This window comes from Rhodococcus sp. PD04, assembly GCF_035918275.1.
In the GTDB taxonomy this organism is placed as follows: Bacteria; Actinomycetota; Actinomycetes; order Mycobacteriales; family Mycobacteriaceae; genus Rhodococcus; species Rhodococcus rhodochrous.
Window position 1 is genome coordinate 2,522,112 of sequence record NZ_CP142143.1, and the last position, 115,343, is coordinate 2,637,454.

Annotated in this window: 104 protein-coding genes (2 of these 104 cut by a window edge); 48 read left to right on the plus strand and 56 right to left on the minus strand. The window is 67.9% G+C overall.

The genetic code is table 11. The features are described from left to right. Positions 1-638: the 3' portion of a cysteine--1-D-myo-inosityl 2-amino-2-deoxy-alpha-D-glucopyranoside ligase gene (mshC, locus tag U9J23_RS11640; RefSeq protein ID WP_059383558.1), read on the plus strand. It extends 604 nt beyond the left edge of the window; 638 of the gene's 1,242 nt are visible here — the last part of the coding sequence; the start codon falls outside the window, past its left edge; it ends in the stop codon at positions 636-638. A gap of 52 nt (positions 639-690) precedes the next feature. Here mshC and U9J23_RS11645 read toward each other — a convergent pair whose 3' ends face one another. Next, positions 691-3,909 carry a DEAD/DEAH box helicase gene (locus U9J23_RS11645; protein ID WP_085468153.1) on the minus strand — a complete coding sequence of 1,073 codons (3,219 nt, stop codon included), beginning with the start codon at positions 3,907-3,909 and terminating at the stop codon, positions 691-693. 177 nt (positions 3,910-4,086) lie between these two features. Here U9J23_RS11645 and U9J23_RS11650 point away from each other — a divergent pair, with 177 nt between their 5' ends. The 4 genes from U9J23_RS11650 to U9J23_RS11665 all read left to right on the plus strand — a co-directional run bounded on the left by U9J23_RS11650 (position 4,087) and on the right by U9J23_RS11665 (position 8,539). Further along, positions 4,087-5,457 carry a hypothetical protein gene (locus tag U9J23_RS11650; protein ID WP_442802282.1) on the plus strand — a complete coding sequence of 457 codons (1,371 nt, stop codon included), beginning with the start codon at positions 4,087-4,089 and terminating at the stop codon, positions 5,455-5,457. Positions 5,458-5,538: 81 nt separating this feature from the next. Next, the gene (locus U9J23_RS11655) at positions 5,539-6,768 is read left to right on the plus strand and encodes an AAA family ATPase (protein WP_272267623.1); all 1,230 of its coding nucleotides are present in this window, start codon (positions 5,539-5,541) and stop codon (positions 6,766-6,768) included. Continuing rightward, positions 6,765-8,003, plus strand: coding sequence for a vWA domain-containing protein (locus tag U9J23_RS11660; RefSeq protein WP_272267314.1), 1,239 nt, complete (start codon positions 6,765-6,767; stop codon positions 8,001-8,003). The genes U9J23_RS11655 and U9J23_RS11660 overlap by 4 nt, the downstream gene beginning before the upstream one ends. Before the next feature lie 299 nt (positions 8,004-8,302). Further along, positions 8,303-8,539 carry a hypothetical protein gene (locus U9J23_RS11665; protein WP_145964793.1) on the plus strand — a complete coding sequence of 79 codons (237 nt, stop codon included), beginning with the start codon at positions 8,303-8,305 and terminating at the stop codon, positions 8,537-8,539. A gap of 234 nt (positions 8,540-8,773) precedes the next feature. On the opposite strand, the gene U9J23_RS11670 is transcribed toward U9J23_RS11665, so the two are convergent. Next, on the minus strand, positions 8,774-9,169 hold the full coding sequence (locus U9J23_RS11670; RefSeq protein ID WP_024100863.1) for a VOC family protein: 396 nt from the start codon (positions 9,167-9,169) through the stop codon (positions 8,774-8,776). 154 nt (positions 9,170-9,323) lie between these two features. Here U9J23_RS11670 and U9J23_RS11675 point away from each other — a divergent pair, with 154 nt between their 5' ends. Further along, positions 9,324-10,913, plus strand: a complete 1,590-nt coding sequence (locus tag U9J23_RS11675) for an alkaline phosphatase D family protein (RefSeq protein ID WP_272267315.1) — start codon at positions 9,324-9,326, stop codon at positions 10,911-10,913. A 67-nt stretch (positions 10,914-10,980) separates the two neighbouring features. Here the strand turns inward: U9J23_RS11675 and U9J23_RS11680 are convergent, their stop codons facing one another. Then, complete coding sequence (locus U9J23_RS11680) at positions 10,981-12,609, minus strand: Mur ligase family protein (protein ID WP_272267317.1); 1,629 nt, start codon at positions 12,607-12,609, stop codon at positions 10,981-10,983. A 17-nt stretch (positions 12,610-12,626) separates the two neighbouring features. Here U9J23_RS11680 and U9J23_RS11685 point away from each other — a divergent pair, with 17 nt between their 5' ends. Continuing rightward, the gene (locus U9J23_RS11685; protein WP_272267318.1) at positions 12,627-14,135 is read left to right on the plus strand and encodes a protein adenylyltransferase SelO; all 1,509 of its coding nucleotides are present in this window, start codon (positions 12,627-12,629) and stop codon (positions 14,133-14,135) included. 145 nt (positions 14,136-14,280) lie between these two features. Here the strand turns inward: U9J23_RS11685 and U9J23_RS11690 are convergent, their stop codons facing one another. From U9J23_RS11690 to U9J23_RS11700, 3 genes are all read right to left on the minus strand, one after another. Continuing rightward, entirely contained in the window at positions 14,281-14,577 is a 297-nt protein-coding gene (locus tag U9J23_RS11690) for a type II toxin-antitoxin system Phd/YefM family antitoxin (protein ID WP_272267320.1), read from the minus strand. Between the two features lie 139 nt (positions 14,578-14,716). Beyond that, positions 14,717-15,349: a pyridoxamine 5'-phosphate oxidase family protein gene (locus U9J23_RS11695; RefSeq protein WP_229581979.1), complete on the minus strand. Its 633-nt coding sequence runs from the start codon at positions 15,347-15,349 to the stop codon at positions 14,717-14,719. Next, complete coding sequence (locus U9J23_RS11700; RefSeq protein WP_272267323.1) at positions 15,321-16,331, minus strand: alcohol dehydrogenase catalytic domain-containing protein; 1,011 nt, start codon at positions 16,329-16,331, stop codon at positions 15,321-15,323. The genes U9J23_RS11695 and U9J23_RS11700 overlap by 29 nt, the downstream gene beginning before the upstream one ends. A gap of 116 nt (positions 16,332-16,447) precedes the next feature. Between U9J23_RS11700 and U9J23_RS11705 the strand changes: the two genes are divergently transcribed. Continuing rightward, positions 16,448-16,879, plus strand: coding sequence for a winged helix-turn-helix transcriptional regulator (locus U9J23_RS11705; protein ID WP_229581981.1), 432 nt, complete (start codon positions 16,448-16,450; stop codon positions 16,877-16,879). A gap of 45 nt (positions 16,880-16,924) precedes the next feature. Here the strand turns inward: U9J23_RS11705 and U9J23_RS11710 are convergent, their stop codons facing one another. The 4 genes from U9J23_RS11710 to U9J23_RS11725 form a co-directional block, all read right to left on the minus strand. Then, a complete protein-coding gene (locus U9J23_RS11710; RefSeq protein ID WP_272267324.1) occupies positions 16,925-18,073 on the minus strand; it encodes a beta-mannosidase in 1,149 nt (382 codons plus the stop codon). 76 nt (positions 18,074-18,149) lie between these two features. After that, positions 18,150-22,304 (minus strand): TIGR02680 family protein, encoded by a 4,155-nt coding sequence (locus tag U9J23_RS11715; protein ID WP_272267325.1) that lies wholly within the window; start codon positions 22,302-22,304, stop codon positions 18,150-18,152. Continuing rightward, positions 22,301-23,695 (minus strand): TIGR02678 family protein, encoded by a 1,395-nt coding sequence (locus tag U9J23_RS11720; RefSeq protein WP_272267326.1) that lies wholly within the window; start codon positions 23,693-23,695, stop codon positions 22,301-22,303. Before U9J23_RS11720 ends, U9J23_RS11715 begins: the two co-directional genes overlap by 4 nt. Next, positions 23,692-25,182 carry a TIGR02677 family protein gene (locus U9J23_RS11725; RefSeq protein ID WP_072740516.1) on the minus strand — a complete coding sequence of 497 codons (1,491 nt, stop codon included), beginning with the start codon at positions 25,180-25,182 and terminating at the stop codon, positions 23,692-23,694. Before U9J23_RS11725 ends, U9J23_RS11720 begins: the two co-directional genes overlap by 4 nt. Before the next feature lie 255 nt (positions 25,183-25,437). Between U9J23_RS11725 and U9J23_RS11730 the strand changes: the two genes are divergently transcribed. Then, entirely contained in the window at positions 25,438-26,730 is a 1,293-nt protein-coding gene (locus tag U9J23_RS11730; RefSeq protein ID WP_326602730.1) for a PucR family transcriptional regulator, read from the plus strand. A 7-nt stretch (positions 26,731-26,737) separates the two neighbouring features. On the opposite strand, the gene U9J23_RS11735 is transcribed toward U9J23_RS11730, so the two are convergent. Further along, entirely contained in the window at positions 26,738-27,760 is a 1,023-nt protein-coding gene (locus tag U9J23_RS11735; protein ID WP_326602732.1) for an alpha/beta hydrolase, read from the minus strand. A 656-nt stretch (positions 27,761-28,416) separates the two neighbouring features. On the opposite strand from U9J23_RS11735, the gene U9J23_RS11740 reads away from it, so the two are divergent. Beyond that, a complete protein-coding gene (locus U9J23_RS11740) occupies positions 28,417-28,626 on the plus strand; it encodes a hypothetical protein (RefSeq protein WP_228525574.1) in 210 nt (69 codons plus the stop codon). 10 nt (positions 28,627-28,636) lie between these two features. Here the strand turns inward: U9J23_RS11740 and U9J23_RS11745 are convergent, their stop codons facing one another. Next, the gene (locus U9J23_RS11745; RefSeq protein ID WP_064060960.1) at positions 28,637-29,047 is read right to left on the minus strand and encodes a RidA family protein; all 411 of its coding nucleotides are present in this window, start codon (positions 29,045-29,047) and stop codon (positions 28,637-28,639) included. Between the two features lie 80 nt (positions 29,048-29,127). Here U9J23_RS11745 and U9J23_RS11750 point away from each other — a divergent pair, with 80 nt between their 5' ends. Next, positions 29,128-29,499 (plus strand): winged helix-turn-helix transcriptional regulator, encoded by a 372-nt coding sequence (locus U9J23_RS11750; RefSeq protein WP_064060961.1) that lies wholly within the window; start codon positions 29,128-29,130, stop codon positions 29,497-29,499. A gap of 5 nt (positions 29,500-29,504) precedes the next feature. Here the strand turns inward: U9J23_RS11750 and U9J23_RS11755 are convergent, their stop codons facing one another. The 5 genes from U9J23_RS11755 to U9J23_RS11775 form a co-directional block, all read right to left on the minus strand. Beyond that, positions 29,505-30,017, minus strand: a complete 513-nt coding sequence (locus tag U9J23_RS11755; RefSeq protein ID WP_081263441.1) for a nucleotidyltransferase family protein — start codon at positions 30,015-30,017, stop codon at positions 29,505-29,507. Next, positions 29,977-30,240 carry a GlsB/YeaQ/YmgE family stress response membrane protein gene (locus tag U9J23_RS11760; RefSeq protein WP_272267330.1) on the minus strand — a complete coding sequence of 88 codons (264 nt, stop codon included), beginning with the start codon at positions 30,238-30,240 and terminating at the stop codon, positions 29,977-29,979. The genes U9J23_RS11755 and U9J23_RS11760 overlap by 41 nt, the downstream gene beginning before the upstream one ends. A 108-nt stretch (positions 30,241-30,348) precedes the next feature. Then, entirely contained in the window at positions 30,349-30,675 is a 327-nt protein-coding gene (locus tag U9J23_RS11765) for a WhiB family transcriptional regulator (protein WP_064060963.1), read from the minus strand. An 84-nt stretch (positions 30,676-30,759) separates the two neighbouring features. Continuing rightward, positions 30,760-31,533, minus strand: a complete 774-nt coding sequence (locus tag U9J23_RS11770; RefSeq protein ID WP_064060964.1) for an SDR family NAD(P)-dependent oxidoreductase — start codon at positions 31,531-31,533, stop codon at positions 30,760-30,762. A 23-nt stretch (positions 31,534-31,556) separates the two neighbouring features. After that, positions 31,557-32,381, minus strand: coding sequence for a sugar phosphate isomerase/epimerase family protein (locus U9J23_RS11775; RefSeq protein ID WP_064061036.1), 825 nt, complete (start codon positions 32,379-32,381; stop codon positions 31,557-31,559). 183 nt (positions 32,382-32,564) lie between these two features. Here U9J23_RS11775 and U9J23_RS11780 point away from each other — a divergent pair, with 183 nt between their 5' ends. The 6 genes from U9J23_RS11780 to U9J23_RS11805 all read left to right on the plus strand — a co-directional run bounded on the left by U9J23_RS11780 (position 32,565) and on the right by U9J23_RS11805 (position 38,711). Continuing rightward, positions 32,565-33,965 carry an MFS transporter gene (locus U9J23_RS11780; RefSeq protein ID WP_085468180.1) on the plus strand — a complete coding sequence of 467 codons (1,401 nt, stop codon included), beginning with the start codon at positions 32,565-32,567 and terminating at the stop codon, positions 33,963-33,965. Beyond that, positions 33,962-34,855 carry a transketolase gene (locus tag U9J23_RS11785; protein WP_120284264.1) on the plus strand — a complete coding sequence of 298 codons (894 nt, stop codon included), beginning with the start codon at positions 33,962-33,964 and terminating at the stop codon, positions 34,853-34,855. The genes U9J23_RS11780 and U9J23_RS11785 overlap by 4 nt, the downstream gene beginning before the upstream one ends. Next, a complete protein-coding gene (locus U9J23_RS11790; RefSeq protein ID WP_272267331.1) occupies positions 34,852-35,841 on the plus strand; it encodes a transketolase family protein in 990 nt (329 codons plus the stop codon). The genes U9J23_RS11785 and U9J23_RS11790 overlap by 4 nt, the downstream gene beginning before the upstream one ends. Before the next feature lie 101 nt (positions 35,842-35,942). Further along, the gene (locus U9J23_RS11795; RefSeq protein ID WP_064060968.1) at positions 35,943-36,599 is read left to right on the plus strand and encodes a GntR family transcriptional regulator; all 657 of its coding nucleotides are present in this window, start codon (positions 35,943-35,945) and stop codon (positions 36,597-36,599) included. A 51-nt stretch (positions 36,600-36,650) separates the two neighbouring features. Next, positions 36,651-37,127: an SRPBCC family protein gene (locus U9J23_RS11800; RefSeq protein WP_051033005.1), complete on the plus strand. Its 477-nt coding sequence runs from the start codon at positions 36,651-36,653 to the stop codon at positions 37,125-37,127. A 114-nt stretch (positions 37,128-37,241) separates the two neighbouring features. Beyond that, on the plus strand, positions 37,242-38,711 hold the full coding sequence (locus tag U9J23_RS11805) for an FAD-dependent monooxygenase (protein ID WP_272267332.1): 1,470 nt from the start codon (positions 37,242-37,244) through the stop codon (positions 38,709-38,711). A gap of 121 nt (positions 38,712-38,832) precedes the next feature. On the opposite strand, the gene U9J23_RS11810 is transcribed toward U9J23_RS11805, so the two are convergent. From U9J23_RS11810 to U9J23_RS11825, 4 genes are all read right to left on the minus strand, one after another. Then, entirely contained in the window at positions 38,833-40,320 is a 1,488-nt protein-coding gene (locus tag U9J23_RS11810; protein ID WP_272267333.1) for an NAD-dependent succinate-semialdehyde dehydrogenase, read from the minus strand. Next, positions 40,317-43,322, minus strand: a complete 3,006-nt coding sequence (locus U9J23_RS11815; RefSeq protein WP_442802283.1) for an FAD-binding and (Fe-S)-binding domain-containing protein — start codon at positions 43,320-43,322, stop codon at positions 40,317-40,319. Before U9J23_RS11815 ends, U9J23_RS11810 begins: the two co-directional genes overlap by 4 nt. A 387-nt stretch (positions 43,323-43,709) precedes the next feature. Further along, positions 43,710-45,188 (minus strand): aldehyde dehydrogenase family protein, encoded by a 1,479-nt coding sequence (locus U9J23_RS11820; protein WP_272267334.1) that lies wholly within the window; start codon positions 45,186-45,188, stop codon positions 43,710-43,712. 331 nt (positions 45,189-45,519) lie between these two features. Continuing rightward, entirely contained in the window at positions 45,520-46,425 is a 906-nt protein-coding gene (locus U9J23_RS11825; RefSeq protein WP_160875142.1) for a LysR substrate-binding domain-containing protein, read from the minus strand. A gap of 99 nt (positions 46,426-46,524) precedes the next feature. Here U9J23_RS11825 and mqo point away from each other — a divergent pair, with 99 nt between their 5' ends. Then, the gene (gene mqo, locus U9J23_RS11830) at positions 46,525-48,030 is read left to right on the plus strand and encodes a malate dehydrogenase (quinone) (protein ID WP_272267337.1); all 1,506 of its coding nucleotides are present in this window, start codon (positions 46,525-46,527) and stop codon (positions 48,028-48,030) included. A 9-nt stretch (positions 48,031-48,039) separates the two neighbouring features. Here mqo and U9J23_RS11835 read toward each other — a convergent pair whose 3' ends face one another. Next, entirely contained in the window at positions 48,040-49,116 is a 1,077-nt protein-coding gene (locus U9J23_RS11835; protein ID WP_088898616.1) for an alkene reductase, read from the minus strand. 81 nt (positions 49,117-49,197) lie between these two features. After that, complete coding sequence (locus tag U9J23_RS11840; protein WP_088898615.1) at positions 49,198-50,160, minus strand: helix-turn-helix transcriptional regulator; 963 nt, start codon at positions 50,158-50,160, stop codon at positions 49,198-49,200. Between the two features lie 100 nt (positions 50,161-50,260). On the opposite strand from U9J23_RS11840, the gene U9J23_RS11845 reads away from it, so the two are divergent. Then, positions 50,261-50,809 carry a DinB family protein gene (locus tag U9J23_RS11845; RefSeq protein WP_172414981.1) on the plus strand — a complete coding sequence of 183 codons (549 nt, stop codon included), beginning with the start codon at positions 50,261-50,263 and terminating at the stop codon, positions 50,807-50,809. A 13-nt stretch (positions 50,810-50,822) separates the two neighbouring features. Here U9J23_RS11845 and U9J23_RS11850 read toward each other — a convergent pair whose 3' ends face one another. Beyond that, a complete protein-coding gene (locus U9J23_RS11850) occupies positions 50,823-53,483 on the minus strand; it encodes a helix-turn-helix transcriptional regulator (protein WP_272267339.1) in 2,661 nt (886 codons plus the stop codon). Between the two features lie 166 nt (positions 53,484-53,649). On the opposite strand from U9J23_RS11850, the gene U9J23_RS11855 reads away from it, so the two are divergent. After that, positions 53,650-54,255 (plus strand): hypothetical protein, encoded by a 606-nt coding sequence (locus tag U9J23_RS11855; RefSeq protein WP_225623794.1) that lies wholly within the window; start codon positions 53,650-53,652, stop codon positions 54,253-54,255. 4 nt (positions 54,256-54,259) lie between these two features. Here the strand turns inward: U9J23_RS11855 and U9J23_RS11860 are convergent, their stop codons facing one another. Continuing rightward, a complete protein-coding gene (locus tag U9J23_RS11860; RefSeq protein WP_272267342.1) occupies positions 54,260-55,741 on the minus strand; it encodes an Hsp70 family protein in 1,482 nt (493 codons plus the stop codon). Positions 55,742-55,956: 215 nt separating this feature from the next. On the opposite strand from U9J23_RS11860, the gene U9J23_RS11865 reads away from it, so the two are divergent. Continuing rightward, positions 55,957-56,763, plus strand: coding sequence for a crotonase/enoyl-CoA hydratase family protein (locus U9J23_RS11865; protein ID WP_272267344.1), 807 nt, complete (start codon positions 55,957-55,959; stop codon positions 56,761-56,763). Positions 56,764-56,769: 6 nt separating this feature from the next. On the opposite strand, the gene U9J23_RS11870 is transcribed toward U9J23_RS11865, so the two are convergent. From U9J23_RS11870 to gvpJ, 3 genes are all read right to left on the minus strand, one after another. Continuing rightward, positions 56,770-56,973, minus strand: coding sequence for a zinc-ribbon domain-containing protein (locus U9J23_RS11870; protein WP_016694796.1), 204 nt, complete (start codon positions 56,971-56,973; stop codon positions 56,770-56,772). A 32-nt stretch (positions 56,974-57,005) separates the two neighbouring features. Further along, the gene (locus tag U9J23_RS11875; RefSeq protein ID WP_272267348.1) at positions 57,006-57,629 is read right to left on the minus strand and encodes a maleylpyruvate isomerase N-terminal domain-containing protein; all 624 of its coding nucleotides are present in this window, start codon (positions 57,627-57,629) and stop codon (positions 57,006-57,008) included. A 124-nt stretch (positions 57,630-57,753) separates the two neighbouring features. Beyond that, positions 57,754-58,128 carry a gas vesicle protein GvpJ gene (gene gvpJ / locus U9J23_RS11880; protein WP_085468312.1) on the minus strand — a complete coding sequence of 125 codons (375 nt, stop codon included), beginning with the start codon at positions 58,126-58,128 and terminating at the stop codon, positions 57,754-57,756. A 98-nt stretch (positions 58,129-58,226) separates the two neighbouring features. Between gvpJ and U9J23_RS11885 the strand changes: the two genes are divergently transcribed. Then, positions 58,227-58,454, plus strand: a complete 228-nt coding sequence (locus U9J23_RS11885) for a hypothetical protein (RefSeq protein ID WP_272267350.1) — start codon at positions 58,227-58,229, stop codon at positions 58,452-58,454. A gap of 20 nt (positions 58,455-58,474) precedes the next feature. Here U9J23_RS11885 and U9J23_RS11890 read toward each other — a convergent pair whose 3' ends face one another. Next, positions 58,475-59,245, minus strand: coding sequence for an 8-oxoguanine DNA glycosylase OGG fold protein (locus tag U9J23_RS11890; protein WP_272267352.1), 771 nt, complete (start codon positions 59,243-59,245; stop codon positions 58,475-58,477). A 152-nt stretch (positions 59,246-59,397) separates the two neighbouring features. Here U9J23_RS11890 and U9J23_RS11895 point away from each other — a divergent pair, with 152 nt between their 5' ends. After that, positions 59,398-60,318 (plus strand): macrolide 2'-phosphotransferase, encoded by a 921-nt coding sequence (locus U9J23_RS11895; RefSeq protein WP_106201520.1) that lies wholly within the window; start codon positions 59,398-59,400, stop codon positions 60,316-60,318. Here U9J23_RS11895 and U9J23_RS11900 read toward each other — a convergent pair. Then, on the minus strand, positions 60,310-61,110 hold the full coding sequence (locus U9J23_RS11900) for a HugZ family pyridoxamine 5'-phosphate oxidase (RefSeq protein ID WP_272267355.1): 801 nt from the start codon (positions 61,108-61,110) through the stop codon (positions 60,310-60,312). The two genes, U9J23_RS11895 and U9J23_RS11900, sit on opposite strands and share 9 nt — an antisense overlap. A 148-nt stretch (positions 61,111-61,258) precedes the next feature. On the opposite strand from U9J23_RS11900, the gene U9J23_RS11905 reads away from it, so the two are divergent. Both U9J23_RS11905 and U9J23_RS11910 read left to right on the plus strand, forming a co-directional pair. Further along, a complete protein-coding gene (locus tag U9J23_RS11905) occupies positions 61,259-61,708 on the plus strand; it encodes a cupin domain-containing protein (protein ID WP_085468199.1) in 450 nt (149 codons plus the stop codon). A gap of 548 nt (positions 61,709-62,256) precedes the next feature. Then, a complete protein-coding gene (locus tag U9J23_RS11910; RefSeq protein ID WP_272267356.1) occupies positions 62,257-64,515 on the plus strand; it encodes an NADP-dependent isocitrate dehydrogenase in 2,259 nt (752 codons plus the stop codon). Between the two features lie 171 nt (positions 64,516-64,686). Here U9J23_RS11910 and U9J23_RS11915 read toward each other — a convergent pair whose 3' ends face one another. From U9J23_RS11915 to U9J23_RS11925, 3 genes are all read right to left on the minus strand, one after another. Continuing rightward, positions 64,687-65,271: a PadR family transcriptional regulator gene (locus U9J23_RS11915; RefSeq protein ID WP_272267357.1), complete on the minus strand. Its 585-nt coding sequence runs from the start codon at positions 65,269-65,271 to the stop codon at positions 64,687-64,689. A gap of 19 nt (positions 65,272-65,290) precedes the next feature. After that, positions 65,291-66,280 (minus strand): NAD(P)H-dependent flavin oxidoreductase, encoded by a 990-nt coding sequence (locus U9J23_RS11920; protein ID WP_106199766.1) that lies wholly within the window; start codon positions 66,278-66,280, stop codon positions 65,291-65,293. 188 nt (positions 66,281-66,468) lie between these two features. Then, a complete protein-coding gene (locus U9J23_RS11925; protein ID WP_160875158.1) occupies positions 66,469-67,557 on the minus strand; it encodes a helix-turn-helix transcriptional regulator in 1,089 nt (362 codons plus the stop codon). Between the two features lie 88 nt (positions 67,558-67,645). On the opposite strand from U9J23_RS11925, the gene U9J23_RS11930 reads away from it, so the two are divergent. The 4 genes from U9J23_RS11930 to U9J23_RS11945 all read left to right on the plus strand — a co-directional run bounded on the left by U9J23_RS11930 (position 67,646) and on the right by U9J23_RS11945 (position 70,020). Then, positions 67,646-68,104 (plus strand): hypothetical protein, encoded by a 459-nt coding sequence (locus U9J23_RS11930; protein ID WP_060653395.1) that lies wholly within the window; start codon positions 67,646-67,648, stop codon positions 68,102-68,104. Then, the gene (locus U9J23_RS11935) at positions 68,101-68,505 is read left to right on the plus strand and encodes a DUF1304 domain-containing protein (RefSeq protein WP_060653394.1); all 405 of its coding nucleotides are present in this window, start codon (positions 68,101-68,103) and stop codon (positions 68,503-68,505) included. The genes U9J23_RS11930 and U9J23_RS11935 overlap by 4 nt, the downstream gene beginning before the upstream one ends. Positions 68,506-68,609: 104 nt before the next feature. Then, complete coding sequence (locus U9J23_RS11940) at positions 68,610-69,224, plus strand: maltokinase N-terminal cap-like domain-containing protein (RefSeq protein ID WP_230825591.1); 615 nt, start codon at positions 68,610-68,612, stop codon at positions 69,222-69,224. A 40-nt stretch (positions 69,225-69,264) separates the two neighbouring features. Beyond that, on the plus strand, positions 69,265-70,020 hold the full coding sequence (locus U9J23_RS11945) for a 2-phosphosulfolactate phosphatase (protein WP_160875162.1): 756 nt from the start codon (positions 69,265-69,267) through the stop codon (positions 70,018-70,020). 58 nt (positions 70,021-70,078) lie between these two features. On the opposite strand, the gene U9J23_RS11950 is transcribed toward U9J23_RS11945, so the two are convergent. After that, on the minus strand, positions 70,079-71,059 hold the full coding sequence (locus U9J23_RS11950) for a pirin family protein (RefSeq protein ID WP_326602761.1): 981 nt from the start codon (positions 71,057-71,059) through the stop codon (positions 70,079-70,081). Positions 71,060-71,199: 140 nt separating this feature from the next. Between U9J23_RS11950 and U9J23_RS11955 the strand changes: the two genes are divergently transcribed. From U9J23_RS11955 to U9J23_RS11985, 7 genes are all read left to right on the plus strand, one after another. Continuing rightward, complete coding sequence (locus U9J23_RS11955) at positions 71,200-72,039, plus strand: MerR family transcriptional regulator (protein WP_272267362.1); 840 nt, start codon at positions 71,200-71,202, stop codon at positions 72,037-72,039. After that, entirely contained in the window at positions 72,036-72,872 is an 837-nt protein-coding gene (locus U9J23_RS11960; RefSeq protein ID WP_230825588.1) for a hypothetical protein, read from the plus strand. Before U9J23_RS11955 ends, U9J23_RS11960 begins: the two co-directional genes overlap by 4 nt. A gap of 184 nt (positions 72,873-73,056) precedes the next feature. Further along, positions 73,057-74,370, plus strand: a complete 1,314-nt coding sequence (locus tag U9J23_RS11965; RefSeq protein WP_272267365.1) for a PucR family transcriptional regulator — start codon at positions 73,057-73,059, stop codon at positions 74,368-74,370. Between the two features lie 131 nt (positions 74,371-74,501). Next, positions 74,502-75,965 (plus strand): class I adenylate-forming enzyme family protein, encoded by a 1,464-nt coding sequence (locus U9J23_RS11970; protein WP_272267366.1) that lies wholly within the window; start codon positions 74,502-74,504, stop codon positions 75,963-75,965. Positions 75,966-76,037: 72 nt separating this feature from the next. Further along, complete coding sequence (locus U9J23_RS11975; protein ID WP_229580674.1) at positions 76,038-77,855, plus strand: DUF3556 domain-containing protein; 1,818 nt, start codon at positions 76,038-76,040, stop codon at positions 77,853-77,855. Then, positions 77,852-79,267, plus strand: a complete 1,416-nt coding sequence (locus U9J23_RS11980) for a phytoene desaturase family protein (protein ID WP_059383497.1) — start codon at positions 77,852-77,854, stop codon at positions 79,265-79,267. Before U9J23_RS11975 ends, U9J23_RS11980 begins: the two co-directional genes overlap by 4 nt. A 116-nt stretch (positions 79,268-79,383) precedes the next feature. Then, the gene (locus tag U9J23_RS11985) at positions 79,384-80,247 is read left to right on the plus strand and encodes an oxygenase MpaB family protein (RefSeq protein ID WP_059383496.1); all 864 of its coding nucleotides are present in this window, start codon (positions 79,384-79,386) and stop codon (positions 80,245-80,247) included. Positions 80,248-80,254: 7 nt separating this feature from the next. Here U9J23_RS11985 and U9J23_RS11990 read toward each other — a convergent pair whose 3' ends face one another. Then, positions 80,255-81,562, minus strand: a complete 1,308-nt coding sequence (locus tag U9J23_RS11990; protein ID WP_326602767.1) for an alpha-hydroxy-acid oxidizing protein — start codon at positions 81,560-81,562, stop codon at positions 80,255-80,257. Positions 81,563-81,691: 129 nt separating this feature from the next. Here U9J23_RS11990 and U9J23_RS11995 point away from each other — a divergent pair, with 129 nt between their 5' ends. The 4 genes from U9J23_RS11995 to U9J23_RS12010 all read left to right on the plus strand — a co-directional run bounded on the left by U9J23_RS11995 (position 81,692) and on the right by U9J23_RS12010 (position 85,651). Continuing rightward, positions 81,692-82,357 carry a class I SAM-dependent methyltransferase gene (locus U9J23_RS11995; protein WP_059383494.1) on the plus strand — a complete coding sequence of 222 codons (666 nt, stop codon included), beginning with the start codon at positions 81,692-81,694 and terminating at the stop codon, positions 82,355-82,357. A 100-nt stretch (positions 82,358-82,457) separates the two neighbouring features. Beyond that, a complete protein-coding gene (gene rsgA, locus U9J23_RS12000) occupies positions 82,458-83,507 on the plus strand; it encodes a ribosome small subunit-dependent GTPase A (protein WP_226949821.1) in 1,050 nt (349 codons plus the stop codon). Between the two features lie 727 nt (positions 83,508-84,234). Next, positions 84,235-85,041 carry a glycoside hydrolase family 19 protein gene (locus tag U9J23_RS12005; RefSeq protein ID WP_272267368.1) on the plus strand — a complete coding sequence of 269 codons (807 nt, stop codon included), beginning with the start codon at positions 84,235-84,237 and terminating at the stop codon, positions 85,039-85,041. A gap of 58 nt (positions 85,042-85,099) precedes the next feature. After that, on the plus strand, positions 85,100-85,651 hold the full coding sequence (locus tag U9J23_RS12010) for a dihydrofolate reductase family protein (protein WP_272267369.1): 552 nt from the start codon (positions 85,100-85,102) through the stop codon (positions 85,649-85,651). A gap of 15 nt (positions 85,652-85,666) precedes the next feature. On the opposite strand, the gene U9J23_RS12015 is transcribed toward U9J23_RS12010, so the two are convergent. Continuing rightward, positions 85,667-86,515 (minus strand): alpha/beta fold hydrolase, encoded by an 849-nt coding sequence (locus U9J23_RS12015; protein WP_272267371.1) that lies wholly within the window; start codon positions 86,513-86,515, stop codon positions 85,667-85,669. 12 nt (positions 86,516-86,527) lie between these two features. Next, complete coding sequence (locus tag U9J23_RS12020; protein WP_024100918.1) at positions 86,528-87,232, minus strand: DUF899 domain-containing protein; 705 nt, start codon at positions 87,230-87,232, stop codon at positions 86,528-86,530. Positions 87,233-87,369: 137 nt separating this feature from the next. On the opposite strand from U9J23_RS12020, the gene U9J23_RS12025 reads away from it, so the two are divergent. Both U9J23_RS12025 and U9J23_RS12030 read left to right on the plus strand, forming a co-directional pair. After that, positions 87,370-89,142: a dynamin family protein gene (locus tag U9J23_RS12025; RefSeq protein WP_232333348.1), complete on the plus strand. Its 1,773-nt coding sequence runs from the start codon at positions 87,370-87,372 to the stop codon at positions 89,140-89,142. Next, positions 89,139-90,581 carry a GTPase gene (locus U9J23_RS12030; protein ID WP_272267375.1) on the plus strand — a complete coding sequence of 481 codons (1,443 nt, stop codon included), beginning with the start codon at positions 89,139-89,141 and terminating at the stop codon, positions 90,579-90,581. The genes U9J23_RS12025 and U9J23_RS12030 overlap by 4 nt, the downstream gene beginning before the upstream one ends. A 13-nt stretch (positions 90,582-90,594) precedes the next feature. On the opposite strand, the gene U9J23_RS12035 is transcribed toward U9J23_RS12030, so the two are convergent. The 14 genes from U9J23_RS12035 to U9J23_RS12100 all read right to left on the minus strand — a co-directional run bounded on the left by U9J23_RS12035 (position 90,595) and on the right by U9J23_RS12100 (position 102,861). Then, positions 90,595-90,957, minus strand: coding sequence for a hypothetical protein (locus tag U9J23_RS12035; protein WP_084222385.1), 363 nt, complete (start codon positions 90,955-90,957; stop codon positions 90,595-90,597). Positions 90,958-91,046: 89 nt separating this feature from the next. Then, a complete protein-coding gene (locus U9J23_RS12040) occupies positions 91,047-91,592 on the minus strand; it encodes an RNA polymerase sigma factor (protein WP_016692266.1) in 546 nt (181 codons plus the stop codon). Positions 91,593-91,696: 104 nt separating this feature from the next. Next, positions 91,697-92,986: a DUF7373 family lipoprotein gene (locus U9J23_RS12045; RefSeq protein WP_272267376.1), complete on the minus strand. Its 1,290-nt coding sequence runs from the start codon at positions 92,984-92,986 to the stop codon at positions 91,697-91,699. A 44-nt stretch (positions 92,987-93,030) separates the two neighbouring features. Continuing rightward, positions 93,031-94,857, minus strand: a complete 1,827-nt coding sequence (locus U9J23_RS12050) for an Hsp70 family protein (RefSeq protein WP_272267378.1) — start codon at positions 94,855-94,857, stop codon at positions 93,031-93,033. A 103-nt stretch (positions 94,858-94,960) separates the two neighbouring features. Then, positions 94,961-95,278, minus strand: coding sequence for a nucleotide exchange factor GrpE (grpE, locus tag U9J23_RS12055; RefSeq protein WP_033098152.1), 318 nt, complete (start codon positions 95,276-95,278; stop codon positions 94,961-94,963). A gap of 40 nt (positions 95,279-95,318) precedes the next feature. Continuing rightward, on the minus strand, positions 95,319-96,074 hold the full coding sequence (locus U9J23_RS12060) for a hypothetical protein (RefSeq protein ID WP_272267382.1): 756 nt from the start codon (positions 96,072-96,074) through the stop codon (positions 95,319-95,321). A gap of 220 nt (positions 96,075-96,294) precedes the next feature. Then, complete coding sequence (locus U9J23_RS12065; RefSeq protein ID WP_033098153.1) at positions 96,295-97,230, minus strand: energy-coupling factor ABC transporter permease; 936 nt, start codon at positions 97,228-97,230, stop codon at positions 96,295-96,297. Continuing rightward, complete coding sequence (locus U9J23_RS12070) at positions 97,217-97,948, minus strand: urease accessory protein UreD (protein WP_272267384.1); 732 nt, start codon at positions 97,946-97,948, stop codon at positions 97,217-97,219. Before U9J23_RS12070 ends, U9J23_RS12065 begins: the two co-directional genes overlap by 14 nt. Positions 97,949-97,950: 2 nt before the next feature. Next, a complete protein-coding gene (gene ureG, locus U9J23_RS12075; protein WP_264722611.1) occupies positions 97,951-98,721 on the minus strand; it encodes an urease accessory protein UreG in 771 nt (256 codons plus the stop codon). After that, a complete protein-coding gene (locus U9J23_RS12080; protein ID WP_016692258.1) occupies positions 98,714-99,409 on the minus strand; it encodes an urease accessory protein UreF in 696 nt (231 codons plus the stop codon). The genes ureG and U9J23_RS12080 overlap by 8 nt, the downstream gene beginning before the upstream one ends. Continuing rightward, entirely contained in the window at positions 99,409-101,109 is a 1,701-nt protein-coding gene (locus tag U9J23_RS12085; RefSeq protein ID WP_326602783.1) for an urease subunit alpha, read from the minus strand. The genes U9J23_RS12080 and U9J23_RS12085 overlap by 1 nt, the downstream gene beginning before the upstream one ends. A gap of 4 nt (positions 101,110-101,113) precedes the next feature. Next, positions 101,114-101,443: an urease subunit beta gene (gene ureB, locus U9J23_RS12090; RefSeq protein WP_059383476.1), complete on the minus strand. Its 330-nt coding sequence runs from the start codon at positions 101,441-101,443 to the stop codon at positions 101,114-101,116. Between the two features lie 13 nt (positions 101,444-101,456). Next, positions 101,457-101,759, minus strand: a complete 303-nt coding sequence (locus U9J23_RS12095) for an urease subunit gamma (RefSeq protein WP_120282630.1) — start codon at positions 101,757-101,759, stop codon at positions 101,457-101,459. Between the two features lie 439 nt (positions 101,760-102,198). Beyond that, positions 102,199-102,861 carry a GAP family protein gene (locus U9J23_RS12100; protein WP_160875482.1) on the minus strand — a complete coding sequence of 221 codons (663 nt, stop codon included), beginning with the start codon at positions 102,859-102,861 and terminating at the stop codon, positions 102,199-102,201. A gap of 347 nt (positions 102,862-103,208) precedes the next feature. Between U9J23_RS12100 and U9J23_RS12105 the strand changes: the two genes are divergently transcribed. After that, positions 103,209-104,054: an alpha/beta fold hydrolase gene (locus U9J23_RS12105; protein ID WP_326602788.1), complete on the plus strand. Its 846-nt coding sequence runs from the start codon at positions 103,209-103,211 to the stop codon at positions 104,052-104,054. Between the two features lie 4 nt (positions 104,055-104,058). On the opposite strand, the gene U9J23_RS12110 is transcribed toward U9J23_RS12105, so the two are convergent. Continuing rightward, a complete protein-coding gene (locus tag U9J23_RS12110; RefSeq protein ID WP_059383461.1) occupies positions 104,059-104,460 on the minus strand; it encodes a TIGR03668 family PPOX class F420-dependent oxidoreductase in 402 nt (133 codons plus the stop codon). A 22-nt stretch (positions 104,461-104,482) separates the two neighbouring features. Continuing rightward, a complete protein-coding gene (gene ligD, locus U9J23_RS12115; protein WP_272267392.1) occupies positions 104,483-105,451 on the minus strand; it encodes a non-homologous end-joining DNA ligase in 969 nt (322 codons plus the stop codon). A gap of 104 nt (positions 105,452-105,555) precedes the next feature. Between ligD and U9J23_RS12120 the strand changes: the two genes are divergently transcribed. Both U9J23_RS12120 and U9J23_RS12125 read left to right on the plus strand, forming a co-directional pair. Next, a complete protein-coding gene (locus U9J23_RS12120; protein WP_326602792.1) occupies positions 105,556-106,491 on the plus strand; it encodes a formylglycine-generating enzyme family protein in 936 nt (311 codons plus the stop codon). 88 nt (positions 106,492-106,579) lie between these two features. Next, positions 106,580-108,907: an arylsulfatase gene (locus tag U9J23_RS12125; RefSeq protein ID WP_229581999.1), complete on the plus strand. Its 2,328-nt coding sequence runs from the start codon at positions 106,580-106,582 to the stop codon at positions 108,905-108,907. Between the two features lie 63 nt (positions 108,908-108,970). On the opposite strand, the gene U9J23_RS12130 is transcribed toward U9J23_RS12125, so the two are convergent. Continuing rightward, on the minus strand, positions 108,971-109,801 hold the full coding sequence (locus U9J23_RS12130) for an aldo/keto reductase (RefSeq protein ID WP_006552054.1): 831 nt from the start codon (positions 109,799-109,801) through the stop codon (positions 108,971-108,973). A 673-nt stretch (positions 109,802-110,474) separates the two neighbouring features. Between U9J23_RS12130 and U9J23_RS12135 the strand changes: the two genes are divergently transcribed. The 3 genes from U9J23_RS12135 (at position 110,475) to U9J23_RS12145 (ending at position 114,099) form a co-directional block, all read left to right on the plus strand. Then, entirely contained in the window at positions 110,475-111,179 is a 705-nt protein-coding gene (locus U9J23_RS12135) for a universal stress protein (RefSeq protein ID WP_059383455.1), read from the plus strand. A gap of 365 nt (positions 111,180-111,544) precedes the next feature. Beyond that, positions 111,545-112,834: a Na+/H+ antiporter NhaA gene (gene nhaA, locus U9J23_RS12140; protein ID WP_174479653.1), complete on the plus strand. Its 1,290-nt coding sequence runs from the start codon at positions 111,545-111,547 to the stop codon at positions 112,832-112,834. Continuing rightward, positions 112,831-114,099 carry a glycosyltransferase family 87 protein gene (locus U9J23_RS12145; RefSeq protein WP_272267396.1) on the plus strand — a complete coding sequence of 423 codons (1,269 nt, stop codon included), beginning with the start codon at positions 112,831-112,833 and terminating at the stop codon, positions 114,097-114,099. Before nhaA ends, U9J23_RS12145 begins: the two co-directional genes overlap by 4 nt. Here U9J23_RS12145 and U9J23_RS12150 read toward each other — a convergent pair. Continuing rightward, complete coding sequence (locus U9J23_RS12150) at positions 114,072-114,782, minus strand: FadR/GntR family transcriptional regulator (protein ID WP_085468243.1); 711 nt, start codon at positions 114,780-114,782, stop codon at positions 114,072-114,074. The two genes, U9J23_RS12145 and U9J23_RS12150, sit on opposite strands and share 28 nt — an antisense overlap. Before the next feature lie 26 nt (positions 114,783-114,808). Continuing rightward, positions 114,809-115,343, minus strand: partial view of an L-lactate permease gene (locus tag U9J23_RS12155; protein ID WP_372462923.1) — the final stretch only. Its footprint extends 1,184 nt past the window's final position; only the last 535 of its 1,719 coding nucleotides appear in the window; its start codon lies beyond the right edge, outside the window — the gene reads right to left on this strand; the stop codon is at positions 114,809-114,811.

Consider the following 115,343-nt stretch of genomic DNA (forward strand, 5'->3'; position numbering starts at 1 on the left):
ACGCCCTGCTGTGGCGCGCGGAGCGTCCCGGCGAACCGGCCTGGCCGTCGCCGTTCGGTGCCGGACGCCCCGGCTGGCACATCGAGTGCGCGGCCATCGCCCTCAACCGCATCGGCTCCGGCTTCGACGTGCAGGGCGGCGGCAGCGACCTGATCTTCCCGCACCACGAGTATTCCGCCGCGCACGCCGAAGCCGTCACCGGCGACCGGCGTTTCGCCCGGCACTACGTGCACACCGGCATGATCGGCCTCGACGGCGAGAAGATGTCGAAGTCGCGCGGCAACCTGGTGTTCGTCTCCAAGATGCGCGGTGAGGGCATCGACTCCGCTGCCATCCGTCTGGGTCTGCTGTCCGGTCACTACCGCGTCGACCGGCCGTGGACGAACGAGGTGCTCGAGGCTGCGCAGGCGCGACTCGCGCTGTGGCGTCAGGCGGCCGCGCTGCCGTCGGCAGCCTCCGCCGAGGACACGATCGCGCGCCTGCGCCAGCACCTCGCCGACGACCTCGACACCCCGAAGGCCCTCGACGCCCTCGACGGGTGGGCGACCTTCGCCGTCGAGCGTGGCGGCGACGACGCTGCCGCACCGGGCCTGTTCGCCGACGCCGTCGACGCGCTGCTCGGTGTGAACCTGCGCTGACGCGTCGGTGCGTGGTGTTGGTAGCAGGCATTACCAGGACCACGCACCGTAGCTACGCCAGCAGGGCGCGGATGTCGTCGGCGGTCAATGCCGACGAGAACATTTCTCCGTCGTCGACGACCGACGAGAACAGCTCCGCCTTGCGTAATTGCAGCGCCCGCACCTTCGCTTCGATGGTGTCGCGGGCGATCAGCCGGTACACCATGACGTTGCGGGTCTGCCCGATGCGGTGGGTACGGTCGACGGCCTGCGCCTCCGTCGCGGGATTCCACCATGGGTCGAGCAGGAAACAGTAGTCCGCTTCCACCAGATTCAGGCCGAATCCGCCGGCCTTGAGGCTGATGAGAAACACCGGTGCCGCTCCGGACTTGAATTCCTCGAGTACTTTTCCGCGTTTGCGGGTCTTGCCGTCCAGATACAGGTAGTCGATTCCGGCGGCGTCGAGCCGTGCCCGGACGCGGTCGAGGAACCCGGTGAACTGGCTGAACACCAATGCTCGGTGCCCGCCGACGATCACGTCGTCGAGCTGTTCGAGCAGCGCATCGATCTTTGCGGAGCCGACCTTGTTATGCGCGTCGTCGACGAGGGCCGGATCGAGGCTCATCTGCCGCAGCAGGGTCAGCGACCGCAGGATCGTGAAGCGGTTGTTGTCGAGGTCGTCGACGAGCCCGAGAATTTTCTGCCTCTCGCGCTGCAACTGCCGGTCGTAGACGGCACGGTGTTTCGGTGTGAGTTCCACCTCGAGTACCTGCTCCTGTTTCTCCGGCAGGTCGGTGGCGACCTGTTCCTTGGTGCGACGCAACATCAGCGGTTTGATGCGCTGCCGCAGCTGCACCAGCAGTTCGGGGTGGCTGCCGCTTTCGATGGGTTTGCGGTAGTAGTCCTGGAACTTCGTCGGATGGGGGAACAGGCCGGGTGCGGTGATCGATAGCAGCGACCACAACTCCATCAGGTTGTTTTCCATCGGAGTTCCGGTGATCGCGACCTTCAGCGGTGCCTCGATCTGCCGCACGCACTGATATGCCTTCGCCCGGTGGTTCTTGACGAACTGTGCCTCGTCGAGCAGCAGCATCGACCAAGCCCGTTCGAGATACTCGTCGATATCCAGGCGCAGCAGCGTGTACGACGTGACGACGACGTCGATCCCGTCGAGCAGATCACCCAGCGACACACCGCGTTTGGCGGATGTCTCGGTGATCGCCACGACGTTCAGGTCCGGTGCGAATCGCCGGGCTTCGGTGGCCCAGTTCGGAACCACCGATGTCGGCGCGACGATGAGTACCGGAGCATCCGCGGGTCGCTTCGCGCGAGCGTGGCAGATCAGTGCAAGCGACTGCAGGGTCTTGCCGAGGCCCATGTCGTCGGCGAGGATTCCGCCGAGTCCGTGCGTCCACAGGAACGTCAACCACCGGAATCCGTCGAGCTGGTACGGCCGCAGCGTCGCCTGTACCGCCTTCGGCACCCGGGTCTTCGCTGTCGCCTTCATGTCGAGAAGGCCTTGTACCTGTTTCTTCCAGGCTGCGGCCTGCTTGTCGACGACACCGAGCGCCGCCAGTTCCTCCCAGATCCCGGCTTGGAATCGGCTCAGCTGCAATCGATCCGGATCGTTGTTTTCGTGCAGTGCGCGGGCTTCGTCGACGAGTCGGCGCAGTTGTTGCAGTTCGGGTTTGTCCAGGGGCAGGTAGGCCCCGTCGGGCAGCATCAGAGTTGCCGCGCCCTCGCTGAGTGCGGTGAACACCTCCCGGAAAGGGAGGGTGGCCCCGTCGAGTTCGATGGTGATGTTCAGGTCGAACCAGTCGGAGTCGGCGGTGGCCTCGGTGGACAGTCCGATGCGCAGGCTGTCGCCGACGTCGCGGTAGTCGGCGGGGGTGCCGTCGACGCGCACCTGCACGTCGTCACGGCCGGTCAGCAGGGGCAGCAGTTCGGACACCAGTCGTGCGGTGTCGAGGTCGGTGATGGCGACGCGGGGGAACAGCCGCCGGTCGACGGAGTTGTCCAGGCCGAACGGGGCGACCACCGGCCGGATCTCGGTGAGCAGCGCGTCCTCGGCGTCGCGGTCGCGGACGGTGTCGCCGAGACGTTCGTACAACTCGACCGTGTACTCGCCGTCGCCGACGGTGTAGCCGAACTGCCAGTGCAGATCGGCGCGATGTTCGGGACGGAAGGCGACGTGTAGGAGCAGCGTCGGCCCGCTGACGGTCGGTGCTGTGAACGATCCGTCGGTGGAGGTGACGGTCGCTGCTCGGTGCAGGCGCGGGTAGTAGGTGGTCGCGAACCGCGGCACCTGATCTGCCGGCACGGTGAGCGCACCGCTGCTCTGCAGTAGTTGTTGCATGCCGGCGGCAACGGGGTTGCGGAGCTGCGCGAGACGGAACGGTAGATCTGCCGGCGCGCCGCCGTCGTGATCCCCTGAAGGGAGGTAGACGACGCCGTGGGCGGGGGTGCCGATGAACGCGACGGCGGTCCCGGTCGAATCGTCGCCGATGTGCAGGGCTGGGGTGACGGTCAGGCCGTCACCCGAATCGGCGACGTCGACATGCACATCTGCGGTGCCCGGCGGCGGCACCGCACCGTGCTTCTTCTTCGCGTAGCGCAGCTCGATCCCGAGACGGTGGGCATCGTCGAGCAGCGACCACAGTCGCGGCGACACTGCGGACAGGTCGACGGTGCTCGAGGCGGAACCGTAGTAACTGCGTGTCGATGCCTGTACCAGCGCTGCGAATTCGAGCAGCAACTGCTGATGCTGCTTGTTCACGTCGTAGGTGTAGGCCAGGTTCTGCCACGAGATGTTGCCGGACACCCATCCCGTGCGGCCGGGCCGCAGCACCCGCGCGGTGAGCATCGGCGCCGGAGCGTGCGTTCGCTGTGTCAACGCCAGTTGCAGGGCAAGGGGCACGCCGTTACCGGTCTCGTGGTCCTCGAACATCGCTTCGAACGGTGCCTCCCACGAGGGCGTCTTCGGGGTCGTATCCTCCTGCGGGGCGAGCAATGTGAGAAGAAGCGCCACGGTGTGCTTGCAGTCGTAGCCGACCGGGCACGAGCATTCGCCGTGCTCGTACTCGAGTCCCCGTGGCCCGGGGTGCAGTTGAACGACGGCCTGATACATCCGTGTGCCGGCGATTCTTCCGAAACCGACGAGATCGTCCTCGTCGAATCCGCAATCGACGACCGCGCCCCGCTCGGCGTAACGGCTGCCGCGGTCGAATGTGGGCCCGCCGACCGCGGCGATCAAGGACCGGATGAGGTGGTCGAAGGCGGGATTCCCGGACATGGGTGAGCAGTCTATGTCCAGCACCTCGTGCGCGAATGCGACCCCCAGCGCAACCGGAAGCACGCCCGAGGCGGCAACCGGCCGCGCGTACTGGCCGCACGTGCCACGACACGCTACGATTGCGCCGATGACAACTTTCTCTGATCAAAGATTGGGGGCCCAGTTCGCACACGGTGAGTGCTGATGCACCCTCCGACCGCGAACGGGACCGATCCCCGACTGTCCTTCTGGCTGCGCGTGCGCGAGTTCGCCGTGCCGCCGACCATGATCGAGGCCGCGACCGACCGACGTCGTGCCGGTGACTGGCGCGGTTCCTGTGCCGCAGCGGGTTTCGACGTCGACCTCGACCTACGCGTACTGCGCAACAGGCACGGCGTCGACGTTGCGTCGCAGGTCCTCGACAATCTACGTCACCTGGCTCCCGACCTGCTGCGCTGGCACCTACCGCGCGTAGCTCCCGACGGACTACTGCGTCCGGGGCTGACCATCTCGCTGGCCCGGTACGGGCCGCATGAGCACAGAAAACGCTGCGGTGCGAACAGTTCCATGCATCTGATCGTTCGGACCGCTCCGGCCTGGGCGGATGCGGGGCAGCGGATCGCGCTGACGTTGTGGGACGGCTCGGATTTGACGAACCATCCCCATCCACGCCCCAACAGACGGTTCCGCCTCGACCTCCACCGGCACCTGTGGGATGTCCGCAGGTCCGCTGAACTGCGATTACGCGGTGGCACAGGGCAGGTGCCGGCCACCACCGCGTTCGCCCCCAGTCTGGCCGCGATGATCCCGGAGAACTGCGCCGTCGACCGCTGGGCTGCAGAATCCGGCATCCTGCTCCGCACGGACGGGCACCGTGACGGTCCCGTGCGGGTGCGATGCGGGGGTCGACTCGACGTAGTGGTGGAACCGGTCGGCGGTACGGATCCCGTGGCATTGCGTGTTGTGGACGACTACCCGCGCGGCCGGCTCGCTGCGCTGCCGGTGCTGCCCGAGGCTGCGATCTGGGTGCCGCCCGACCTGACGTTGCTCCGGTCGGGAGCAATCACCGCCGACGGTCTGCACCCGCTGGTCGCGGCAGCGCTGGATCCGGGTCGGCCACCGCCGCAAGCACCCCGGATACCGAAGCGGGGGAATCGAACTCACCTGATCGATTGCCGTGGTGAACGGCACCGGCTCGGGCTGGTCGACGGCGTCCTGACCGCGCTCGACCATGATCCCGCCGAGATCCGGCGCGAAGAACTGCTCGCCCGACTGGGCGGCACTCCATTGCCGTGTCTTCACGCCATCGACCAGGCGCATCGCCGTCCCGACTGCCTGCCGGGCGTTCGTGAACGCCTGGATCACGGAGATGCCGCCGGGGCGCTGGCAATCGTCGAAGGGCTGCTCGGTCCCGACGCGATCCTCCGTGACGGACCTCTGCTGGACGAACTCCGGACCTCCGCGGACCGCCGCAACATCTACGACCGGTACGTCTCCGAGCCGGTGGAACCACCGCCCGCATCGCGACCCCGCAGACTCGGACGGTCGCGCCGCACCCGATCACACTGAATCTCCTTCCTTCTCGAAGCGCACTGTTCCGCAGGGCGTCCTACGGGTCGTGTCCTGCTGTCCCTTCCGACATCACAGGTGATGCACATGTCTTCCACACTCCTTCCTGCCCGGTCCCCGAACAACGAACTCGACAGTGCTGCAGCGTTGTCGGCGATGCTCGACGCGGTCACCACCGAGCCTCGCCCCAACGACCAACTCGAAGCCCTCGCCGTGGCGGTCGCCGCGGATCTACCGGTACTGCTGTGGGGTGAACCGGGAATCGGCAAGACCGCCGCCCTGACCCAGCTCGCCGAGACCGTCGACCTGCCGCTGACCACTGTCATCGCGAGTGTGCACGAGCCGTCGGACTTCTCGGGTCTGCCCGTTCTCGGCGACGATCCCGCAACTCACGGAGTCCCCATGGCACCCCCGGACTGGGCGGTCCGGCTCGTGCAGGCCGGGCGGGGACTGTTGTTCCTGGACGAATTGTCGACGGCACCACCCGCCGTGCAGGCGGCCCTGCTCCGCCTCGTCCTCGAAAGACGAATCGGGGCACTGCAACTCCCGCCCGGTATCCGCATCGTCGCCGCCGCCAACCCACCGTCCTCGGCAGCGGACGGCTGGGAGCTGAGTCCACCGTTGGCGAACCGATTCGTGCATCTGAGCTGGACCTACGACCACGACGTGGTCGTCCGAGGTCTCGGCGGAACCTGGCCACGCGCGACGCTGCCGCGCCTCGATCCGGAGAAGCTCTCCGACGCCGTGACGTTCGCCCGCCGCGCGGTCTGTGAACTCCTCGCCGCCCGGCCCGCCCTCGTACATCAACTCCCCAGCAGTCAGACCCGTCGTGGCAGTGCCTGGCCGTCGCCGCGGAGCTGGGACATGACCGTGCGGCTGATCGCGTTCGCCACCGCCACCTCGTCGTCGAAGGATGTGCTGTCCCTCCTGGTTCGGGGGAGTGTCGGTGACGGACCCGGTTTCGAGCTGCTGGCCGCCATCGAGCGTATGGACCTTCCGGATCCGGAGGCGCTGCTCGCCGATCCGGCGGCTGCCGATCTTCCCGAGCGCGGCGATCTGCGCCAGGCCGTGCTCGACGCGGTGGTTGCCGCGGTCCGCCGACGGCCGGACAAATCCCGCTGGGACGCGGCGTGGGCACTGCTGGCCACTGCGGTGGAATCCGGGCCGCCCGATCTCGTTGTTGTGCCGGCGACCACACTGGCCACGTTGCGCCGCGACGGCTGGGAGGTGCCGGCATCGATCGACGAGCTTGCCGGTGTCGTCTCGGTTGCGCGATCAGCGGACGACGCTGCCGCGCAGGTCGGCCGATGACGTCGTCACCGGCATTCGACGCGAACAGGATCTATGCCGCACGGTTGTATGCCGTGCGCGCCCGGCCGTATCTCGCGACCGCCTTGCACGCGCTGCACATCGTCGCATCGCCTCGCGTACCGACGATCGGTGTGGACCGGCACTGGCGCTGCTACATCTCACCCGTCTTCGTCGCTCAGCGGCCGGTCGAGGAACTGGCGTCGGTCCTTGTTCACCTGGTCTCGCACGTGCTGCGCGACCACCACGGCCGCAGCGACCGCTACGCCCGCGCGCACGACCTGGGTGGTCGCGCCGATCGACTACGCATGAACATCGCCGCCGACGCGGAGATCAACGACGATGCGTTCGGTGACGGATTGCCCCTACCCGACGACGCCGTTCTGCCGTCGACCCTGCAGTTGCCTGCCGGTCAGCTCATGGAGGACTATCTGCAGCAGTTCGGCCTCGGTCCGTGCACCGACAGGCTGGCCTGGCTCGACTGCGGCAGCGGTGCCGACGGCCTGAGCCGTGAGTGGGAGTGGGGCCCGGAGGGGGCGAACGCGCTCAGCGACGAGCAACGGGACGCTGTGCGCTTCCGGGTGGCGCACAGCATCATCGGGCAGCCGGGCAGTGCACCCCGCGGGTGGCAGCGGTGGGCGGAGGAGGCTCTGCACCCGCCGCAGCCGTGGCGAACTCTGTTGGGGGCGGCGATCCGCTCGGCCACCTCCGCGTCCGGCGCCGGTGACGACTACACCTACCGCCGGCCGGCGCGGCGCTCTGCTGCCGTGCCCGGAGCGGTGCTGCCGAGCCTGCGGCGAACCCCGCCGCGGGTCGGTGTCATCGTCGACACCTCCGGCTCGGTGAGCGACGCGGATCTGGGCAGTGCTCTGCTCGAGATCGCCGCTATCGCGCGGGCCGTGGGAGGGCGTCGTGACCTGGTCACGGTGCTGTCCTGTGACGCGGCCGCGCGGATCGTGCACCCGCTGTGTCAGGCCGAGGACATTCCGCTGGTCGGAGGCGGTGGCACGGATCTGCGCGCCGGATTCGCCCGGATGCTGCGTCTTCGGCTCCGGCCGGATGTAGTGGTGGTGCTCACCGACGGGGAAACCCCCTGGCCCAGCAGCCGTCCGGGGTGCCGGACGATCGTCGGCCTGTTCCCCCGCATTGCGACCCGCAGCGAATCGAACCCCGACTTCGTTCCGGACAGTCCGCCGGAATGGGCGCATGTGGTGGAGATCGGCACACCTGCGATCTGAAGGGCACCGGAACGAAGCCATGAGGAAGGAGACGTGGGGCGCTCGCCGGTGCTCTTGGGCGGGAAGGCCATCGAGGCCGCGTGGTTGTCGGATGGTTGGGCCGCGGAATTTACCCGGGCGCAGCGCGCTGCGTTGAAGCAGTGTCAGCGATCAGATCGATTCTACGAGCGGATTCAGCGGATCCTCCGGTACCGATGCGAGCTACTGCCCGGCCCAGGTCGCTCCCTTCGCGTGGGCCGGATCAGTCATTCCGACTACTTTGGTGTTGTCCTGCCGGTTCTGGAAGCAGAGGTGATCTGATGTCCAACTTCAGTGGTCGCCTGTGGGACGATAGAGGCTTTCATCCGCCTGAGACTCAGCGTCCGGAGCCGCAGGCAGTCGGCCGGTTGATCAACAACCTCGGTCTGAGTCGATCCTCGAAGTCGGATCAAGAGAAGGCGATCAAGCGCTGGCTCGCGTCGAATCGTCCGAGTCCACGCTTGAAGAAGTCGCTGGTCCGTGCCGGTTACGAGGCTTTGCTTGCCGAATCCGTCTGACTTCTCCAGCTTCGAATGCTTCTGGTGCTCGGGGCAGTCATCTCCACTTACGTCGGACCCGCCAACGGTTACTGCCCGTGCGAGCCAGTGGAGCCGGAGATCGACGAAGTGTTCGAGATGAGCGAGCGGCAACTGAAGGACGCCATTCGGTGGGCAACGTCGATCTACCGTCCGTGGAGATGATGTTGCACGGCACGCGCTCGCGCTGACTCGCCACCAGGCGTGCAGGGTGGATCAGCTCGGCGGCGCGAAGAATTCGAGCGCGATGTTGTCGGGATCGCGGAACGACAGCCCGGAACCGTACGAGGCGTTCTTGATGTCCCCGTGTCGGATACCCAGACTGTCGAGCCGGTCGCGCCACTTCCCGAGCTCGTCGGCGGTGCAACCGAACGCGATGTGGTCGAGCCCGGTGTTCCGTTCGTCGAAGGACGTCTGCGCCGGCGAACCGGGGTGGGTGTGCAGGCCGAACAGGGTGCCGCCGTCGAGTGCGAAGACCGCGTGGTGGAAGGTGCCGGATTCGTCGTCCTCGTCGAGGACGGGTGTGGCGTCGAAGAGGTTCGAGTACCAGGCGGTGCTCGCAGCCAGATCCGAGACGGTGACGGCGACATGGGTGAGTGCGGGAAAAACCATGACAGTCTCCTCCGTTCGAGGCCCCTCCTCATCGTAGACCTCGACGCGGTGCTGCCGACCCCTGTCGGCGTATCCCCAAATGTTTCCGAGTGTTCTCCCTGCGTTCGGTAACGCATTCCGTGCGAAGGGGATTCGGCCACTACCTTCCGTGACCATGCCTTTGTCACGCAGATCGTTCCTGTCGGCCGGACTCGGAATCAGCATCGTCACCGCAGCCACCTCCGTCGGTGTCACCGGATACGGGCGCGCCAGCGCACCGGGAGTGAAGGGCGACCCCTTCCTGCTGGGTGTCGCCTCGGGTGACCCGGCGCCCGATGGATTCGTGATCTGGACCCGCCTTGCCCTCGACCCGCTCGCCGAGGACGGACTCGGCGGCATGCCCAACCGGAATGTTCCGGTGCAATGGGAGGTCGCGGAGGACGAGAAGATGACCCGCGTCGTCGCACGCGGCACCGAACACGCCGTCCCCGACAGCGCCCACTCCGTGCACGTCGAACTGTTCGGGCTGCGTCCCGGTCGCGAGTACTTCTACCGGTTCCGTACCGGCGACCACATGAGTGCGGTGGGGCGGGCACTGACGACACCGTCGCCCACCGAGACCGCGGCGGCTCTCACGATGGCGTTCGCGAGCTGTGCGCAGTACGAACACGGCTGGTTCACCGCCTACCGGCACATGGCGGAGGACAACCCGGATCTCGTTCTGCACCTGGGGGATTGCCAATACGAGTACACCAGCGGCGGTTACACCAGCGACACCGGTCTCGTCCGCTCGCTCGACGGACCCGAGACGGTCACCCTGGCGAACTACCGGCAACGTCACGCCCAGTACAAAGCCGATACCGATCTGCAGGCCGCGCACGCGATCGCACCGTGGCTGGTGGTGTGGGACGACCACGAGGTCGACAACAACTGGGCCGGAACGATTCCGGAGAACACCGACGCCACTCAGGGCAACGACACCACCGAGAACTTCCTCGCCCGCCGCGCCGCCGCCTTCCAGGCCTACTACGAGAACATGCCGCTGCGACCCTCGTCGGCACCGGCGGGGCACGACATGAAGATCTTCCGGCGGATCCGGTGGGGGACTCTCGCGAACTTCCACATGCTCGACACCCGTCAGTACCGCGACGACCAGGCCGCCGGCGATGGGTGGAAGAAGAACGTCGCCGAACGTCACGACGAGGCACGAACACTCACCGGAACCGAACAGGAACAGTGGCTGCTCGACGGTTTCCGCACCTCCACCGCACAGTGGGACTTCCTCGGCCAGCAGGTGTTCTTCGCCGAACAGGACAAGGACCCGAGCCCCGACACCGATGAGGTGAGAATGGACGGCTGGGACGGGTACGCGGCCTCGCGGCGGCGGATCACACAGGGCTGGGTGGATTCGCCGGTACGCAACGCCGTCGTGCTCACCGGCGACGTGCACCGGCACTGGGCCAACGACATCAAGGTCGACTTCGCCGACCCCGACGCGCCGGTGGTGGGTTCGGAACTGGTGTGCACCTCGATCACGTCGAACGGCAACGGCACCGGCGCGACGCAGGTCGACCACATGCTGGCGAACCCGCACCTGAAGTTCCACAACGACCGGCGCGGCTACGTGCGTACCACGATCACCCCGGACGCCGTGCACGCCGACTTCCGGGTGCTCGACTCGGTCACCGAACCGGACGCGCCGGTGTCGACGGCGGCGTCGTTCGCCATCGTGTCCGGTCAGCCGGGCCTGCAGCCGCGTTCGTAACATCCTGGACGGTCGGGGCCGTGGTCCTTCACCATGTGATTGCAGCCGTAGCCACCGAGCGGATCACTCAGGGGCGAGGGACGCGCGAGACGGGCCTGCGCTGCGCGCGGTGCAATGCGCGTCGCAGCTCGTCCCGGTCGTCGAAGACCTGCACCGTGTCCCCGGAGACCAGGCGCGGCTCGCATCCGCGTCCGGCCACGACGACGACGTCTCCGGGACCGGTGTGGGCGACGGCGATGTCGAACGCGCGACGTCGGTCGGCCTCGACGACGACGCGGGCACTGCACGCCGCGAAGGCACCTTCGGCGACCGCATCCCGGAGCACACGCGGGTCTTCTGAGAGGGGACTGTCGTCGGTCACGACCACCACGTCGGCGTAGGTCGCGGCGGTGTGCCCGAGCGGAAATCGCTTGCCGGGGTCGCGTTCTCCGGTCGCGCTGATCACGAGGACCAGTCGCCGCTCGGGGGCGAGCGACCGGAGGAAGGGCAACAGTTCGCGTTGCCCGGACGTGTTGTGCATGTAGTCCACGAGCGCGAGAACGCCTTCGCCGGCGTCGACGCGTTCGAGCCGGCCGGGCACACCTGCGAGGGTCTCCAGACCTGCTGCGGCCTGCAGGACGTCGCCGTCGACGGCGGCCACCGAGGTGAGCGCCGTCAGCGCATTGGCCACCTGGTGGGGTCCGAGGAGCGACAGTCGCACCGGCGCACTCCCGGCCGGCGTGTGCACGGTGAAGGTGGTGCCGTGGAGATCGCACCGGATCGCGTCCGCGTACACGTCGGCGCGGGGATCGCGGGTCGAATGCGTCCACAGCGGCACGTCGACGGAGGCAGCCAGACGTCGACCGTACTCGTCGTCGATGTTCACCACTGCCGTCTGCGTGCGGTCGGCGGTGAACAGTGCCGCCTTGGCGGCGAAGTACTGCTCCATCGTGTGGTGGAAGTCGAGGTGGTCGGGCCCGAGATTGGTGAAGGCGACGGTACGGAACCGCACACCGTCGACGCGGCCCTGACTGATGCCGTGCGAGGACACCTCGAGCGTCACCGCCTGCACGCCCTGGTCACGGAACTCGGCAAGCGTGCGGTGCACGACCGAGGCCTCGGGAGTGGTGCGGGTCGCGGGTCGTGTGCCGGCCGGACCGCGCACGACGACCCCGCCGATCATGCCGGTCACCACACCGGTGGCCGCGAGTGCTGTGTCGAGGAGATAGGTCGCGCTCGTCTTGCCGTTGGTGCCGGTGATGCCGTGGACCTGCAGGTCGTGGGAGGGATGCCCGAGGATCCACGACGCCAACGGGCCGACCACGTCGCGCGGTCGATCGACCACGAAGGCGGGCAGCAGGCGCGACGGCCGGTCGCTGAGCACCGCGACCGCGCCATGGGTGGCGGCTTCGGCTTCGAAGTCCAGGCCGTGGGCGTGGTGTCCGGGTAGCGCTACGTACAGATCGCCGGGGCGCACCGTCCGGGAATCGTCGCTGATGCCGGTGATCACATGGTCATGCCGGTCCGCTGGTCCGGATCGCAGGACATCGCGGAGGTGCTCGGCGACGTCGCGGACCTGGATCCGCCGGATGGGACGGCGAGGATCGTCCGGGTCGGTGTGCACGGGGGCGGATACCCGGTCCGGGGCGGAATGATGCGCCGCCGGTGACCGGGCTCCACCGGCGTGCTCCTTGCCCGCGACATGCGTCGGTCTCACACGGTTACCCTCGAAGGATGACTGCGATTCCGGATTTCCCCGTCGGCACGAACACCACGATATCCGGTCTCGGCAGTTCCTTCGCCGACGAATTGAGCGGATTGTCGGTGCCGTGGCAGGGCGCCGAGGCCCCCGACCCGGAACTGCTCGCGCTCAACGAGGACCTCGCGGTGTCGCTGGGACTGGACGTGGCGGCGTTGCGCAGCGCCGACGGCGTCGCCGTCCTGGCCGGCGCGGAGGTGCCGGCGGGTGCCAAGCCGGTCGCGATGGCCTATGCCGGACATCAATTCGGCGGATACGCTCCGCTGCTTGGCGACGGTCGGGCGTTGTTGCTCGGTGAACTCGTCGACGCGGACGGTGGCCGCGTCGATCTGCATCTCAAGGGTTCGGGTCCCACTCCCTTCTCCCGGGGTGGGGACGGCTTCGCGGTCGTCGGGCCGATGCTGCGCGAGTATCTGGTGAGCGAGGCCATGCACGCGCTCGGCATTCCGACCACCCGTTCGTTGTCGGTGGTGGCGACCGGTCGGCCGGTCTACCGCGAGGGCGCCGAACCCGGCGCGGTGCTGGCGCGTGTCGCAGCCAGCCACCTGCGGGTAGGGACCTTCGAGTTCGCGGCGCGGCAGGGCGAGGTCGTGCGCGCGCTCGCCGACCACGCGATCGCCAGACACTATCCGGATCTGCTCGACCTGCCGGAGACCGGTGAGAACAACCGCTACCTCGGCCTGTTCGCCGCCGTGGTCGAGGCACAGGCGTCGCTGGTGGCGCAGTGGATGCTCGTCGGTTTCGTCCACGGGGTGATGAACACCGACAACACCACGATCTCGGGGCAGACCATCGACTATGGTCCGTGCGCCTTCGTCGACGCCTTCGATCCGGCGGCGGTGTTCAGTTCCATCGACCACAGCGGGCGCTATGCGTTCGGCAACCAGCCCGCCGTCCTGAAATGGAATCTGGCGCGCTTCGCCGAAACCCTGCTCAGACTCGTCGATTCGACTCCGGATGCGGTAATCGCCGCGGTCACCGCCGTTCTGGACAGCTTCGACACCCGCTACGAGCGGCACTACCGGTCCGGTCTGGCCGCCAAACTCGGTCTCCCGGAAGACTTTCTCGACCAGACTCTGGTCGACGATCTGCTGACGCTGCTGGAAGAGCACAATGCCGACTGGACGGCGACCTTCCGCGCCCTCGCCGACGAACTGCGCGGCAATCCGACACCCTTCGACGGACTCGTGCCGCGTGAGCGCTCGGCGTCGTGGCTCGAACGCTGGCACGCCGCAGCGGCACGGGACGGCCGCGCAGCGGGGGAGCGGGCGGAGGCGATGGACCGCGTCAACCCGCTGGACATCCCGCGCAACCATCAGGTCGATGCCGCGTTGAAGGCGGCGACCGGCGGCGATCTCGAGCCGTTCGCGAGGCTGCTCGACGTCGTCACGCATCCCTTCGAAGCGCGGAGCGAGTGGTCCGAATACTCCTCGCCCGCACCGCGTTCGTTCGCCGAGTCCTTCCGGACCTTCTGCGGAACCTGATCGTCCGATACTGACGAATCGAGACCGGTGTTGTTCGCGATTTCCCACGCGGATCTCGCGAACAACACCGGTCTCGGTCAGCCCTGGACGATCGGGCTCGAACTGTTGTGGACGACAGGCCGGCGACGCTCCCGCAGTTCGACGGTCAGCGGGAGCGCTGCCGCTTCTTGCGCTTCTTCTTCTTGTTCTTCGTCCGCCGGCGCGCGGGGGCCGGTTGCGGTTCGTTGGGCGCGGCCGCTTCGAGCAGGGCCCGCTGCATCTCCCGGCGCAGACTGTCCATGAGCTCGGGGGAGCGCAGCAGGAAGGTCGCCTCCTGCAGCGCCGCGTAGCGGTCCTTGGAGATCAGGACGCCCGTGCCGCGTTTGCCGACGATCTCGACGGCGACGGTGTCGTCGTTGACCTCCCGGACCAGCTCACCGAGCCGCTTGCGTGCGGCTTTCACGGACACGGACGTTGATGGCACTCGCGGTGACTCCGATCTGTTCCCCCGACGCGGGCATCCTTTCATCACCGATGTCGGATTCGGGGGGCGGACACGACGGAAAGTCCGTTCGATGTCACAACGGAAACTCCGTTCGATGTCACAGAAGCGCGCGCACGGAGCGGGGCAGCGGGGTCGAGGAGCGGGTGGTCGGTGACGGGATCGGATCGTCGGCGACGGTGTGCAGCGGCACTACTCCCGCCCACACGGAGTGGTCCTCACCGTCGTAGGGATCGTCTCCCGGCCCGCCCACACGGATCTTCACGCTCATCTCGGTGAGCGGGACCTCCAGGACCATGGTGGCGGCCAGTTCCTTCGGCGTCGGCGAGCGGACCTCGTCCCACCGGCCCGGAACCAGATGCTCGGTCAGCACCCTCAACGCGTGTTCCTTCTCGCCCGGTGGGACCGGTGTGGCCACGCCGAACAGCACCGCACTGCGGTAGTTCATGCTGTGGTCGAAGGCCGACCGGGCGAGGACGAGCCCGTCGAGGTGGGTCACCGCGACCGACACCTCGATCCCGGTCCGGCCGGCGAGGAACATCCCGGCGCCGGTCGAGCCGTGGAGCAGCAACCGGTCCCCGTCGCGGCCCATGGCCATCGGCAGCACCACGGGCGATCCGTCGCGCACGAAACCCACGTGTGCGATGCGGGCCTCGTCGAGGAGTCGGTGCAGCACTGCGGGATCGTCACTGCCACGCTCGGGTTTACGGGTCAGGCGTGTGCGGTCGCTCATGGCACCGATCGAAGCAGCGACGCCGCAGCCGGGCAACCGGATTCCGGTGGTTCTGCGCGCTGCGGCTTACGGGGTGAGGACGAAGCGGCCGCGCACGCCGCCCTTCGCCATCACCCGGTGTGCCTCGGACGCCTTCTCGAGCGGCACGATCTCGTGCACCCGCACGGGCAACGCGCCCGATGCCGCGCGCGAGCAACTCGCCGGTCCGCGGACCGTCCGGCCGCACGTCCACTGCGGTCACGGCGATCCCGCGTTCGGCCACATGACCGGCGTTCGGACGGACTCCGACGAAGATTCCGCCGTCCCGCACCAGAGCGAGGCCTCGCTCCTGTAGCGCCGCGGCATCGGCGACCGCATCCCATCCCGGGGCGGCGTCGGCGGTGAAGTCCGCGCCGAGTCCTCGCACGAACTCCTCGTCGCGCGCTCGGGCGAGACCGGTCACCCGCCAACCGCGGTCACGGGCGAGCACGGTGAGGTATCCGCCGAGGACCCCGGCGGCACCGGTGACCAGCAGTCGGTCGGCGCCGCGGGACGGGTCGCCGAGCAGATCGACCATCATGGCCGCCGCCAACCCGTTGAGAGGAACGGATGCGGCCGCGATCGGGTCGAGGCCGTCCGGCACCACTGCGACGTCGGCTGCGGGAACGATGAGCCGTTCGGCGTAGGCGCCGACGTCACGGTCGAACCCAGCGGTCAGACCGGCGACGCGTGTGCCGATACCGAGATTCGTGCCGGGGCCGACGGCATCGATCGTTCCGGCGAACTCCCAGCCCAGTCCCGTGTGCTCGGGTTGGTGGATCAGTCCCATCCGGTGGAATATGCCGTCGGCGACGGCGAGGTCGACGGGATCGACCGCTGCCGCGGCGAGGTCGACGCGGATCTCGCCCGCACCGGGCTCGCGCAGGGGAAGGTCGACGATCTCGATGGAGTCGGGTCCGGCGGGTATGCGGACGACGGCCGCGCGGTAGGTGGAGGTGTTCATCGGTCACTCCTCTCGATTCGGATCCAACGGTGACAACTCCACTCTGGAGGGGTTACTCTCTGATGGGAAGTACGCACTTCGAAGTGCGTTTCTCACCACCGAGCGAGGTGAGCACGATGGCGACGACGACTGCAGCCCAGAAGCGGGCCCGCGCCAAGGTGGAGTACGACGCCTTCCTGGCCGGCTGCCCCAGCAGACAGTTGCTCGATCGGATCTCCGACAAGTGGGTCGCGCTGGTCCTTGCGGCACTCGGCGACGACGCGTGCGCGCCCGGCCACGCCGCCCCCGGAGTGTTGCGGTACTCCGAACTGTCCCGCCGGCTCGCCGGGGTCAGCCAGAAGATGCTCACCCAGACCCTGCGTTCCCTCGAGCGCGACGGGCTGGTGACCCGCACCGTCACGCCGACCGTGCCGGTCACGGTCACCTACGAACTCACCGATCTCGGTCGCTCCCTGAGGGAGTTACTGCGGGGCGTCAAGGACTGGGCCGAAGCGCACATGGACGAGGTGCTCGACCACCGTCGGGAGTACGACGCCCGTACCTCCTGACCGTCACCCACCGATGGCTTCACCGTCGATGTGTGAGGACTGCTCTTACGGAGAGAACTGCGCGTTCGGGAGGGTGGAGGGTACGAGGGATCCGAGGTCCTCGACCACATCCCACAACGGGTCGTCGAATCCGATGTCGTAGGTGCAGTCGGCTTCCCGCGGGTCGGGCACGAACGCCCACAGCAGTGCACCTGCGGTGCCGGCGGCGCGTTGACCTTCGATCTTCGTGGTGATGTGCTCGGCGCGGTCGACGAGCGATCCGCACGATCCGGCGAGCTCACCGATCTCCGCCACGAGCAACGGCTTTCCGACGGCCGTGGCCTGCGCGACTCGCCGGGCGAGACCGTTCCACTGATCGCCGGGCAAGGGCACGCCGTCGGCACCGTAGTCGTGGTACTGCACGGCATCGACATAGGAGGAGGCGCTGACGAACTGGTACTCGTCGCCCTGGGTGCCGCACTGACCGCCCCCGGTGTAGCCCGCGGTGATCAGGGTGCGGGGGTCGACGGCGCGCAGTTCGGCACCGGCCGTGTCGAAGAAGTCACGCAACACCTGCGCGGCGCCGGGTTCGCACGACCGGGTCCACCAATAGCACGCGGCGTCGGTGCAGGAACTCGTCTCCGGCTCGCCGACGAGCTCCCACGCCGCGAGGGAGGGGGAATCCCGGTAGCGGGCGACGGCGGTACGCATCCAGTCCCGGTAGCTCATCACCACCCGTTCGTGTCCCGGGGTGAATTCGGTCCACCCGTCGACGTACCATTGCCGTCCCTTGAAGACCTCGTCCTCGCACGCGCCGTCCTGTGGTGCCAGGACCGGCAGCAGCATCTGATCGTGCGCTTCGGCCGCCGCGAAGACCGCGTCCATCGGTCCGAAGTCGAGTTGCCCGGTGAACCGGTTGACGGCCAGCGCCTGGAAGAGGTTGAAGCGGGTGAGCGAATTCGGGGGCAGCGCACCGAAATAGGCGTCGAGGTCGACCATCGCTCCGCATCCCCAGTTCACCGACCAGTCGGTGGCGAGCTGGTAGGCGTTGAACCCGGTGGGCCACCAGGCCCGACCGTCGAGCGCGAAACCGTCCGGCGACGCGGTCACCCGCGCGCCGGGCGCCGGTGCCGCTGCCGCGGGGCTCGTGCCCAGCAGCAGCCCGACCACGGTCGCGGCGCCGACGATGAGTCTGGATACCCGAAGCCTCGTCATCTTCCGGATCGTAGGTCCGCGGCACAGGTGAGAGCCCCGATCGAGGAGGAACACGCCGCAGTGACCGTCGTCACGATCAGGCGAACTCGAGGGCTCCCTCCACCGGGCGTGTGACCCGTCGGGTGCGCGGGGATCCGAGCGCGCTCTCCAGATCCGACCCGTCGTGCTCGGCGAGCAGTTCGCCACCCGACCACACCAGCAGCGTCGTGGCGACGGTGTGCTCGGCCACCGAATGCGACAGATCGTAGTGCGCGCAACCCGGCACGCCGGCATAGGTGATCCACAGGTCGAAACCGGTCATGAACAGGTCGAGGTCGAATTGCACGGACAGACCGAGCAATTCGCTGCGACCGGTGTCATCCACACCGGCGAAGGCCTCGTCCAGGGCGAGCAGACGCGGCGCATGCGGGTCGGCGGAATCGAGCATCACGTGCGCCGCGGCGAACAACGGCAGGTGCAGGGAGACGGACTGCTCGCCACCGGACAGCGCCGAGTGCCGGGCCGGGGTGAGGCGGTCCTCACTGCCGTCCGCACCGACGAGACTGAACGAGAACACCCGCCACCGGCGGTAATCCAGCGTGGCGGCGAGGATCTCAGGGTACGACCGTTCCGGATGCGCGGCCCGCTCCGCGCGGATCCGCGACGCGAAATGCGCGCGGATCCCCGCGAGGTCCTCCGGCGCCAGCATCGACGCGTCGCGGTCGAGGAGCTTGCACACCGCGCGGGCCGGCTCGTCGAGATGGTCGGCGAGCACCCAGTGCACCCCGATGGTGTTGCCCGAGGACATGTGCCGTTGCCGCATCTCGGTGCCCATCCGGGCGATGAGGTCGCGGGCGTCGACGGTGCGCTCGTGGATCTGCTGCGCGAGACCGGTGAGCAGCGCGTCCTCGAGGATCCGTCGTTCGGAGTCGGTGAGCAGGGTTTCCTGTTCCTGCCGCGCCCGGGCGATGCGCTGCGCGAACGCCGCGACGGACGTGTAACCCTGTTCGTCCTGTACCTGCACGACGGTAATGCCGTCGGCGGCGTCCCAGTGCAGCCGGTAGTCGCGGCCTCGGGCGAGTTCGGCGTCGAACTCCTGCAGTGCGGAGGTCAGTGCCGAAGCGGTGGACTTGCGGGTCGACTCGGAGGCCGTGACCGATTCGGTGGCGGCGTCGAGTGCCCGGAACAACGAGAGGACCTCGGTGGGCAGCACATCGACCGTGTCGTCGGGGGACTGCCGGATCCGGTAGGCCAGCTGATCGGCATCGAGCCACGCGGCGGCGCTGGACGGCCACACGTGCTCGCTCTCCACGCCGAGCAGGGTCAGCAGGTCGCGCCGGGCGAAGGGTGCCAGGGCGTCGGCGTCGGCGCGGGCCTCGGTGAGCGCCGACCGCAGTGTCTGCTCGGCGCCCGTGTGGGCGGCCTCTGCCTTGCCGATCCGCTCGAGCGCCGACTCGTGGGCCTTACGCGCGGTTCGCTCGGCGGTCTTCGCAGTCTCGATCCGGCGTCGGGCCTCGTCGAGCTGGGCATCGATCCGGTCGGCGCTCGCCCCGATCGACTCGCGCAGCGTCTCGAGCTTCTGCTGCTCGTTGGCCAGCGTCTCGGCGTTCTCCGCCGCGAGCTCGGCAGCGTTCTCGGCGGAGACCCGCGCCTCGTCGAGCCGAACTTCGGTGTCGCGGAGTCGATCACCGCAGGTGACCTGCTCACGCAGGGCGCGCTGCAGGGCCTGGCCCTGGGAACGGAAGTGCCGCACGGCTGCGTCGAGACTGTCGAGTTCCGTCGCGGTGAGCGGCGCTCGGTGCCGGCCGGCCGTCGACCGCAAGTGCTGTTCCTTGGTGGCGACCGCGGCGATCGCCTGGTCCAGGTCGCGATCGGCGGCGGCTGCGGATTCGGATGCGGTCCGCAACGCGCCGGCGCATTCGGTGACCTTGCGCAGCGCCGCGAGCACGGATCCGGTGCGCGGCAACGACTTCACGGCCTCGTCGAGTGCGGTGAGCCGGTGGCCGATCTCGCGGTCCTGCTCGCGCTGCGCCTCCACGTCGGCGCGGCATTCGGCGATGGTGGTCTCGAGTTCGACGATGCGACGCTGCCGACGCCGGGCGCGGGCGGTGGCTCCGATGAACTCGGCCTGCTCCTTGACGTGGCGACCGAGCTGCACTCCCTGCCGGAACCCGCCGTGCGCATCGACCGACACCCGCGCGTCCGGACCGGGATCGGTGGCCCACGCGATCGACGACAGCACCGCGGCGACCCGTTCCTCGGGCACGGCCGTGTCGGGTTCGGGAACGAGTACATCCGCGAGCGTGGGGCCGCTCGGCCGGTGTTCGGGCGCCAACGGCACCAGCAATTGCTCCGACTCGATGTCCGGCAGGTCGCCGTCGGTGATCCATCCGTCGAGCAGGTTCGCGGCCTGCAATGCCGCTTCGATACCGGCGGCGTCCTGTGCCGACACGTCGTCGCGGAACCGGACGAGCTGCCACAGCGGGGCGCCGGCGAGATCGTCACGGTTGCCGGTGCGGGCCGGGAACACCGGGGGAGCGTCGTCGCGTTCGGCGGCGACGGCGGCGCGTTCGGTCTCGAGTTCGGTGATGCGGTTGCCGAGCGACTCGATCTCCGAGCCGCACACGCGACGCCGGAACCGCAGGTCGTCGAGCACCGGACCGGTGTGCTCGGCGAACACCGCCGCCGGGGACGGCGCATCGTCCTGACCGACGGTGCCGAAGGCGGTGTCGAGCGCTTCGAAGACGGGAGAGGACAGACCCACTGCCGCGAAGGTCTCGGCGCGATCGGACCACCACCGGCCCAGTTCGGCGGCGACCTCGCTGCGGGACAGTTCGACCATGGTCTCGGCGGCCTCCACCGCGGCCGACGCGGTGTCGCGTTGCGCGCGGGCACGCACCGCTGAGGCCTCGGCCCGTGATCGCGCGGCGGCGGCACCGTCGAGCTGGGACAGTGCGCTGCGCACCGCGCGCACGTCGGCGTCACGTTCCTCGGCGAGCGCGTCGATCGCGGCGTTGAGCTGCTCGGTCCGTTCGATGCCGTCGAGACCGGTCCACGTGATGCCGGCGTCCTCGGCGGCCGCACTCAGCCCGTCCTCGGTGCGACGACGCGTCGCCGTCGCCGTCTCCAGCGCGTCGCGGGCACTGTCGTGATCGCGGAGCCGGTCGGCCACGACGGCCTGGGCGCGGTTCGCCTGCTCGGCCTGCGCGGCGGTGGTGCGCTCGAGGTTCTTCACCGCCGAGGCGAGGTCGTCGAGTTGCTGTTTGCCCTCGTAGGCGCTGGAGCGGTGCAGTGCCTCGAGGGTGGTGCGTGCTTGTTCGTGGTCGCGTTCGGCGACCAGGAGCTGTTCCTCGGAGGCCGTGCGTGCGGCGGCGGCTTCGGTGCGGGCCTCGGCCGCCGCACGCAGCGACCGGACCGCGGTGTCCACCACACCGAGACGGGTGGCGACCTTGTCGACGGCGGTGCGGGCCTGCTGGCGGATGTACTTCGAATACACCTTGACGAACTGTTGCGCCGCGTCGTCGGCGGCCGCGAGGGATTCGAGGGTGCGCTCGACCTCCTCGATCGCGGAGAACGAGCGGGCGGCCTCGACGATGAGATCGTCGTCGAGGGGGCGAAGTCCGTCGGTCAGCGCCTGCGACAGGCCCTTCGGATCGAGGTTCTTGGCGAGCTGGGGGCGGCGCAGCGTGAGGATCAGGTTGATCAGCTGGTCGTAGCGTTGCGCGCCCAGCCCGAACATGCGCGCGTCGATCGCCGCCCGGTAGTCGACGGGACGATCGGCGATCGCGTCGGCCCCGATCTGATCGACCAGTTGTTTGCGGGTGAGCGGTCGGTCCTCGTCGTCGAGCAGCGAGAAGTCGACTCCCACACGGCCGTCGACGACGAAATGCCAGCGGGTGACCTTGTCGTTGCCGCGGGTGGCGCGCATCCCGATGCCGACGGTGACGGCCTCCGGGTCGTCGGCGCGGCCGCGGCAGAACTCCATCCACACGTACGAGTGGGCGCTGTCCTGCCCGCGGTACAGCAGGTTCGAGCGCATGGTGCGCTCCTCGCCGGCGAACGGATTCAGGCGTCGCGGTTCGATCCGGCCGTCGAGCACGAACGGGAACAGCACCTCGAGCGCCTTGGTCTTGCCCGACCCATTCGGTCCGCGCAGCACCAATCGTCCGTCGGCGAACGAGAACTCCTGGTCGCGGTAGTCCCACAGGTTGATGATCCCGGCACGCGTGGGGCGGAATCGGGCGCTGCTCATGAGATCTCCGTCGGGGTCGTATCGGGGGCGGGGGCTGTCGGTGGGATGGTCTCGGGGAACAGGTCGATCTCCGGATCCCGTTCGCGCACACTGACCGTCACGCCGCGGAAGCGGGCGATGGCGGGCAGGACCAACACTCCGCCCGGTACGCGGGCCACCAGGCGCAGTCTGTCGAGCATGTCCACCGCGGCCTCGGCCAGTCCCGCGGGGTCGGCCTGCCACTGCGCGGCGAAGGTCCGGCCGTAGATGTCGACGAGACGACCGACCGTGCCCGCCAGCCACGAATCCTCGAGCAAGGGATGCTCGAGCGGGGCACGAGCGTCGTCGTCCTGCTCCTGCTCGTCGGGCATCGGGGTGTCGGACGCCGCGAGCGGGGTGAACACCGTCGACCTCGGGATCGCGGAATCGACCGCCGCGACGAGGACGTCCTGCGTCTGCGCGGGCACCGGCATCCGGGGCGGGACAGGGGCGTCGGGATCGAGGACGCGATCGCACATCTCCCCGGCCAGCAGCAGCGCGACCTGCGCGACCGTCCCCGTGTTCGGGAACCGCATATCCGACAACCGTCCCGAGGTGTCCACCAGCGCAACGCCTTCGGCGCGACGCTCACAGACCAGGCCGGTGAGCAGTTCCACCTCGTCGGTGGTGCGCGGCAACGCCAACTGCAGCGCCTCGTCGTCGTCGAGATCGTCGGCGTACACCACGGGACGCTGCACCAGTGCGCGGCGCACCCGCCGCCGGACCTCCGCCGTATCCGAGTGCGGGGCACCGGCATTGCCGAGCAGACCGCGCACCGATTCGAGGTGCTGCAACGCCCGCGGTGGCCGGAACAGGGCGTGCACGACCGCACGATCGACGTCGTAGAGCGCCTCACCGTTGTCGGGATCGCTCGCCCACCTGCCCGCATCACCGTCGGCGAGGGTGATCGCGCCGCGCACGCCGAGCCAGGTCACGGCATCGACGAAGGCATCGCGGTCGGCGGCACGTTCGGTGTCGAGTTCGACACCGTCCACCCGGCTCGCCTCGGAGGCGACGTGCTCGGCGAGTTCGGACAGCGTGATCTGCCCGGCGCCGCGACCGAGCGCGGCGATTGCCAACGCGAGATAGGCGTAACGGCGCCGGTCGAACGGCCGGCCGGTGTGCGTCGACGTGCCTGCCCCCGCGTCGAGGCGATCGGCGACGGTGAACAGCCGCGCGGTGGTCTCGGTGACCTCGAGCCGGTACCCGAAGGTGGCGAGCAGATCCTCGCGCAGCTCGGTGGCCCAGCGCCGCACCGTCGCCAACGCCGATCGATCCGGGAAGGTCGCGGTGACGAGATGGTGGGTGAGCACCAACCGCGCGGCGCGCTGATACGAATCCAGCTCGACCGACGGGATCGAACGCGCCCTCATCGCACCTCCACCGACAGACCGTCGAGATACAGGCGTCCGCGCGCGGTGTGCACCACCGTCGACTCGCCGCTCGGTCGGAGGGTGAGCTTGACGCCGTTCTGCGTACCGGAGGAGGCATCGTCGCTGCGCACCCGCCCGCTCACGGGCACCCGAGCCGACAGTGCGGCGTCGAGCAGGCTCAACAGCACCTCGGCTTCCGGTTCGCTCAGCTTCCGTTCGCGCACACCTCCGGCGGCGAGGGAGCGCGCCGCTTCGGCCCGGCGACGCTGCTTCTCGAGCTGCGCCTCGCGCAGCCGCCGTACTCCGGCGTCGTTGCGCTGGATCCGCCCCGGCGCTCCCGCTGCGGGGCGCCGGCCGGTCTCGGCGAGGGTGCGGGCGATCTCCACGGGAGGCGCGTCCCACCACGACCGGGTGACCGGCACGATGTCGGCATCGGGATGGGCGACGGAGAAGTGTCGGGGCCGGCCCAGGTCGAACACCGCATCGAACAGCGCGTGCGCGGCCTCCTCGGACGGCGCGGCAGCGAACCATCCCGCGAGATGCCGCAGCTGCGACTCGCGGCTGACACCCCCACGACGCTGCTCGGTGAGCCGGCGCAGCAGCCCGAGCACCGCGGAGATCGCGTTGATGGTCGCGCCGCGCAGGCGTTCGGATTCGCTCGGTTCGGAGCCCACCCCGACGAACCAGTGTTCGATGCCCCACCAGCGCTGCGCCCAGTCCGCTTCGCGTTCCTCGAACGAGAGCAGCACCCGCTCGTCGTGCCGGGCCGCGGCCGCGGTGAGCTTCTGAACCCCGGTGACCTGCACCCGGTCGAGCGCCGCGGAAAGCTTCGGGGCGTAGCGGGCCAGATCGGTGCTGAACTCACGCATGTGGGTGAGGAGCGCGTCCTTGTGGGCGAGGAAGGTCTCCGGGGTGACCTCGGTGGTGCGCACCAGCTCGCCGAGGACGAGATAGAAACGGGCAGCGCGCTCGGCCATGTCCGACAGCGTCGCGTCGAGGCGACTCAACTTCCGGTAGACCAGTTCGCCGTCGCCGGCCGCGTTCGCATCGGCGAGATCGTTCAGGTCGGCGAGCAGATCGGGGAGGGCCAGACGCGACAGCGAGACGTCCTCCCCACGGGAGGACAGCACGTCCTCCACGGCGCGGAACACCCGGTAACCGGCCTGCCCGAACTGGTAGACGTAGTGCCGGTTGCGGTACTCGGCGAGCGTCGCCGCCCGGGATCCGTCGTAGCTGCGTTCGAGCACACCCCACGCGTGCAGCTGCTCGAGCAGGGCCGGGATCTCGGAGGAATCGGGCACGTCGTCGCCGTTCGCGCCGGGCAGCCGAGTGAGGACGTTCTCGACGTCGCCGGCGTGCAGCAGCACCGAGTAGTTGCCGCGCGCATGATCGAATGCGCGCAGAACCCACAGGTAGTGCACCCTTTTCTCGGCCGTTGCGAACGAGAAGAGGCGCAGGCGGTCGTCCCGCACCAACGCGTCCTCCATCGCGCCGAACCGCGCTCGGCCTGATTCACTCACCGTGACAGGTTAGGCGGCGCAACCGACGGGTCCGGACAACACCCGGCGTGAGTGTCGGCACGATCGTTGCCCGATGAACGCCCCGATCCGCGGTGGCGGCCCGCCCCGAGCCGTTACGGTCGAGGCGGTGCGCTCGGCGAGGGCAGTGCGCCCGGACAGACGCCGCAGCCTCCGGAATCGGACACGATGAATCCTCACGAGATCGGACAGGACACCCACAGAGTGGGCGATCCGGGACCCGCCACGCGTGCACTGATCGAGGCGGTCGCCGACCTGTCGACGACGCGGCAGGCCGAGATCACGCAGTACATGACCGAGCGGATCTCGGCCGAGATCGAGGCGATGTCCACCGACCGCCACACCCGCCGCTCCCTCGCCCAGGCCGCGGAGGAGGGTGTCGCAGCCATCACCCGGTTCCTGCGGGACGATCTTGCCGAGATCGAGATCCCGGCGGCGTCCTATTCACTGGTGCGCATGCTGGCCCGGCAGGGATTCCCGGTCTCGGTGGTCGACCGCAGCAACCGGCTCGCGCAGGACAGCATCATGCGCTGGTGCCTCGAGGTGCTGGCGGGACTCAGCGACGACGCCGCGGCAGTGATGCAGGCGGGCGTGGAGATCCTGATGAAACTCTCTGCCGGGATCGATGGGGTGTCGCAGAAGTTGCTCGGGGTCTACGAGGCCGAGCGCGACACCTGGCTGCTCAACCGCAACGCCTCCCGGACCGCCCGCATCCAGGACATCCTGGCCGGACGGCCGATCGAGGTGGGGGACGCCGAGCGCACCCTCGGCTACCGGCTCGGCCAGCACCACCTCGGGGTGATCGTCTGGACGGACGACATCGAAGTGGTCGGCGGGGACCGGTCCGGCACCGAATGGAACGGCCTCGAGCAGGCGGTGACGGCCTTGGCCGAACATCTCGGGCGGGGAGGTCGGGTGCTGTTCGAACAGTTCGACGAGTACACCGCCTGGGCATGGATCCCGCTCGGTACCGTCGATCGCATCGACCCGAGCGGACTGTCCGGGGTCGTCGCGGCCTGGCAGCGACCCGTCGGTGTCGCCGTCGGAGCGCCGCAGGAGGGGATCGACGGTTTCGTCCGCACCCATCGGCAGGCGGCGCAGGCGCGGGAGGTGGCTCTGACGTCGGCCCTGCCGTGCCCGCGCCTCGTCTCGATCGACGAGGTCGGCGCGGTGGCGTTGATGTGCACGAATCTCGAATGGGCCCGCGCCTGGGTGGGGGATGTGCTCGGCCGCCTCGCCGCCGACGACCCCGCTGCCGCGCAACTGCGACACACGCTGCGGGAATTCCTCTCCAGCGGAGGAAGCTTCGTCGCCACCGCTGAAAAGCTGCATCTGCACCGGAACTCGGTCGCCTACCGGATCAGCAAGGCGGAGGAGCAGATCGGGCACAGCGTCCGCGAGTGTCGGCTCGACCTCGAGAACGCGTTGGCACTGTGCCACTGGCTCGGTGCCGCCGTGCTCGCGCCCGATTCGGCAGGTCCACCTTCGCCCGGGTGACGGCCCGTTATCGGGAGCCGGGCACGGCGCTGCGAACGAACCGTCCGATCTCGCCGATCGCGCGGACTCCTTCGGGTAGCAGATCCGCGGCGGCCTGGAATACGTGCACCTGCCGGTCCCAGACCTGCAGTTCGCACGCGATACCGGCGTCGGCGAGACGGTCGGCCATCGATTCGGCGTCCACCAGGAACAATTCGTGCGAGCCGACCTGGATGAACGTGGGCGGCATGCCCGACAGATCCGCGTCGGCGGGACAGATCCGCCCCGACTCCTGGCGACGTCCTGCAAGGCCGGCCAGCGCTTCGAGTGCGTTGCCGGGCAGCAGCGTGCAGTGTGCGGCGCTGGAGTGACCGAGCTTGCGGGCGGGATCCAGCTCGGTCAGCGGGGACAGGGCGACGATCGCTCCCGGCACCGGGACACCCCGGTCGCGCAACGCGAGCGACACCATGAAGGCCAGATAGCCGCCGGCGGAATCACCGGCGATCACGATCTGCTCGGGTCGGTAACCGGCGGCGAGCAGGAAGAGATAACCCTCGACACCGTCGTCGACGGCGTCATCGATCGAGTGCTTCGGCAGCATCCGGTAGTCGACCATCAGCACGGGGGTGCGGCCGGCATCGGAGATCCGCGAGACGAGGCGGAGGTGGCTGCGCATCCCGCCGCACAGGAAGCCGCCGCCGTGCAGATAGAGCATCACACGATCGAATCCCGTTCTCGGGCCTTCCACCCAGGAACCTGTGCAGTTCGGCAGCTGGACGGGAGCGCACACCGTCCCGTCGATCGCGGGGAGTAACGCTCCGGCGGCGTCCAGCAGACCCGTCGGCCAGGGCAGCGTCGTCGAACGGCCCCACAACCCGAGCAGTGGACGCACCGACATGCGGATCGCCTGCGCCAGAAGTTTGGACTGACGGCTCGACCCGGGGAAGTCGCGCCGGCGGACCGGGGCCGAGCGATCGGGGGCGTGCGGCGGCCGAGGCGTCGGCAGATCGCGCGGAACGAGGGGTGCGCGCACGTCACGTGCGGTCGTCACAGGAAAGAGCTCCTCACAACCGGTGCGATGTCTGCGACCGGTCGATCCGCGAAGGGGAGACGGTCGAACAGCGGCGAGTGGACCCGGCGAAGCAGGTGCCGCTGTCTTCCACGTTAAGGACGAACGTCCCTCGGTTCACCGGTGCGGCTGCACACTGTTTCCGTGCTGGTTCGGGCTGCGCGCACAGTGTCCAGGCGTGGCACTGGGTGCCGGTGCGAGCTGGATCACGTCTGATCGGGGCAAACCTGCAGTTCAATGGCTTGTTCCGGGCGCTTGTCCAAGTGGCATTCGGTGGCCCGAACGGCCCGGTCGACCGAACCGGCATTGTGCGCTGCGACCAGCGAACCCCCACGATCTGTGTGCTCGCATACCGATGGAAAAGGTCCCGGGCCGACCTACCTTCGAATAGGGGGCCGATGATCGGAGCCACGTCATCGGCCCGTCGGGGGTCCCGCCCCCCTACGACGGACCGCTTCGTGGCTCGGACATTCTCCGTTGACGGAAGGACCGCGATGGCGCCCCACGCGACGCAGAACTGCATAACGATCCTGCGCTGCGGGAGCTGCACGACGCTTCACGCTCCCGAGACAGCGCGCTGCTCCTCCTGCGGTGGCGCGAACCTCGAGTCCGCCCACTGCTCCGGCACCGGCTCGATTGTGTCCTGGAAGGTCGTCGAACCGCTCGACGTCGGCGCACAGGACGACAGCTCGGTCACCCTCGCGATCGTCGAACTCGACGACGGGCCGTGGCTCTACTCGAAGATCGAAGGATCGTTCCCCGAATGCGCCGAGGCGCGGGTACGGGTCGCGTTCCGGTCCACTGTGTGCGAGGACGGATTCCCCGTCTTCGGGGTCTGTGCGGCCTGATCTACGACGCTCACCCCTCGAGAACCGCGGTGGCTGCGATCTCCACGAGCACGGCAGGTTCATAGAGTGCCGCGACACCGATCAGCGATGCCGGCGGCATCGGATCGGGCAGATCGATCTCCTGCGCGACGGCCTGCACACCGGCCGTGAACTGTCCGATCTTCTCGGGATGCCAGTCGGTGACGTAGAACGTCAGGCGCACGACATCGCGGAAGGTTGCGCCCACTCCGTCCAGGCCTCGTGCCACGTTGCGCAGCGCCTGGACCACCTGACCGGCCAGATCGGTAGGGATCGGTGAGCCGTCCGGCATATGTGCGACCTGTCCGGCGAGATGTACCTGTCGCGTACCGGTGGAGACGGCGACGTGGTGGTAGGGCGCGTTCGGCAGCATGCCTTCGGGGCTGAACAAGGTGACGGACACGGGCTTCTCCTGAGGTCGGAACCGAGTGATAGCCGATTTATACTTGGTATCCGGAAGTCACTTCAACGAAACCAGGTTTCATGTCGGATACCGCTGACCACGATCTGCTTGCCGTCGCCGCCCACCGGGAACTGTTGGGACAGATCCTCGACAAGTGGTCCCTGAGCGTGCTCACCGAATTGTGCGAGGCTCCGCGCCGCTTCAACGAGTTGCGGCGCGCCGTTCCCGAGGTCACGCAGAAATCCCTGACGACCACGCTGCGCAGACTCGAACGCAACGGAATCGTCGAACGCCGGGTGGTGAACACCCGTCCCGTCGCGGTCGAATACCGCATCACGCCATTGGGGAAGACGGTGCGCGAACCGATCGACGCCCTGCTGCTGTGGGCGTCGATAAATCTTCCTCGCATCGAGAAAGCGCGACGCAGATTCGACGAGGAGCCCGACGAATGAGAGTGTCAGCGCTCGGGCCACGGTTCGACGACCAACCGAGGCCATTCCGCCTGCCATTGTCGGGCTTTCGCTTCGTACACCTCGCGAGGCGCCAGCACCGGATTCGGGCGGAGCACCATCCCGAACAGGCCGTCGAAACCGTGCGGAGCGTAGACCCGTAGGCCTGATCCGGGCTCACGGGTGATGCCGAAACAACACGTGGTGGATGCGAAATGGTCGATGGCGTCGGCGCTGCTGGTGAACGGATCGGCCGGAACACCGAAATGCTCCTCGTACCAGAGATGCACCCGCGCCTCGTTGCGCACCTCGACCCCGGTGTCGACGTCCGCGAACAGCGCCGCGGCCTTCTCGATGACCCGGTCCTCGGCCTCGTAGCTCAGGCACACCGGATCTCCGAGAACGATGTCGAGCAGTCGCTGCTCGGTTGCGGGCGTGAGGTCACTCAGGCATCGTCCCCCGTCATGGATCTCGGTACCGCTAGGCCTGACGCGACCGGGACTTCCACGCCGACCAGGCAGCGGTCACGATGATCGCGCCGGCGAGGGAGCCGATGATCCCACTGGGGCGCAGTTCGAGTCCGTCACCTGCGAGAAGGCTGATGAGCAGACCGCCGACGAACGAACCACCGACGCCCGCGACGAACGCGAGCGTCCAGTCGATCCCGGTCCCGGACCTGCCCACGACGAGCTGCGCCCCCGCGCCGACGAGCAGCCCGAACAGAATGATTCCGATGATCAACATTGCGCGAGTATAGGACGAGATCGCCACGGCGACAGTCTTTCCGCGAGATGAACGCAGCGGCGAACATTGCATCCCCTCAGGGGAAGGGCACCCGGCCGCGAATTCACCCTATGACTTCATCCCGAGTGCGTGAGTCGTCCGGTCACGGTCTGCCGTCGGTCTTCCCCTGCGGCGGTCCGATTCGGACGTTCCGCCCCAGATTCCGTGACGTTCGCGGGTTACCAGCGCGTAGTCGCGGCAGGGGATTCGGACGGGGCACGACGTGCAGATCTGTTTCGCCGTCCGTTCACGGCGCTGCCGCATCCCGCGCGATTCGTCGTCCGACGGGAAGAAGATCGAGGGATCGATGAGACGGCAGTCGGCACGCGACTGCCACGGCTGCAGTTCCACGTCCGGGCTGCTGCCGAATGGGGCGAAAAAAGGCGTTGTTCTCATGGTTCTCGTCCGGCGACCGAAGTGAAAACGGTGCCGTCCGGTGTCCGACCGCGACGGTGCATGAGCGGACACCGAACGGGGTGGTCAGTGCATGTGGCTGCCGCCGTTGATGTCGACGGTCGTGCCGGTCAGGTAGGCCGCGTCCTCCGACGACAGGAACGTGATGACCGAGGCCACCTCACGGGTGGTGGCGGTGCGTCCGAGCGGAACGTCGCGGCAGATGGCGGCCTCCTGCTCCGGGGTGCTGCCGACGCGGATGCTGGTGTCGACCGCGCCGGGGGTGACGGCGTTGACGGTGACGCCGCTGTCGCCGAGTTCCCGGGCGAGGGACTTGGTGAATCCGAGGACGGCGGCCTTCGCCGACGAGTAGGGGACCTTGCCGAAGACACCGCCGCCACGCTGGGCGGAGACCGACGACATGTTCACGATGCGTCCCCATCCGTTCTCGATCATGCCCGGCAGGAATGCCCGGGTGACGAGGTAGGTGCCGGTGGCGTTGACGGCCATCACCTTGTTCCACAGTTCGAGGCTCGTCTCGAGGAACGGCACCGGCGAGGTGATGCCGGCGATGTTCGCGACCGCTCCGACGGGCGGGAGATTGCCGGCGGTGACTTCCGCGGCGACGGCATCGTGCGCTGCCTGTACCGACGCCTCGTCGGCCACGTCGATCTCGTGTCCGAAGGACGGGACGGAGTACTCGCTGCCGATCTCGGCGGCGACCTTGGCGGATTTCTCACCGTCCAGATCGAGGACGACGACGGCCCAGCCGTCCTCGGCGTAGCGACGGGCGGTGGCGAGGCCGATGCCGCGCTCGGAGGTTGCTCCGGTGACGACTGCGGTGCGTCGGATCGAGGACATGGGTTTTCTCCTTGAAGGTTGGGTCAGGGGATAAGGGTGGTGACGAATCGAGCTGCCCGAGAGGCACTTTCGGGGCGCTCGGGGTCGGTGATGTCGCGGGTCTCGAGTTCGAGGGCGAAATGCCCGGTGTAGCCGCGGGCGTCGAGGGCGGCGAGGCCGCCGGCGAAGTCGGCGTGCCCGTTGCCGATGCTGAGGTTGATGTTGCCGGGCACCGCGTCCCGGAGGTGAACGTGCGTGATGCGCGAGGCGAACAGGTCGACGAAATCGGCGGGATCTCCGCCCGAGGCGACGATGTGACTGAAGTCCATCACCACGCCGATGTCGGGGGACAGTCGTGCTGTCAGCCGCGCAGCGCGAGCGATGTCGCAGCACAGTCGGTGGACGTGGAGGGATTCGGTCCACAGGCCCACCCCGAAGTCCCGGGCCCGGACGTGTGCCCGTTCGAGTTGTGCCGCGACGGTGTCGAGGTCTTCGTCGAGGGACCGGATGGGCCGGTGGTCGAGATGTCCGCACGGGAGCACCAGGGCGCGTGCCTCGATGCGGGAGGTGAGAGTCAGCAACCGATCGAGATGGTGATCCCGCCGTTTCTGTTCTTCGGAGGTCAACGGCGCGTCGAGGTCGCCGATGTCGCAGTTGACGCTGCGGACGCGCAGGCCCGAGATTGCCACCTCGTCGGCGACTCGATCGACGGCGTCCGCGTCGAGCACGAACGGAACGTGATCGCAGACTCCGGGTAGGGCGCCGAGGTCGATCTCGGTGAAGCCCAGGCCGGCGATGGTCTGTAGCGCCGTGGGCAGGTCTAGGTGGCGGAAGCTGATCGTCGAGCAGCCGAGCCGATCGTGGAACACGAGAACCTCCTGAAAGGTGATGGGGACCACGCTAACCGTGATGACTGTCAACAGTCAACCGTTGCCTACTGACAGTTGACAGGAGGGGGTGGCCGCGCTCACACTGGGGTTCACTGTTGACAGTCGACATCCTCTTTCCCCGTCGCACCAGCGGCCGTATCCTCGGTCCGCAAGGAGAAATTCATGAGCACAGAAGCGCTCGAGATGCGAGGTCCCGTCGAGGGCACCAAGGACGCCAAACGCGTCGCGATAGGTTCCTCTGTCGGCGCCGTCATCGAGACCTACGACTTCATCGGCTTCGGCACCGCTGCAGCGTTGTATTTCGGGACGGCCTTCTTCCCCAGCGGCGATCCCGTCATCGGCACCCTCGCCGCCTTCGCCACCCTCGGCGTCGGATTCGCCGCACGACCTCTCGGGGGGATCCTCGGTGGTCATCTCGGAGACAAGGTGGGGCGCAAGCCGGTCCTCGTCGCCTCACTGATCGTCATGGGCCTGGCCACCTTCGCCATCGGTCTGCTTCCGACCTACGGCCAGGTCGGTCTCGTCGCACCGGCGCTGCTGGTGACCGTCCGCATCATCCAGGGACTCGCCTTCGGCGCCGAATGGGGCGGAGCGATCCTGATGAGTTACGAACACGCGCCGTGGAAATCGAAGGGCCGCTACACCGGCATCGTCCAAGCGGGATTCCCCGTCGGGCTGCTGTTGGCAAACCTCGTATTCCTGTTCAGCGTCCACCTCGGTGGCGACTGGGCGTGGCGGGTGCCGTTCCTCGCGAGCATCGTCCTCGTCGTCGTCGGGCTGATCATCCGGTCCAAGGTGCCCGAGTCCCCGGTCTTCGAGGACGTCAAGGACAGCGGCGAAATCGCTGCCTCCCCGATCCTGGACTCCGTCAAGAAGGACTGGCGCGACATCCTCCGCGGCATCGGCCTGCGCGTGGCCGAAACCGCCGGCTACGCCGTCTCGATCACCTACATGATCTCCTACCTGCACGAGAACGACCTCGCTGGGAAATCGGAAACCCTGTTGGCGCTGTGTGTGGCCTCGGCGATCGGCATCTTCGCCACGATCGGCTGGGCGAGTTTGACCGACCGTATCGGCCGCCGCCCGGTGTATCTCGGAGTCTGCGCGTTCGCCGCCCTCTTCGGGGTCCCGATGTTCCTCCTGGTCAACACCGGCATGTTCGTGCTGATCCTCGCCACCGTCGTGATCGCCTACGCCGTCTGCCAGAACGCCCTCGCCGGAGCGCAGGGTGCCTGGTTCCCCGAACTGTTCCAAGCAGCGCGCCGCGCCTCGGGCGCATCGCTGGCCTACCAGATCTCGGCGATGGTCTCCGGGTTCACCCCGTTCATCACCGCACTGCTCTACTTCGCCTTCGGCTGGATCGGCCCGGCCCTGCTCTTCAGCTTCTACGGCCTCGTCGGTCTCGTCTGCGCCCTCGTCACCCGTGAGACCTGGGGACGGACCGAGCGCCGCCTCGCCGATCAGGCCGGCCGGTCGAACTCACACCCTTCCGATAGCCCCGACGGCCCCCTGTCCGGTGGGACCGCCGCGGCATCGAGCACCAAGGAAAAGGAACTTCTGTGACCACCACAGCGCATCCCCGTCCCGACGTCGCCCTGCCTCGGAACGAGCGACTCGCCGCCATCGACGAGTTCGCCTACCGACTCCGGCACAACGTGATCGACATGGGCCAGGAACAAGGCCAGGGCTACGTCGGCCAAGCGCTCGGCGCCGCGGACATCCTCGCCACCGTCTACGGAGACCATCTGCGCTTCCGCGCCGACGACCCGCACTGGGACGGCCGCGACCGGTTCCTCCTGTCGACCGGCCACTATGCCATCGGCCTGTACGCGGCGCTCGCGGAGGCAGGGATCATCTCCCGCGACGAGTTGCTCACCTACGGCTCGGACGACTCGCGCCTGCCGATGTCGGGCATGTCGACCTATACCCCCGGCATGGAGATCTCCGGCGGCTCGCTCGGCCACGGCCTTCCGATCGCCGTCGGCATGGCACTGGGCCTGCGTCACCAGGATTCGCCGGCACGGGTCTTCAACTTCCTGTCCGACGGCGAACTCGACGAAGGGTCGACCTGGGAAGCGGCCATGAGCGCGCACCACCACCGGCTCGGCAACCTCATCGCGATGGTCGACATCAACGCACTGCAGGCCGACGGTGCCACCAGCGGAGTGCTGAGCACGGAACCGGTCCACGACAAGTGGACGGCCTGCGGGTGGCGCACCTACCGGGTCGACGGCAACGACACGGGCGCGCTGCTCGACGCCTTCGATGCGGCGATCGCCGAGGCCGCCCCGACCGGATCCCCGGCGATCGTCCTGTGCGACACCCGCGTCGGCAAGGGCGTTCCGTTGCTCGAAACCCGCGAGAAGGCGCACTTCATGCGCATCGACGAAGACGAATGGCAGATCTGCCGCGACCAGCTGACCGCCGGCCACAACCGCGAGGACGTCCGATGACCACCACCGCCCCCAAGCTCAAGACCTCGGCGATGATCGCCTCCTTCGTCGACCCGGGGCAGCGGACCACCGCCGCACCGTTCGGCCACGCGCTGGTCGCGGCGGCCCAGGAGGACGATCGGATCGTCGGCCTGTCCGCTGATCTCGCGAAGTACACCGACATGCACATCTTCGCCGAGGCGTTCCCGGACCGGTTCTTCCAGATGGGCATGGCCGAACAGCTGCTCCTCGGTGCCGCGGCGGGCATGGCCGAGACCGGCCTGATCCCGTTCGCGTCGACCTACTCGGTGTTCGCCGCGCGCCGCGCGTACGACTTCCTGTGCCTGGACATCGCCGAGCCGAACCTCAACGTCAACATCGTCGGTGGACTCCCCGGCCTGACCACCGGATACGGCCCCAGCCACCAGGCCACCGAGGACATCGCCATCTTCCGCGGCATGCCCAACCTGACGATCGTCGATCCGTGCGACTCGATCGACATCGAACAGGCCGTGCCGCAGCTCGCCGCGAGTGACGGCCCCACCTATCTCCGCTTGCTGCGCGGTAAGGTCGCCACGGTCCTCGACGAGTACGACTACTGCTTCGAACTCGGCAAGGCGAAGGTGCTGCGCGGCGGGAACGACGTCGTCTTCGTCACCAGCGGACTGATGACCATGCGCGCGTTGCAGGCGGCGGACGTGCTGGCAACCCACCACGTGGACGTCGGGGTGGTGCACACGCCCACGATCAAACCGTTCGACGCAGCCACGGTCCTGGCGGAGATCGACACCGACCGACTGGCGGTCACCCTCGAGAACCACACCGTCGTAGGTGGGCTCTTCGAGACCGTCGCTGCCGCAGTCGTCGGGGCGGGACTGGGGAAGAGGGTCGTCCCCATCGGCCTGCCCGACCGGTTCCTCGATGCCGGCGCGCTACCCACCCTGCACGACCGGTACGGCTTGAGCACCGACCGGGTGGTCGCGCGGGTGCTCGACGAGCTCGGCTGACCGACACGCTGTACGGGTCCCGCACCCAGCTCGGTGCGGGACCCGTATCATTGTCGACAGACTGTTGTCGACAGTCGGCCGCTGACACCTGGAGGCAACTCATGGCTGCTCAACCCGCTGCGCTGCTGGGGCTCGAGAGGACCAGCCTGCGTCAGCAGGCCGTCACCGCCCTGCGCACCGCGATCACGAGCGGCGCGCTCGCCCCGAGCAGCCCCCTCGTCGAGACCGAGCTGTCCGAGATGCTCCAGATCAGCCGGGGGACCTTGCGCGAGGCGATGCGCCAATTGCAGCAGGAAGGTCTGATCTCTGCCGGTGCCCGCGGTCGCCTCTACGTTCGGCACCTCGACGCCAAGGAGATCCGCGACATCTTCGCCGTGCGCGCGGCCCTGGAAGCGTTGGCCGTCCGCGACCTCGCGGAGCGGGACGACCGGGCCTCGGTGATCCCGGCCCTGCGCGAAGCTCTCGAGGCCATGGCGCATGCCGAGAACGACCTCGAGGCACGCATCGAGTCCGACCTGAACTTCCACCGACTGCTCTGCCGTCTGACCGGCAACGAAACGCTCATGCACTCGTGGCAGTCGCTCGAGGGATCGATCCGCATGTCCATCATGTTCGCCGGTCTGGAGAAGGCGGTCGGAAACATGGACGTCGGGCGTCACAGTGCCATCGTCGACGCCATCGAAACCGGTGACTCCGACCAGGCTGCGTCCACGGTGCGTTCGCACATGGCGTGGGCGGCAAGCAATCTCGTGTCCTGATCCGTACTCGTCAGGGTGTCGCTGCCGGTTCCGGAGGTCTCGTCGGGCAGGATGGTGGCCATGCAGACCACACCTCTGACCTTCGAGTCCTCCGTCGTCGTTTCCGCCACCCCCGACGAGGTGTACGCCCTCGTCTCCGATGTCACCCGCACCGGTGAATGGTCACCCGTCTGCGCGGAATGCTGGTGGGACGAAGGGCAGGGCCCCGAGGTCGGTTCCTTCTTCACCGGCCGGAACGTCACCCCCGAACGCACCTGGGAGACCCGCTCGGAGGTCGTCGTCGCCTCTCCGGGCCGTGAATTCGCGTGGTCGGTCGGTCCCGGCCTCGTGCGCTGGAGCTACGTCATCAAGCCCGCGGACGCCGGCACGGAACTGACGGAGACCTGGGAGTTCACCGAAGCAGGGCAGAAGTTCTTCCACGAGAAGTTCGGGGCGGAGGCACCTGCTCAGATCGCCGCGCGGGAGCAGGCTGCCCGCAGTGGAATTCCGGCGACCCTGGACGCGATCAAGCGCATCATCGAGGGCTGACCCGGGGCGCTCGTCGTCCCGTCCCGTTTCCACGTTATCGCGCAGGTGGGGGCTTGTCGCAAGCCCCTACCCGGGGTTCATACTGCCCGTCCGGTGTCGTGGAGAGGGGCGGACATGCACGAGGTCGTAGTGGTCGGCTGCGGGCCGACGGGAATGATGCTGGCGGGGGAGTTGCGCCTGGCCGGCGCGGACGTCGTCGTACTCGAACGTCGCGAATCGCAGGAACTCGCAGGGTCGCGGGGTGGTGGTATCCACGCCCGCACCATCGAGCTGCTCGATCAACGAGGAATCGCCGAGCGATTCCTCGCCGAGGGGCGGACGGTGAACACCGCGACCTTCGGGGGCACCAGGCTCGACGTGGGCCGTCTTCCCACCCGCCATCCGTACACGCTCGCGTTGTTCCAGAACCACATCGAACGGCTGCTGCTGCAGTGGATCGAGGAATTCGGCGTGCCGATCCGGCGGAACATCGAGGTCGTCGGTGCCCATGCGGACGAGGAGAGCGTCCATCTTCGGCTCACATCGGGGGAGACGGTGCAGGCTCGGTACGTGGTGGGCGCCGACGGCGGGCGCAGTGTCGTGCGCCGCGAGGCCGGGATCGGATTCGCAGGGCCGGATGCGACACGCAGCAGCCTGATCGCCGAAGTGCGGGTCACCGAGGAACTCCCCACCGACGCCAAGATCGACGAACGCGGCATCCACGGTCTGTACCCGATGGGGGAGGGTCGAGTGCGGGTCGTGGTGACCGAAGCCGAACTGGGACCTTCCACGCCGCCGACGCTCGACGACCTGCGACGAGAACTGGTCCACGTGTTCGGCACCGATTTCGGTGTGCACGATCCCACCTGGCTCTCACGGTTCACCGACGCGACCAGACAGGCGACGACCTATCGTGCGGGCCGGATCCTGCTCGCGGGCGACGCCGCACACGTGCATTCACCCACCGGCGGACTGGGTATCGGCCTGGGCATCCAGGATGCCGTCAATCTCGGCTGGAAACTCGGGCAGGTCGTGCGAGGGGACTCGGGGGAGGGCCTGCTCGACACCTACCACGCCGAACGGCACCCGGCCGGCGCGCGGGCGCTGAAATTCACGATGGCCCAATCTCTTTTCCAGAAGGCCGATCCGCGCCAGGAGGCCCTGCGCGATCTGATCGACGAGGTCCTCCGCGTCGACGACGCCGGAGCGCCGATCGCGGCGTTGATCTCCGGTCTCGACGTCGCCTACGACCTCGGTGAGGGGCACCCGCTGCTGGGACGACGTATGCCGGATCTCGACGTCATTGCCGAGGAGAAGTCGGTGCGCGTGTTCGGACTCATGCACCGGGCTCGTCCGCTTCTGTTGCAATTCGACGGCCCGCCACTCGATTCCGGGAATATTCCCGACTGCGTCGACCTCGTGCGGGTGCGCTACGACGGCGTCTGGGAGTTGCCGTTGCTCGGTGAGGTGGACGCGCCGTCGGCCGTGCTCGTGCGCCCGGACGGGCACGTGGCCTGGGTGGGGGAGGGCTCGACGGACGGTCTCGACGACGCACTCGCGAAGTGGTGCGGCACTGCGGCCCGCCGATCAGGAACCGTTGCGTGATCAGGGGATTCCTGACCTACATGGGTAGGCCGTATAGACCTTGCGCGCCGAACCGGGCTTCGCGCGCGTTGCAGCGGCGGCAAGACACGGTTCGGCGCGCAAGGATCGGCGGAACAGCGCGTCACCTACGGGGGACCGCGACGTACTTGACCTCGAGGAACTCGTCGATGCCGATGGTGCTTCCCTCGCGTCCGAGACCCGATGCCTTGATGCCGCCGAACGGTGCCGCGGGATTGGACACGATGCCGGTGTTCAGCCCGACCATGCCGACCTCGAGCGCTTCGCTGACACGGAAACTGCGGTCGACATCCTGGGTGAAGATGTATCCGGCCAGTCCCCAGGGCGTGTTGTTGGCGATCTCGACGACCTCGTCCTCGGTATCGAAGATGACGAGGGGCGCGACCGGCCCGAAGATCTCCTCGCTCATCAACGCGGCGTCCTTCGACACGTCGGCGAGGACGGTGGGTAGGTAGAAGTAGCCGGGTCCCTCGGGTCGGCTTCCGCCGCACACCACGCGCGCTCCACGTTCCACGGCATCGGCGACGAGACGCTCCACTTTCGTCAGAGCCTTCTCCTCGACCAACGGACCGACCTGGCTACCCTCGACCAGGCCGTCCCCGACGACGAGGGCATCCATCCGGGCAGCGAGCTTCTCCGCGAACCGATCGGCGACCGCGCGGTGCACGAAGATGCGGTTCGCAGCGGTGCAGGCCTCACCCATGTTGCGCATCTTCGCGGCGAGCGCGCCGTCGACGGCCCGGTCGAGATCGGCGTCCTCGAACACGATGAACGGGGCATTTCCGCCCAGCTCCATCGAGCTGCGCATCACGTGCTGGGATGCCTGTTCGAGCAGCCGGATGCCCACCGCGGTCGAACCGGTGAAACTGACCTTGCGTGCGATACCGCTGGACATCCAGGTCGAGACGACCTCCCCGGGTGCGGTGGTGGGCACGACGTTCAGCACACCCTTGGGCACACCGGCCTCGACGAGCACGCCGACCAGGGCCAGCGAGGTCAACGGCGTCAGCTCCGAGGGTTTGAAGACGATGGTGCACCCGGCTGCGATGGCGGGTCCGATCTTGCGGGTACCCATGGCGAGCGGGAAGTTCCACGGCGTGACGAGGACGCAGGGTCCCACCGGCTCCCTGGACACCAGGATGCGGGTCGCGCCGTCGCCGGTGCTGGTCACATCACCGCGGATGCGGACGGCTTCCTCGGAGAACCACCGGAAGAACTCCGCCGCGTAGGCGACCTCGCCCTTCGCCTCGGCGAAGGGTTTGCCCATCTCGGTGGTCATGATGGTCGCGAACTCGTCCTGCCGCTCCAGGATGAGCTCGTAGGCCCGGCGAAGGATGACGCTGCGTTCGCGCGGGGCGGTCTTCGCCCATTGTTTCTGCACGCGGGCACAGGTTTCGATGGCACGCCGGGCGTCGTCGGCGTTGCCGTTCGCGACGGTCGCGACGACCTCCTCGGTCGCCGGGGCGACGACGTCGAATCGTTCACCGGAGCTCGATTCGACCCATTCACCGGCGATGAACAATCCTGTGTCGACGCGGGACACTGCGTCGGAGACGCCCACCCGTGTCCCGACAATCGTTGTGTCGGTCATGCGCTTTCCTCCTCGGAGATGGTGTTGTTCATCGACATTCGCGGCCCGGGATCGAGCAGTTCTGCAAGGTGCCGGCCCGGGGCGGATACATCGATCTGCGCGACCTGCATTGCGCACGAGAATCCGTCGGTGATCACCGCGGAATCGTCGCCGGCCGCGCGCAGCGCCGGGGCGAGGGAGGTCTCGGCGACCTTCATGCTGATGTCGTGGTGTTGTTTCTCGAACCCGAAGTTTCCTGCTACGCCGCAGCATCCGACTGCGTCGCGGACGTCGTCGACTCCCGCTGCGGTCAGGATCCGGCGATGGCTTCCGGCGCCGAACACGGAATACTCGTGGCAGTGCGTCTGCAGCACCATCTCGTTCGGCAGCGGCTGTGCAGGGGCGGGTGTCCAGCCGTTGCGCACCAAGATGTCCATATAGGACGCGAAGCTGTGGACCCGTGCGGCGACGCGACGCGCAGCCTCGGTGGGCACCAGCTCGGGCAGGTCCTTGTGCAGTGCGGCGGCGCAACTCGGCTCGACGACGACGATCGGCCGGTCGGTGCCGTCGTCCAGTGTCCGGGCGGCGTGGGAGAGTTTCTTCTTCGCGGTGTCGAGCTGGCCGGTGGAGATCCATGTCAGTCCGCAGCACGCGTCCGCGGAGCAGCTCACCTGCTGATCCGCTGAGGCCAGCACGCGGGCGGCGGCACCGGCGACCTCCGGCCGCAACCCGCGAGTGAAGGTGTCGACGAACAGCACCACCGGCGTCGAACCGGATCGGCCGCTCGGCGCGTCGCTCACGGCCTTCTTCCAGGCTCGCCGGGAGGCGAAGGGCGGAAGTACCCGGTCGGGGGAGATGCCGCCGAGAGCGGCGGCGCGCTTCGCGAGAGAAGTGCGCAGGACCGCGTTGACCAGCGGTGCTGCCAACCCCGTGATGCGGAGCCAGCGGGGCAGCCAACCCAGCGAATAGTGCGATACCGGTCGTCGTGTGCCGTCGTAGTAGTGCGAGAAGAACTCGGATTTGTAGGTGGCCATGTCGACGCCGGCCGGGCAGTCGGTCGAGCAGGCCTTGCACGACAGGCACAGATCGAGTGCCTCACGCACCTGTTCGGACTTCCACCCTTGTTCGATTGTGCGGGCGCCGCGCACCATCTCCTGCAGGACCCGGGCCCGGCCGCGAGTGGAGTCCTTCTCGTCGCGGCTCGCGCGGTAGCTCGGGCACATCACGCCGCCGGAGTCGGCCCGGCATCGTCCGACGCCGATGCAGCCCTGGACGGCGTGCACCCACGGGTCGGGGGTGTGTTGCGGCCGCGCGCCGTCGGGACGGACCGCCTCGATCGGGTGCAGGTCGTAGTGGGTACGCCAGGTGCGTTCGGGAACGCCCGCCAACGCCAGATCGTCATCGATCCGTGCCGGGTCGGTCAGCGATCCCGGGTTCAGGATGCCTTGCGGGTCCCAGATCGTGCGGAAGGCACGGAATGCGCTCATCATCCGCGCGGAGTACATCACCGGCAGCAGTTCCGAGCGGGCACGGCCGTCGCCGTGTTCTCCGGAGAGCGATCCGCCGTGACGGACCACCAGACGCGCGGCCTCGTGCGTGAACTCGCGGAAGACCTGCCGGCCCTCCTCGGTGCGCAGGTCGTAGGTGATGCGGATGTGCATGCAGCCGGCGCCGAAGTGCCCGTACATCACGCCCTGCAGACCGTGCCGGTCGAGCAATGCGCGGAAGTCCTGGAGGTAATCGGCGAGGTTCTCCGGCGCGACAGCGGAATCCTCCCAGCCCGGCCAGGATTCGCCGCCGGATGCCAGGCGGGACGAGAGTCCGGCGCCGTCCTCACGCACCCGCCACAGGGAAGCGCGCTCGGTGGTGTCGGCCGCGATGCGGCCGTCGACGAGACGGCCGTTGCGGCGAAGTTTGTCGAGCAGTGCGTCGGCGGCCGCGGCCACGGAGTCCGGGTCGTCACCGTCCAGGTCGACGTAGAGCCACGCGTTTCCCGCGGGAAGTCCGAGGACGGAGTTCTCGCCCCGACGGAACCGCATGGTCTCGACGATCGCCGCATCGACACCCTCGACCGCCGCAGGAGAAAATTCCAGGATGGTTCCGATGTCGCGGGCCGCGTCGACGACGTCGTCGTAGCCGAGGCAGACCAGCAACGCGCTGGACGGGCGGGGAACCAGCTCGACGCGGGCCCCGACGATCACCGCGCACGTTCCCTCGGATCCGACGAGCGCACGGGCGACGTCGAACCGCTTCTCCGGCAACAGATTGTCCAGGCGATACCCCGAAACCTGCCGTTGGATCCTCCCGAGTTCGGTGCGGAACTCGAACAGGTGCTCGCCCGCGAGCGCGGTGAGCTCGGCGTCGAGCTGTTCCGCACGCGCCGCAGCGGCCGCGTCGTCGGGATCGGTGGCACGCAGGCCTCGCTGCGCCGCGGTGAGCCGGAACCCGTCGGCGGTGACGAGGTCGATCTCGTGGACGTGATCGGACATGCGGCCGTAGCGCACCGAGTGGTTGCCGCAGGCGTCGTTGCCCAGCGCGCCACCGACCGTTGCCCGGTTCTTCGACGAGGGATCGGGGGCGAAGGTCATCCGGCCCGAGGACGCGCCTTCGGCCGCCCGCGTGAGGGTCGCGAGTACGACGCCCGGTTCGACGTCGGCGACACCGGCGGTCTCGTCGATACCGAGGATGCGGTTCATGTGCCGGGAGAAGTCGAGGACGACACCGGGGCCGACGGCATTACCCGCCATCGACGTCCCGCCCCCTCGGCTGACCAGCGGAATCCCGGTGTCGCCGCAGGCGGTCACCACCGCCACGACGTCGTCCACCGACCGAGGAAAGACCACGGCCGACGGCCGCACCCGGTAGTTGGAGGCGTCGTAGGAGTACTCGTCCAGTCGACGCATGGCGGTGTCGATCGGGACGCCCAGTGCGTGGAGTCTGTCGGTGAGGAGTCGAACTCGGACGTTCTCGTCGGTCGAGGAAGCTCCGCCGTCCTGTCCTATGGTGAGCTGGTCGTCGTTCATCGCGTGCGCCGCGTCAGGAACGGGGACCGCAGAGAATATGGGCGCGCCGGTTCAAGGAACATCATCGACCGCCTCCCGGTTTGTAGGATTGTCGACAATCCTGCCATGCACGGAGCCTACAAAGCGGAGACGGCGAACGCAACGCACGCTGGGTCGGCGTTCTCACCGGCGACCGAGGATGTTCGCGCCCGCACTCGGCCTGATCGCCCTTCGACGTCTGCCGCCTGCACCTCGAGTCTGCGCAGGGGTGCAGACGGCAGTGTTCCGTATCGACGTCGGTCGGTAGCGGCGACGCGGCCGTGAATGCCGACTGCGTGCGGTCGAGCTACGCCGTACGGCCGCGACGATCGTCGAATCCGTCGGCGTAGCGGAGGCGCTGTTGCGTGCCTACACCAGCCGAGTCACGCCGATGGTGTGATCGGTGGTGAACTCCTCGATCGCCCACTCGCCGTTGAATCGTCCGAGGCCGGAGTTGCGTTCGCCACCGAATGCCACGTGCGCCTCGTCCTGAACGGTCATTTCGTTGATGAACGTCATGCCTGCCTCGACTCGATGCGCGAATTGCAGTCCCCGGTCGATGTTTTGCGTGAAGACCGCGCTGGACAGACCGAACTCGTGGTCGTTGGCCAATTCGAGGGCGTGTGCTTCGTCATCGGCGCGCAGGACCGCGACCATCGGGCCGAAGATCTCCTCGCGGGCGATCTCCATGTCGGGCGTGACGTCGACGAACACGTGCGGAGGCACGACCCGGCCGTTGATCTCCCCACCGAGCGCAACGCGTGCTCCGGCGTGCCGGGCCTGCTCAATCTTCTCCTCGAGGCCCTTCAACTGCGAATCGTTGACGACGGGCCCGACCAAAGTGCCGTCTGCGGAGGGATCGCCGTAAGGCACGGCCTGCGCGGCTCGGGTGAATCGTTCGACGAAATCGTCGTACACCGGCGCCTGCACGATGATGCGGTTCACGGCCATGCAGATCTGTCCGGAATGCAGGAACGACCCGGTCACCGCTGCCTCGACGGCGGCGTCGAGATCGGCGTCGTCGAGGACCACCAGGGGTGCGTTGCCGCCCAATTCGAGTGCCACCTTCTTGAGGTGCTCACCGCCGGTGGCGACCGCACCGACCTGCTTACCGACCGGTGTCGAGCCGGTGAAGGAGATCAACCGCGGGACGGGATGCTCGACGAAAGCATCGCCGATCTCCGAACCGGAGCCGATCACCACCGACAACACTCCCGCCGGTAGGCCTGCTTCCTCGAAGATCCGGGCGATCAACAGACCGCCGGTCACCGGAGTGTCCGAGGCCGGCTTGATCACCACGGCATTGCCCAACGCCAACGCCGGTGCCACCGATCGCTGCGACAGGTGCAGCGGGAAATTCCACGGGCTGATCACCCCGACCACTCCGATCGGCTTGCGGTACACCCGCATCTCACGGTTCGGGGTGTTCGAATCGAAGATCGATCCGTGGACCCGGGACGGGAACGACGCCGCCTCCTGAGTGATGCCGATGGCCAGGGAGACTTCGGTATCGGCCTTGATCCGCGTCGAGCCGGACTCGGCGACCAGCCAGTCGATGATCTCGGCTCGGCGTTGTTCGAGGATCTGCGCGGCGCGACGCAGGACCGCGGCGCGGTCGGCGGGACCGGTCGCGGCCCACTCGGCCTGTGCTGCCCGGGCGGAGGTGTAGGCGGCGTCGACGTCCTCGGCGGAGGCGAGGCGGATCGTGGCGACCACGCTGTCGTCGAACGGATTGGTGTCGGTCAGGACGCGGTCGGAGCGTCCCTCGCGCCACTGCCCATCGATGAACTGGGAGGCGACCGGCTGCCCGGCGAACGTGGCGGTGGAACCGAGATCTGTTGTTGTCATGAAGAACTCCTCGACGGTAGGTAGGTCAGAGAAAAGCGACGACGGCTCGAAGGTCGATGCGTTTACCGAATCGCCGAATGTGGTGTTGATCTGTTCGAACAAATGGGCTCCACCAGCCGGTCTGGATGCCGGAGTCAGCACGATCTCCTCGTATCCGAGAACTGCCGACAGCGGCGTCGGGTAACACTCGTTGCAGACGATCGCATCTGTGTGGCATACCCCGTCGGCGACCATTCGAACCGGGAGCTTGCGCCTCGTCGGGACCGGCGACGCAGGAGATGGCGCACGCCTCGCGAAGCTGTGCACCGTCTCCGGCGTTCGAGAGGGATGCCTATGAATCGAGCCGGCGGTCGTCGAATCTGTCGGCGTGCCCGGCGATGTGAGCGTGCAGTCGCGTGACCGCCGGTGAAGGCGTCCTCGTCCCCGTCGTCAATCCGATGGTGCGATTCGCGATGCCGGCGACCGGCACGGTGACGATTCCGGGGACCGGAGTTTCCGAGCGAGGCAACAGTGCAACCCCGAGGCCCTGGGCGACCAGTGCCCGGATCGTTTCGAACTCGCTGATCTCGAACGCGATGTACGGTTCGAATCCTGCTTCAGCGCAAACAGATTCGAGTTCTCTCCGGATGTGGTAGTCGGGAGGGTTGGCGATGAAGTGATCGTCCGCGAGGTCGCGCAGGTCGAGGCGGGCACGGCCGGCGAGTCGATGGCTGCTCGGGAGGTGGAGCAACAGCCGCTGCTGGGCGAGCACGGTGACCGGCAGATCCTCCGGCGGAGGGATGATGACGGCGAGATCGAGCCGGCCGTCGCGAACCATCTCTGCGAGCGCTTCGCCGTGCGCCTGGACCAAGTGCAACCGGACGCCGGGGGCGAGACGGTGGAACTCGGCCAGCAACGACGGGATGCTCACCGGCCCGAGGGTGAGCGGGAACCCGAAGCGGACGACGCCGTGATCGGGATCGGCGTGCTCACGCACCGTGGCGATCGCACCGTCGAGCTCCCGGACCAGATGCCGGGTGCGTTCGTGCAACTCCCGCCCGGCCGACGTCAACACGACCCCTCGTCCGGATTGCTGGAACAACGCCACACCCACTGCTTTCTCGAGTGCCCGGATGCGGCGACTGACCGAGGACTGGGGAACGTCGAGCAGATCCGCCGCGCGCGTGATGTGGCCTTCGCGCGCCGCGGCGTCGAAGGCGACGAGCAGTGGGGCGACCATTGCGGTCTCGGACGTCATATACCAATCCACATCTGCATGGTAATACCTGCGAAATCTCATTGGACGGATGAATCGGGAAGAGGCACGCTGAAGATCGACAACGGCGAAAGCAGGTGAATGATGGTGAATCGGAAGCACTCTGCCGACGGACCACAGCACGACGACCACGAGTGCGACGCCGTCCTGATCGGCGGCGGCATCATGTCGGCAACACTGGGTGCACTGCTGACACGGCTCGAACCCGATCGGTCGATCCTCGTCCTGGAACGACTCGACGAGGTCGCGGCCGAGAGCAGCGCCCCGTGGAACAACGCCGGCACCGGCCACGCGGGCCTCTGCGAACTGAACTACATGCCCGATCCTGAGGATTCGACCCGGGCCGAGGAGATCGGCCGACAGTTCCGGATCTCACGGCAGTTCTGGGAGTCCCTCGACGAGCCGGACGAGACGACGTTCGTGAACGCGACACCGCACATGAACGTCGTCTTCGGCGAACGCGATGTGGACTATCTACGTCGGCGGCACGCCACCTTGCAACGCTCGCTGCTGTTCTCCGCCATGGAGTACAGCGAGGACCCCGACACGATCGTCCGGTGGGCACCGCTGGTGATGGGCGGTCGCTCCGGATCCGAACCGATCGCGGCCACGCACTACGAGGCAGGCACCGACGTCGACTTCGGTGCCCTGACCCACCGACTGCTGTCGGACGCGCGTCGTCGTGGCGTCGAGCTTCGTACCGGGCACGAGGTCACACGACTGCGCCGCACCACCGACGGGAGGTGGACGGTCTCGGGACGCACGACGACGGGACGGTTTTCGGTCCGATCCCGGTTCGTGTTCGTCGGCGCCGGCGGGTACGCCCTGAAACTCTTGCAGAAGGCCCGCATCCCGGAGGTGCGAGGTTTTGCCGTCTTTCCCATCGGCGCGCAGTTCCTCCGCACCGGTAATCCCGACGTGGTGTCCCAACATGCGGCGAAGGTCTACAGCCAGGCCGACGTGGGCGCACCACCGATGTCCGTGCCGCATCTCGACAAGCGGATCGTCGACGGACGCGAGTCGCTGATGTTCGGCCCGTACGCCACGTTCAGCACCAGGTTGCTCAAACACGGCCGGCTCACCGATCTGTTCACCACCCTGCGCCCACACAACATCGCCCCGTTGGTGGCGGTGGGCCTGCAGAATCTGTCGCTGGTGCGCTATCTCGTCGGCCAACTGCTCGCGTCCCGCGCGCGGAAATTCCGGCAGCTGCAGCGATTCTGTCCCGAGGCACAGCAGTCCGACTGGGAGTTGATCGACGCGGGGCAACGAGCCCAGCTCGTCAAACCCGATCGTCGCAGGGTCGGCGTCCTGACCTTCGGCACCGAGGTCGTGGCGAGCGCGGACGGCAGCATCGCCGGGTTGCTCGGGGCGTCGCCCGGCGCCTCGATCGCTCCATCGGCGATGGTCGAGCTGCTGAGCACGTGTTTCCCGGATGACGTGGCGCGGTGGCGACCGGTGCTCGAACGGATGATGCCCGACCTGTATCGGGAGACCGAAACGACCTCGCGCGCCGAACCGGGCCTCGCCCGCGCTACAGCAGCGGCGAGAAACGGTTCGGCGCGCGAGGATCCGAGCGCCTCGTAGGATTTACGCTCAGGCGGTCTGCAGGAACGGGTAGTCGGTGTAGCCCTCGGCTCCGGACGCGTAGAACAGCTCCGGACGCGGTGCGTTCTCCGGCTGCCCGTCCCGCCAGCGCTCGGCCAGGTCGGGATTGGCGATCAGCGCGCGGCCGACGGCCACGGCGTCGGCGTGCGAATCGTCGATCAGCTGCACGGCCTCGTTGCGGGTGGTCGGCGAGCCGAAGCCGCTGTTGGCGATCACCTTGCCGCCGAAACGCTTCCGGAGTTCCTGGACCAGATCGCCGGTCGGCTCCTTGTGCAGGACCGACAGATACGCCAGGCCCAGGGGCTGCAGGGCGTCGACCAGAGCGCCGTAGACGGCACGCACATCGTCGCGATCGGTCTCGACGGCGTCCTGGATGTTGTGTTCGGGGGAGATCCGCAGCCCGACACGTCCGGCGCCGACCGCCTCCGACACGGCCTTCACGACCTCGACAACGAGGCGGATCCGGTTCTCCACCGAACCGCCGTACTGGTCGTCCCGCACGTTCGATGCGGGGGAGAGGAATTCGTGCAGCAGGTAGCCGTTGGCGCTGTGGACCTCGACGCCGTCGAGTCCGGCATCGATTGCGCGGCGGGCCGAGGCGACGAAGTCGTCGACGACGGAGGGGATCTCGTCGATGGTCAGCGCGTGGGGCACGGGGTAGGGCTGCTTACCCTGCTCGGTGTGCACCTGGCCGTCGATCGCGATCGCGCTCGGCCCGACGACACGCCGGCCACCGTTGACGTCGGGATGCGTGACGCGGCCGCCGTGCATCAACTGCAGCACGATGCGTCCGTCGCGCTCGTGCACGGCATCCGCGACGCGACGCCAGCCGGCGACCTGCTCGTCGGTGACGATGCCGGGCTGACCGACGAAGGCCTGCGATTCGAAGTTCACATAGGTTCCCTCGGCGATGATGAGTCCGGCGCTCGCCCGCTGACGGTAGTGCTCGACGATCAGATCTCCGGGTACACCGGCCGAACCACCACGCAGGCGGGTCAGCGGGGCCATGACGATGCGGTTCGCGAGTTCGAGGTCTCCGAGGGCGACAGGTGTGAACAGATCCATGGGTGGCGCAACCACCCCCACCCCCGACGGCATTCCGGTGCCCGGCCGATTGTGGGATGGGTCATAGCGCCGGGTGGATGGTCACTCCGAGTGTTCGACGGCGGTGACCAGCCGATTCGACCAGTTCTCCAGGTGCTCGACGAACTCCGGTGGCGACGCACCGAGCAGCCGTCCTCCGGACATGCCCACGGCGAAGACCGCCCAGTCCATGCTGTCGGCGTCCACCTCGATCCGGCACCGTTCGGAGTCGATCGCGATCACCTCGGCCCACTGACCGATCCGGCGCCGCACCTCGTGCTCCGGCGCCTCGAGTTCCGCACTGACCTTCACCTGGGAGCGGCTGCGGATGCCGCGTTCGACGAAGGCCGCGGCATTGCCGCCGGGCAGCTCGCGCTGCCGGAATCGCATCCCGGTGGCGGTGGTCTCGGCCATGCGGTCGAGCCGGAAGCTGCGCCAGTCACCACGGTCGAGGTCGTAGCCGACGAGATACCAGCGTCGCCCGAGGGAGACGAGCTGCCGGGGTTCGACGCGCCGGCTCGTCGTGGTGCCGTCGGCCGCGGTGTACTCGAAGACGATGCGTTCGTCGTCGCGGCACGCGCGCGCGACGGTGACGAGTTGCTGTGAATCGGTCGCGCGGGTCGCCCAGGGGGTGTCGGCGGAGACCGTCGCCGCATCGAGCGCCTCCACCTGGCGTCGCAGCCGCGGTGGCATCACCTGGATGACCTTGGCCAGCGCGCGCACGGAGATCTCGGCGATCCCGGTGATCGAGGTCTGGGCCGCGGTGAGTAGGCCGACCGCGAGCGCGACCGCTTCGTCGTCGTCGAGAGCCAGTGGTGGCAACGACGCGCCCGGCGCGAGCTGGTACCCGCCGCCGACCCCACGATCGGACCGCACCGGATATCCGAGATTGCGGAGCCGTTCGATGTCGCGGCGGAGGGTGCGCAGCGAGACGCCCATCCGGTCGGCGAGTTCGGCGCCGAGCCAGTAGCGGTGGGTCTGCAACAGCGACAGAAGCCGCAGGGTGCGGGAGCTCGTGTCGGACATGACCTCATTCTTCCGCACCTGCGGACCTATAAGTGACAGGAACTGGCACCAATGGCTCGTAGCGTAGTTCTTGCCGGATCACGACGACGAGGAGCACCCGATGACCGAGACCACCACCACCCGGAACGCCACCCCGACCCTCGACCAGGAACGCCGCGATCTGCTGTCGGGCCTCGCCCACGCGCGGCACTTCCTGCGGTTCACGGCCCGCGATCTCACCACCGAACAGGCGTCGCAACGAACGACGGTGAGCGCCTTGACGATCGGCGGACTCATCAAGCACGTCACCGAGGTCGAGCGGGGATGGGCGGATTTCCTCGTGGTCGGAGCCGACTACATGGAGAAGGATTTCACCGAGTGGACCGAAGAGGATTTCGCCGAACACGACAAGGTCTTCCAGCTGCAGCCCGGTGAGACCCTCGAAGGAGCGCTGCGCGCCTACGACGAGGTCGCCGCCCGGACCGACGAGCTGGTACGCACGCTGCCGTCGCTGGACGTCGTCCACGAACTTCCCAAGGCACCGTGGAACACCGAGGACGCCTGGTCGGTGCGTCGCGCGCTGCTGCACATCGTCGCCGAGACGACGCAGCACGCCGGCCACGCCGACATCATCCGCGAATCCCTCGACGGATCGAAGTCGATGGGGTGAACCGGAGGTCGCGCTAGCGCCGGCCGGTGTCGCGCATCAACTCGGCGAGCTCCGTGCGGTCGGAGACGTCGAGTTTGGTGCACGCCCGGTAGATGTGCCCCTCGACGGTGCGGACCGACACCACGAGCCGGTCGGCGATCTGCCGGTTGGACAGCCCGGCGGTGACCATCGCGGCGACCTCCCGTTCCCGGCTGGTCAGGGGGAGCGGGCGAGCCGCCTCGTCCAGCGCCGGCGACGAGGCGTGATCGCATCGCGCAGCCAGTGCCGCGGCCGCGGCGGCGGCTTCGACGGATCGTCGGGTGTCGCCGTGGTCGCGGTAGGCGAGGGCGGCCAGGGCGTGGGCATCGGCGGCGTCGGCGAGGGCCCCGAGCGCCTCGAAGGTCTCCGCGGCCGCGGTCAGTCCCCGGCCGTCCGCCTCCGCGGAAGCGGTGGCGTGGGCCGCCATGGCGGCGACGAGACGTCCGTCGCACTGCTCGGTCAGTGCCGAGAGTCGTTCCGCGGTGGTGCGATCCCCGAACCGGGTGGCGGTGTGCAGGGCGATCGCCTCGACGGCGAACTGATCGTGCCGTGCCGCGATCTGCGCCGCCTCTCGGGCCGAGGTGATCGCGTTCGTGGTCTCGCCGCGCGCCGCGGCGAGCCATGCCTCTGCGATCCGGAGTTGCGGCTCGAAGACGGCGACGTGCAGGCCGCTGCGCGAGGTCGCCTGGGCCAGAGCGGCATCCGCGTCGTTGACACGCCCGAGTACGGCGTAGCCGTGTGTGAGGGCGAGGTACGCCGGCACGTTCCAGGAGACGGTGGCAGCCCGGTCGTCCACCTGGAGCGCGGCGACGGCCTGTTCGAGGCGGTGCACGGCGTGCACGAACCGCCCGCGCGCGGTGTCGACGACGCCGAGCAGGATGTTCGCCAGCCCCCACGCGAGATACTGGCCTATCGACGTGACGGTCCCGTGGGCGTCGGCGGGACCACGCATCGCGCTCTCCCGATAGGTCTCGGCCCGACGCTCGGCCTCGTCGAGATCTCCGGTGAGAAGCAATGCGAGAACCTCACCCAGGCCGGCGGGATAGCGCAGCAGGCCGTCGACCTGGTGGGCGACCGCTGCGCAGCGCGCGGCCATCGCAGGGACTTCGTGACCGCGTCCCATCACCGCGAGGGACAGTCCGCCGCCGAAGAACGCCCACTCGACCGCCCAGGGGAGTGCGGTTTCGGTGGCGAAGATGCGGTGAGCGAGGGTGAGCGCATCGCGGGGACGCCCTTCGTACACCGCGCATGCGCAGTCGATCGCGTCGACCACCACCCTCAGGTGCGGGCGCGTGACCAGTTCGCGGAGGGTCGCGAGCACCTGCTGGGCCTCGGCGGCGTTACCCATCCCCCAGAAGAGATTGGAGATGCGGGTCGCGCCCCAGCGCACGAGCTCGCTCTCGTCGAGGGTGCGGGGATCGAACGAGGCCAGCACGGACTCGACCTCACTGATCCCACCCAGCCACACCAGCGCGCGGGCGAGGAGATCCGCCGCCGAGAACGTGCCCGTGGCATCGAACGCCGCGCGTGCGAGACGTTCGGCCAACGGGGCATCGCCCAGAGCGATCGCGTCGTGGGCCGCGGTCTCGAGCAACTCGGGGTCGACGGCCCGGCTGCTGTCCAAGGAGAGTTCGGCCAGACGGATCCGGTCGGTCGGGCCCCGTTGGACGCGCGATCCCAATGCCTCGACGAGCTGACCGCGGATCCTGCGCCCGGCGATCCGGCCGACACGGCGGCGCACGACCTCACCGAAGAGGGGGTGGGTGTAGCGGACGCGGTAATTGCGGTTGTCGTCGACGACGTCGATCAGTCCTCGTCGTTCCGCTTCCTCGACCGCGTCGTCGCCGGCGAGACCGCACAGGATCTCGAGGTCGAGCGGTTCGCAGAACGCCAGCAGCTGCAGGGCCTGCAGCACCTCGGGCGTGAGGTGGTCGATGCGATGTTCGAGGAGTGATGCGAGTTCGGAGGTGACGGCGGTGCCGCCCCGGAGCTGCCACACGTTCCCCACCCGGCGGAGCGTGCCGGCCTCGCGGGTCCCGACCACGAGGTGGTGGACGAACAGCGCATTCCCACCCGAAGCCTTCCAGATCAGGTCGGCACTCAACTCCTCCAGGGGACCACCGAGCACGGTTTCGATCAGATCGATGCTCTGCTGCCGGGTGAACGGTGACAGCTCCAGGCGGATGAGATGGCCGTCCTTCCACAAGGAGGTGACGGCGTCGGGCACGGCTTCACCGTTGCGGACCGTGGCGACTGTGTGGACCGCGCGATCGAGGGCGAGCTGATGGAGGAAAGTGGCCGACAGCGGATCGAGCAGGTGGGCGTCGTCGACACCGAGGACGAGCCGTGCACGATCGGAACCGTGTTCGCTCAGCAGTGCCTGTCGTGCGGCGGCGAGGAAGGCGACGGGATCGCCGGCAGGGGGAGCTTCGATGAGGTGCGCGAAGGCACCGAGAGGGATGCTCCGAGCGGATTCCGTCCCCGCGATCCAGCGCACCGGGGCGGACAGCGAGTCGGTGGCCATCCGGGCCAGGGTGGTCTTGCCGACTCCGGGATCTCCGGTGAGGACCACACCGCCTCGGCCGGGGTCCGTCAGGGCCGCGACAATGATTTCCAGTTCCCCCCGCCGCTGAATCAGTGGCCAGCGCTGATCCATGCACACGATCGTAGATCCGCGAAGTGCGGATATCTCCGGGTTGGAGATTTCACCTCCTGCCCGTGACCGCAGATCGAGTACTCCACTACGCGCGACGTCGGCACCTTCGGCGACCACGATGGAGTCGTCGGAGCAATCGAACGGAAAACGGCCGAAGGAGCTGGTGATGACCACGACATCGTCGGAGCCGTTCTTCAGCTGGACGTCGAGACGGATCGACCTGAGCGCTGCAGCGGATGCGCGCACGGTGGCACCGGAACTCGACGAGTCGCTGCGCTGCGGCTCCCGGAAGGCCCGATTGCTGGCGATCCGCGACTCGGAGAGCGAGACCGACTACGTGGCGTTGCTGGTGGGCGACGTCTCGGGACACAGCGACGTCACCGTCCGCGAGGTCGACGAAGAGCGTCTGCTGGTCGAGGGGAGCCGGCCGTCCACCGAACCCGAGATCCTGTTGGGCATCACCCCGGAGCCCGGGTATTCCGGCCCCCATCACGTCGATCGAGAGGTCTTCGTGGACGGGCCGGTGCGGTCGCTGATCATCCGCAGCGGAGCGCGGTCGGTGGTGGTCGACTGGTGCCACGAAGAACACACGCGCTCGGCTCCGAGAGAGCAACTTCTGTCACCCGCGCCGCCGGCGCGCACCGGACCCGGGACGATCCGGTTCCGCGTCGCGCAGCTGTTTCCGAGCCCGCGCGTGATCCGATGGTGGCAGCGATTGCTGCCTCACCCGGAACCCGTGGGTCCGCGCCGCACCCCGGCGGTCTGCGGCTGACCGATCAGAGCCCGGGAATGCGGGGCAGCTGCGGGAGCTGGAACTGCGGGGGCGGGGGCAGTGTCGGCAGTTCGAACTGGGGGAGCCCGGGGACCGTCGGGGCGGGCTCCGGTTCGAGTGACGGCACCGAGGTGTCGGGCGCCGCCTCGTCCTGCGTCCCGGTGGTGGCGGGGACCTGCGTGGAGGTCGTGGAGGTTTCCGCCGTCGTCTGCGGCCGGTAGGTGGTGCGGGTCTCGCTGCGATCGGTGACCGTCGACTGCTCGTCCGAGACCGCCGGGACGGTTTCCGCCGCGGTCGATGTGTCGGTGGGGGTCGTGGACCGGGGTTCCGCTGCCGGTTGCGCCGGCGGCTCCTGTATCTCCTGCTGCGTGGCGGTGGGCTGCGGATCGCGACCGGAATCCTGCAGCAGGTCGACACCCAGGGCGATCGCCGCCGCGACGACGACGGCACCACCCGCGAGCAGGAGACGTCGACGGTTCCGTGGCTGCGCGGGCGCCTCGGTCTCCTGCCGGATGTCGGCGGTAGCGAAGCTCTCGGTCGGCGCGTCCGGCGCGACCAACTGCGGGGCGAACTGTGCCGTCTCGGTGAGTTCCGTCGGTGCGGCGAACTCCGCTGTTTCGGCGACCTTCGCGGTGTCCGGGCGGGCGAGGAGTGCCGCACCTTCCGCTGCCACGAGTTCGGGCTGCGGGGGCACGATCACCGGAATGTCGAGCCACGACTCCATCACGGCGGTGACCAGCGGAATATTTGCTCCGCCCCCGATGAGCACCGCGGCGTCGGGAGTGCGTCCCGAGCGGCGGATGACGTCGAGGGTGAGGCGGGCCGAGGCCTTCACGGGTCCGTCGATGAGCGAATCGAAGCTGTCCTGAGAGAGCAGCAGCAGACCACCCTCGCCGGGCATGCACACCGCGTCCTTCGAGGACAGCTGCTCCTTCGCGTCGCGGCACCGGGCGGTGAGCGCCCGCTGCGCCGCCATATCGGCCGGCTCGGTGAAGCGCTGCAGGTCGACGTGGTGGTCGTAGATCAGGCGGTCGACGAGGTCGCCGCTGATCCGGTCCGAGCGTGCCGTGCTCAGTGCGATGCGGGTGCCCCGGTCGACGACGGTGACGGTGAGGCCCGAGCTGCCGAGATCGTAGAACACGAGTGTCTGGTGGTCGCCGAGATCTCCTGTGGTTTCCAGCATTTCGAGCGCGGCGGTCACTTCCGGGACGAGCCGGAAGTTGTCGATGTCCAGTCGGCTCATCGCGCCCTGGACGAAATCGGCCTGCGTCTCGTTCTGATAGGCGACGCCGATGGCGCGCACCTGCTCGATCTCGTCGGTCTCGGCGAGCATCGTCTCGATGGACTCCGCGGCCAGTTCGGCCGGCCGGTCGAGCAGGGCGGGCATCGAGCGGGAGCGGAAGATCGGGCTGTCGACGCTCCCGGTGTCACGTCGCGCAAAGCGCACCGCGCTGGCACCGACCGAGACACCGAGAACTGTAGTCATGACGCCGACTATAACGGTTCGGTCACGGTCTGCACGCCGGAGGCGGGCGGGACTCGGATGACGGCGTGTCTCCGAACGGCCGCCGAGGACGTTGGCGAGGCCGCTCGCATGTTCGCCGTCGGCGGCGAAATCCTTGCTGTACAGTCGGCTTCGCGATCGTGGGCAGGATTTTCCGGACGTCCCGATCCCCACTGATATCGAGGAGGTTCGGGCGTATGAGCGAGCAGAGAGTGCGGATCGAGATCGACGAGTTCGGTGTCGCAACCGTGACCTTGGACCGTGCCGAGAAGCACAATGCGCTCGACCCGGCGATGTTCGATGCGATCGTCGACGCCACCGAGCAGCTCGCGACCGACCGCACGGTCCGCGCCGTCGTGCTCCACGGCGCCGGTAAGAGCTTCTGCTCCGGTCTCGACATCACCGGTCTCGGCAACCGCGACGGCAGTGGCCCGCGAGATCTGCTCGCCCGCGCGGACGGCCACATCGCCAACCACGCCCAGCGCGTGGCCTACGGCTGGTCCCGCGTCCCGGCCCCGGTGATCGCCGCGATCACGGGCAACTGCTTCGGCGGCGGCCTGCAGATCGCCCTCGGCGCCGACATCCGCTTCGCGACGCCCGGCGCGCGGCTGTCGATCATGGAGGTCAAGTGGGGCCTCGTCCCCGACATGGGGATCACCCAGAGCCTGCCGCGACTCGTCGGCCTCGACGTGGCGAAGGAACTCACCTTCACCGGGCGCATCCTCACCGGCGCCGAGGCCGCCGCGCTCGGACTTGTCACCCACGTCTCGGACGATCCGCTCGCCGCAGCGCAGGAGCTGGCCCACGAGATCGCCGGCAAGTCGCCGCACGCCGTGCAGGCGGCCAAGCGCCTGTACGAGGAGACGTGGACGGGCTCGGATGCGGAGTCCGCGCTGATGCTCGAGAGCACGCTGCAGGTCGAGTTGATGGGCTCGCCCAATCAGATCGAGGCGGTCACGGCGGGGAGGGCCGAGCGTGCTCCCGCCTTCGCCGATCCCGACTGACCGGGCTCAGATCTCCACGGCGGTACCGCAGATCCCGCACTGCTCCAACTGTCGGCGACCCCACCGCGCGACCGGCACGAAGAACAATGTGAACTGCTTGGACTCCCGGATCCGGAGCCACTGCGTGGTGTTGTGGCAGCGCGGACACGTCCGGTTCTGCCCTGGACCGAGGTTCTGTCGCTTGGTGCCGAAGCCGAAGAGAAGGAACATCGTCCGAGCATAGAGCGATGACGCGTGGTCCTTCAGTGCATGACCGGAAGGATCGCCGAGTCGGAGCGGCCCGACGCGGCCTCGACGAAGGTGAGCGGATCGGGCACCGCGGCGAGGATGTTCCGTGTCCGTTCGAGCGCCATCGCCTCGGGTCGTGGTCCGCCGACCGCGTCGATCACGTCGAGCCAGTGGATCGTGGTCTCCAGGATCGCCATGTCGAGAAAAGCGCCGAGCGCGACCGACTCCAGGAACGGGTGCGCGATCACGGAGGCACGGCTCAATCCGGGGATCCGGTCGAAGGCGGCGGGGAACTCGGATTCGAAGCGGGTCGCGACGGCGGCGCGCTCGGCATCGGCTGCCAGTCGGCGCACCGTCTCGGCCATCCGCTCGTGCCTCGGTTCGGCCTCGACCGGATCGGCGTTGAGGATCCGGAGCATCTCCGCGGCGCTGGTCACCTTCGCCTCACCGTCCGCCGGTGGCGCGGCAAGCATCTCGATCATCACGTCCGGTGTGATGTGCACGTAGACGTCCCGGACCGTCCAGCCCGGTAGCCGGGTCTCGGTCGTCCACTGCTCGTCGGACAGTTCGGCGGCGCGAGATCCCCACATGCGCCACAGTCGGATCATCAGCGCGCGATCCTGTTCGAAAACCGCCACAACAACCCCCTCCGTCGACGTGCGGCGATTCCGACCGTATCGCCACGTCCACCTGCTCCGCCGGACGTTCGCCGACAGGAAAGGGCAGCGCCCTGCTACTGCGACGGTATTCCGGTTCGGGGAGTCACCGCTGCTTCTTCTTGCGTCGCGGAGCTTCCTGTCGCTTCTCCGCCACGTCGTCGAAGAACCCGAGGACCTTCTCGGCCGCGGAGTCGAGGGCACCGCGGGTCTTGTGCTCGGCGGCGCTCTCCACGGCCTTCCCGCCGACGTCGCCGACGATCTCGGGCACACCTTTCGGCTGGGTCTGCGAGATCTCGAGTCTGTCCACGGCCTGGGCGAACCGCAGATAGGTGTCGACGCTCGCGACCACGATGCGGGCGTCGATGGTCACGAGTTCGATGCCGACGAGGGAGACCCGCACGAACGCGTCGATGACGAGCCCCTTGTCCAGGATGGTGTCGATGACGTCGGCCAACCCGGACGAATTCGGGCGGGCCATCGTCCCGCCACCCCCGCCGCCGGCGGGTTCGATCGAAGTCATGGTGCTGCTCCTCGTGCGTGAACGGAATCGGCGCACAGCGATTCCGGATCACACGAGTGGATCCGGGCGAGGAGGACGAGCTCTCCGGGCGACGCGGGCGTCACTTCTCCATCATGACGCCTTCCCGGCGGCACGACCAGGACCACGAAGACATCATGGTTGCAGGAGAAGGACTGTCGGTGGGGGCTCTGCTGGTCGTGGTGACCGTGATCGCCGTCTCCGTCGTGATCGACCGGGTGCGCCTCTCGACGACCCCGCGATCGTCCCCCACTCGAGGGGAGTAACGCGGTGGATCGGAGGAGGGTCAGAACAATCGCGGAGTTGCGTGAGATCCGTCCCGGGCTTCGCAGATACGGGCGTGCCAGCGGTCGACGAGCCACATCTCGACCATCTCCGGACGCGTGGCGATCAACGACGCCCACATGTTGAGGAGTTCGACGTACCGGAGATAGCGCCGCAGCGTGAAGTCCGCGACCGACGGATCCTCGAGCCATCCTTCGTGGACGAGCGTCGACACCGCATGCTGATCGAGAAGTTGCGCCGGGCCCGCCTCGGTCCGCACCTCGACCGCCCACAGATAGGTCGCCAGCAGTGGTACGCCGACCCCGGGGGTATCCGGCCATCCGGACCAGGTCTGCCGCGCGGTGTCGGGCAGGGACTTGGTCTTCGCGCAGTAGTCGAGGACTCCCTTGATCTTGGTGAACCGGTCCCGGCCCTTCGGGGCGTGTGCGTCCCGGACATCCGGAAAACGTCGAGCGCCACGTCGTCGCGGATGCGCGCTGCGCCACGCCGCGCACAGGAACAACAGGCCCAGGCCCGCGTGGTCGGCCTCGATCAGTTCACTGTCCGAGCGGAGGTCGTTGCGTTGGACGATCGCGTCGCCGTCATCGATGATCCGTCCGTCGAGATTCCGTCCCCGGAGGCGGATCTCGTGCCCGGCGCGCTCGAGGTGGCTGTTCCACCACTTCAGATCGACGGTGACGCCTTCGTCGAGCACCTGCAGGTCGAACGAACGCGCTCGGCACCACTCCGAGCATGCTTGCGGAGGCTCGAACCCCTGGTCGTACGGATGCATTCTGTGGACATTGCCACGAGTGTCCGGCGATTCCGGGGCAGGACACGCGCGTGGGGCCGACCTGTTCGCCACCTGTAACAGCAGAGGAGCCTCCACGACCGCCCGAGGAAATCGATGGACCGGAACCACGCGGCGATGAGAGCGTGAATCGCATGAGTCCGTTCGACGTCACCGATGCCCTTTCGCTCGCCGCCAGGCACGGCCTGCACCTGTCGGCCGACGACGTCACGGTGAACGAGGCGGGACTCGACTACCGCGTCGTTCTCGCGTCCGACGACACCGGCCGACGGTGGGTCCTGCGCATCCCACGCAGGTCCGACGTGTCGGCGAAGACGGCCGACGAACTGCGCATCCTCGATCTGGTCGGACCCGTCCTCGCCGAGGACGGCATCGCGGTGCCACGCTGGGAGATCCACGAGCCCGACCTCATCGCCTACCGTGCTCTTCCGGGCGCGCCGGGACTGACCCTGAACGATGCCGGTGAACCCGTCTGGCACATGGACCCCGCCGACCCTCGCTATGCCCGGCGGCTGGGACGTCTTCTGGCACGCCTGCACTCGATCGACGCGGAACGAGCAGATGCGGCCGGTGTGGAAGTACGCTCACCCGACCGGACACGCCGGGCCTGGCGGGACGACATCACACGGGTGCACGACGCCTTCACCGTCGCGCCCGCCCTCGCCGGCGCGTGGGCGGAGTGGCTCGACGACGACAGCTGCTGGCCCGACCACACGGTCATGACACATGGCGAGATCTATCCCGCACATGTCCTGCTCGACGAGGACGGTGCCGTCACCGGTGTCCTGGACTGGACGACGGCACGCGTGGACGACCCCGCGCGCGATTTCGTGATCCAGTACGGGGCGGCGGGGGAGGAGATGCTCCGGGTCACCCTCGCTGCCTATGTCGATGCAGGCGGACGTGTTCACGACGGTCTGGCGGCACAGGTCGAGCATCTCTGGAACGCGGCCCCGGTCGGGTACGCATTGTTCGCCCTGATCACCGAGAAGGAATCCGACCTGGCCACGGCAGCAGCGATGCTCGATCCACAGGATCGACCGTGCTCACGGTGATTGCGCTGCGCGAGCCAAAGCGACTGTTGCTGCGCATAATTCGTCGGCGGAGTCGAGCGGCGACAGATAACCGGCGCGCGTCATGGCTCGCCCACGCGGCGTGGTGACATCGAGGTCGAGGCCGTATCGGTCGGCTCCGACACAGGTTGCCGCTGTCGCATCCGGGAATCCGCCGAGCTTGCGGGCCATCGTCAGCAATGCGTCGGCGTGATCGTCGTTGAGATGGGCGATCGCAGGAGCGGCCGACGGGGTCACAGGATCCGGCAAGGCTTCGGCATAGTCCTCGGCGGTGGCCGAATCCATCCGTCCGTACCCACCGACCCAGCGCACGCGCTGAACCCGAAGAACCCAGAGCGTGAAGTCGCTGAAATCGATGTAGACGCGGGCCGCGGGGACAGCGGCCAGGTGTGCTTCGCGCGCGGCGGCCAGCTCCTCACCTTCGGGACGCTCGACGTACCCGGCGAGGGTGATGCGGGTACCGGCGAGCGGGTCGGACTGCGGGTCGGGTGCCACGACCGCGATGCTTGCGCGTGGATCGCGCGCAAGATTGCGGCCGTGCTCTGCCATGTGCGACACGCACAACACCGGTGAGCCTCCGACCAGTCCGTACGTCACGAAGGAGGCCCAGGGATCCCCTTCCTTCGTGAGGGTCGCGAGAGTGCCGGTGTTCGTCGACGCCGCGACCGTCCGCGCTTCCTCGGCGGCAGACGGTCGTGTCGCGTTGACGACTTCCGTCAATGGCGGCGGCACGGTGGGAGCGTCGCCGGGGTCTCCGTGATCCGAGTTCGTCATTCACGAGACGCTACCGGCGCGCCGGGTTCCGGGTGAGCCGTCACGGATGGAGCAGCGGGGCCGCGGTCGAGCGGCCACCGGAGGACGGGTGCATCGAGTGCACGAGTTGTCCTGCAGCAGTGTCGTGTAGGCGGTAGCGTCCGTGCGCATGAAGCGCTCCGTGCAGGGTGTACTCGCGGCGATGGTCTGTGCTGTAACGGTGGCGGTGCCCGGGTGGGCCCATGCCACCCCGAGTGAGGGAATCTCAGGGGTCACCTGGGTGGACATCGAGGTGCCTCCGGGACTGCTGCCGTTCGTACCCGACGGCGTGCACGCCGTCGCCCGGGAGATCACCATCGAACCGGGCGGTAGCACCGGTTGGCACTATCACGATGGCCCCGTGCTTGGCCTCGTGCGGGCCGGCACGTTGACGCATCCGGAAGGGGACTGCAAGCCTGTCGTGTTCGAGACCGGCGATTTCATCAACGAACCCTCGGGTCGGGACCACCTGCACGTGGGCCGGAATCTCGGTACGGAACCGGTGATCCTCGACGTGGTGTACCTCGTGCCGATCGGGTCGCCGCTGTTCGAGGATGTTCCGGCGCCCGCCTGCGATTGATGCCGCCGCGGTCACGAGCTCCCGTCGGTGATCGAAAAATGTGAAATTTTCCATCGCGACGTGGACGTGCGACTTCGCCTCGGGCCCGCGGTCGTCTCCCTCGAGCGACGATCGACGAACCTCGATTCCCGACGGAACGGTCGTCCGCGCCGAGGTCATCTGCTGGGTGTAGGCGTTCGACCCGCCATCGGACAGCCGAAGGGATCGAAGACGAGTTCGACAACGGAATCGACTGTGACAGCAGTCTTTCCGCTGCTCGCGGGGCCTGTTTTCGACGGCGATGCTGCGCACCGGGCGAACCCGCATCACGACAGGTCGACGGATCATCTAATCGGTGGCGTGCCGGACTGCGGCGTTCTCGGTCGCGACCGGACATGGGGTCGACGGTACGGCGCCCGGCGGGCGGTCGACGCCTGTCGGCGGAGTTCGAGTTACCGGCGAGTAAATATCGTTCTCGAGTTCTCGCACGTAGCCTGATACCCGATGCAATCCCGCACGCGGAGCATTTCGTGAGGCGGACCGAACTGACGTAGGGAGTCGAGACAAGAATGAGCGCCGACAAACAGTCGACCATTATCTATACGTTGACCGACGAGGCGCCGTTGCTTGCGACCTACGCCTTCCTGCCGATCGTGCGTACCTTCGCCGGGGCTGCGGGCATCGAGGTCGAGACCAGCGACATCTCGGTGCCTGCGCGGATCCTGGCCGAGTTCCCCGAGCACCTCACGGAAGAGCAGCGCGTCCCGGACAACCTGGCCGAGCTCGGTCGTCTGACGCAGCTGCCCGAGACCAACATCATCAAACTGCCCAACATCAGTGCGTCCGTGCCGCAGCTCCTGGCTGCCATCAAGGAACTGCAGAGCAAGGGCTACCAGGTCCCGGATTTCCCGGACGCCCCGAAGACGGACGAAGAGCGTGCCATCCGGGAGCGCTACGGCAAGATTCTCGGCAGCGCGGTCAACCCGGTCCTGCGTGAGGGCAACTCCGATCGGCGCGCGCCCCGCGCGGTGAAGGAGTACGCCCGTAAGCACCCGCACAGCATGGGCGAGTGGTCGATGGCCTCACGCAGCCACGTCGCGCACATGCGGCACGGCGACTTCTACCACGGTGAGAAGTCGATGACGCTGGACCGGGCGCGCAAGGTCCGGATGGAGCTGGTGACCACGGGTGGCGAGACGATCGTCCTCAAGCCCGAAGTGGAGCTGGGTGAGGGCGACATCATGGACAGCATGTTCATGAGCAAGAAGGCGTTGCTCGAGTTCTACGAGGAGCAGATGGAGGATGCGCGCAAGACGGGCGTGATGTTCTCCCTCCACGTCAAGGCGACGATGATGAAGGTCTCGCACCCCATCGTCTTCGGCCACGCGGTGAAGACCTTCTACAAGGACGCCTTCGCCAAGCATCAGAAGCTGTTCGACGAACTGGGCGTCAACGTCAACAACGGTCTCGGCGACCTGTACGACAAGATCGAGGCGCTGCCCAGCACACAGCGGGACGAAATCAAGCAGGACCTGCACAACTGCCACGAGCATCGTCCCGAGTTGGCCATGGTCGATTCCGCCCGCGGCATCTCGAACTTCCATTCCCCCAGCGATGTCATCGTGGACGCCTCGATGCCCGCAATGATTCGTTCGGGCGGCAAGATGTACGGCGCCGACGGACGACCGAAGGACGTCAAGGCGGTCATGCCGGAGTCGACCTTCGCGCGCATCTACCAGGAGATCATCAACTTCTGTAAGACCAACGGCGCGTTCGACCCGACGACCATGGGTACCGTTCCCAACGTCGGGCTCATGGCGCAGAAGGCCGAGGAGTACGGCTCGCACGACAAGACCTTCGAGGTTCCGGAGGAGGGCGAGGCCAATTTCGTCGATGTCGAGACCGGTGAGGTGCTGCTCACCCAGCACGTCGAGGCGGGTGACATCTGGCGCATGTGCACCGTCAAGGACGCGCCGATCCGCGACTGGGTCAAGCTCGCGGTCACCCGGGCACGCAACTCCGGCATGCCGGTCCTGTTCTGGCTCGACCCGTACCGCCCCCACGAGAACGAGTTGATCAAGAAGGTCGAGCTGTACCTGCAGGATCACGACACCGAGGGTCTCGACATCCACATCATGTCGCAGGTGCGCTCGATGCGGTACACGCTGGAGCGGCTGATCCGCGGTATGGACACCATCGCCGCGACCGGCAACATCCTGCGTGACTACCTCACCGACCTGTTCCCGATCCTCGAACTCGGTACGAGCGCCAAGATGCTGTCGATCGTGCCGCTGATGGCGGGCGGCGGCCTGTACGAGACGGGTGCCGGCGGGTCGGCGCCCAAGCACGTCAAGCAGTTGGTGGAGGAGAACCACCTGCGCTGGGATTCGCTCGGTGAGTTCCTGGCGTTGGCCGTAAGCCTGGAGGACCTCGGCATCAAGACCGGCAACGAGCGCGCCAAGATCGTGGCGAACGCGCTCGATGCAGCGACCGGCAAGCTGCTGGAGACGAACAAGAGCCCGTCTCGCAAGGTCGGCGAGCTCGACAACCGGGGCAGCCAGTTCTACCTCGCGATGTACTGGGCACAGGAACTTGCCGCGCAGACCGAGGACCCGGAACTCGCAGAACAGTTCGCCCCGCTGGCGGAGGCGCTGGCCAAGGACGAGGACACGATCGTGCGGGAGCTGAACGAGGTGCAGGGCTCGCCGGTCGACATCGGCGGCTACTACAGGCCGGACAGGGACAAGACCGTGGCCGTGATGCGGCCGAGTCGGACCCTGACCACCGCGCTGGCGGCCGTCGACCCCGAGTCCGGAAACGCCCCGTGACGGGTAGACCTGCGTCCTTGTAGGTAAGGTCCGCTGCTCCACGGCCGGTGAAACCGCGGGTCGTCGAGCAGCCCCAGAACGCACGCACAGAAAGGAGGTCGACCGGCCCCGAACGAAGGGCCGGTCGACCTCCTCGCGTAGTACACCTCGGCGCGGTTCTCGTGTTCCGGCCTACGTGACCGTTCCGCTGCGGTCGGCGGAGGAATCCGGCGTCGCGTCGAGCCGGTCGATCGTGTCGAGCGCCTCGTCCAGCCAGGTCAGCCATGTTTCTTCGAGGAGGATGCCGAGGCGGAGCACGAGGTGCTGCAGGGTGCTCCGCGCGTCGCCCCGGACCTCGGCGAAGTCGCGTTGCTCGATGGCGCGATACTGCTCGAGTATCGCCGTCCGGTACGCCCGTTGATGTTCCAGCGCGGGACGCGCGGCGTCGGGATCGTCGAGCGCCGCGGCCGCGCGCAGGCGCACGGAGACACCGGAGCGCACCACGTCCGGATCCTCGATCTCGGAGATCCAGCCGCGCAGTAATCGGCGACCATCGGGTGTGATGGTGAAACGTCGGGGCTGACCGCGGCCGGGTTTTCCGTCCGTCGAGACTTCGCGGATCAGGTCGCCCGCCCGCATCCGGTCCAGTTCGCGGTAGATCTGCTGGTGGGTCGCGGGCCAGAAGTACCCGATCGACCGGTCGAAGCGCCGCGCCAGTTCCAGTCCGGTGCTGTCGCGCTCGACCAGCGCGGTGAGGATGGCGAACCTGAGAGACACCGCGTCAGCCTAGGTCACACTATCCGGCGTCGATCATGGCGACTCGGCGTCGTTCGAGGGACGTCCACGCCTGCTCGTATTCGTCGCGGAGTCGTTGGACGAGCTCGCGGGCGGGGACGACGGACTCGATCGCGCCGAGGCCCTGGCCGGCGCCCCAGATGTCGCGCCAGGCCTTGGCGTCGGTGTTGCCACCGGACCCGAAGTTCATGGCGGACGGATCGGACTCGGGGAGGTCGTCGGGGTCGAGTCCGGCGGCGACGATGCTTCCCCGCAGGTAGTTGCCGTGCACGCCGGTGAACAGGTTGCTGTAGACGATGTCCTTGGCGGTGCTGTCGACGATCATGTTCTTGTAGTCGTCGGCGCTGCGGGCCTCCTCGGTGGCGAGGAAGGCCGTGCCGGCGTATGCGAGGTCGGCGCCGGCGGCCTGGGCAGCGAGGATCGAGCGGCCGTGGGCGATGGATCCCGACAGCAGCAGGGGGCCGTCGAACCACCGGCGGATCTCTTGGAGCAATGCGAACGGTGACTGCGTGCCGGCGTGGCCGCCTGCGCCCGCGGCGACGGCGACGATGCCGTCCGCGCCCTTGTCGATCGCCTTGTGCGCGAACTCGTTCGAGATCACGTCGTGGAGGACGATGCCGCCGTAGGAGTGAACAGCCTCGTTGACCTCCTCGCGGGCACCGAGCGAGGTGATCACAATGGGGACCCGATGCTCGACGATCACCTCGAGGTCCTGCTCGAGTCGCTCGTTGGAGCGGTGCACGATCTGGTTGACGGCGAACGGTGCGACGTACTCCTCGGGGTGGCGCGCCGCGTAGTCGGCGTTGCTCTCGGTGATCTGCTGCAGCCAGTCGACGAGCATCGACTGGGGACGGGCGTTGAGTGCCGGGAACGACCCGACGACTCCGGCCTGGCACTGGGCGGACACCAGTTCCGGTCCCGACGCGATGAACATCGGGGAAGCGACCAGGGGCACGCTCAGCGGGCCGGACAGGATCGGTGGCAGCGTCATGGTGTGTTCCTTCTTCGTCTCCGGACGGTCCCTCTGGCGTCAGACTATGTGCAACAAGGTGCAAAAAACAACGGGCAGACGTCACCTGCTCTGGAACAGAGGGATTTCGGGCGTGGCAGCTGCATGCACCGAGTGGCACTGTGGCATACAACGAGCAACCCCGCTCAATGTGTAGTGAGCGTGATCGCTCAGTGCGCGGACCTGATCGTCGGCGTGTATGGGGGCGACAGGGACGGTCGGGGCATCTGCCGGCCGGCCAACCGAGCGACGAGTTCCGCGCGACTACCCGCCCCTGTCTTCGCATAGACGGATTTGAGGTGGTCGTGCACCGTGTTCGGCGTGATGCCCCGGTGCCGAGCGATCTCGGCCGTCGACAGTCCGTTCAGCACGTCGGTGCACACCTCGCACTCGCGGGCGGTCAGCGCGTACGCGGCGAACAGCACCTCTGTGAGTTCGCTGTCCGCCGCGGGTTCGATGGTGACTGCGGTGCGGGACTCGTCGCCGTCGGCGCTCAACGGTGCCGCACGGACAACGATCCAACCTCCGACTTCGTTGCGGATACGCGCCCGGAACACCCCGGTCGAACTCGCCCGAGCCCCGAATGTTGCTGCCCGCAACAGCAGGGCCAATCGTACGGGACCGGCGAGCCGCTCCTCCCAGGCCCGCGCCGCGACGGTCGACGCGACCGGCTCGCCCGCAGGATCCGTCACGATCACCGCCGGACCGGGATCGGCTCCGCGGCGTGCGTGCAGGGTGTGGACGGCGGTCGCTCGGGTCGCGACCGCCACCGCCGGCGCGACCATCGTCAGGAACTCCAGTTCCCGCTCCGTGAAGTCCGGACCCGACCGGACGAAACCCGCCGCTCCCCAACACAACCCGTCCACCGTGAAGACGACCCGCGCCTCACGGTCGAGTCCGAGTGGGCGCCATACCGCAGCGTGCCGGAGGCTGTGGGCGAGGTCGGTCGACGGTAGATCCGAGGCCCGCACCACAGTTCGTCCACTGCGGGCGATGTCTGCGAAGGTCGCGGGATCGTGTCCACCGCATTCCGATTCGGCGAGTAATGGCTCGTATTCGGAGGGAATGCGGTTGCGCCCACTGGTCATCGAACCGAATGCCAGGGTCAGGGGATCGAACAGTGCCCAGCACGTCAGGTCGCTTCGTACGGTGTGATCGACCAGTTCGATGGCGCGCCGATGCAGTTCGGTGACGCCGGCGCCGGTGCCTGCGAACTCCAGGATCTCGCGGCGTAGCCGCTCCGCCCGCACTTCGAGCATGAGCCCAGTATGCGCCGGATCCGGGACGCAGGAGCATCCCCGATTCAGGGGATGGTCCGGCTGTTTCCGGGTCCATAGCGTCGCAGTTGTGTCCACGATTCATCTCGAGCGGGCCGGTACGGGCAGGCGATTGTCGGTGCCGGACGCCGTCGTCACCGTCCTGTCGTCCGGTGAACACACCGGCGACGCTTACGAGGTCATGCAGGTCGAGGCGCCCTGCGGCACCCCACCGCCGCTGCACTCCGAGCCCTGGCCCAAGACCTATCATCTGTTGCGCGGCCGGATCCTCGTCCTCCTCGACGGCGAGGGTTGCGAACTCGCCACCGGCGACACGCTCACCATCGCGGCGGGCACGGTGAACACCTTCTCGGTGCTCACCGACGACGCGGTCTTTCTCCTCGTCTGTCCCGGAACCGGGATGAGCGGTTTCTTCACCGACATCGACGCGCTGGGAGAGCAGCACCTGCCCGAGGACGCGCTGATGAGCAGATTCGGGCAGATCGCCACCCGCTACGGCATCCGATTCGCCGAGGAGGTCTCGCCTTGATCGTCGTTGCGCAACTCGCGGCCCTGGTCGCTGCTGCGGTGCACCTGCTGGTCTTCGTGTGGGAGACGATCCTCTTCCGCCGTCCGAGCATCCACCGGGACGTGTTCCGCATCCCGACCGAGGACGTCCAGCCCGTGCGGATGTGGGCGTTCAACGTCGGCTTCTACAACCTCTTCCTCGGATCCGGAACGCTTGCCGGCGTGATCCTGTGGTGGACCGGGCACGAGACGCCGGGCCGCACCCTCGTCGTCTACACGTGCTCGTTCATGTTCCTGGCCGGCATCGCCCTGTTCGCCTCGGACCGGATGGCCATGAGCCGTCCACGAGGTGCCGGGGTGGTGGGGTCGCTGTGCCAGTGCGTGCCGTCGCTGGTCGCGCTCGTAGCGCTGGCATTGGCGTAGAAGCGGCGCGGCCGACGACTTGGGTGGTTCGAGCCCCGGAAAGCGGGGGTGAAGCCACCCAAGTCGTCGTTCGTTCGCTCTGAGCCACCGCTAGTGTCGACCGCATGGCTCTCCTGTACGACGCCGAGTTGTCTCCTACCAAAGTCGAATTGCTGCGGGATTGGCTGCCGCGGACGTCCTTCTATCGGGGTGGCGAGTCCAGCGTCGACCGGCTCGGTGCCTTTCGGTTCGATGATCCGGCCGGTGAGGTCGGTATCGAAACCCACCTCGTGCGCGACGCCGACGGTGTCGTCTATCAGGTGCCCTGGACCTACCGTTCGGCGCCGCTACGTGAAGGTCGATCGGTCGGGGAGACGGAACATTCGGTGCTCGGACACCGCTTCGTCTACGACGCGACGACCGATCCCGTCTACATCCGGCAATTGCTCGTCACGATCTGTGCCGGCGGAAGCGAAGCCGAACAGTATGTCCACGTCGAGGGGGACGAGCCGAGGAAGGTCTCCGGAACCGTTCGGGTTCAGGGAAGTGGTGCCGAGGGCATCGAGGTTCCCGCAATCACGAGACTCGATGTAACCGATGATGGCGAGGGTCGGACGTGCATCGACACAGCGGGTATCACGATCGCTGTGCACCACCTACCGGCAGGCGTAGCGCTTTCCGGCCCCAACCTGATGGGCACTTGGAAGGGTGGCAGAGGTGTGCTCGCATCGATCCGATGATCGACCTCGTCCGACGAATGCCGCCGAGGGAAACCTCTCCGTGAAGCCCGCGCACCAGCAGTCGCATGCTTCTGTTCGCTTCGAATGGGGCCTGTCCGGAGCGGTTGCTCTCGGGGGCTCCGACATCTCGGTCGTGGTGGACGTGCTGTCGTTCACCACGACGTTGTCGGTCGCCGCAGATCGTGGAATCGAGGTGTTGCCGTACAGGGTGAGAGACGATTCGGCCGCCGAGTACGCCGCGAGACACGATGCCGTCCTGGCGGTCGGGCGTAGCCGAGCGGAGGCGGGGGAGGTGAGCCTGTCTCCGCGCACCGTTCGCGACGCCGACAACTTGCATCGCCTCGTTCTGCCCTCGCCGAACGGCTCGTCGATCGCGGACTCGCTGGCTACGTTGTCGTCTGTCGTCGTCGGAGCGTGCCTGCGCAATGCCACTGCGGTGGCAGCATGGATCGCGGAAGTGCTGTCGGAGGGTGCGACCGTGGCAGTGATCGCCGCCGGCGAGAAGTGGCCCGACGGGTCCCTGCGACCGTGCGTCGAAGATCTGTGGGCTGCAGGTGCGGTGCTTGCCGACCTGTTGGCTCGGCGTCCGGATCTGGCCGCGTCGACCGAGGCCGAGATGGCAGTGGCCGCCTGGCATGCGGTTCGAGGCAACGTGAACTCTTCATTGGAAGCCTGCGCATCCGGTCGAGAGCTGATCGCCATGGGATACGAATCCGATGTCACCGTGGCCGCGGAGGTCGATCGGAGTGCGACCGTGCCCGTGCTCGTCGGCGATCGCTTCGTGGACCACAGTTGATAGACGACTCGGGTGGCGTCGCCCCCGCTTTCCGGGGCCGAAGCCACCCGAATCGCAACTATCCGTCCAGGCCTTTCTCGTCCGAGCCGCGCACGGCGGGAATCGAACCGAATCGCCCGGCCCGGAAGTCCTCCATCGCCTCGATGATCTCGGCGCGGGTGTTCATGACGAACGGACCGGCCATGACGACGCGCTCACGAATCGGCTTGCCACCGAGCACGAACACCTCGAGGGCGTCGGTGCGCGAATCCTGCGTCGTGGCAGCAGAGATCGTCAGGCTCTCGCCCCTGCCGAATACTGCGGTCTGCCCGGTCCGGATCGGACGGTGTTCCGGTCCGACCGCGCCATCGCCGGCGAGCACGTATGCCAGGGCGTTGAACTCGGGGTTCCACGGCAGGGTGACGCTCGCTCCCGGCGCCACGGTCGCGTGCAGCAGGGTGATCGGCGTGTGCGTCGAACCGGGGCCACGGTGCCCGTCGAGTTCTCCGGCGATCACCCGGATGAGCGCGCCGCCGTCGGCCGAGGACAGCAGGGCGACCTCGCCGCCGCCGATGTCCTGGTACCGCGGGGCGACGAACTTCTCGGCCTTGGGCAGGTTCACCCACAGCTGCACACCGTGGAACAGTCCACCGCTGACCACGAGATGTTCCGGTGGTGCTTCGATGTGCAGAATGCCGCTGCCGGCAGTCATCCACTGGGTGTCGCCGCCACCGATCGTGCCGCCGCCTCCGTGGGAGTCGCGGTGCTGCATGATGCCGTCGATCATGTACGTGACGGTCTCGAAGCCGCGGTGCGGATGCCAGGGCGTGCCCTTCGGTTCGCCGGGTGCGTAGTTCACTTCGCCTATCTGATCCATGTGGATGAACGGGTCGAGGTACTTCGTCTCGATGCCCGCGAACGCACGGCGGACCGGAAAGCCTTCGCCTTCGAAGCCGCGCGGTGCGGTGGTCACGGACAGGACGGGACGCGAGAGCGCGTCGGGTGCGGGCTCTTCGACGCGGGGAAGAGCAAGAACGTTGTCGACGGTTACGGCAGGCACGGTAACCCCTCTCGGTCATGTAGTTGAGTCGTCAACTACCTTACTGCACTCAACCGTCGTCCTCCTCGGGTTGTTCCCACCCGAGGTGCGCCGCATCCACGACTTGACCCTGACGCAACGTCAGGGTTGATGCTGAAGCCATGAGGATCAGCGACTTGGCCCAGGCCGCAGGAACCACCGTTCGCGCCGTCCGGCACTACCACCGGCTCGGGCTCATGCCCGAACCCCCACGGACACCAAACGGATACCGGGACTACGAACTCGCCGACCTGGTGCGTCTGCTGCGCATCCGCTGGCTCGCCCAGTCGGGTGTTCCACTGGGTTCGGTGGCGACCGTCCTCGGCGGCCACTTCACCGACGGCAGCGACCGCGATGCCGAGTCCGACCTCACCGCAGACCTCGAATCGCTGCTCGAGGCGGCGGATGCTCAGATCCGGTCCCTGCAGGTCAAGCGTGATGCTCTCGCCGCGATTCTCGAGCGTCACCGCGCCGGCGACCGGCTCTCGCCTTTGCCGTCACCGATCGTCGACGCGTTCGACGAACTCATCGATGGCGAGGACGACCCGCACACCCGGTCGCTGTTCGTCCGCGAACGCGACAGCTGGGAGATGCTCGCACTCACCGGGCAGGCATCGCAGGAGTATCTCGACGCCATGCGAACCCTGCTCGACGACCCCGAACAACGGCACGCGATGGTCGCCGTCTACCGACGCTTCGGTGCGCTCGCCGGACAGGATCCCACCGCGGCAGCCGACGAGATCACCGCCGTCATCGACGGCATGACCGCGCTGCTCGACGACATCCCGATCATGGCGGAGGTGCTCGGTTCGTGGGCGGCCGAGGCGGCAACTGCCCTCGAATCGAACACCGAGGTGCTCGCCGAGTTCCTTCCGGACCCTGCTCAGCAGGCCGTCGCGATCGGGTTCGTCCGGCGCGTCGCCGCACAGTCGGGACCGCAGCAGGGCGGAGCGCGGGCATGACCGAGCGCACCGTCCGGCTCGTCCACCGGGCCGCCCTCGTCCTCACCGTGGTGGTGGCCTGTACCAACGCGGTCCTCGCCGCGTTCGGTGTCCTCACCCCGGCGACCGCGCTGAAGGTCTGGCTCGGATTCGAGCTATCTCTCGGGATCCTGGTGCTGATCGTCGGCGCACTGCGCGTCCGAGTTCTGCGCCGATCCGGAACACCGTGGGCGGGGGTGCCCGACGAACTCGTCGGCCGCGTGCCCGCGACCCTGATGCGCGCGGAGCTGAGAAGCTACCGCGCACTGTGGTTCCTGATACGAGGGCGTCGGGTCGGCGCCGGACCTGAGGTGACGACGATCGGTTACACCCGCGGCACGATGAGCGTGCCGATCGCGTGGCTCGTGGCGTCGGTCATCGAGATCGCGGTGGTCCACATACTCGTGCCCTGGGAATGGCTGCGCTGGACGTTGCTGATCGTGTCGGTGTACTCGCTTCTTCCTCTCGTCGGGTGGCTCGCGGATCGTGTCGTCAACCCGCATCTTCTGACGCGGGACGGCCTGATCCTGCGCTCCGGACATCAGGTCGTGGCACGTATCGACGCCGACAACCTGCAGCAATGCATTCCACGCCGCCGTTTCCAGCCGACGGAGACGGGTGTGGACGGCGAGGTGCTGTTCCTGCCCGGACCCGACGGCACCAATCTCGACCTCGTCCTCGCGGAACCCGTCGAGGTCCTGTTGCCGGCCTTCTTCGAGCACCGCCGCCGTCCGGCGCTCGTGAGCCGGTTCGCGATCCACGTCGACGATCCCGCAACGGCACGCCGAGTACTCGACGCCGCGCTCCTCGCCTGATGCGACGAGGGTGAAATCGGGCGATTTCGTCCACCGAATCCGTTCCGCATGCGGTGACCTGCGTTCATCGTGTATGGCAATGCGGCATGTCAGGACGAAACCGCGGGCTGACGCTCGGGTAGGACCTCGCCGGTGGTGTGGTGATCGCACACTGCGCACGAGAGTTTTCTGGTAGACGAGTGCAATGAGCGATGACGCCCGACGCGGGACTCCGTCGAAGGACGCGCGTGCCGCCGAGGTGCAGGAACTCGTTGTGGTGGTCGGTGAGCGGCTGCAACGGAGGTCCGGCGAGCTCGTCGCGAGCATGGACGCGGCGATCGAATCGGTCGTCGAGGATCTCGGCGAGTCCGAACTGACGGACATGCTGCGGGCGAGTGTGGAGGGCAATGTCGCCACCATCCTGCACATGATCAGCAACGACATCCCGCTCGATCGCATCCAGCCGATCACCGCGGCCACGGAGTATGCGGTGCGGCTCGCGCGACACGGCGTTCCTGCGGCGGCGCTGCGGCGGGCGTACCGCATCGGCTCCGACGACCTGTTCAACCAGGTGTTCGCGGAGATCCAGCAGCTCGATTGTGCACCCGACCTGAAACTCGAACTGCTCCACCATTTCGCCGGGTGGATGCACAAGTACGTGGACTGGATGACGCGCGTCGTGCTCGACGCGCACGAAGAAGAACAGCGGGTGCTGGTCCAGCAGTCCGAGAACGTGACGTCGGCGCTGGTGGAGCAGGTGTTGAGCGGCGGCGCGTTCGATACCGAGGACTTCGCGACGAAGACGGGCTACCGGCTCGACGGAACCCACCTCGGTGCGATCGCGTGGATCGAAGGTCCTGCCCAGGGCGCAGACCAGACGCCCACCCTCGCGGCGGCAGCGGAGCCACTCACCGCCGCGGCCGGTGGGGGAGGGTCACCCTTGTTCGTTCCGGTGGATCGGCGCACGGCCTGGTTGTGGACGGCGACGGCGGGTGGTGCGGTCGTCGACGTGCCACGCCTTCGGGCGGCTGTGCAGGCCGTCCCCGGGCTGCGTGTGGCATTCGGGAAGCCGGGGGTCGAGGTCGCGGGGTTCCGGCGGAGCCATGAGCAGGCCGAGGCTGTGCGGATCGTCGCGAGCACTGCGACCGTTCCGCACAGCCGAGCGGTGTACTACGGCGAGGATGGCATGTCCGCGACTGCGGTGTTGGCACGTGACCTCGCGACGACCAGGCGATTCGTCGCCGATACGCTGGGCCGACTCGCGATCGACAGCCCTACCGCGGAGCGTCTGCGGGACACGACGCGGGTGTTCCTGCGGACGGGCGGAAGCTATGTGCAGACCTCCGAGGAACTCGTCCTCCACCGGAACACCGTGAAGTACCGACTGCAGAAGGCGGAGGACGAACGGGGACGGCCGATCTCCGAGAACCGATTGGATCTCGAGCTGGCTCTGCACGTCTGTCATGTGCTCGGACGACCCGTTCTGCTGCCCAAGGAGAAGCGCTCGTCCGGTCGCTGAGCCGATTTTTTGTGCAGAATCGACAACGGCAGCGTGGAAGTTGGTTTTGCGGGGACGTGTCCTGGTTCGGTCCGACCGCATAGTGTCGTGCATCACAACCGATACGTGCTCGTCGGACCGAGGAGCTGTAGATGCCCGTCTCCCGCTTTCCCTTTCTCCCCTGGAACGTCCCCACCGAGGATCGCTCTCGCACGGCGGTCCGGGACGACAGGTTCGAACTCACCTACGCCCAGCTCGACGACCGAACCCGCGCTGTCGCAGCGCAGTTCGCGCGACACGGCGTCGGCGCGGGAGACATCGTCGCGATCATGCTGCCGAACCGCGTCGAACTGCTCGTCGCGATGCTCGCGGCGTGGCGTCTCGGTGCTGCCGCGACACCCGTCAATCCGGCGTTCACGGAATCGGAAGCGTCCTATAAGATCTCGGACTCCGGCGCTGTTCTCGTGGTCAAGACTTCGACCGACGCACCCGACGGGGGCCGGCCGAGCATCGCGGTGAACGATCTCGCCGACGGGGGCGACGGCCCCGAACCCGTGGCCCTGCGCGGCGACGAATTGAGCCTGGTCATCTACACCAGCGGATCCACCGGCCGGCCGAAGGGCGTGATGCTCGATCACGACAACGCCGAGGCCATGTCGTCGACGATGGCGCAGCATTTCCGTCTCACCGCCGACGACCACTGCATGCTCGTCCTGCCGCTGTTCCACGTCAACGCGATCATGGTGAGTGCACTGGCGGTCTGGCGCTCGCACGGACAGCTCAGTGTCATCGGATCGTTCTCCGCGAGCCGATTCTTCGACCACGTGGAAAAGCTCCGCCCCACATACTTTTCCGCTGTGCCCGCGATCTACGCGATGCTCGCTGCGCTGCCCGACACCGTGCGCCCGGACACCTCGTCGCTGCGGTTCGTGGTGTGCGGCGCGGCTCCGGTGTCGAAAGAACTGCTGCAGCGGTGCCACGACCGTTTCGGGTTCGTCATGGTCGAGGGATACGGACTCACCGAGGCGACCTGCGCATCCGCCTGCAATCCCGTCGACGGCGTCCGCAAACTCGGAACGGTCGGACCGGCACTGCCCGGACAGCGGATCGCGATCATGTCGCCGGACGGTGAACTGTTGGCGCCCGGCGAGACAGGGGAAGTGGTCATCGCGGGACCCACCGTCATGCGCGGCTACCTGGATCGCCCCGACGCGACCGCCGAGACCGTCCGTGACGGCTGGCTCCACACCGGAGACATCGGGATCCTGGACGAGGACGGCTATCTGCGCATCGTCGACCGCGTCAAGGACATGATCATCCGCGGCGGCGAGAACATCTACCCCAAGGAGATAGAAACCGTCCTGACCTCGATCGACGACGTCCTCGAAGCCGCGGTCGTCGGGCGGCCCGACCCGGTCCTCGGTGAAGTTCCCGTCGCCTACGTGGTGCTGTACCCGGATGCGGCGACGACCGCCGAGGACCTCCTCGAGCACTGCCGACGGCACTTGATGCGCGCGAAGGTGCCCGAGCGGATCGACATCCTCGAGGCACTACCGAAGAACCCAGTCGGCAAGATCGACAAACCGTCGCTCAGGCGAACGCTGCAACACGCCTGACCCCATCCCTCGTCCTACCTCGACGCGAGCGCCCCTCGCGGTGATGAACCCTGCCCACCTTCAGGAGTCGCAATGGGATTCAAAACGGCAGACATGCCACCGGTCGACCCGGCCACCTACGACGACATGCCCTTCATGGAGCGCATGCGGGTGCTGGCGACCCACTGGGCCGAATACGGTTTCGGCAGCCCCAAGCAGATGCACATGCTCTACGTCTACAAGTTGATCTTCTACGTTCTCGGCGGGATGGCGGTCGTCGGACTCACCACCCCCGGACTGGGCTTCACCGACCTCGCAGGCTGGTGGGGCGAGCCGATCGTCTACCAGAAGCTGATGGTGTGGACCATCCTGTTCGAGATCACCGGCTACGCCTCGTCCTCCGGCCCGCTGGCGTTCAAGTTCAAGCCTTTCACCGGTGGCTGGCGCTACTGGACCCGCCGCGGCACCCTGCGGCTCCCACCCTGGCCCAAGGTGGTGCCGTTCACCCGCGGTGACCACCGCACCGTCGTCGACGTCGCGATCTACTTCGCGCTCTTGGCCACCCTGCTGTTCCTGTTGCTCGGGCCCGGCGTGACGACCTCCGCCCTTCCGGGAAGCGAGGTCGGGTTGCTCCCGCAGTGGGCGCTGCTGACCTACGTCGGCCTCATCGTCGTCATGGGCCTGCGCGACCGGGTGGTCTTTCTGGCCGCACGCTCGGAACAGTACGTCGCCGTCATGTTCTTCTTCGGCATCTTCAGCAACCACGTCGACATGATCCTGGCCGCCAAGATCGCGCTGGTCACCGTGTGGTTCGGCGCGGGCGTATCCAAGTTCGGCCACCACTTCACCAACGTGATCCCGCCGATGCTCAGCAACACTCCGTGGATCACCTCGAAGCGGTTCAAGCGCTCGCTCTACCGCAACTTCCCCCAGGACCTGCGTCCGTCGAAGGTCAGCTGGTTCCTCGCCCACGTCTGCGGCACCGTCGTCGAACTCGTCGTCCCACTGGTGCTGCTGTTCTCCACGAATACGACGATCACCTGGCTCGCCATCATCGGCATGGTCATGTTCCACATCTTCATCACCTCGACCTTCCCGCTGGCGGTCCCGCTCGAATGGAACGTCTTCTACATGTTCGCGGCGGTCTGGCTCTTCGGTGGATTCCCCGCCGGCGCCGGCTACGGAGTGGGCGACGTGAGCTCTGTCTGGATCCTCGCGCCGATCCTCGTCGCCTTCCTGCTGTTCCCGATCCTCGGCAACCTGCGCCCCGACCTCGTCTCCTTCCTGCCGTCGATGCGTCAGTACGCCGGCAACTGGGCGTCGGCCCTGTGGGCCTTCCGTGGTGACGAGGCGGAGAACAAGCTCAACGAGAACCTGACCAAGTTCAACGAGAACCAGATCGACCAGTTGAGCGGGGCGTTCGGCAAGGAGGTCGCCGAGATCTTCATGCAGAAGGCCGTCGCATGGCGCACCATGCACAGCCAGGGCCGCGGATTGATGTCGCTGATGATGCGGCACCTCGACAAGCTCGAGAACTACCGCATCCGCGAAGGCGAGTTCACCTGCACGACCCTGGTGGGCTGGCAGTTCGGTGACGGTCACCTGCACAACGAGCAGACCATCAGCGCGGTGCAGGAACGGTGCCGGTTCGAACCGGGAGAATGTGTCATCGTGTGGATCGAATCCCAACCGATCCATCGGAAGACGCTGGATTACAAGGTGATCGACGCGGCGCTCGGTGTCGTCGAACGCGGTCACTATCACATCGAGGACGCGGTCTCGGCGCAGCCGTGGCTGCCCGACGGTCCGATCCCGCATACTGTCACCTGGCGGATGGCCGGTTACGAACCGGCCGGGACGGCCTACCTCCACCCGCAGGTCCGGTCCGATCGTGTCAAGGTTGGAGCATGACCGACGCGGTGATAGTCGGCAGCGGGCCCAACGGGCTCGCTGCCGCCGTCGTCCTCTCCTCCGAGGGCGTACGGGTACGAGTGCTCGAGGCAGCCGAGACGATCGGTGGCGGCACGCGCAGCAGCGAACTGACCCTGCCGGGCCTGCTCCACGACGAATGCAGCGGCTTCCACCCGCTGGCCGTGGACACACCCTTCAGCCGGAAGTACGACCTCGCGGAACACGGACTGACCTGGTCGTGGCCCGAGGTGCAGTACACCCACCCGCTCGACGGCGGACGTGGTGGCGCGGCCTACCGATCCGTGGACGACACCGCCACGGAACTCGGGACCGACGGGACCAGGTGGCGCCGGATCTTCGGCGCACTGACCGAACGATTCGGCGGCATCACCGAGGACTTCCTGCGCCCGATGCTGCACGTACCCGTCCATCCGGTGCTGCTCGCCGGATTCGGGATGTTCGCCGCGATGCCCGCCGACGTGCTCGCACGCGCCTGGTCCACACCCGAGGCGCGCGCCCTCTTCGGTGGCGTGGCGGCCCACGCCCTGCGGCCCTTCGGCTCGCCGATGTCGTCGGCCATCGGCATCGCGCTGGGCACGGCCGCGCATGCCTACGGGTGGCCGGTCGCGCAAGGAGGATCGCGCGCCATCGCTGCAGCGATGGCCTCGCTGATCGAGAAGAACGGCGGCACCGTCGAAACCGGGGTGCGCGTGGAGTCCCTCGACGAACTCGGCAACCCCGATCTGGTGCTCCTCGACACCTCACCCGCCGACGCCGTGCGGATTGTCGGCGACAGGCTGCCTCGCCGCACCGCCCGCGCCTACCGTCGGTACAAGCACGGGCCCGGGGCGTTCAAGGTCGAGTACGCCGTCGAGGGCACCGTGCCCTGGCAGCACGAACCGTCCCGTCGCGCCGGCACCGTCCACGTCTGTGGTTCGTACGCCGAGACGGCGGCGGCCGAACGTCAGGTCAACCGGGGGATCATGCCCGATCGCCCCTACGTGCTGGTCGGCCAGCAGTTCCTCGCGGACCCGTCGCGCTCCGCGGGGAATCTGAACCCGCTCTACGCCTACGCGCACGTCCCGCACGGGTACACCGGCGACGCGACCGAGCCGATCACCGCCCAGATCGAACGGTTCGCCCCGGGCTTCCGCGACACGATCCGTGCCGTGCACGTGCGGACGACGACCGAGATGTCCGCCCACAACGCGAACTACGTGGGCGGCGACATCGTCACCGGAGCCAACAGTGCGGTGCAGCTCGTGCTCCGGCCCCGCCCGGCCCTGGACCCGTATGCGACCGGCGTTCCCGGCGTGTACCTGTGCTCGGCGGCGACTCCGCCGGGTGCCGGGGCACACGGCATGTGCGGGTACCACGCCGCCCGGTCGGCGTTGGCGTACCTGAAGACATGAGGTGATCTTCCGGGGTGAATGTGGGGTGAAGGGCCTGAGCGGCGCCGCGAAACTTTGCACACGGAAATAACATTCTCCCGATATGCACTTCCCTCGGTGCTGAAGGAGCCCCACCCGTGACCGCAACCACCCCTCACCCTGCCCAGAACGCGCCGCGAGAAGACGACGGCTACTTCGGCCCCGGCTCCGTCTCGTGGAAGGTGTACGCCGACCCGTCCTCTCGCGTCGCCGGCATGGCGGGTCTGCTGCTGCAGGCGCTCAACCCCGGCATGATGCGGCTGTTCGAGCACGCGTCGGCCGCGTACGTCGATCCGAAGGGCCGGGACGAGCGCACCGGACGCTATCTCGACACGGTCATGTTCGGCGACAAGGCCCACGCCGATGCCGCCGCAGCCTCGGTGCGCCGCATGCACGCGCACGCGGTCTGGGACGACCCGCACACCGGCACCACGCTGCGCGCCGACGAGCCCGCATGGATCGACTGGACGCACAATGCCCTCGCGTTCGCGCTGCTGCGCGGTGCGGAGGCCTTCGGCCTCGACCTGACCCCGGCGGAGCAGGACAAGTTCGTCGTCGAACAGCACATCGCCGCAGAACTCGTCGGCGCGGACCCGGCCCGCCTACCCGCGACCCGTGCCGACCTCGAGGCCTACGTCGACGAGCAGCGCCACTGGCTGTCGCTGTCGCTCGCCGCAGCCGAGGTGACGCACGCGCTCCGCAAGCCGAACCTGTGGGGGAATCCGGTGAAGGTGTTCACCTTCGTCGTCGTGCAGGACGGCATGCTGTCGCTCCTGCCGGAGTGGGCGCGTCTGATGTACGGCATCGAGGGGCGCCCGATGAACCTCCGCGCCGCGGCGCGCACCACCAAGCGGCTCATCGGCATCGCTCGTAAGAACGAGTCGTACGACAAGATGGTCGCCGAGATCACCACGCGCATCGACGAGACTCCCTACCGCAAGGTGCGTGCGCGCAAGGCCTGACCCTGTCTCAGAAGGAGGGATTCGGCTGGACGAACCGTTCGTCGATATCGGCGATCGATCGGGCGCCGGTCAACGCCATGGTGAGGTCGAACTCGGCGATCACGTTGCGGACCACCTCCTCGACGCCCTGCTGACCCGCGATCGCCAATCCGTACATGTAGGGCCGGCCGAGCAGCACGGCGTCCGCGCCGAGCGCGAGCGCGACGAAGACGTCGGCACCGCTTCGGATCCCGCTGTCCAGCAGCACGGTCGGCTCCCGGCCGATCGCGGCACGGATGTCGAGCAGGGCATCGAGCGAGGCGATCGATCCGTCGACCTGGCGTCCACCGTGGTTCGACACGACGATCGCGTCGACGCCGAGATCCACGGCGCGACGCGCATCGTCGGGATGCAGAATTCCCTTGAGCACAATGGGAAGTCGCGTCCGATCCCGCAACGTCGCCAGATGCTCCCAGCTCAGTCCCGGATTGGAGTAGATGTCGAGGAAGGTCTCCGCGGCGGCGCGCGGCACGGGGGAGCGGAGGTTGTCGAGGAATCGGCCCGGATGGTTGCGGGTCATCGACAGCAGTGTGCGGAGCGCGCCGAGCGTGACGTCGGGTCGCTCCGTCACCATCTCGCGGGCGGCGTCGATCCGCTGCCGGACGATGTCGAGGAAGCGGGGATCCGAGGTGTACTGGGCGATGCCCTCGCCGCGTGCGAACGGCAGCGACCCGAGATTCAGGTCTTGCGGACGCCATCCCAGCATCGTCGTGTCGAGGGTGACGACGACGGCCTCGGCGCCGGCTGCTTCGGCGCGTCGCAGCAGGCTGTCGACGAGATCCTCGTCGGAACTCCAGTACAGCTGGAACCAGCGGGACGCAGAGCTCATTGCGGCAGCGCAGTCCTCCATGGAATTGCAGCCCTGATTGGAGAAGATGTACGGCACGCCGGTCGCGGCGGCTGCCCGCGCGATCGCCAGGTCGCTGTCGGCGGCCATCAACGCTCCCGCCCCGATCGGGGCCAGCAGCAGCGGCGAGGAGAGCGACGTGCCCGCCACGGTCGTATGCAGGTCGCGTTCGGTGACACCGTGGGCCATGCGCGGGACGATCGCCCATCGATCGAACGCGCGCCGATTGTTGCGCATCGTGCGTCCCTCGCCGGCACCGCCCGCGACATACGCCCAGGCCCGCTTCGAACTCGCACGCCGCGCGGCACGTTCGAGGTCGCCGAAGGACGTCGGAACGGCCGGGCGCCGGCCCAGCGCTCCGTTGCGGTACACGACCCCCTGACGTTCCCGGCCGGGACCGGCGGGTGCAGATGCAGCAGTTTCGGTCACGAGTGAGTTCCCCTCTCGAGCGGTGGCGCTTGTCGATCCTTCCTCACGAACCCGGTCGAGTGAACCGGTTACGGGTGTCGAATTCGGAATCGGTGCGGCGGATCCGGCGGCGGGCGTACCGTCGGATCCATGACCGAGGACGGCCAGGTTGCACCGTGGGACGACATCTACCGGGGCGTCGCCGAAGGGCTTTCGGGACCCGTACCGTGGAACATCGGCGAACCCCAACCCGAGATCGCCCGATTGATCGACGAGGGCGGATTCCGCAGCGACGTGCTCGACGCAGGCTGCGGACATGCCGAGACCTCCCTCCACCTGGCGGCACAGGGGTACACGGTGGTGGGTCTCGATCTGTCGCCCACAGCCATCGAGGCCGCTCGAGCCGCGGCGTCGGAGCGGGGTCTGACGACCGCGACCTTCCAGGTCGCCGATATCACTTCGTTCACGGGTTTCGACGGCCGGTTCGCGACGATCGTCGACAGCACCCTGTTCCATTCGCTGCCCGTGGACCGGCGCCGCGCCTACCTGAGCGCGGTCACCCGTGCCGCTGCACCGAGTGCGTCCTTCTTCGTCCTTGCCTTCTCGAAGGGCGCCTTCCCCGAAGAGGGGCAGGGTCCCAATCCGGTGACGGACGACGAGTTGCGCGACGCGGTCGCCGAGTTCTGGACCGTCGACGACGTGCGGCCGGCGTTCATCCACGCGTTTCTCGGCGACGAGGATGCTGCCGCGTGGCAGCGTGACGACAAAGGCCGCTCGATGCTCCCGGCCTGGTTGCTGTCGGCTCACCGCGGTTGAGGGTGCACGCGGAAATTCGATCGCATTGTCGGAGTTCGAAGTTCACCATCGGATCTGTCGGAGCGGACCACCCGCGCCTCGTCATGATCCAGGAGTCACCGTGCACCCCGATGTCCCACCCGGAACCGATCCGCCGGTCGAGTACGGCTGGTCCGAACAGATCGCGGAACGGTTCGCGGACAATGACATCCAGGGAACTCCCGGCCGGATCGTGCGGGTCGGTCGCGGTCACGGTGACGCCGTGACCTCCGCCGGTCCGCTGCGGGTGCGGACGGCGGGCCACCATGTCTGCACCGGCGACTGGGTGATCGTGCGCGAACCGGCCACGGAAGGCGACACGATCGGCACCGTCTGTGCGGTGCTGCCGCGTACCGGCGCGATTCGTCGTGCCGACGCGTCGGGACGTTCGGAAGAGCAGGTTCTCGCCGCCAACGTCGACACCGTCGTGGTGACGGTCGCATCCGACACCCTCGATCTCGGTCGCATGGAACGTCTGCTGGCGCTGGCCTGGGACAGCGGCGCGCAACCGGTAGTCGCCCTGACGAAGGTCGACCTCGCCACCGAAGCGGTATTCGAGCAGGTCGCCGTGCTCGCACCCGGAGCGAGCGTGGTCGAGGTCTGCGCGCCGGACCGATCCGGGTTGAGCGAACTGCGCGCGCTGCTCCACGGCACCGTCGTGTTCGTCGGAGCGTCCGGCGCCGGGAAATCGACGCTGGTCAACGCGCTGTGCGGTCGCGACGTCCAGGCGACGGCACCGGTGCGGCAGGGGGACGGCAAGGGTCGCCACACCACGACCGATCGGGAGATGTTCCCTCTGGGTGGCGGCGTGACCCTCATCGATACGCCGGGCCTGCGGGGCGTCGGGATGTGGGACGCCGGCGCCGGCATCGCTTCCGCCTTTCCCGAGATCGACGATCTTGCGCAGTACTGCCGCTTCACGGACTGTGCGCACGAGTCCGAACCGGGATGCGCGGTGCGTGCCGCTGTCGACTGCGGCGACCTCGATGCCCGGCGAGTGGAGAGTCATCGCAAGCTGCGGCGTGAGAACGAGTGGATCGCGGCCCGGTCCGATGCCCGATTGCGGCACGAGCGGACCCGCGAGATCAAGGTGATGAGCCGAGCGATCCGGGCGTACTACCGCGACCGCTGAGGGTTCTCGACGCGGCATACAGGGCGGTCGGTGCCCCTCAGTGCAGTTCGCGCGATGAACCGGGGCTCGCTACCGCAACACGCCGCGTCGCCCCCGTTTCGGTGCGCTGATCATGGAAGACCCCGACCGAATGGTCGGGGTCTTCCACCTGCGTGAACATACCGGTCGGTACTTCCGGTTCGGGTCCGTTGCACCGTGAACGCGGATGGACTCCTCGGCTCGCGGCAGCGCGTTATCGAGGTGTGTCGTCGGACACGAAATGATTACGACCCGGCTCGGGGGTGTACACCTTCTCGGTCGAATCGAACCGGTCTGTTCTCGAGGGGGCGACCCATCGCGGCCTCGATTCGATCATCTGTGGGGCGAACCTTCGGCGCGTGCGGTCGTGTCATCGAAGGTGTTGCTACGCAGGGAATTCGGTGAGAGCACGTCGATCCTCCGTGGACGAGGGGCAGGATCGGCCAGGTGCCGTTGCGGAAGGTTCTCGCTGGGCCGGCCGAATGCGAGGGCCGCAATGATCGACTTTCGAGTATGGCGTGGCTCACTTGCTTCGGTTCAGATGGCGTCGGCCACGATCGCTTGAAAACCTCTCGACCTGCGACGTTACCTGGTTGTGACCTGATGGTCGCGTGTTGGCCCTCCGTGCGGTGGTAACGATCCCGCCGGTGATGCCCGCGGCCCCGTTCGAAGGCCGAACCCAGCTTCGGCGAATCTTGGAGCACGACCCTTGTCCGTTTCATCATTGCGCCGTTTCCGTGCCGCGGTCGCCGCGGCGGCCGTCCTCACCGCCGCGCTCGGCGTCGGTACCTCCGCCGCCCATGCCGACACCGCACCCACCACCCCCACCCAGACCCGTTTCCAGGAGCCCCGCGACCTGCTCCGGGCGCTCGACTTCGACGCCCTGGCCGCCGACGGCTGGACCGTGACGGACGATGAGGAGGAGGCCGACTCGGCAGAGGCGACCGAGGTGGTCGAACTCGTCGCCGAGACGACTCCCGCGCCGCCCGCCGTCACACCCGAGGAACTGACCCGCATCGTGCCGGGTATCCCGGCGGAGAAGGTCGAGCAGTTCATCGCGCCGTTGAACGAGGCGATGGCGCGCAGCGGCATCGACAATCCGGTCCGTCAAGCGGCGTTCATCGCCCAGCTCGCCGTCGAATCGGACTCCTTCCGCACCTTCGAGGAGTACGCGTCCGGTCGCGCCTACGAGGGTCGTGCCGATCTCGGCAACACCCATCCCGGCGACGGTGAGCGCTACAAGGGTCGCGGCGCGATCCAGATCACGGGTCGCCACAACTACGAGAAGGTCAGCGAGCACATCGGCGTCGACTTCGTCGCGCACCCCGAGCTGCTCGCTGCGCCGGAGAACGCCTTCACCACCGCTGCCTGGTACTGGACGTCGCGCAACCTCAACGAGGTCGCGGACACCGCGGGGATCGTCCGGGTGTCCGAGCTCGTCAACGGCGGTCACCACGCTCTCGGTCGCCGCATCGACGACTTCAAGCGTGGCCTGGACGTGCTGCTCCAGCCGTAGGCGCGACACGTTCGCACCGGGCCGATGAGTTCGGGGCCCGTCGACGGTCTATCGGATCATGAGAAAACTTATCTACGACTTCGGCGTGTCCCTCGACGGTTACATCAACGACCGCGACGGCAACATCGACTGGACCGACCCCAACGACGAACTGCACCAGTTCCACAACGACCGGTTCCGTCAGCTCGAGCTCTCGCTGCACGGCCGGCGGATGTACGAGCTGATGGCCGAGTACTGGCCGCACCTGCCCGAGGACGCCTCGCCCATCGAACGCGACTTCGCCGAGTTGTGGACGACCACGCCCAAGGTCGTCTTCTCCCGCACCCTCACCGAGGTCCACTGGAACAGTCGCCTCGTCAGCGACGACGCGGTGGAGGAGGTGCGCAGGCTCAAGACCGAGGGCGACGGCGTCATGGAGGTCGGTGGGGCAAATCTCGCCGCGTCGCTGATCCCGCACGGTCTCATCGACGAGTACCAGGTGTTCGTCTCACCCGTCCTGCTCGGTGGAGGCACACCGATGTTCCCGCCCCTGGAGAAGCGCGTCGATCTGCGCCTGGTCGAGACACGACAGTTCACGACCGCCGTGATGCTGCGCTACCTCGCCGACTGAGGACCGCCGGCCGGATCAGAAGAGCTCGGGCGTCACCGGCGGGACGTCGTCGAGGAACGCCGTCACCATCGGCGCCAGCACGTTGGCCTCTCCGGAGATGCCGAGGTGTGACATCGCCGGGAGGATCACCAGGCGTGCCCGAGGAACCTTCTGCAGCATCCCCGTCGCCGCTGCTTCCTCGTCGCCGCCACCGAGCAAGCGGAACATCGTCACCGCGTGTTCGGGTTCCACGCCGTCCGCGTCGCCGACGATCACCATCGTGTTCGCAATGATCGACCGCATCTGTTCGTCCGTGATCTGCTGGTCCTCGATGTTGAGGACCTTCATCTTGTCGACGTAGACGGCGAACGCCGCGGGATCGGGCGTGTGCTCCATGAACGACTTCTCGACGGAGGAACCGGCGAACACCTCGGCATCGAGATGTCCGACGCCCTCGAGCACCGACGCGTACCAACCGTCCTGTCGGTAGGTGGCCGACAACGTGACGAGCTTTCCGACGAGGTCCGGATGCCGGAGCGCCACCTGCAACGCCACCCCGCCGCCCTGCGAATAACCCATCACGTCCGCACGCTCGACGTTCAGAGCCCGCAGCAACTCCGCCGCATCGTCGCCGAACTGCTCGTACGACATCGGACGATCGGTGTCCGGGGTGCGACCGTGCCCCTGCTGATCGAAGAGGATCACCGGGCGCCGTTCGGCGAAGGCGGTCACCCAGGACGGCATCGACTCGGTGCTCATGAACGCGCCGGGAATCAGCAGCAAGGGCAGCGGAGCGGACCCGCCGAGTTCGCCGTGCACCTCGAAGTACAGACTCAGGCCGTTGATGGGCAGATGTCCGCTGCGCGAGGGTGTCGAGTCCGCCATGTCACCCGGCCCTCACTGCGCGCCGGTGCCGGGACCGTAGAGCCGCGCCACGTCGGGGGAGTCGAGCCACCCCGAATAGGTCGGCGACTGCGGCCAGCCCTCGGGCGAGTCCTGCCATTCCTCCTGACGGCCCCACGGAAGAAGGTCGATCAGCGCGAAGGTGTAGCTGAGCTGTTCGGTGCCCCGGCCCGTGGTGTGCCAGGTGCGGTAGACCTTGTCGCCGTCGCGCAGGAACACGTTGACCGCGAACCCTCCACCGGGAGGTGCGTCGACGTCGGCGCCGAACGAACTCTCCGACGACGAGTACCACTCCATCGTGTTGCCCACCTTCGCCTTGTAGGCGAGGGCTTCGTCGATCGGCCCGTTGGTGACGATGACCATGCGGGCGTCGTAGTTGTCGAGGATGCCGAGCCGGGTCCACTGCGTCGTGAGACTCGTGCATCCGCCGCACTGCCATTCGGCACCGTCGGACCACATGTGGTGATAGGTGATGAGCTGCGAGCGGCCCTGGAACACATCGACGAGCCGGATCGGGCCGTCGGCGCCGATCAGCGTGTAGTCGGGCAGTTCGATCATCGGCAGCCGGCGGCGCTGCGCTGCGATGGCGTCGAGTTCGCGAGTGGCGGCCTTCTCCCGTCGCCGTAGGTCGTCGAGCGCCGACCGCCATGTCTGCTCGTCGACGATCGGAGGAAGGGCGCGGGTGGTCTGCTGGGTCATGACGTCTCCCGGAGTCGGACGGATCCGTTCACGAATGTTGACCGGGGCAGGAGCCGGAAATCATCGTGGACGCGGCCACGAGTCCGAACGCCGGAGTGGAGCACGGCCCCGTACCGACCGGTATGTAGTGTCGTCGCGTGTCTCCTGATCCGTCTGTGGCCGACCTGATCGACGGCGCGTGCAAGGTGCTGCGCGCCTACAAGCACGACGAGGTCGCCGACCGCGCCGAACGCAAACTCGCCGACACCGGCCGGCCGACGTCGATCGTGGTGGTGGGGGAGATCAAGCGCGGCAAGAGTCTGCTGGTCAGCGCTCTCATCGGCCGCGACGGCGCCGCTCTCGACGACGTCGAGCACTCGACCGCCGTCGCAACCCGTTTCGTCACCGCCACCGACGATTTCCCGGAGGGCACCGCCGAATTGGTGTTCCCCGACGGGCGCCGGCGCATCGACCGCGCCGAGCTGGGGGAGTGGATCACCACCGGCGGCCGCTACGTCCAGGACCCGACCGTCGAGGCGCTGCCGGTCGCGGCGGTCGTGCCGATCGCGTCCGAGAAGCTCACGAACGCGTCGGTCGTCGACACTCCCGGCATCGGCGGCCTCGACCCCCGGCACGCGGCGATGGCCGCTCACTCCGCCGATCGGGCCGCCGTGCTCGTGCTGGTATGCGATGCGTCGACCCCGCTGACCGAACCGGAGATGCGGTTCCTGCGCGAGAGCGCTGCCGGAGTGGAGAACGTGCTGGTCGTGGTCACCAAGACCGACAAGAACCTCACCCGCTGGGAACAGATCGTCGCGGAGAACCGCCGCGCCGTCGCGGAACACGTCGGCCGCGACATCCCCGTCGTCGCCGTCTCGAGCGTGCGAGCCCTGGCCGCGACCGCGCTACCGCCCTCCCCGGTGCGCGAGCGCAGCCTCGCCTGCTCCGGTCTCCCCGGACTGTGGGGGATGCTCGACGAGCGGGTCGCCGCCGCACGGCACCGCCCCGAAGCCGATGCGCTGCGCGTCGCCCTCGACGGGTTGCGCCGCATCGAAACCGGAATCAGCGACGAACTCTCCGTGGTGCGCGACGGCGAATCCGCGATCCCGGACCTGACCGCCGAGATGGAACGGCTGAAGGGGCTCAAGGACGAGGCGCAGCAGTGGGAACAGCACCTGCAGCGCGACCTCACCCTCGCGCGGCAACGGGCGATCACCCGCCTCGACGAGGAGCTCGCCCGCGTGCGCGAGGACTGGACGACACGCATCAACAAGTCGTCGATGCAGGTGCTGCGGCGCTCCCCGCAGGTGTTCACCGCCCAGATCCAGGCCGACCTGCTCGACGCGATGGCCACCACCGCGCAGGTCTTCCTCGACGACCTCGAGAAGATCGTCACCGACCTCTTCGACGACCCGCAGCAGTGGGAGCACATCCGCGAGATCACCCTCGAGGCGCTGCAGACCGATCCATTGGTGACCGGGGAGGTGGGCTCGAAACGCCAAGGGCTGCTGGATCCGAGCGTGCTGACGATGGGCATGATCGGCACCACCATGCTCGGCGCGGTGATCGGGGCCGGTGCCATCGCCGGCGTCGCCTGGGTGGCGATCAATCTCGGGTTCAAGGCGATGCGCACCGGCAAGACGAACCTGCTGACCTGGCTGCGCGAGACCCTCGCGACCGTGCGGACCGTCACGACCCGCATGCTCGAGGCCGCGATGGCCACCACCCGCCCGGAGATCGTGCTGCGTCGCCGCAAACACCTGCAGGACCGGATCACCGAGTTGCAGAAGCGTATCGACGAGGCCAAGCGCGCCGCGCAGGCGGACGCCGCGACCCGCACCGCGAACATCGAACGACTGGAGAAGAACCTGCGCATCACTCGCGCCCGCATCACCCCGATCGATACGGCTCTGAGGGGAGGTGCCGCATGAGCGCCCCGCACATCCCACCGCAGACCGGGGCACCCGATCCGGTGCACCAGCGCATCGACGCCGCCCTGCACCAACTCGCCGCGCTCGGCGGTGATCTCGTCGCCCACGCCAACCGTATCGGCGCGATCCTGTGGTCACCGCCGCGCATCGTCGTCGTCGGGCGGCTCAAGGCCGGCAAATCCACCCTGGTGAACGCGTTGATCGGGGCGCCGGTCGCCGAGACCGCGGCGCTCGAGGCCACCAATGTCGTCACCGTCTACGAGAACGGTGCGCCCTCCCGCGCCGACGTGGTGTCCACCGATGGCACCCGTCGACCCGTGCCGCTGGCACTCGGCACCACCGTCGACCTCGGCGTCCCGCCGGAGCAGGTCGCGTACGTGCACCGCTACCTGCCCTCCCATGCGCTGAGCACCATCACCCTCGTCGACACCCCCGGTCTGGCGACACTGACCGTCACCAACGCCGCCGCCACCGAGCGCGCCCTGATCGACGGATTCGAGCAGACCCGCTCGGCGTCCGTCGACGCCGACGCGGCGGTGTTCCTGTTCGACTCGATGCCGCGCACCGACGAGGTCGAATTCCTGCAGCGCCTCGGCTTCACTCCGCTGAACACACTCGGAGTGCTGTCGCGCGCAGACGGTTTCGGCCGCGGGGTGCTCGGCAACCGCGATCCGCTCGGACACGCCGCCGAACACGCGAACGTGCTCGCGCGGCGGTTGGCGGGACAGGTCGGCACGGTGGTGCCGGTCGCCGGGTTGCTGGCGCAGACCTCCCACACCGGTGCGTTCACCGACGCCGACGCCCACGCGCTCGTGGCGCTCGCCCCACTGGCCCCGCTGGAGTTGTTCGATCTGCTCGACGCGGATCCCGCCGCGCTGCCGGTGCCGCGCGATCAGGTGTGGCGACTGTTGGAGCTGATCGGGGAGTACGGGCTCGTGCACGCCCGCGCGCAGGCAACGGGTGGGGCGCACCAGGTCAACCAGTGGTTGTCCGGGGTGTCCGGCGTCCATCCGCTGCGAGCGGTGCTCGAACAGTCGTTGCGTCGCTTCGCGGTGCTGCACCGCGCCGGCCGGATCCTCGCCGAACTCGACGCCCTCGTCTATTCGCATCCGGCGCGCGACGCCATCCGGCAGATCGTCTCGGCGCTGCGCACGGACCCGGTGCTGGTGCCGGTGGAGTTGTTGCGGGCGTTGCGATCTCTGCTGCAGGCCGACCCGAGCGCGCCGGCGGTCGACGAACTGGTCCAGGTGCTGCGCGGCGGCACGATCGCCGAGGCGTTGGGGCTGGAGCCGACGGCGTCACCCGAGCAGATCCGAGCGATGGCGCAACAGAAGCTTGTCGCGGTGCAGGCCCAGAGCGTGTCGACGCGGTCGGCGGCGGAGGACACGGCGCTGACAGCGCTGACGCACGCCTATACGGTGATCGTCCGCGGACACTGACCCGGTCGGTGGGTTACGCGCCGAGATCGGGTTCGTCGACGTTGTCGGTGAAGCCGAACGAGGCTGCCTCGTCGTCGGATGAAGCCTCGCCGTTGTCGTCGTCGACAAGGCCGGGGTCGATTCCACCTGCGCTGTCGAGGTCGGCATCGGGGTCGAGGGCAGGATCGAGGTCGACAGAGTCGACGGTGACCGTCTCCGGAACGATCTCGTCGTCGTCCGGGATCAACGAGGTATCGACCGCGGCAGTGCCGGGGTCGGTGGCGATGTCGAGCGCGCGCTCCCAGACCTGATCGGGCAGTTCCGGTAGGTCGGCGAGCACATCGATACCGAGCAGCTCCCCCAGTGAGGGCAGCGGATCGGTCTCATCGCTTGTCATGGGCTCTTCCTTCTTCCCCCGTTGTCCGTCGTCGTCAGGTTGGAGTCGTGTGGGCCCCGGAATGTTCCTGCCACGTCCCAATCTACCGGTCAGGGATCGAGACCGGCGGGATCGAGGCGGGCGGGATCGAGCAGTTCGACGAGTTGTGCTCGCCCCCGGTTGATGCGGGTCTTGACCGTCGCGACCGGCACGTTCTGATGCTCGGCGATCTCGGCGTAACTCATCTGGGCGTATTCGCGGAGCACGACCGCGACGCGGAACTGTTCCGGGAGTCGAGCGAGGGCGTGACGCACCGCGTCGGTGTCGACGACGCGATCGGCCGGTCCCGGCACCGTGGAGGCCCGACCGAGGTCGATCTCGTCGTCGGGGATCTCGCGGCGCTTGCGCACGATCGCCAGCGCGGCGTTGCTCGCGATGCGGTAGAGCCAGGAACCGAAGCGGGAGGTGCCCCGGAATTTGTCGAGGTTCTGCCAGGCGGCGATCAGGGCGTCCTGCAGGGCGTCCTCGGCGTCGTGGCGGTTACCGGTGATCTGTACACATACCGCCCACACCTGGGTGCGCGACGGTTCCACCAGTGCGGCGAACGCGGCCCGGTCGCCGGACCGGCACCGTTCGATCAACTCCGTCTCGTGCATGGCACCCCCATCTGTACGCGGAGTAACCTACCCGGCCGCGTCGCGCAGCGGTCCGGTGACCGCCCTCGGTGTCGTGCACCGACGGTCACCGGACCGCGAGGAGGTCAGTTCTCGCCGAGGCCCATCTCCTCGGCGCGGACGAACTTCACGTACTGAGTGGCCACGCGCTGCGGCACGGTGCGCAGCGTGTCGGAGTCGGGATTCTCGTTGCCGATCGAGCGGAAGCCGGACAGTTCGGCCACGTAGCGGCCGTAGGTCATCAGGCACGCGGCGGCTCGACCGTCGGCGACGTCGCCCGACCAGCAGGTGGTGTTCGGAAGACCTTGCGTCAGCGAGGGGTCCTCGACCAGGTCCGGATACGTCTCGGCCGTGTGTGCAGCGAACGCGTCCTTCAGGACTTCGGCCTCGTCCGGGCCCGCGGTGCGATAGACGACGCTGTTGACCTTCGCGACACGATCGGTGCCGGTCTGCTCGAACACCACCTCGGTGTCGGCTGGAGCGGAGTCGTAGTGCAACCAGCCGTCCGGTCCGTAGACCGCCATGTCGGAGTTACGTGAGTACTCGCTGTCGACGAATCCCACGGCCCGGGCCATCACCTTGTCCAGATCGATGGGCAGCGAGGCGATCTCGTCGGTGGGGGTGGCCGGGAACCGGTCGAGCAGCTCGATCTGCTGTTGCACACCGCGCGTCGCGGTATCGGTGATCCACTCGGTCCCACCGCTGTCGTCGCCGCTGTAGGTGTAGACGACGAACATGCCGCGTGTGGTGAGCGTGCTCAGGGACGTGGTGGCCAGTTCCGGCCAGGAGTAGGTGGTGGCCAGTGTGTCGGGCAGTTCCGGCAGCGTCGTCGGGGTCTCCGGACCGGTGGAGAACGGACCGTCCGCGGGCCCGAGCTTGTACTCGTACAGGGCCTGCGCGGCGCCGGCGGCGTCCTCGGGGGTGGGGAATCGCCAGACGCTGACACCGAACTCGCGCCTGTCGTCGTCGGTGCTCCGGAAGCTGGTGAAGGCGTTGATGATCGAGAATTCTTTCAGGATCTCGTTCTCGCTGCCGGAGAAGATGTTGCCCGTGCCGCCGAGGAACACGCCGTTGGTCGATCCGCCGACGGTGAGGGCCGGGTCGACGGTGTGCGGGTGGACGACGAACTCGGCGAGTCGCTGGCCTTCCACCGCCGGACCGAAATCCTCGGCCGCCATGCCCAGCGCAACGAAATCGCGCGGCTGGGTGTTGTAGTCACCGGTATCGAGCGAGTCGAGATCCACACCGGCAGAGGTCTGTTCGGTCGTGGTCTCGTCGACGACGGTGGCGTCGCTGTCGGACGAGCAGCCGGCCACGGTGACGACGGTGACGGCCGCCAGGGCCAGGGCGAGACGGCCGGTTCGAGGGATGTGCATGAGAAGAGGACTCCTGAAGAGGAAGGTATGGGAGGTAAGGCAGGTCAGGCGTTCCAACCGAGTTCGGCGAGCAGTGCTTCGCCGCGCTCCGTCGTCGTCGAGAACTGCGCGACGAGTCCGGTGGACTTGTCGATGACGGTGAAGTACGAGTTGCCGCCCGGTGGGTGGTCGTAGTCGGCGATACGCGTGCCGTCCGCCGAGACGATCCTGGTGTTGTCGTTCTTGGCGTCACGGAGCCGGATGAAGTTCGAGCGTGCGTACTGATCGTCCCGGTACGCCGACACGGATTCGTAGTCGGTGGGCTCCATGCCCAGCGCCTTCCCGAGGTTGGAATTGGGGCTGATCTGGCACCGCACCTGCATGGCACCTTCCGAGGAGAAGCCGGACTTCTCGCACGAACTCGACCCGGTGAGCAACTTGGTCGGCAGCAGTTCGACCACCTCGTCGGTGCTCTCGCTGCGATAGACCGAATCCGATGTCGCCGGGGGCGGTGCTCCGGTGTCCGACCTGTCCTCGGCCACAGCGGGGGCGGCTGCGGCGCCGGCCGCCGCTCCGTCGTCCGCGTCCCCACGGGTGAGTCCGAAGACCGCCCCGGCGGCGACGAGCACCGCCAGCACGGCGGCCCCGGCGATGAGCAGGGGCCGAGACGGCCGTGACCGCTCCACGTCGCGCGTCGGTGCCGGGTTCGGTTGCGCCGCCGGGGTACCCGGACGGGGAACGCCGGGTCGGGGTGCTGCGGGGCGGGGAGTGTCCGGTCGCAGCACCTCGGTGTCGAGGTCGGCGGCGGGTTCGGTGGTGCGTCCGCCGGCGACGAACCCGGCCGCGCCCTTGGCCACGACGGTCTTCGGGTCGTCGAGGGTGGCGATGGATCCGAGTTCGGACAGCCGCCGATGCACGTACGGGATCCGGGAGGAGCCGCCGGTCAGATACAGCGCCTGCAGACTCGACCGGTCCACCCCGGCATCGCGCAGCACCTGGGCGGCGAGCTGCACGCCACGGGTGATCTGCGGTTCGATGAGCTGCTCGAACTCGTCGCGGGTGATGGTGAAGGTCAGATCCGCGCCGTTGCCGGTGACCCGGATCGTCGCCGAGGGATGCTCGGAGAGCAGTTCCTTGGCGCGGCGGATCTGATCGTCGAGGGTGCGACGGGCGTCGAGCCCGTCCGGGGTGCGCAACCACGCCGCCAGATCCGGATCGTCGTCACGCAGGCGTTCGTCGACCCAGCGGGCGACGGTGGCGTCGAGGTTCTTGCCGCCGAGGGTGTTGTCGCCGCCGGCCCGGATGACCTCGAAGGTCCATTCGCTCGTCGCGGTGAGCACGGCGATGTCGAGGGTGCCGCCGCCGAAGTCGAACACCGCGATCGTCGAGCCCTTGACGATCTTCGCGTCGTGCTGGCGCGAGTAGTAGAACGCCGCGGCGCGGGGTTCGGAGATCAGCGAGACGCTGCCGCCGAGTCCGGCCAGGGATGCGGCGTGGCGCAGCACGTCGAGTTCGCGCTGAGACCAGGCCTCGGGGTGGGTGAGCACGACCTCCGCCGGCGGATGGTTGTTGTGCCGGGGTAGCGCCTGGTTGTAGACGGTGCGCAGGACCGAGGCGATGGTGTGGGCGACGGGGACGTCCTGGCCGCGGACCATCACCGACCCGACGGCCACGTGGGTCTTGGGGCAGGCGACGAAGCCGGCCGGGTCCACGGTGGCCTGGTTGATGGCCACGTCGCCGGTGGTGATCGCCCCGGTGTGGTCGACGTACACCGAGGACGGCATGAGGTTGGAGGTGTGGGTCAGCGGCAGTGATTCGACCCGGTCCGGCCCGATCCGGTGCGCCGCCGACGTGTTGGACGTGCCGAAATCGACCGCCAGAACCCAGCTCATCTCGATCGTGCCTTTCGAATGCGAACCCACAAAACCTGCATGGACGGTGCGATGACCGCCGCGGACTTTATAGCGGCGAACGGTCGTCGCCCGGTGGCGGGTGTCACGACGCCCCCGGACTGGGGTACTGCGCCGGCGGAACCTGCACCCGCACCTCGACGTACCGCAGGATCTGCCCCTCGTGACACCAGCCGGGCCGGATCATTGCGGCGACCAGGTTCTCGTCCGCCGGTGCCGCTGCCGGCGTCACCGCCACCGCACGGTGACGGCTCGGATCGAATCGCGTACCGGGCTCGACGGCCAGACGTTCGACCCCCAGATCGGCGAGTCGTGCGGTCGCGGCGGCGCGCTCGGGCCCGTCCGCCGCGACATCCGCCGCCGCGATCAGTTCGTCGATCCGCTCACGGATCTGCGGTGACATCACCTGCTTGCCCTTCGTCTCGGATCGGTCGGAGTGGGTCTCAGACCAGATCGGAACCGGCGTCGGTCGACTCGGAACCGTTGTCGAAGGCCGAGACGTCGACGTAGTCGTCGGCGATGCCGTCGCCGTCGTAGTCCACCGCACCGGAGTGCAGGTCCACCACCACGTCGACCTCGCCGTCGCCGTCCTCGTCGAAGACGGCCAGATCGAGGCGGCCGTCACCGTCGAGATCACCGGCGACGGCGTCGATGTAACCGTCACCGTCGCGGTCGAACTCGATCAGGTCGGCGTTGCCGTCGCCGTCGGAGTCGCTGATCTGCGCGTCGGTCCTGCCGTCGCCGTCGTAGTCCACCAGCGACAGGTCGACCTGTCCGTCGCCGTCCACGTCGACGTCGGCGACGCGGGTGCCGTCACCGAGGGTGTACTCGTCGAGCACGACCGGCTCGGTGGAGGCCGATCCGGAGGTCACGCTCGAGGTGGACTCGGCGTTCTCCGCGGCGGCGCGGTCGGAGGCCGAGGAGGCCGATCCGGCGGAGCTCGACGCACCCGAGTTGCTCGCCGATCCGTAGGACGAGTCCGAGCTCGAGGAGCCGGAGCTGTCGTACCGCTCGTAACGCTCGTAGGACTCGTAGCTCGTCGATCCCGACTGGTCGGACGACGAGGAGCCGTAGGACGAGTTGCTGTCGTAGGAGGACTGCGAGCCGTACGACGAGTCCGCACGGTCGCTGGCGGTGGACTGCGATGCGGCGCGGTCGGCGTTCGAGGAGCTGCTGCCGGGGAAGGAGTTGGTAGCCATGGTGGGTGCCTCTTTCGGTGTCTCGGTGACTGACACAGGTAAGAGAGACCGGGAGGCGGAAAGGTTCCCGCCGAATCGAAGAAATTTCCGAGATTCCTGATCGGCGGTGAAAACGCCAGGTCACGGAGCTGCAACGGTCGGTGATCGTATCGGTTGCGAAACGCCGAACGGTGCGGCCGCATCAGCGACCGCACCGCTCGAAGGGGCTTCGAGAGGACCGTTACGCGCTCTGACGGACCGGCGTGTGACGACCCATCGCGGTGAGGGCGGCGCCGATCACCGCGGTGGCGGCGAGCCCGGCCAGTGCCGCGAGGAATTCGGTGCCACTGAGCGTGCCGTAGTCGGCGAGGCCGGGAAGACCGGCGAAGGCGGCGTCACCGACCGGCAGCGAATAGGCACCGACGATGTGCTCGAGACCGTCCGGACTACCGGACGCGCCGAGAGCCAGCGCACAGGCGCTGACCACGCCCAGACCGCCGATCGCGGCGAGACCACGTCGGACGGCAACAGGAGTGACGGAGGACCGTGCGTCCCACGCGGCGACGCCGGGCGCGAACGCCATCACGGCGCTCAGCACGGCAGCGGTGATGAGGGCTTCACCGAGGCCGATGGTCAGGTGGACCGCAGTCAGATCGCCGATGAACGCTGCTGCGGCGCCGGTTCCGGCGGTCGCCGAGTACGCGACGCCGAGAACTGCGGCACTCACCGGCACGGACAGACCGGCGCCGACGGCGGCGGTGGTCCGCGTCAGCTTCCCGAGGCCGAGTCGCTCGGCGCCGGTACGGACACCGGCGGTGACGAGGACGGGCAGCACCGCCATCAGCAGCACGTTCACCCCGAGGGCGTTGATCCCGCCGTCCCCGAACAGCAATGCCTGCACACCGACGACGGCGGTCATCGCGAGAAGCGCGAGCCGGGGCCCGAGAAGCGCGGTCGCGAGAGCGCCGCCGATGAGATGGCCGCTGATGCCGCCGGCAATGGGGTAGTTGACCATCTGAGCGCCGAAGATCATCGCTGCGGTCGTTCCGGCGAGAAGGGTGTCCCGGCTCGTGATGCGCGGCCGCCCGGCGGTGGCGGCGAGGACGACCGCACCGGTGGCGATCGCCGCGGCGGGCGCGGTGGCGCTCATGGGGAGGAAATGGTCAGGGACGTGCATGGGTGAGACTCCCTTCGAGGGTGGACGGGTGAACGTGTGCGGAGCGCCAGGAGCGCCAGGTCGACTCGAGTGGCGAGGAGTGGGTATCGGCACCGAGGAACCGCAGCAGGCTGCCGGGCCCTTCGAGCTGGACGACGCCGTCGCCCTCGGCGCGTCGCCCGTAGGTCGCGATGACGTCGTGCACCCGCGCGGAACCGAGGATCCCGGGCTCGGGGAACGCGCCGTGCGCGTACAACTCCTCGACGAAGAGGGGACGACGATCGAGAGTGACCGAGGTACGGCTGCGGATCGCGCCCCCGGTTTCTCCGTGGCGTCCGAGGACGAGGGTCTCCCGCATGCTCGCGGCGGCATCGGAGGCGAGTTCGATCCGGGTGTCGCGGTGCACGCGGGCGCCGGTGGCGATCACGAACGGGTAGGTGTCCCAGACGAGAGTGCCGCCCTCGGCGACGGTGATCCGCACGTCCCACCGGGACAACCGGTTGTCGGCGTCGTAGGCGACGGTGCCACCGATGTCCTGCAGTTCGAGCGTGCACCCGGCGTCGACGTGGACGTCGACGGTCACCGAGTCACCACCGAGCAACAGCGCGCCGGCGGCGACGAGGGCGACACGCGCGTGGTCCGGACCGACCTCGACCGTGCGGGGGACGAGCATGCCCGCCCGCAGGGCCAGGCGTGCCCGGTCCGGTGCGCGGTCGATACGGATCGTGGTGCGGGACATGATCAGTCGTGCGTGTGTGCGACGGCGTGATCGTGGCTGTGACCGTGACCGTGACCGTGACCGTGCCCATGGCCGTGATCGTGGTCGTCGTCCTCGTCGGCGTGGAAGTGCGGAGCCATCGGACCGGGATCGACAGGGGTGTGCGACCCGGCGCGATGGGCCGCCAGCATCTCGCGCACCCAGTCACCGAGCGCCTGCACGGATGCGGCGTCGGTCCGGGACAGCGCCAGCACCGGTCCGCCTTCGCGGGCCTTCTCGGCGTCGGCGACCATCTGCGGCACGTCGACACCCACATAGGGGGACAGATCGGTCTTGTTCACCACGAGCAGGTCGGCGCGGCTGATGCCCGGACCGCCCTTGCGGGCGACGTCGCCACCACCGGCGACATCGAGCACGAAGATCTGCGCGTCGACGAGCGCGGGGGAGAAGGTCGCGGTGAGGTTGTCGCCGCCGCTCTCCACCAGGACGACGTCGAGCGGCGCGAAGTCGCGTTCGAGATCCTCGACGGCCAGCAGGTTCATGGTCACGTCGTCGCGGATCGCGGTGTGCGGGCACGCACCGGTCTCCACCGCGCGGATGCGCTCGGGGTCGAGCACGCCCGCCGAGCGGAGGAAACGGGCGTCCTCGTCGGTGTAGATGTCGTTGGTGATCACGCCGAGCTGCAGCTCGGACGCGAGGGTGCGGCAGATGGTCGCGATCAGCGAGCTCTTGCCCGTGCCGACGGGACCGGCGACGCCGAGACGGAGCGAACGGGTGGTGGTGTGTTCAGGCACGGAACAGCCTTTCTGGAGCGGATGCGTGGGCTTCGGCCCACAATTCGGTCTGGGGACCACCGGTGGCCGGGATGTCCGCCGGATCGGTGAGAGCGGACAGCTCGGCGATGAGCGGTTCGAGATGAGCGCAGGCCTCGAGCGCCCATCGCGAACCGGTGGCCGGGTCGGTGGGGTGCAGTTTGAGGAAGGCCGCGACGATCGCCTGCGCCTCCTCGTACAGCACCAGTCGTGCGGTGTCGATCGCCGGGATGCGCGCGAGCGCCGCGATGGCCCCGACGACCAGTCCCCGCGAGGGCCGCGGGGTCCGGGTGTCGAGATCGTCGAGAACGGTGGAGGGCCACAGGTTCCGGGCCAGTCGCAGATAGCCGCGGGCCAGCAACCGGGACGCGTCGCGCTGGGCCGGGCCCGGAGTGCGCGCCGCCCAGTGGTCCTCGATCTCGTCGATCCGGAGCGTCAGGGCGGCTCCGGCAGCGGCGTCCACCGCGTGCCGGGTCACCACGGCGACGCCGGCCTCGACCGCCGCCGAGGTGCGCAACCGCGCGACGAGGAAGCGGCGCACCTCGGTCGGCGACATCCCACCCTGGAGCGCGGGTTCGAGCCCACCCGAGTTGACGTTCCCGCCGACCGGCGCGCGCCCGTCCGCGAGAAGGAGCAGCACCGTGGTGGGGGACAGAGTGTCGGGCAACATCAGAACATCGAATACAGCTGCGCGAGCGGCAGTTCGGTGGCCGGCGCCGGAACGACCCGCTCGCCGTCGATGTCGATGTCGAAGGTGTCGGGGCGGATCTCGATGCGCGGCAACACGTCGTTCTGCTTCATGTCGGCCTTGCCGATGTGCCGGGTCGGCCGCAGCGGCAACAGTCTGCGGCGCAACCCGAGTCGTTCTACCAGGCCGTCGTCGAGGGCGGCGGGGGAGACGAACGACACCGACGTGTGCGGAGCGAGCGCATCGCCGAACGCCGGTCGCTGCAGCACCGGTTGCGGCGTCGGGATCGAGGCGTTGGGGTCGCCGAGCGCGGCCCAGGCGATCGATCCGCCCTTGATGACCAGCGACGGCCGGATGCCGAAGAACTTCGGATCCCACAGGACCAGATCGGCCATCTTGTCGACCTCGATCGAACCGAGTTCGTGGTCGACGCCGTGCGCGATCGCAGGGTTGATCGTGTACTTCGCGACGTAGCGGCGGGCCCGTTCGTTGTCGGCGGGCATGCCACCGTCGAGCGCCCCGCGCCGGTTCTTCATCACGTGCGCGACCTGCCAGGTGCGGGTGACGACCTCACCGATGCGACCCATCGCCTGGGCGTCGGACGAGGTGATCGACAGCGCGCCCATGTCGTGCAGGATGTCCTCGGCCGCGATGGTGGTGGCCCGGATCCGGGACTCGGCGAACGCGAGGTCCTCCGGGACGGCCGGGTTGAGATGATGGCAGACCATCAGCATGTCGAGGTGCTCGTCGACGGTGTTGATCGTGTGCGGCAACGTCGGGTTGGTCGAGCCCGGGATGATGTGCGGCAATCCGGCGATGCTCAGGATGTCCGGGGCGTGCCCGCCGCCTGCGCCTTCGACGTGGAAGGCGTGGATCGAGCGTCCGCCGATCGCGGCGAGCGTGCTCTCCACGAAGCCCGCCTCGTTGAGCGAGTCCGAGTGCAGCGCGACCTGCAGTCCGTGCTCGTCGGCCGCGCGCAATGCCGCATCGATCGCGGCCGGTGTGGAGCCCCAGTCCTCGTGCACCTTGTATCCGGCGGCCCCGGCGAGGGCCTGTTCGCGCAGTCCTTCGGCGGAGACGGTGTTGCCCTTGCCGAGCAACAACACGTTCACCGGCAGCGCGTCGAGCGCGCGGTGCATCTGCATCAGATGCCACGGGCCCGGCGTGACGGTGGTGGCCTTCGATCCTTCGGACGGGCCGGTTCCGCCGCCGGCGATGGTGGTGATGCCGGTGGCGAGTGCCTCGACGATCTGCGACGGCGACAGCAGGTGCACGTGCGAGTCGAACGCGCCCGCGGTGAGGATGCGACCTTCACCGGAGATGACGTCGGTGGACGGGCCGATCTGCAGCTTCGGGTGCACGCCGTCGGCGATGTCGGGGTTGCCGGCGCGGCCGAGGGCGACGATGCGACCGTCGCGGATACCGACGTCGGCACGCACGATGCCCCACCAGTCCAGAACGATCACGTTCGTGATGACGGTGTCGGGAGCACCTTCGGCCCGGGTCGTCACGCCCTGGGCCATCGATTCGCGGATGGACTTGCCGCCACCGAAGACGGCTTCCTCGCCGCCGAAGGTGCGGTCCTCCTCGATCTGGATCCACAGGTCGGTGTCACCCAGGCGTACCTGGTCGCCGACTGTCGGTCCGTACAGTGCCGCGTACTCGGCGCGTGTGATCTTCACGTTCTCAGTCCTCCTGCTTCCGCACCTGGATGCCGGGCACGACGCGTCGCCCGCGCAGGGCGACGGCGCCCAGTTCGCGGCTGCTGCCGGGTTCGAAGCGCTGCGAGGTCCCCGACGGGATGTCCAGGCGGAAGCCCTGCGCGCGTTCGCGGTCGAACTCGAGGGCCGCGTTCGCGTCCGGCAGGTGGATGTGCGATCCGATCTGGATGGGACGGTCACCGGTGTTGAGGAAGACGAGGGTGATGCGCTCGTCGTCGGAGCGATCCGCGTTGAGGGTGAGGGAGCCCTCGGCGACGCGAATCGCTCCGGGTCCCGAAGTCGGTCCGGATGCCATGTCGGGGCTCCTTTCAGGAAATCGGGTGGTGGATCGTGACGAGTTTGCGTCCGTCCGGGAAAGTGGCCTCGACCTGCACGTCGGCCAACATCTCGGCGACGCCGTCCATCACCTCGTCGCGGGCGAGGACCTCGCGGCCCTTCACCATGAGGTCGGCGACGGCGGCGCCTTCGCGTGCCCGCTCGATCACCCAGGTGGACAACAGGGCAACGGCTTCGGGATAGTTCAGTCGGACGCCGCGGTCCCGCCGGTCGCGCGCCACCATGCCGGCGACGGCCAGAAGGAGTTTCTCGGTGTCGGCGGGAGTCAGCTGCATATGTCGTTCTTTCGTACGAGTCGGCGGTCGTGCAATCGATGCCGATCATGCGCGGCTGTTGTTTCGTGGACGTTACCCCCGCGTATCGCGGAGAAATCCGGACACGCCGACCTCAGAAGTGCTGCCGCACTGCGTGACCGCGACGACACCCGGAGCGGGATGTCTCTACCGTCGTTCTGGTCGAACAGTCCTACGGCCGCTCCCGATCGATCGGAAACGGCCGTAGGTCAGCGATATTCGAGACGTTCGTCGCTAGGACGGAACGGAGACCTCCTGATATCCCGCGAGGATTTCGTCGGTGTGTTCCCCGTGCAGCGGCGGCGCCGACCGCAGCGGTGGTCGCTGCCCACCGAAATTGACCGGGAACGCGCTAAGGTAAGTGTGGTGCCAGGGCCGGATCATCCCTCGAAGGAGGCGGTATCGGAATCCGTCGCGGACGTCAGCCCAGTGCGCCGACACCCTTACCAATCAGTGTCACGCCGATGACCAGCACCAGCACGCTCATCACCGCAGTGTTGTGGGCGCGCAACCAGGATTCGAGCTCGTCCAAGGGGCCGCGCAGGCGGTCGGCCGCCAGCAGATAGCCCAGTACCGGCAGCACCACGGTGGACGCCGCGAGAATCGCGAACACCGCGATGGACACGACGGTGCCGCCGCTCGTCAGATCGGCACCACCGATCGCGACACCGGCCGCGGCACACATGATCAGATTCTTCGGGTTGATCGCAGCGAGCGCGAAACCCAGCCCGGCGCTCTTGGCGACGGTCATGTGATCGATCGTCTTCATCCATGCCGGAGTGTCGTGTTCGGCGCGACGATTGCGCCACTGACGGAGACCGACGACCAGCAACAGCACACCCAGGACGATCTCGATCGTTGCCCTCGATGTCGACGGATCGTCCTGCGAATCGGTGACGACCCCGCCCAGAAGAGCGAACACCACCGTGGCGACGACGATGCCGACCAGCCAACCGCCCGCGAATCCGAGGCTGGTGGTTCTCGCCCGGTCGGAGAGCAGCATGAGGATGGTCGCGATGATCGGAACGGGGGAGACCGCCACACCGACGGCCAGCGGAAGCAGTTGTCCCAGTACCGCGCCCATCGGTGCTCCTGTCGTTGGAAGCAGACGCCCGTATTGTGCTCCCCCCGGACACGGAATTCGTGCAGAACGACGGTTCGGGGCGGATTCATCCGGCGCAGTCGACCTCGAGTCGAATCGAGGTCACAGTGGGGATCGATGAGATCGGCGAGTTGCACCGGTCTGTCCGAGTAACGCCCGATCCGCGCCACCGACGCGGACGGGAACGAACCTCGATCGCGAAGGAGCCGATCATGGGACAGGCACACCACATCACAAGGACCACCGAGGACGTGATCGACCGGTTCGACCGGGCGTTCCGCTACTCGAAGACCGCACCGACCGTCACTGCACCGGAAGGTTGAGCAACGGTGACCACCGTCAGTGCCAACGGGGTCGATCTGGGCATCGAGTCCTTCGGCGACGCGGACGCACCACTCGTCCTGCTCGTCGGCGGGACGACGATGCTCTCGTGGCCCGACGAACTGTGCGAGCGGCTCGCGGCGGGTGGGCGTCGTGTCGTGCGGTACGACCTGCGGGATTGCGGGGAGTCGACGACGAAGGACCCGGACGTGCCCGGCTACACCCTGCGCGACCTCGCCGACGATGCGGCAGCCCTCGTCGACGCGCTCGGCGGCAGGCCGGCGCATCTCGCGGGCATCGGTGTCGGCGGGATGGTCGCCCAGGTCGCTGCGCTCGACCATCCAGCCGCGTTCCGAGCCCTGACCCTGGTGGGGACGCGTTCGGTCGCACCGGGCCCGTGCGACCGCGACCTTCCCGATCACGACGCAGCGACGATGAAGCGCATGTTCGCACTTCCGATGCCCGAGTGGGCCGATCGCACGGCCGTGGCAGAGTTCGCCGCTGCCCGCGCAGCAGTCCTCGGCGACGATCCGGACGCCGCGCGCGCGGTCGCCGAGCGCATCTGGGGCCGCACACCGAACGATCAACCGTCGGCCCACTCCGCTAATCAACTCGGAATGGTCTTCTCCAGGCTCGATTGCACGCCCCGCTGGCGGGAACGCTTGCCCGAGGTCGGCATCCCGGCCCTCGTCGTGCACGGTCGCCGGGATCCGTTCTTCCCCGTCGGCAACGGAGAAGCCATCGCACGCGAGATCCCGGGAGCGCGGTTGCTCGTCCTGGACGATGCCGGCACCGCGGTCCCTGTTGCGGCAGTCGACGTGATCGCCGAGGCGATGCTCGCGCTGGATCGTTAGCTGCTCACGCGGACCAGGACCGCCAGCGCAGCCTGTCGATGGTGATCACCGGTCCCGGTGGTCGTTTCGCCTGGTACTGCGGGTATTTGCGGACGAGTGCGTCGATGCCCGCAATTCCCTCGGCAGTGTCCGCGTCGTGGACCGTGGCGATGCCGTCGATGCGGACCCACCACAGCTGCGACCAGTCGTCGCTGTAGTGGTCGACGAGCACGCACACCCGCGGGTTCTCTGCGATGTCGGCGAGGCGACGTAGGCGCCGGGTGGATTTCGGCTTGTCGTCGACGCAGGTGTGGATCACGTCGCCGTCGAGGGCGAACATGATCGGGACGAGATGCGGCTCGCCGGACCCGTCGGCGGTGGCGAGGCGGGCCACTCGGGCATCGGCGACACTGCGACGGACATCCATGTGCCTCACGGTAACCGGACGGTCAGTGGCGGCCGGGCAGATCGACCTCCGGCACCGTCTTGTCGGTGCGTAGTCCTCGCCAGCTCGGATGCCGGAGGCTTCCGCCTGCGTACTCCCGGTACTCGACCTCTCCGACGAGGATGGGTTCCACCCAGTGGGCTCCGTGGGTCTCCCGAGCCGGCGGCGCAACTGCCAACGGGGTCGTCGGTCGCTCCAAGGGACGCAGCTGCGATCGCAACTCACGTCTGGTCGCAGCGGTGAACCCCGTCCCGACCCGGCCGATGAACACCAACCGTTCCTCGTCGTCGTGGGCGCCGAGCAGCAGTGAACCGATGCCGCCGGCAGCCTTGCCGGATCCGGGGAGCCACCCGACGACGACCACCTCGGTGTTCCGACGCAGCGGCGTCTTGATCCAGCCGTCGCTGCGGGTCCCGGGTAGATACGGTGCGTCCGGGTCCTTGGCGACGATCCCTTCGAGGCCGCGTTCGCGCGCGACCGTGAGCATGGTCGGTGCGTCGACATCGGTCCAGTAGGGCGACAGCTGAACCCGCGGTCCGGGGACGACCAGATCGTCGAGGACGGCCCGGCGCTCCAGATAGGACAACTCCGTCGTGGACTGTCCGTCGAGAGCGAGGACGTCGAACAGGTAGATCAGGACCGGTAGCTCGGCACGTAGCTCCTCGGTGGGGCGGTGGACGTGCATGCGGCGCTGCAACCGGGCGAAGGACGGCCGCCCCTCGGCGTCGAGCGTGACGATCTCGCCGTCGACGATGCAGTCCCGGCCGTCCGTCGCAGTGGTGAGCGGGTGGGGGAGTTCGGGGAAGCTCCGGGTGATGTCGTTGCCGGTGCGGCTGGTCAGCCGGCACTGTCCGTCGGCCACCGTGGCGAGGGTGCGCTGGCCGTCCCATTTCATCTCGAACGCCCAGTTCCCGGTCGGCGGCGGACCGAGGGTCGCCAGCATCGGGGACAGTTCCGTCGTCGTGGAGGGCATGTCCCGAGTCTGCGGTACGGGGCCGGGACGGGACCGGAGAATGCGCGGTCTCGTCCGTCGGTGCGTCCCTCGCGTCCCGACCCGGGCCGTGCGAGGCTGACGTCATGACGCGTGCCGCGACACAGAACATGACTCTCATCGCCGGAGGCACGTTCTGGATGGGCTCCGAGGACTTCTATCCGGAGGAGCGACCGGTCCACCAGGTGACGGTCGACGGGTTCTGGATGGACACGCACCCGGTGACCGTCGCCGAGTTCCGGCGCTTCGTGAAGGACACCGGATACGTCACCACCGCGGAGATCGCGCCCGACCTCGCCGATTATCCGGGCGCCGATCCGTCCCTGCTCGTGCCCGGATCGCTCGTGTTCACGCCTCCGCCGGGACCGGTACCGCTCGACGACTACACGCGCTGGTGGTCGTTCGTCCCGGGTGCCGACTGGCGCCATCCCGAAGGCCCGGGCAGCACCGTCGACGGGCGGGAACGGCATCCCGTCACCCACGTCTCGTGGTTCGATGCCCGCGCCTACGCCGAGTGGGCCGGCAAGGAGCTGCCGACGGAGGCGGAATGGGAGTTCGCCGCCCGCGGCGGACTCGACCGCACGGCCTTCACATGGGGGGACGAACACGAACCGAAAGGCCGACCCGGCGGGAACGTCTGGCAGGGCGAATTCCCGTGGCAGAACCTCGAAACGGACGGATTCGCCGGAACCTCACCTGTCGGACACTTCCGGCCGAACGGATACGGCCTCCACGACATGGCGGGCAACGTATGGGAGTGGACCGCCGACTACTTCACCGCGAACCATGCTTCGAGTGGCAAGAATGTCGCGCCGGCGTCGTCGTGCTGCATCCCGACCAATCCCCGCGTCGACAAGGCCGAACACGATCCGCGCGAACCGTATCCGCGCCGCGTCATCAAGGGCGGATCGCACCTGTGCGCCCCGAACTACTGCCTGCGTTACCGACCCGCCGCCCGCCAGGGCGACACCGAGGAGACCGCGACGTGCCATATCGGATTCCGCTGCATCATTCGCCCGTGAGAGGGCAGGTTTCACCCTGGTCAGGGGTGTATGCGGCCCGATACCGGTGGTGTACTGGGAACGGATGGGGTGAAAAGAGGCTTCCACCATGAGCCAGGATCTGCGTCCGAATCCGATCCCGGGCGGAGAAACTCTGCCGTTCCCACCGGTGCCGTCAGGAAGCATCGCAGGACGGACCATGCAGGAATCGGTCTACAGCCCACGCGCACAACACCGTCGCCTTCCCGACGACGCCCCGAACATCCTGGTCGTCCTCATCGACGACGCGGGCCCCGGTCTGCCGAGCGCATTCGGCGGCGAGGTGAGCACACCCACGCTCGACCGCCTGCTCGACGAAGGCATCAGCTACAACCGCTTCCACACCACGGCGATGTGCTCGCCCACCCGCGCATCGTTGTTGACCGGACGCAATCATCACCGCGTCGGAAACGGGCAGATCGCCGAACTCGCCAACGACTGGGACGGATATTCCGGGCACATCCCGAAATCGAGCGCCACCGGGGCCGAGGTGCTGCGCCACTACGGTTACACCACAGCGGCTTTCGGCAAGTGGCACAACACTCCTGCGGAGGAGACCACCGCAGCGGGTCCCTTCGACAACTGGCCCACCGGAGTCGGTTTCGACTACTTCTACGGTTTCCTCGCCGGCGAGGCGTCGCAGTACGAGCCGAATCTCGTCCGCAACACCACCGTCGTCCTGCCCCCGAAGACTCCCGAAGAGGGCTACCACCTCAGTGAGGACCTCGCCGACGACGCGATCGGCTGGTTGCGCCGCCACAAGGCGCTCGATCCGTCCCGGCCGTTCTTCATGTACTGGGCCAGCGGATGCCTGCACGGGCCACACCACATCATGAAGCCGTGGGCCGACCGGTATGCGGGCAAGTTCGACGACGGATGGGACGCCTACCGCGAGCGCGTGTTCGAGCGGGCCAAGGAGAAGGGCTGGATCCCACCGGAGGCCGAACTCACCGAGCGGCACCCCACCATGACGGCCTGGGACGACATCCCCGACGACGAGAAGCCCTTCCAACGACGCCTCATGGAGGTCGCGGCAGGATACGCCGAACACTGCGACGTCCAGGTGGGGCGGCTGTTCGACGAACTCGACCGGCTGGGCTACCGCGACAACACCCTGGTCTTCTACATCTGGGGCGACAACGGGTCGTCCGGTGAAGGCCAGAACGGCACCATCAGCGAACTGCTCGCGCAGAACGGGATCCCCACGACCACCGCCCAACACATCGCGGCCCTCGACGAACTGGGCGGACTCGATGTTCTCGGCTCCCCGAAGACCGACAACATGTACCACGCGGGTTGGGCCTGGGCGGGCAGCACGCCCTACAAGGGCATGAAGCTCCTCGCCTCCCATCTCGGGGGAACCCGCAATCCCATGGTGGTGCGCTGGCCCGTGCGCGTCACGCCCGATCTCACCCCACGGACGCAGTTCCTGCACTGCAACGACCTGGTGCCTACCTTCTACGAGCTGCTGGGCATCACACCGCCGCGGACCGTCGACGGGATTCCGCAGGATCCGATCGACGGCGCCGGTTTCGCCCGGACCTTCGTGGACCGTGACGCGCCGGCGGGCAAACTCACCCAGTACTTCGAGGTCATGGGCAGCCGAGCGATCTACCACGACGGATGGATGGCGTCGGCCTTCGGTCCCCGCGCACCGTGGCTGCCCGGTCTGCCCGGCGGGATCCGCGATTGGAGCCCGGACGACGACACCTGGGAGCTCTACAACCTCGACGAGGACTGGACGCAGAACCACGACCTCGCCGAGCAGTACCCCGAGAAGTTGGCCCAGATGCGGGAGATCTTCGCGATCGAAGCAGCCAGGAACAACGCTCTTCCCATCGGTGGGGGGCTCTGGGTCGCGGCGATCCATCCGGAACAACGCATCACCACGCCGTACACGAGTTGGGATTTCACCGGCGACGTCACCCGCATGCCCGAATTCTGCGCTCCCGCACTGGGAAACAAGAACAACCGGGTCTGCATCGACGTGACCTTCCCGGAGCGGGCGCACGGCGTCCTCTACGCGCTGGGGGCCAACGGTGGTGGCCTGACGTGCTTCGCGGACGACGGTTACCTCTGCTACGAATACAACCTGTTCATCCTGATGCGGACGAAGATGCGCTCGGAGAGCCGCGTCGCGCCCGGACACCACCTCGTCGAGGTGGTCACCAAGTACGCCGAAGCGCGCCCCGGCGGTCCGTTGAACGTCCGGATCTCCGTCGACGGGCAGTCGGTGGGGGAGACCGTCGTACCGGTCAGTGCGCCGTTGCTGTTCACGGCGAACGACTGCCTGGACATCGGCACCTGCCTGGGTTCACCGGTCTCGCTCGACTACTTCGACCGCGCACCGTTCCCGTTCGACGGGAGCATCGACAGGATGACCGTCGAATACACCTGAACGCAGCTCTTCGAGCGCCTTACCGACTCCGGGCGGTGGATCCGCCCGGAGCCGCGAGGTCTGTCAGTTGAACTCGTCCGGATGAGGTCCGGTGCGCAGATCGCGATCGGCACCGGCGATGGTCGACATGTCCTCGTCGGTCAGCTCGAAGTCGAAGACCTCGAAGTTCTCCCGGATCCGGGACGGCGTGACCGACTTCGGGATGACGACGTTGCCGAGCTGCAGATGCCAGCGCAGCACCACCTGGGCCGGCGACTTGCCGGTGCGTCCGGCGATCGACGTGATCGCCTCGTCGTCCAGCACGGCGCCCTGGGCGAGCGGGCTCCACGCCTCGGTGGCGATGCCGTGCTCGGCGTGGAAGGCGCGCAGTTCGCTCTGCTGCAGACCGGGGTGCAGTTCGATCTGGTTGATCGTCGGGACGAGCGAGCTGCCGTCCAGCAGGCGCTGGAGATGGGCGGGCTGGAAGTTCGACACGCCCGCGGCGCGGAGGCGTCCTTCCTCGACGAGGCGTTCGAGCGCACGCCAGGTGTCGGCATAGAGATCGCGGGCCGGAGTCGGCCAGTGGATGAGGTAGAGGTCGAGACGATCGAGGCCGAGCGCGGCAAGACTGGTGTCGAAGGCGCGGAGGGTGGCGTCGTAACCCTGATCGGAGTTCCACACCTTCGTCGTGATGAACAGCTCGTCGCGGGACAGTCCGGAGTCCGCCAGCGCGCGGCCGACGCCGGCCTCGTTGCCGTAGGCCGCGGCGGTGTCGATGTGGCGGTAGCCGGTCTCGAGTGCGGCGCTGACGGCCGCGGTGGTCTCGTCCTCGGGGATCTGGAAGACGCCGAAGCCGAGCTGGGGGATCTCGACGCCGTTGTTCAGGGTGACGGTGGGGATCGTGGACGATGTCACGGGATGGTGCTCCTTCGGGGGTGTTCGCGTAGTTCGGGGTCAGAGTCGGACGGGGTCGACGGCAGCACGGGAGGTGCTGTGGAGGTCGGGTTCTGTGAATGTGTGAGTTGCGTTGGCGTAATCGTCCTTTCGCTGTAGTCGGTGGGACAGGACCGCCGGGATCAGAGCGGACGCGGCCAGGACGGCCCCGACGGCGTTGGGTGCCGTGTACCCGAATCCGGCGGATATCACCATGCCGCCGAGCCAGGCGGCCAGGGCGTTGCCGAGATTGAAGGCACCGATGTTGGCAGCGGACGCCAGGGTCGGGGCGCCGTGCGCATGGTCGAGGACGTGCTTCTGCAGGGACCGCGGGTTGCTGTCGCGCTATCTGTGTCCCACCGATCGCCGCAGCATCTACACTGACGTCACCGACGCCATCCGGCAGTTGCAGGACGATGATCGGACGGATGCCGCCGGGGCCCGGCACGACGCTGAACGGGGGGCGATCTCGCGCGACGTCCTCCGCGCGCAGACCTGTCGGAGCAACAGGTGAGATCACGCGGCCGGGTCGGGTATCGTCTCCCCTGGTGTGCCGGGAAGTCTGGTCGGCGGGAGCAGCTTTCTTCGACGACCCCGGAGGGGACATGAACGCAGCGGTACACCTCTTCTCGGCCCACGCACCTGGGGGTACGCCATGAACTGGGCCGTCTTCGTCGCCTTCCTCGTCGTATGGGTGCTGTCAGGACTCGTGACCGGTCTGTGGATGGCACGTCGAGGCCACGACCCTCGCTGGACGATCATCGCCGTCATCCTCGGACCGCTGTTCGTCCCCATCGCCTTCGAGCGCATCGAGCGTGTTCCCCGGCCCGTCGAAGTGACGACGGTGGCCCGGCAGCACGCCGGAGAGGCCGATGAAGGCGGACTCCGCGTGATGGTCGGCTACGACGGATCCACCGAGGCCAAGCATGCGCTGGACGCGGCGCGACGATTGTTCGGCCCGGCCGGAGGAGTGCTCGAACTCGTTGTCGTGATCTCCTACGACGACGCCGGCGATCCCGACTCCGAGCTCCTCGCCACGGTGCGACGACGACTCGAGCAGGCCGTCGAATCGATGGGTGATATTTCGGTGGGATATGCCGTCCTTGCCGGCCCGGCCGGTCGATGCCTGGGTTGGTTCGCCGAGGAACACCACGCCGACGTTCTCGTCGTGGGACGCCGCGGACGAGGCATGTCCTCCCGAATGCTCGGTAGCGTCGCCGAATACCTCATCGGACACTCTCATGTGCCTGTGCTCGTCGTCGATCCCACCGTCGTCTCGCCGGACGCGGGTGCGAACGAACCCACGGTCGCAGTTCGGGTCGCTCCCGAGGAGAATGTGACGGGCACCGCGTCGACCTGACCCGATACGGTATGGTCGATCTCGGTGCGCCGGGAAGTCTGGTCGGCAGAAGCAATTACGTCGTCGAACCGGAGGACCCGTGTCTGTACCCATCTGTCCCGTCGCCACCCGTCCCGCCCGAGCCCTGCAGCCGGCGCAGTGACCGGCACCCTCGCGGAGCACGTCCACCGCAGCGCCGAAGGTCGCATCGGCCTCCCGGCTGCGTGTCGGCGTCCGACACCGAAATCGCAGGGATGCCCTAGTTTTCGGTATCCGATCCCACTATCGGATTCGGAACATATTGCCGCTCATGCCGATCGTGCGCATCCGGCCCGGCCGGCCGCCGTTCGCGCACCGCGTGCCGTCGAGAATTCCGAGGACCTGTGATGCCGAACATCTTCTCCGGAGTCCCCTTCCTCTCGCGCGGAACATGGCAGGACACACGCCGCGTGACGGAGATCCTCCGCAAGGAGACCGTCGGCGGTGTCCTGCTGCTCATCGGCGCCGTCATCGCATTGATATGGGCGAACACAGGATGGTCGGATTCCTACGATGCCCTGCGGGAGACCCGGATCGGTCCGGCATCGTGGCACCTGGACCTGACCCTGGGCACCTGGGCGGCCGACGGCCTGCTCGCCGTGTTCTTCTTCGTCGTCGGCGTCGAACTCAAACGGGAATTCGTCGAAGGCAGTCTGCGGGATCTGCGGCGTGCCGCCATGCCGGTGACCGCCGCCCTGGGCGGCATGATCGTCCCGGCCGTGATCTTCGCCGTCATCAATCTTCGTGGTGGCGCCGACGCGTTGAACGGATGGGCGGTCCCGACGGCGACCGACATCGCGTTCGCCGTAGCGATTCTCGCCGTCATCGGTAGTCATCTCCCGTCGGCGCTGCGAACGTTCCTGCTCACCCTCGCCGTGGTCGACGACCTGCTCGCCGTGACCGTGATCGCGGTCTTCTACACCGACGAGGTGAACCTGCTCTACCTGGGCGGGGCGCTGATCCCGTTGGCGCTGTTCGGCATCGCGCTCCGACGCGGCTTCGGTTCCTGGTGGCTCCTGGTGCCGTTGGCTGCAGTGACCTGGTGGCTGGTCCACGAATCCGGTGTGCACGCAACCATCGCCGGTGTACTGCTCGGCTTCGCGGTTCCCGTCGCCCGGCAGGTGGGGGACCGCACGATTCCGGTCGCCGAGCACGTCGAACACCGGATCCGGCCGCTGTCCGCCGGTATTGCCGTGCCGGTCTTCGCCTTCTTCGCCGCCGGCGTCACCGTCGGAGGATTCACCGGCCTGGCGAACGCCCTCACCGATCCCATCTCCGCCGGGGTGATCGCCGGTCTGGTCGTCGGCAAGGTCGTCGGGATCTTCGGGGTCAGCTACCTGGTGGCGCGCTTCACCCGAGCACATCTCGACGACGAGCTGAGTTGGGTGGACGTGCTGGGTGTGTCCCTGCTCGGTGGAATCGGCTTCACGGTGTCCCTGCTCATCGGCGACCTCGCCTACGGTGCAGGTACCGTCGCGGCCGATCACGTGAAGGTCGCCGTGCTGTGCGGATCGTTGCTCAGCGCCGCTCTGGCCTCGACTGTTCTCGTCGCCCGTAACCGTGCCTACCGCAGGATCACGGCGGCCGAGCAGGTCGACGAGGACGGCGACGGGATTCCCGACGTCTATCAGCGATGATCGAGAACTCGAATCACGGCCGGGACGGTCGGCCGTGGTGGGTCCAGCCGACCGTGCGGTCACCGCAGGCCCTGCTGAAGTGTGTCTTCTGGCCGATCGCCGTGATGCTCGTCGTCCATCGCACGGCGATCCTCGCCGTCGACGGTGCGCGCACGGACGACTTCACCGGTGTCTACCGCGCAGCCGTCGCCTTCTGGAACCGTGAACCGGTCTACACAGCGACGTACGAACACGTCGACCCGCACTACCTCTACCCGCCGTCGGGTTCGCTGCTGATCGCACCGTTCGCGGCCCTCGAACACGAACTCTCACGATGGGCGTTCATCGGGGTCAACGCGGCGGCCGTCCTCGTCGCCGTGTACCTCGTCGTGCGGATGTTCGGGTACACGGCGCGATCGGCGGCGTTCCCGATCGCGGTGACGGTCGCCTTCGCTTCCGAATCGGTGATCAACACCCTGGTGTTCACCAACATCAACGGTGTGGTCCTACTCGGTCAGATGGCGTTCCTGACATTGTTGCTGGCGCGGCGGGACCTCTGGGCCGGCGCGGCAATCGGGGTGACCTTCGCGATCAAGCCGATTCTCGCGCCGTTGCTGTTGCTTCCCGTGCTGCGCCGCCAGAGCAAGGCTCTCCTGACCGCCGCAGCGGTGCCGGTCGGGCTCACCGCATTGGCGTGGCGGTGGGCTGCGGATCCGTGGCAGTTCGTCGAACGCACCGTCCCGTATCTGCTGCAGTCCCGCGACTACTTCAACAGTTCGATCACCGGCAACGGCACCTACTACGGTCTGCCCGAGCCCCTGATCCTCGGGTTGCGCATCGGTTTCGCGGTGCTCGCCGCGGCCACGATGTATCTGCTCCACCGTTACCACCGGCACGACGAGGTGTTCTTCGTCGTCACCGGTGCCGGCGTGCTGATGACCGCGTCGTTCCTGCTCGGTTCGCTCGGGCAGATGTACTACTCGATGCTTCTGTTCCCGTTGCTCATGAGCGTGGTCCTCCCACAGTCCGCGATGCGGAACTGGCCGGCATGGCTGGCGGTGTACGGCTTCCTCAGCGCCGACGAATGGTATTCGGGCAGATGGGTGGAGGCGGGCCGGTACGCCGAGTACATGCGCCCGACACTGGGCTGGTCGCTGCTGCTCATCGTGATATTCGCGGTGCTGGTCGATCGCCGACGATCCGCACGCGTCCCCGAACCGGTCACAGACCCTTCGGTGGACATCGCTCGGACAGGGCGTCAGAACGCGTCGGCGCCGAAACTCTGAGCATAGTAACCGCGGATGTGCTCGACGATGCGCTTGCGGGCGAGCGTGGCATCGCCGGCGCGGACCGCGTCGACGAGACCGCGGTGCTCGTGACGCAGCCGCACGCAGGTCGCGGGCCAATCGGTGTGCGGTGCGCCCGCGAGGACGTAGCTCTCGATGGAGTCGCGCAGACCGGCCATCATCGCCGCGACGACAAGGTTGCCGGCCGCGTCGGCCATCGCGACATGGAACTGGGCGTCGAGAACCAGGAACTCGGGTGCCGCCAACTCCGGATCGTCCATCGCGTCCAGCAGTTCCTCGGCCGGGGTGAGTTCCGGCGCCGGGGTCCGGTTGGCCAGCGTCTGCATCACTTCCGTCTCGAGCACCAGACGCGTGCGGACGATGTCGGACACCGGGAAGTTCTGCGCCGCGACCTGCAAGCGCATGAGCATCGACATCCCGCCGGTGGGTCGCGAGACGATCATCGCGCCGGCGTTCGGCCCGGAGCCGGTGTGGGTGCTGAGCAGCCCGAGGGCCTCCATCACCCGCAGTGCCTCACGAACCGAAGACCGGCCGACGCCGAGTTGTGCGGCGAGCGTGCGCTCCGGGGGCAGACGCTGGCCCGGGCCGAGTTCTCCCGAGACCAGCATCTGCTCCAGGTGGTTGAGCACCTGCTCCCACGCACGACCCTCGGACGACGACATGACTTCAGAGCCTAGTCGATTCCGGATCAGGGGAGCATCCAGGACAACACCGGCGTGGACTGCAGGTAGACCAGCACACAGAGGATGACGAGCATCGCGACGCTGTAGCCGATCACCTTGCGCAACAACACCGATTCGCTGCCCGGCTGATCGACCGCGGTGGCGGCGATGGTGAGGTTCTGCGGGCTGATCAGCTTGCCGACCACACCACCGGAGGTGTTCGCCGCGACCAGCAGGGTCGGGTCGATGCCGGCGGTCTGCCCGGCGGCCTGCTGCAGGCGGGCGAACAGGGCGTTGGCGGATGTGTCCGAGCCGGTGACGGCGGTGCCGAGCCAGCCGAGGATCGGGGAGAACAGGGCGAAGATCGCGCCGGTGCCGGCGAGCCACGTGCCGATCGCGACGGTCTGGCCGGACTGGTTCATCACGTAGCTCAGGCCCAGGACGGTGGCCACCGTGGCGATGGCGAGCTTCATCCGCACGACGGTGGTGCCGAAGGTGGCCACGGCCTGGCGGACGGTCAGCGGGAACATGCCGCCGCTGTCCCACCGCGCGTAGACGAGG

Coding starts and splice junctions, on each gene's coding strand:
- U9J23_RS11670 (WP_024100863.1), bottom strand. CDS start 9,169: ATGGTTTTTCCCGCACTCACCCATGTCGCCGTCACCGTCTCGGATCTG.
- U9J23_RS11760 (WP_272267330.1), bottom strand. CDS start 30,240: ATGTTGATCATCGGAATCATTCTGTTCGGGCTGCTCGTCGGCGCGGGG.
- U9J23_RS11825 (WP_160875142.1), bottom strand. CDS start 46,425: ATGACGTCCGAGACCGCAATGGTCGCCCCACTGCTCGTCGCCTTCGAC.
- U9J23_RS11695 (WP_229581979.1), bottom strand. CDS start 15,349: ATGAGCGACCGCACACGCCTGACCCGTAAACCCGAGCGTGGCAGTGAC.
- U9J23_RS11655 (WP_272267623.1), top strand. CDS start 5,539: ATGCACATGTCTTCCACACTCCTTCCTGCCCGGTCCCCGAACAACGAA.
- U9J23_RS11665 (WP_145964793.1), top strand. CDS start 8,303: ATGTCCAACTTCAGTGGTCGCCTGTGGGACGATAGAGGCTTTCATCCG.
- U9J23_RS11870 (WP_016694796.1), bottom strand. CDS start 56,973: ATGTTCCTTCTCTTCGGCTTCGGCACCAAGCGACAGAACCTCGGTCCA.
- gvpJ (WP_085468312.1), bottom strand. CDS start 58,128: ATGGCCCGCCCGAATTCGTCCGGGTTGGCCGACGTCATCGACACCATC.
- U9J23_RS11675 (WP_272267315.1), top strand. CDS start 9,324: ATGCCTTTGTCACGCAGATCGTTCCTGTCGGCCGGACTCGGAATCAGC.
- U9J23_RS11920 (WP_106199766.1), bottom strand. CDS start 66,280: ATGACGCTGCCACCGATCCTGTCCGGCCCGCTGAGCGTGCCCCTGGTC.
- U9J23_RS11800 (WP_051033005.1), top strand. CDS start 36,651: ATGGTGGCCATGCAGACCACACCTCTGACCTTCGAGTCCTCCGTCGTC.
- U9J23_RS11780 (WP_085468180.1), top strand. CDS start 32,565: ATGAGCACAGAAGCGCTCGAGATGCGAGGTCCCGTCGAGGGCACCAAG.
- U9J23_RS12020 (WP_024100918.1), bottom strand. CDS start 87,232: ATGACCCAGCAGACCACCCGCGCCCTTCCTCCGATCGTCGACGAGCAG.
- U9J23_RS12050 (WP_272267378.1), bottom strand. CDS start 94,857: ATGAGCTGGGTTCTGGCGGTCGATTTCGGCACGTCCAACACGTCGGCG.
- U9J23_RS11750 (WP_064060961.1), top strand. CDS start 29,128: ATGTCGGATACCGCTGACCACGATCTGCTTGCCGTCGCCGCCCACCGG.
- U9J23_RS11835 (WP_088898616.1), bottom strand. CDS start 49,116: ATGGATCTGTTCACACCTGTCGCCCTCGGAGACCTCGAACTCGCGAAC.
- U9J23_RS12035 (WP_084222385.1), bottom strand. CDS start 90,957: ATGACAAGCGATGAGACCGATCCGCTGCCCTCACTGGGGGAGCTGCTC.
- mqo (WP_272267337.1), top strand. CDS start 46,525: ATGATGGTGAATCGGAAGCACTCTGCCGACGGACCACAGCACGACGAC.
- U9J23_RS11725 (WP_072740516.1), bottom strand. CDS start 25,182: ATGGAGGACGCGTTGGTGCGGGACGACCGCCTGCGCCTCTTCTCGTTC.
- U9J23_RS11705 (WP_229581981.1), top strand. CDS start 16,448: ATGGCGACGACGACTGCAGCCCAGAAGCGGGCCCGCGCCAAGGTGGAG.
- U9J23_RS11865 (WP_272267344.1), top strand. CDS start 55,957: ATGAGCGAGCAGAGAGTGCGGATCGAGATCGACGAGTTCGGTGTCGCA.
- U9J23_RS12080 (WP_016692258.1), bottom strand. CDS start 99,409: ATGTTGCCCGACACTCTGTCCCCCACCACGGTGCTGCTCCTTCTCGCG.
- U9J23_RS11940 (WP_230825591.1), top strand. CDS start 68,610: ATGGCTCTCCTGTACGACGCCGAGTTGTCTCCTACCAAAGTCGAATTG.
- U9J23_RS11700 (WP_272267323.1), bottom strand. CDS start 16,331: ATGAACACCTCCACCTACCGCGCGGCCGTCGTCCGCATACCCGCCGGA.
- U9J23_RS11900 (WP_272267355.1), bottom strand. CDS start 61,110: ATGACGAACTCGGATCACGGAGACCCCGGCGACGCTCCCACCGTGCCG.
- U9J23_RS11890 (WP_272267352.1), bottom strand. CDS start 59,245: ATGCATCCGTACGACCAGGGGTTCGAGCCTCCGCAAGCATGCTCGGAG.
- U9J23_RS11685 (WP_272267318.1), top strand. CDS start 12,627: ATGACTGCGATTCCGGATTTCCCCGTCGGCACGAACACCACGATATCC.
- U9J23_RS12135 (WP_059383455.1), top strand. CDS start 110,475: ATGAACTGGGCCGTCTTCGTCGCCTTCCTCGTCGTATGGGTGCTGTCA.
- U9J23_RS11905 (WP_085468199.1), top strand. CDS start 61,259: ATGAAGCGCTCCGTGCAGGGTGTACTCGCGGCGATGGTCTGTGCTGTA.
- U9J23_RS11860 (WP_272267342.1), bottom strand. CDS start 55,741: ATGACTACAGTTCTCGGTGTCTCGGTCGGTGCCAGCGCGGTGCGCTTT.
- U9J23_RS11975 (WP_229580674.1), top strand. CDS start 76,038: ATGGGATTCAAAACGGCAGACATGCCACCGGTCGACCCGGCCACCTAC.
- U9J23_RS11795 (WP_064060968.1), top strand. CDS start 35,943: ATGGCTGCTCAACCCGCTGCGCTGCTGGGGCTCGAGAGGACCAGCCTG.
- U9J23_RS11850 (WP_272267339.1), bottom strand. CDS start 53,483: ATGGATCAGCGCTGGCCACTGATTCAGCGGCGGGGGGAACTGGAAATC.
- U9J23_RS11995 (WP_059383494.1), top strand. CDS start 81,692: ATGACCGAGGACGGCCAGGTTGCACCGTGGGACGACATCTACCGGGGC.
- U9J23_RS11925 (WP_160875158.1), bottom strand. CDS start 67,557: ATGCTCGAAGTGCGGGCGGAGCGGCTACGCCGCGAGATCCTGGAGTTC.
- U9J23_RS11910 (WP_272267356.1), top strand. CDS start 62,257: ATGAGCGCCGACAAACAGTCGACCATTATCTATACGTTGACCGACGAG.
- U9J23_RS11720 (WP_272267326.1), bottom strand. CDS start 23,695: ATGAGGGCGCGTTCGATCCCGTCGGTCGAGCTGGATTCGTATCAGCGC.
- U9J23_RS11765 (WP_064060963.1), bottom strand. CDS start 30,675: ATGAGAACAACGCCTTTTTTCGCCCCATTCGGCAGCAGCCCGGACGTG.
- U9J23_RS11810 (WP_272267333.1), bottom strand. CDS start 40,320: ATGACCGACACAACGATTGTCGGGACACGGGTGGGCGTCTCCGACGCA.
- U9J23_RS12095 (WP_120282630.1), bottom strand. CDS start 101,759: ATGCAGCTGACTCCCGCCGACACCGAGAAACTCCTTCTGGCCGTCGCC.
- ureB (WP_059383476.1), bottom strand. CDS start 101,443: ATGGCATCCGGACCGACTTCGGGACCCGGAGCGATTCGCGTCGCCGAG.
- U9J23_RS11790 (WP_272267331.1), top strand. CDS start 34,852: ATGACCACCACCGCCCCCAAGCTCAAGACCTCGGCGATGATCGCCTCC.
- U9J23_RS11815 (WP_442802283.1), bottom strand. CDS start 43,322: ATGAACGACGACCAGCTCACCATAGGACAGGACGGCGGAGCTTCCTCG.
- U9J23_RS11820 (WP_272267334.1), bottom strand. CDS start 45,188: ATGACAACAACAGATCTCGGTTCCACCGCCACGTTCGCCGGGCAGCCG.
- U9J23_RS12015 (WP_272267371.1), bottom strand. CDS start 86,515: ATGGCGGACTCGACACCCTCGCGCAGCGGACATCTGCCCATCAACGGC.
- U9J23_RS12070 (WP_272267384.1), bottom strand. CDS start 97,948: ATGTCCCGCACCACGATCCGTATCGACCGCGCACCGGACCGGGCACGC.
- U9J23_RS12065 (WP_033098153.1), bottom strand. CDS start 97,230: ATGCACGTCCCTGACCATTTCCTCCCCATGAGCGCCACCGCGCCCGCC.
- U9J23_RS12120 (WP_326602792.1), top strand. CDS start 105,556: ATGACGCGTGCCGCGACACAGAACATGACTCTCATCGCCGGAGGCACG.
- U9J23_RS12100 (WP_160875482.1), bottom strand. CDS start 102,861: ATGGGCGCGGTACTGGGACAACTGCTTCCGCTGGCCGTCGGTGTGGCG.
- U9J23_RS11845 (WP_172414981.1), top strand. CDS start 50,261: ATGACCGAGACCACCACCACCCGGAACGCCACCCCGACCCTCGACCAG.
- U9J23_RS11980 (WP_059383497.1), top strand. CDS start 77,852: ATGACCGACGCGGTGATAGTCGGCAGCGGGCCCAACGGGCTCGCTGCC.
- U9J23_RS11895 (WP_106201520.1), top strand. CDS start 59,398: ATGAGTCCGTTCGACGTCACCGATGCCCTTTCGCTCGCCGCCAGGCAC.
- U9J23_RS12040 (WP_016692266.1), bottom strand. CDS start 91,592: ATGCACGAGACGGAGTTGATCGAACGGTGCCGGTCCGGCGACCGGGCC.
- U9J23_RS11770 (WP_064060964.1), bottom strand. CDS start 31,533: ATGTCCTCGATCCGACGCACCGCAGTCGTCACCGGAGCAACCTCCGAG.
- nhaA (WP_174479653.1), top strand. CDS start 111,545: ATGCCGAACATCTTCTCCGGAGTCCCCTTCCTCTCGCGCGGAACATGG.
- U9J23_RS11955 (WP_272267362.1), top strand. CDS start 71,200: ATGAGGATCAGCGACTTGGCCCAGGCCGCAGGAACCACCGTTCGCGCC.
- U9J23_RS11805 (WP_272267332.1), top strand. CDS start 37,242: ATGCACGAGGTCGTAGTGGTCGGCTGCGGGCCGACGGGAATGATGCTG.
- U9J23_RS12150 (WP_085468243.1), bottom strand. CDS start 114,782: ATGTCGTCGTCCGAGGGTCGTGCGTGGGAGCAGGTGCTCAACCACCTG.
- U9J23_RS11960 (WP_230825588.1), top strand. CDS start 72,036: ATGACCGAGCGCACCGTCCGGCTCGTCCACCGGGCCGCCCTCGTCCTC.
- U9J23_RS11965 (WP_272267365.1), top strand. CDS start 73,057: ATGAGCGATGACGCCCGACGCGGGACTCCGTCGAAGGACGCGCGTGCC.
- U9J23_RS12010 (WP_272267369.1), top strand. CDS start 85,100: ATGAGAAAACTTATCTACGACTTCGGCGTGTCCCTCGACGGTTACATC.
- U9J23_RS11715 (WP_272267325.1), bottom strand. CDS start 22,304: ATGAGCAGCGCCCGATTCCGCCCCACGCGTGCCGGGATCATCAACCTG.
- grpE (WP_033098152.1), bottom strand. CDS start 95,278: ATGTCACCGCAGATCCGTGAGCGGATCGACGAACTGATCGCGGCGGCG.
- U9J23_RS11840 (WP_088898615.1), bottom strand. CDS start 50,160: ATGTCCGACACGAGCTCCCGCACCCTGCGGCTTCTGTCGCTGTTGCAG.
- U9J23_RS12030 (WP_272267375.1), top strand. CDS start 89,139: ATGAGCGCCCCGCACATCCCACCGCAGACCGGGGCACCCGATCCGGTG.
- U9J23_RS12045 (WP_272267376.1), bottom strand. CDS start 92,986: ATGCACATCCCTCGAACCGGCCGTCTCGCCCTGGCCCTGGCGGCCGTC.
- U9J23_RS11660 (WP_272267314.1), top strand. CDS start 6,765: ATGACGTCGTCACCGGCATTCGACGCGAACAGGATCTATGCCGCACGG.
- U9J23_RS11710 (WP_272267324.1), bottom strand. CDS start 18,073: ATGACGAGGCTTCGGGTATCCAGACTCATCGTCGGCGCCGCGACCGTG.
- U9J23_RS11855 (WP_225623794.1), top strand. CDS start 53,650: ATGACCACGACATCGTCGGAGCCGTTCTTCAGCTGGACGTCGAGACGG.
- U9J23_RS12110 (WP_059383461.1), bottom strand. CDS start 104,460: ATGGATGTCCGTCGCAGTGTCGCCGATGCCCGAGTGGCCCGCCTCGCC.
- U9J23_RS12145 (WP_272267396.1), top strand. CDS start 112,831: ATGATCGAGAACTCGAATCACGGCCGGGACGGTCGGCCGTGGTGGGTC.
- ligD (WP_272267392.1), bottom strand. CDS start 105,451: ATGCCCTCCACGACGACGGAACTGTCCCCGATGCTGGCGACCCTCGGT.
- U9J23_RS11970 (WP_272267366.1), top strand. CDS start 74,502: ATGCCCGTCTCCCGCTTTCCCTTTCTCCCCTGGAACGTCCCCACCGAG.
- U9J23_RS11645 (WP_085468153.1), bottom strand. CDS start 3,909: ATGTCCGGGAATCCCGCCTTCGACCACCTCATCCGGTCCTTGATCGCC.
- U9J23_RS12060 (WP_272267382.1), bottom strand. CDS start 96,074: ATGGCTACCAACTCCTTCCCCGGCAGCAGCTCCTCGAACGCCGACCGC.
- U9J23_RS12125 (WP_229581999.1), top strand. CDS start 106,580: ATGAGCCAGGATCTGCGTCCGAATCCGATCCCGGGCGGAGAAACTCTG.